The organism is Nocardioides sp. Leaf307 (assembly GCF_001423135.1).
GTDB lineage: Bacteria > Actinomycetota > Actinomycetes > Propionibacteriales > Nocardioidaceae > Nocardioides > Nocardioides kribbensis.
In genome coordinates this window covers 1-113913 of the sequence record NZ_LMNY01000001.1, presented here as the reverse complement: position 1 = coordinate 113913, position 113913 = coordinate 1, and the positions used below count along the sequence as shown (strand labels likewise).

Below are 113913 nucleotides of genomic sequence, written 5' to 3'. Positions count from 1 at the left end.
CGCGCTCGACCAGTCCGCGGCGCCCCATCCGACCCACGTGGTGCGAGAGCCTGCTGCGCTCCCACTGCAGCGAGGCGGCGAGCGCCGAGACGCGCATGCGACCCTCGTCACTCTCGGTCAGCCGCACCAGCACGTCGAAGTCGGGCAGGGACAGGTCGCTGCTGCGCTGGAGGTCGCGGTGCAGGGCCGCGGGCAGGCGGCCCGACACCCGGATCCACTGGCGCCAGACCGCCTGCTCGCGGTCGTCGAGCCACGGAGCGTCGGCGTCGGCATCGGCGGCAGAGGTGGTCATGGGGACACCTTACGGAATAGTTGACATATCACCTAAGTTCTCCTCTGGTAGTTGACGTATCATCTACCCATCGTCCCCGGAAGGACCACCCATGAGCGACCGCAGCACCCCCCGCAGCAGCGCCGCCCGGCTCGACGAGGGCCTCGACGTCCGACGCTCCTCCGACCGCTTCGCGAGCAGCTTCGGCTGGCTCGACTCCAAGCACTCGTTCTCCTTCGGCCACCACCACGACCCGGCCAACACCCACCACGGGCTGCTGCTGGTCAACAACGACGACGTGGTCGACGCGGGCACGGGCTTCGACACCCACCCGCACCGCGACATGGAGATCGTCACCTGGGTGATGCAGGGCTCGCTCGTCCACCAGGACTCGACCGGTCACTCCGGCATCATCTACCCCGGCCTGGCCCAGCGCATGAGCGCCGGGCGGGGCATCCTGCACTCGGAGAAGAACGACTCCTGGCGTCTCGAGGGGCAGGCCCACACCGACCCGGTGCACTTCGTGCAGATGTGGGTCGTGCCGGACGAGTCGGGCATCGTGCCCGGCTACGAGCAGCTCGAGATCGACGCCGAGCTGATGAGCGGCAGCCTGGTGCCGGTCGCCTCCGGGATGAAGCAGCACGACGGCGCCTCGGCCATCCGCATCCGCAACCGCTACGCCGCGCTCCACGCCGCGCGGCTCCAGCCCGGCCAGAGCGTCGAGCTGCCCGACGCGCCCTTCCTGCACCTCTTCGTGCCGCGCGGTGAGGTGGTGCTCGAGGGCGCCGGCCCGCTCGCGACCGGCGACGCCGTGCGCTTCACCGCCACGGGCGGCCAGAAGGTGACCGCCACCGAGGCGGCCGAGATCCTGGTGTGGGAGATGCACGCCACGATCGCAGCCTGAGCCCGTCCAGGGCGTTCCCGCCCTCCCCGCACCTCCCCCGCACCAGCACCAGCACCAGCACCGCACCGCACCGCCCCCAGAGAAGGAGCCCCCCGTGAGCGAGCAGGACCGCGACCTCGTCGCCATCGAGGCCGAGCGCACCCGGATCCGCGACACCCACCTGCGTCCGGCCGCCGAGCGACCCGCCTCCACCGCACGGGGTCTGCACCACACGGCCCTGATCAGCAGCGACGTCGAGCGCACCGTCCGCTTCTACCAGGACGTCCTCGGCTTCCCGCTGACCGAGCTGATCGAGAACCGCGACTACGCCGGCTCCTCGCACTTCTTCTTCGACATCGGCAACTCCAACCTGCTGGCGTTCTTCGACTTCCCCGGTCTCGACGTCGGCCCCTACGCCGAGGTGCTCGGCGGCCTGCACCACCTGGCCATCTCGGTGGAGCCCGAGCGCTGGGAGGCGCTGCGGGCGCGGCTCACCGAGGCCGGCGTGGAGCACGAGGTCCACTCCGGGGTCTCGATCTACTTCCGCGACCCCGACGGCGCGCGCATCGAGCTCATCGCCGACCCGCTCGGCGAGATGTACGGCGAGCACGTCCTCTGACCCACCGGCGCCCGGCCGTGGGACGAGCCCGCCGCGATGCAGCTGCGCAAGCGCCTCAGCCCGCCGCTCAACCCGCCGTGAGGGCGAGGTCGGCCGCCACGGCCGCGGCGGTCTCCCGCAGGGCCTCGAGGTGGGTCAGCGGGTCGGGCCCGGTGGCCGAGGTGGAGATGTTGAGGGCCGCCACCACGGCGCCGTGCGCGTCGCGCAGCGGCACGGCGAGGGAGCGCAGGCCGAGCTCGAGCTCCTGGTCCACCAGCGCCCACCCCTGCCGGCGGGTCTCCTCGACCCGGTCCCGCAGGACGCTCGCCTCGGTCACGGTGTGCGGCGTGAGCGGGGTGAGGGCGGCAGCGTCGAGGTGGGCCGCGACCGCCTCGTCGGACAGGGCCGCCAGCAGCACCCGCCCCATCGACGTCGCGTGGGCCGGGAAGCGGGTGCCCACGGTGATCCCCACCGTCATCAGCCGCCGGGTCGCGACCCGCGCGACGTAGACGATCTCCGCACCGTCGAGCACCGCCGCCGACGTCGACTCGCCCACCTGCGCCGAGAGCCGCTCGAGGTGCGGCTGGGCGACCTGGGGCAGCCCCATGCCCGACAGGTACGCCGTGCCGAGACGCAGCACCTGCGGGGTGAGGGAGAAGCTGGTGCCGGTGAGGCGCACGTAGCCGAGCTCGACCAGGGTCAGCAGCAGCCGTCGCACGGTGGCCCGGCTCAGCCCGGTGCGGGCCGCCACCTGGCTGAGCGTCATCGAGCCGTGGTCGGCGTCGAAGGCCGTGATCACGTCCAACCCCCGCGCCAGGGACTGCACGAAGTCCTCGCCCGGCCCGCGCCGCCGGCCCGCCGGTGCGGCGACAGCGGGGTCGGGGACGGGCTCGCTCATGGCGGCGAGCATAGGGCGGGACGGCAGCGTCGCAGGCCGCGCCGCACCCGGCCCGGGGCGACCTGCTCGCGTGCTAGGGGGAGGGGCACGGTCGTGCCCCTCCCCCTAGCACGCCGGCGCCTGCACTTCCCCGGCCCCGGAGCCGGCCTCGCGAGGTCAGGCTGCCCACCTCGCTCGTCGTACGCCGCTCGACGGGGCCCGCGCCCACCTGAGCCGGGCGCGCGGGCGGGGCCGGGCGCGCCCGGCCCGGTACCGTGGAGGGCGTGCCGCGCCGCCTGCTCCGCCCCCTCGCCGCCCTCACCGCTGCCGCGGTCTGGACCCTCGCCGGCTGCTCGACCACCTACGTCGACTCCACCCCCGACGGCGCCGACGAGGACGCCCCGGTCGCGGCCGGCTGGACCCGCGTCGACCCGATCGCGGCCGAGCTGCCCACCGACCAACCCCTCGGCGGCACCGACGCCACCAGCGCCGACCTCACCGAGCCCACCCTGGTCAACGTCTGGGCCAGCTGGTGCGAGCCCTGCCAGGCCGAGATGCCGCTGCTCGACGAGGTGTCGCGCTCCGGCGACCTCCAGGTGCTCGGCCTCTCCCGCGACGTCACCGCCGCCCAGGGCCAGACCATGATCGACGACCTCGACGTCACCTTCGACAGCTGGCTCGACGCCGACGCGGAGTTCGCCGTCGCCCTCGACGGCCGGATGCCGCTCAACAGCGTGCCCGCCTCCGCCATGGTGGTCGACGGCGAGGTCGTGGCCGTGCACCTCGGCGAGTTCCGCGACCGCGCCGAGGTGCTCGACGGCCTCGACTACGTGCCCGCGCGCTAGCGAACGCCGCCGGCGCCGCGGTCGCGAGGCCCCACCCAGGGTCGGCGCGCGGGCGGCCGGCGCGGTGCGACGTACGGGCCGGGTCAGCCCTGGCGGACCTCGCCGGTGAGCAGGAAGCCGATGTCGTCGGCGAACTGGCTGGGCGAGGTCTCGCGGCCCCAGATCGCCGGAGCCTCGCCGTCCTGGTCGACGGCGATGACGTAGGTGCCGTGGGCGTTGGGGTCGTAGCCGCCGCCGGGCAGCGCCTCGCCGTCGTCGACGTAGACGCCGACCGACTCCCCGAGCTGGTTGACGGCGTCGAGGTCTCCGGTGAGGCCGGTGAAGGAGGGGTCGAAGTTGCCGAGGTAGTCGTCGATGACCGCCGGGGTGTCCTTCTTCGGGTCGGTGCTGACGAAGACCACGTCGACCTCGCTGCGCTGCTCCTCGTCGAGCTTGAGCAGCCCTGAGGCCAGGGAGTTGAGCACCTGCGGGCAGATGTCGGGGCACGAGGTGTAGCCGAAGAAGAGCAGCGTCAGCGGCTTGTCGGCGTCGGTGGCCAGCGTGAACGGCTGACCGTCGGTCGTCTCGAGGGTGGTGTCGGCGACCTCGAAGGGCGGGTCGACCACGCGGCCGGTGAAGTCGACCTGCTGCTCCTGCGAGCAGCCCGAGGCGACCAGCGCGGTCACGGTGAGGGCGGCCAGCGCCCCCGCCGTACGCCGCCGTCGCGGGCTCGGACTGGTCGGTCGGGCGGATCGGATGCGCACGGGATCGATGGTACGAGGGCCTCCCGCAGGCCCCGCCGGGCCGGTGGCGGCCGGTCGCGACCGGTGTCGGCTGGGCCACAGCCGCCACGTCAGCCACACCTGTCGGCCCGGACCCGCACCTGTCGGCCCACGCACCGGCCGACAGGTGCGGGTTTCGCCAGCCGGCTGGCGAAACCCGCCGAGCCGCCGCTCAGGCCTCCCCGAGGTCGGCCAGCACCTGCTGGGCGACGCGGAAGGCGGCGTTGGCGTCGGGGACGCCGCAGTAGATGGCGGTCTGGAGCAGGACCTCGCGGATCTCCTCGACGGTGACGCCGTTGGTGCGGGCGGCGCGCACGTGCATCGCGAGCTCCTCGTGGTGGCCGCGGGCGACGAGGGCGGTGAGGGTGACCAGGGAGCGGCTGCGGCGGTCGAGGCCGGGGCGGTTCCAGACGCCGTCCCAGGCGTAGGCGGTGATGAAGTCCTGGAAGTCGCGGGTGAAGTCGGTCGTGGCGGCCCGGGCGCGGTCGACGTGGGCGTCGCCGAGCACCTCGCGGCGGGTGACCAGGCCGGCGGCGACGCGCGGGTCGTCACCGTCGTACGCCGCGGGCGCCGCGCCACCCGCGCCACCACCCGCGCCACCACCCGCACCGCCGACGGCACCGGCGCCGGCGAGCGCCTCGTCGAGCGAACCGCCCAGCAGGTGCGCCCGCACGAGCCGGGCCACGACCTCGGGGGCCTCGGCGGGGGCGAGGTGGGCGACGTCGGGCAGCTCGACGTAGGAGCCGTGGACGACGCCCTCGGCGATCGCGCGCAGCGACTCCGGCGGGGTGGCGACGTCGTGGCTGCCGGCGACGGCGAGGACGGGGGCGGTGATCTCGCCGAGGCGGTCGCGCACGTCGAAGGCCGCCAGGGCGCCGCAGACGGCGACGTAGCCCTCGTCGCGGGCCGCCGAGAGCGCGTGCAGCAGCGCGGAGCCGGCTTCGGGCTCGCGGTCGAGGAAGCCGGGCCCGAACCACCGCTGCGCCGACCCGCTCACCATCGCGGGCGTGCCGGAGTCGGTGACCGTAACCATCCGCTCGGTCCAGGAGGCGGCGGTGCCGATGCGCGCGCCGGTGCACAGCAGGACGGCGGCGTCGACGCGGTCGGGGGCGTCGAGGAGCAGCTGGAGGCCGACGGCGCCGCCGACGGAGTCGCCGGCGTAGGCGAAGGACGAGCCGGGCGGGTCACCGCGCTGGGTCATCACCTCGTCGACCAGCACGAGCACGCCGGCGGCCAGCCCGGCCAGGTCGAAGGCGCGCGCGGGCACGGCGGTGTTGTGGCCGTGTCCGGGCAGGTCCCAGGCCAGGACGTCGAAGGCCTCGGTGAGGCCGGCCGCGGCGCAGCGGGTCCACAGGGTGGCGGCCGAGGTGCCGAGCGAGGGTCCGAGCACGAGCAGGGGGAGGTCGGCGCGGTGGGCGGCTCCGCTGAGGCGCACCCCGGTGACCGCGGGCACGACCGGCGGCTCGCCGGAGGAGCCACCCGCCGCGGCCGGGGCGGGACGCGGGTCGGGGGTCGGGGCGGGCGTCGGGGCGGGCGTCGGGTCGGGCGTCGGGTCGGGGGTCGGGTCGGGGGTCACGGGGTCACCTCACGGGCTCGGTGGAGGACGGCGTCGACGAGGGCGTGGGTGGCGCCGAGGTAGGTCGGTCGGGGGTCACGCCCGGTGAGGGCGGCCATGCTCCGCTGCTCCGCGCGTACGTCGGAGCCCGCGGCCTCCAGCGTGGCCGCCATCCGCGCAGGGTGCACCCGGAGGCCGGCGAGCAGGTCGGCGGTCTGGGAGGCGGCGGTGCAGGTGCGGCGCAGCAGGTCGCGCAGGGTGGCCCACTCGGCGTGCCAGGCGCCGTCGGCGCGCTGGTCCACCTGGTCGGCGGCGGCGAGGTGGAGGGTGGCCGCGAGCTGGGGGGTGGTGAGCGCGGCGCGCCGCACGAGCACGGCCAGCACGGGGTTGGCCTTGTGGGGCATCGTCGAGGACCCGCCCCCGGCGCCCTCGGAGAGCTCGCCGATCTCGGGGCGGGTCAGGGTGAGCACGTCGCGCGCGACGTGGCCCCAGGCGTCGGTGCAGCGCACGGCGGCGTCGCCGACGCGGGTCAGCGGGCTGCGCACGCCGTGCCACGGCACGGCGGGCGCGAGACCGAGGGAGGTGGCGACCTCGGCGGTGAGCGCGAGGGGGTCGTGGCCGGGCGCCAGCAGCTCGCCGAGGGCGGCGAGGGTGCCGGCGGCGCCGCCGAGCTGCGCGGGCAGCGCCCGCCCGCCGAGGGCGGCGACCTCGTCGTGGGCGTCGAGCACGCCGCCGAGCCAGCAGGCGGCGACGAGGCCGAAGGTCGTGGGCACGGCGTGCTGGGTCAGCGTGCGGGCGGTCATCGCGGTGGTGCGGTGCTCCTCCACCAGCGCGACCAGGGTCGTGACCTGCGCGCCGAGGTGGGTGGCCACGTCGTCGAGGGCGGCGCGGGCCAGCAGCACCAGCGCGGTGTCGACGACGTCCTGGCTGGTCAGGCCGCGGTGCAGCCAGCGCGCGGCGTCGGTCTCGGCGCCGAGGCGGGAGCGCAGCAGCGCCAGCAGCGGGAGCACCGGGTTGCCGCCGGCCTCGGCCCGCTCGGCGAGGCCGGGGAGGTCGCCGGGTCCGACGAGACCGCCGAGGTCGGCGCGGGCGCGCACCGGCGCCACGTCGGCGGCGACGAGCGCGGCGAGCCAGGCCTGCTCGACGTCGAGCATCGCGGCCAGGAAGGCCTCGTCGGAGAGGACGTCGCGGGCCCGGTGGTCGCCGGGCCAGAAGAGGTCGGCCACGGCGTCAGTGTGTCCCACCGTCGCCGGGGGGCCCGCCCGGCCGCGCGGAGTGGTCGAGGAAGACGGTCTCGTGCTCGCCCTGCAGCCGCAGGTCGATCAGCAGCCCGTCGCCGTCGTCGGTGCAGCGCAGGGTCGCGGCGCGCGGACCGAGCGCGAGCAGGAGGTCGTCGTCGGGCGCGTCGGGGAGGTAGGCGCGGGTCTGGAGCCGGTCGAGCAGGCCGCGGGCGAGCAGCGTCAGGGCGACGTACGGCGTGCCCGGGCGCAGCGTCACGAAGGACCAGCGCCCCTCGCCGTCGGTGGCGCAGCGGCCCCAGCCGGTGAAGGTGACGCCGTCGCGGCGCAGCGAGCCGGGCTGCTGCACGACCGTGCCGTCGGGGGCGGTCTGCCACAGCTCGACCAGCGCGTCGGGCACGGGCTCTCCGGCACCGTCGAGCACGCGGCCCCGGAGCACCACCGAGCCGGGCGAGCCGGGCGGCACGAGCTCGCGGTCGCGGGGGAAGGGCAGGGCGTCGTGGAAGAACGGCCCCACGGTCTGCCCGGGCGTGGGAGCGGGCGTGGGAGCGGCGGCGGTGCTCATCGGGCGTCTCCTGCTCGGTGCTCGGCGTGGTCGGGCTCGACGTCGTCCTCGCGCGGGGTGCGGTGGGAGCCGGTGAGCACGATGTCCCAGCGGTAGCCGGTGGCCCACTCGGGCTGGGTGAGGTCGTGGTCGTAGGTCGCGACGAGCCGGGCGCGGTCGGCGGGGTCGGTGACGGCCTGGTAGATCGGGTCGAGGGCGAAGAGCGGGTCGCCGGGGAAGTACATCTGCGTGACCAGGCGCTGGGTGAAGTCGGTGCCGAAGAGCGAGAAGTGGATGTGTGCGGGTCGCCAGGCGTTGCGGTGGTTGCGCCACGGGTAGGGCCCCGGCTTGATCGTGGTGAAGCGGTAGGTGCCCTCGGCGTCGGTGAGGCAGCGACCGACCCCGGTGAAGTGGGGGTCGAGGGGTGCGGGGTGCTGGTCGCGCTGGTGCACGTAGCGCCCCCCGGCGTTGGCCTGCCAGACCTCGACGAGCTGGTGGCGCACGGGGCGACCCTCGCCGTCGACCATGCGACCGGTGACGACCATCCGCTCGCCGATCGGCTCGCCGCGCCCGCCGATGGTGAGGTCGGCCTCCAGCGGGTCGACGTCGCGCCGCCCGAAGACCGGGGCCCACAGCTCGAGCCCCTCGGGGTCGACCTGGTGCAGGGCCTGGGTGGGGTGGCGCAGGGCGGAGGACCGGTAGGGCGGGTAGTCCAGGCGCGGCTGGCGCCCGGGGGTGCCGTCGAGCGCGGCGATCTCGGCGCTGACCTCGGCCTGGCTGCCGGGCTCGGGGGCGGGCTCCGGGGTGATGGGTGTGCTCACCCCGGCACCGTAGGGCGACGCCGGTCACACCGGCGCCGCCGCCCTTCCGCTGACCGGAAGCGGCCGGTGGTCGACGCGATGTGAGCGCTGTCACGGTGAGGCCATGTCCTCCTCCCCCTCCCCCACCCCCGCGCGGCCCGGCACCGCCCCCGGGACCACCTCCCCCGGGGCGGCCGACGCCCCCTCCGGACCCGCCGGGTCGGCGAGCCCCGCCGCGTGGTGGCCGGTGGCCCTCTGCTGGGTCGCGGTCGCCCTCGACGGCTTCGACCTCGTGGTGCTCGGGGTCGTCATCCCGGTGCTGTCCGCGACCGGGGCCCTGGGGTTCACCGACGCCTCGCTCACCTGGGCCTCCACCCTCGGCCTGGTCGGGGTCGGCATCGGCGCGGTCGCGGTGGGCCCGCTCACCGACCGCTTCGGTCGTCGCCGCGCCCTCCTCACGAGCATCGCGGTCTTCTCCGTGCTCACGCTGGTGCTCCCGCTGGCGCGCACCGTCACCGAGTTCACCGTGCTGCGCTTCCTGGCCGGTCTGGGTCTCGGCGCCTGCCTGCCGACCGCCCTGGCCTTCATGTCCGAGCACGCGCGGCCCGGCCGCGGCGGCAGTGCCGTGACCCGCATGATGACCGGCTACCACGTCGGCGCCGTGCTCACCGCCCTGCTCGGGCTGTGGCTGGTCGACGCCTACGGCTGGGAGGCGATGTTCGTCGTCGGCGGCGTCGCCGGCCTGCTCACGCTCCCGGTCATGTGGGCCCGCCTGCCCGAGTCGGAGGCCTACCTCCGCGCCCGCGACGAGCGCGCGACCGCGGGACCCACCTCGAGCAGCACCACCGGCGCCACCACCCGCGGCGCCGGCGGCCCCGACCGCCACGGCTCCGTCACCCCCGACGCGCCCGTGGCGCGCGCGGCGCGCGCCTCCGACGTGGTCCGCGGGGTCTACCTGCGCATCAGCCTGGGGCTGTGGGTGGCCTCGTTCATGGGCCTGCTGCTGGTCTACGGGCTCAACACGTGGCTGCCGAAGATCATGGGCGAGGCCGGCTACTCCATCCAGGCCGGCACCGGCCTCATCCTGGTGCTCAACGTGGGCGCCGTGATCGGGCTGCTGGTCGCCGGCCAGGTCGCCGACGCACGCGGCAACAAGCGCACCGTGCTGGTGTGGTTCGGGCTCGCGGCGGTCTTCCTCGCGCTGCTGAGCATCCGCATCGAGAGCTCGCTGCTGGTCTACGTCGGCGTGCTGCTGGCGGGCGTCTTCGTCTTCAGTGCCCAGGTGCTGGTCTACGCCTTCGTCGGCCACCTCTACCCGCCGCAGGTGCGCGGCACCGCGCTGGGCATGTCGGCCGGCGTCGGTCGCGTCGGCGCCATCGTCGGGCCCTCGCTCGGCGGCGCGCTGGTCACCGCCGGCGTGGCCTACCCGTGGGGCTTCTACGCCTTCGCCGTCGCGGCCGTGCTCGCCGTCGTCGCCCTGGCCACCGTGCCCGCCCACGTGCGGGCCTCGGCGACCGCGGCCTGAGGAGTGGCGCCGGCCGGGGTCCACCGACCGGCGCCCGGTGGCAGGATCGCGACCATGGCCGGCAACTCCTCCGCCCCCGGGGCCAGCGTGGCCAGCAAGGTGCTGGCACTGCTGGAGGCCTTCGACGACGACCACCGTCGGCTCTCGCTGACCACGCTGGCGCAGCGCGCCGGCCTGCCCGTGCCCACGGCCCACCGCCTGGTGGCCGAGCTGGTCGGGTGGGGGGCGCTGGCCCGCGTCGAGAGCGGGGAGTACGTCGTCGGCCGTCGCCTCTGGGACCTCGGCCTGCTCGCCCCGCACCAGGCCGGGCTGGTCGAGATCGCCTCGCCCTTCCTGCAGGACCTGCACGCCGCCACCCGCTCGACCCTGCACCTCGCGGTGCGCGACGGCCTGGAGGTGCTCTACCTCGACCGCCTGCGCGGACACGCCTCCGTGCCGGTGGTCAGCACCGTCGGGTCGCGGCTGCCGCTGCACGCCACCGGGGTCGGCAAGGTGCTGCTGGCCCACGCGCCCGCCGACGTGCAGGCCCAGGTGCTCGCGCGGCTGACCCGGGTGACGCCCTACACCGTGGTCGCCCCCGGCACCCTGCGCCGCCAGCTCGACCGGGTCGTCGCGGAGGGGTACGCCACCACCTCGGAGGAGATGAGTCTCGGCGCGTGCTCGGTCGGCGTGCCCGTGCGCCGCGGGGACGAGGTCGTGGCCGCCGTCGGCATCGTCGTGCCGTCGCTGCGCCGCGACCGGGCCCGTCTCGTGGCCGCCCTCGAGGTCGCCGCCCGCGGCATCGGCCGGTCGCTGGGCTGAGCGCCGGCCGGCCCGGCGAGCGGGGCGTCATGCGCCCCGTGGATGCGCATCCACCCCTCGCATGACGTCCCGCCCCACGGCCACCACAGCCACCCGCTCGCCGCGGCCCGGCAGACCCACCCCACGACGTCATGCGCCCCGTGGATGCGCATCCACCCCCCGCATGACGTCCCACCCGCGGCCCCCCTCGACCCCGCTCGTCCGCAACCCGGCGCACCCACCCCGGGGCGTCATGCGCCCCGTGGATGCGCATCCACCCCCCGCATGACGTCCCACCGCGCGGCCACCACAGGGGTGGGACCCGCCCGGGCGGCGTAACCATCGGCGGGCGGCCCCGTTGAGTGAGCGTGGTCACGCGCGTGGCCGCACGCCTTGGGAGGGGTTTCTCGGACATGTCAGCACCCGCAGCACGCCGAACGCCCGGCCGGACCGGCCGCGCCCGCACCACCACCCGCACCGCCCGCACCGCCACCCGGGTGGCCGCGACGACGGCCGCCGCGGCGGTGGCCGCGTTGGCCGCGAGCCCGGCGATGGCGGCCGGACCGGTCGCCCAGGCCAGCGCGACGGCGCTGGAGGTCACGGTGGCCAGCACGCCCACCGACTCGGGGTCCTACTCCGTGACCAACGACGGCCGCCGCGAGCGCGCCACCGGCACGAGCTCCCCGGCGATCACCGCCCTGGCCGGCCAGGACTTCGTGGGCGCCGGCACCCTCGCCCAGGACGCCACCACCCGCATCGTGGGCCGCGACGGCCGCTCGGCGGCGTGCGCCGGGCTCGCGGGCGACGGCGCCACGGTCGCCGCCGCCGGCGACAGCAGCTGCCTGACCCCGGGGCAGAACCTCACCCTCGACGCCGCGTCGCTCGACCTCACCGGCGTCCAGCTGGTGCAGTCCGACGTCCTGCAGGGCCTGGACCAGCAGCTCCAGGACGCCCTCGCCCCCGTGCTCGACCAGGCCTTCCCCGCGCTGCAGGACGCCGTCGGTCAGGTGCTCGACGCCGCCGACCTCGGGGTATTCCTCGACGCCGGCGCCATCCAGAGCCGCTGCACGGCCGCGCCCGGCACCGCCGACGGCAGCGCCGACCTCGCCGACGTCAGCGCCTACGCACGCGTGATGGGACAGCGCGTCGACCTGGTCTCGCTGCCGGTCAGCCCCGCCCCCAACACCAAGGTCGTCACCGACCTCGGCGAGGTCGCGGCGCTGCTCGAGCAGGCGCTGCAGGAGCAGCTCACCACCGCCCTCGACGGAGCCCTCGGCCCGCTGGGCGACGCGATCGACCAGGCCGCGGTGGTCAACGAGGCGCTCGCGACCCTCGGCGAGCAGCTCGCGCCGCTGGAGGAGAACGTCCTCGACCTCACCCTCAACAAGCAGGTCCGCCCCAGTGACGGCGCCATCGAGGTCACCGCGCTCGACCTGGCCGTGCTCCCGGTGACCAGCGACTTCGGCGTCGAGGTGCTCGGCGCCCAGGTCGGCCGCAGCACCTGCGGCCCCAACGGCCGCGTCGGCGCGCCGCCGCAGACCCCCGACCCGACCCCGACGCCCCAGCCCACCGACGTGCCCACCTCGGTGCCGGCCGGCGTGGCCGAGGCCGGCGCCACCGCCGGACCCGACAAGGGCCTGGGCGCCGGCGGCACCCTCGCCCTCGGCGGGCTGCTGGCCCTGGCCGGCGCCGCGGGCGTCGCGAGCTGGCGCCGCGCCACGAGGGCCTGAGCCGTGGGCACCGACAGCCCCGCCGCCCCGGGAGCCGGGGCGGGCGTCACCGCCCGTCTCGGAGCCCTCACCACGGCCCTGCTCGTGCTGGGCGTCGGGCTCGTCCTCGGTGGGCTGGTCCTGCCCAGCGGCACCGACGACAGCGGCCCGTCGTACGCCGACCTGGGCCCGGCCGACCCCGTGCGGCTGCAGGTGCGCTCGCTGCGCATCGACGCCCCCGTCGTGCCCGTCGCCGTCACCACCGACCGCGTGCTCGACCCGCCCACCGACGTGCTCGACGTCGGCTGGTGGGACGCCTCCGCGCAGCCGGGCGCCGAGAGCGGCCAGACCGTGATCGCGGGCCACACGGTGCACACCGGCGGCGGCTCGCTGGACCGCCTCGGCGACGTGCGGCGCGGCGCGGCGGTCGACGTGACCACCCCGCGGGGACGGATGCGCTACGAGGTGACCCGCGTCGTGGTCTACGACAAGGACCAGCTCGCGGCCAACGCCCAGCAGGTCTTCGGCCAGGACCGTCGCGACGGGCGCCTCGTGCTCATCTCGTGCACCGACTGGGACGGCGCGGCCTACGCGAGCAACGTGGTCGTCTTCGGCCGCGCCCTCGGCGAGCCGGTCTGACCCGGCCCTCCGGACAGCCCGGGGCCGACCGGGGCCGACCGGGGCCGACCGCCGGCCCGGTTCCTGGCCGGCCTCGCGACCGGCCACGTGCCCGGCCGCTGGTCCGGTCACTGGTCCGGTCACTGGTCTGGTCCGAGGGGCACCCGGGGCCGCCCGGTGGGGTGTGAACAGTTGTCCACACGTTCCTCAACACCCTGTGGAGGTTTACAGTGGCGCCATGAACGACGCGTCGAACCCCGGTCCCGAGACCCTCACGATCGGTGACCTGGCCTCGCGCACGGGCGTCGCCCCGGCGACGCTGCGCATGTGGGAGCAGCGCCACGGCTTCCCCAACCCGCAGCGCCGCGACAGCGGTCACCGGCGCTACTCCGCGGCCGACGTCGAGGTCGTGCTCGACGTGATCCGCCGCCGCCAGATGGGGGTGCGCCTCGACGTCGCCGTCGAGCAGGCGGTCTCCGCGGCCTGGTCCGACGCCGAGCCGACGACCCCGTCGGCCTACGCCGAGCTGCGCCGGCTCCACCCGCGGCTCAGCAGCTACCGCCTGCGCAAGTCGACGCTGCTGGCGCTGTCGTGGGCCATCGAGGACGAGTTCTGCGCGCTCGCCGACCGGCCCTACCTCTTCGGCGCCTTCCAGCACGAGAAGTTCTACGCCCACTCCCAGCAGCGCTGGGAGGAGCTGGCGCGGGTGGCCCGCCAGACCTTCGTCTTCGCCGAGTTCACCAGCCCGCCCGTGACCCGCAGCTCCGACGACGGCACCACCACGCTGTCGGCCGGGCCCGCCTCGGCCGGCGCGCCCGGGTCGCAGCCCGGCGCCGGGGCTCGCCCGACGCGTCCCGCGCGACCGCAGCCGCCGCGTCGTACGCCGATGGCGGTGACCCTGCCCCACGACGCCCCGATGCGCCGCGAGTGGACCGTGGTCTGCGACGCCCCCGACCTCTCCGCCGCCCTCACCGCCTGGGAGCTGCCCGGCCAGGACGACACCCCCGACCGCGACCGGGTCTTCGAGTCGCTGTGGACCGTGGAGCCCGGCCCGGTGCGCGACGCGGCCCGGGTCTGCGCCCGCGTGGCCCAGGCCGCCGGCGTCGAGGAGGCCCGGCCCGTGCTCTACGAGCTGGCCAGCTCCCCCGACCCCGCGCTGGCCGACCTGGCCTCGGTGACGGCGATGTTCAACCGCGTCGTGTCCTACGTCGACCGCTACGCGGTCCGCTGACGTGACCCCTGCCGGGACCGCCGCCGAGGCGACCGGAGCGAGCGCCGCCGCGACCGAGACCGACGTCCTGGTCGTCGGCGCCGGTCTCGCGGGCCTGCGCTGCGCCCGCGTGCTCGCCGACACCGGCCTCGACGTGCAGGTCTGGGAGGCCGGTGACGCCGTCGGCGGCCGGATCCGCACCGACATGGTCGACGGCCACCGGTGCGACCGCGGCTTCCAGCTGCTCAACCCGGCCTACGCCGCCGTGCGCGCCTGGGTCGACGCCCCGGCGCTGGGCCTGCAGTCCTTCGGGGCCGGGGTCGTCGCCGGCACCGAGGACGGCCGGCTGCTGCTCGGCGACCCGCTGCGCGCCACCCGCACGCTGCCCTCCACGCTGCGCCACGTGGCGCCCCGCGCCCTCGACGTGCTGCCCCTGGCCCGCTGGGCCGCGCCCCTGCTGCGCCACCCCGCCGGGCGCCACCTGGCCCACCACCTCACCAGCGGCGGCGACACCGACCTGCGCGCCGCCCTCGACCGGGCCGGCGTGCACGGTCTGCTGCGCCGGGTGCTCGACCGCTTCCTGTCCGGGGTGGTGCTCGACGACTCCGGCGCCACCTCCTCGGCCTTCGCGCTGCTGCTGCTGCGCTCCTTCCTCACCGGCGTGCCCGGCCTGCCCGCGCAGGGCATGCAGGCGCTGCCCGAGCAGCTCGCCGCGCCGCTCGGCGGGCGGGTGCGGCTCGACCACCGCGTCGAGCGGGTCGGCTCCACCGGGCCCCGCGGGGTGCTCGTCGAGGGGCCGGCCGGCTCCGTGCGCGCGCGCCGCGTGGTGGTGGCCACCGACGGCGTCGACGCCGCCGGGCTCACCGCGCTGGAGCCGGTGCGCACCCGCGGCGTGGTGACCACGTGGTTCGCCACCGACGAGCCGGTCGGGCTGCGCAGCGTCACCGAGGCCCGCATGCTCCACGTCGACGCGCGCGAGGTGCCCGCCGGTCCGCTGGTCAACACCGCGGTGGTGTCCGCAGCGGCCCCGACGTACGCACCGGAGGGGAGCCACCTCGTGCAGGGCTCGGCCCTGCTGCGGCGCGGCACCGCGCCGGCCACCGACGGCGAGATCCGCCGCCACGCCGGGCTCCTGCTGGGGGTCGACACCTCCTCGTGGCGCGTGGTGGTGCGCCACGAGGTGGAGCACGCCCTGCCGGCCCAGCCCGCGCCGCTGGCCGCGCGCCGCCGCCAGGCCCTCGACTCCGGCGTCGTGGTCTGCGGCGACCACCGCGACACCGCCTCCATCCAGGGCGCCCTGGTCAGCGGCGACCGCGCCGCCCGCACCGTGCTCGCCGACCTGTGAGCGCCGACCTGTGAGCGCCACCCCGTGAGCGGTCCGCTCGGCGACCCCGACGTGGTGCGGGCGGCGCTGGTCGCCGTCACGTGGCTCCACCTCGGCTTCCAGGCGGTCGTCAGCGCGCTGGTCTACCCCGTGCTGGTGGCCACCGGACGTGAGCAGCCCGAGCGCTGGCCCACCGCCCACGCCCGGCACTCGCGGGTGATCGCCCCGCTCGTCGGGTTCGTCTACGGCGCCCTGCTGGTCGTCGGCGTCGTCGCCGCGCTCGTCGTGCCCGGTCCCGCCGAGCTGGTCGCCCTCGCCGCGGCCGGCGGCGCCGTCGCGGTCACCGCCACGCTGGCCGCCCCCACCCACGGCCGGCTCGGCCGGCCCGGGCCCACCGGCGCCGTGCGGCCCGACCCGGCCCTGCTGCGCCTGCTGATGCGCGCCGACCTCGCCCGCGCGGTGCTGGCCCTCGTGGCCGCCGTCGCCGCGGCCCTCGCCGTGCTCGTGGCCTGACGCCTCCGGCCACGGCCCCGCTCACGCCCCGCACACGCCCCCGCTCACGCCCCCGCTCAGGGGCGTCGGGCTCAGCCCTGCGGGCCCATCCGGATGGCGAGCACGGTGGTGTCGTCGTCCTTGACGCCGGCGACGGCCTCGACGATCTCGTCGACCCACTCCTGCATCCGCTCGCCGGGTCCGACGCAGGAGGTGACGCGCAGCTGCTCGAGCGTCTCGGCGATGTCGAGGCCACGACGCTCGACCAGGCCGTCGGTGTACATGAGCACCGTGGCGCCGCCGGAGAGGTCGACCTCGTCGACGACGGCCTGCCCCACCCCGATGCCGAGCAGCGGGCGCTGCCGCAGCGACAGCTCGTGGGCCTCGCCGTCGACGCACAGCAGCGGCGGGAGGTGGCCGGCCGAGGAGAGCTGGAGCACGCCGCTCGCGCGGTCGAGCACCCCGACGAGGGCGGTGGCGACCCGCTGGTCGAGCAGCCCATCCATCAGCCGGTCGAGCCGGTCGAGACAGCCCGCGGGCGTGTCGCCGCCGAAGAGGTAGGCCCGCAGCGCGGTGCGCACCTGGGTCATCGCGGTCGCGGCCTGCACGCCGTGGCCGGCGACGTCGCCGACCACGAAGGCCACCCGGCCGTCGTCGAGCTCGAAGGCGTCCCACCAGTCGCCGCCGAGCTGGTAGGTCGAGGCCGGCAGGTAGCGCGCGGCGATCTCCACGCCGTCGAAGTCCGGGGCGACCTCGGCCACGACCGAGCGCTGCAGCGACTCCGCCATGGCGATCTGCTCGCGGGAGCGGGCCAGCAGCACCCCGGTGACGTGGGCGTTGAGGGCCTCGGCGGTGTCGACCTGCCAGGCGGTCCAGGGCTCGCTGCGCCCGCGCACGACCTGGCGCCACTTGTCGAAGGACTTGCGGGGGCTGAGGCGGACCTCGGGGCCCTCCGCGTCGTAGAGCAGCTTGTTGGTGGGGTCGCCGCCCCAGTCGACGACCTCCTCGAGCTCGGGCCGCACCCACATCAGCCAGCTGGTGGGGTCGCTGCTGCCGATCACCATCGCGCCGGCGGCGACGTCGGCGACCTCCTCGAGGTCAGGGGCGAGGACGCCGAGGTGGTGGGTGTGCACGGCGCGGCCGTCGGGGCGGTGCAGCAGGGCGCCGATGCGCCGCAGGTGCCGCTCCTCGGGCACGCGCCCGGTGGTGGTGATGACGCCCTCCACCGACAGCGCGGCTCCGCCGGCCCCGACCAGGCGCAGCAGCGCCGGGTCGGCCATGAGCTGCACCAGCGGGTTGAGCTCGGAGGCGGTGAGGGCGGCGGTGAACCGGTTGAGCTCGGCCTGGCTCCCGATGGCGGCCTCGCGCCCGTCGGCGCGCTCGCGGTCGTTGATCATCTGCGAGGCGACCTGCCCCAGGAACTCCACCGCGGCGCGCGCGTCGTGGCTGGGCCGGTGCGGCCCGGAGTAGTGGTGGCACGCCACCAGGCCCCACAGCTCGTCGTCGATGACCAGCGAGACCGACATCGAGGCGCCCACGCCCATGTTGGTGAGGTACTCGACGTGGATCGGCGAGACGCTGCGCAGCGTGGAGTGCGACAGGTCGAGCGGGGCGCCGGTGACCTCGTCGAGCACCGGGTCGAGCGGCACCGGGGTGTAGGAGACGTCGGCGATCAGCCGCGTCCAGTTCACGGTGTAGAGCCGCCGGGCCTGGGCCGGGATGTCGGTGGCGGGGTAGTGCAGGCCGAGGAAGGGGTTGAGGTCCTCGCGGCGGTCCTCGGCGATGACCTCGCCGTTCCAGTCCTGGTCGAAGCGGTAGACCATGACCCGGTCGAAGCCGCTGAGCCCGCGCACCTCGTGGGCCAGCCGGTCGGCCAGCTCCGGCACCGACCCGGCGCTGGCCAGGCGGGCCATCGCGCCGCGCGCCGACTGGTAGGACAGCGTGCCGGCGCCCGGGCCGCCGAGCTGCTCGAGCTCGACCACCACGCGCTCCCCGGAGCGGTGCACGGTGACGTCGACGTCGGCCCCGGCCAGCGCGCCGCGCGCACCGGTGGCCAGCGGCAGGTCCTCGGGCAGGCGCAGCACCATCGGCTCACCCTTGGTGGGGCTCGCGGCCCGCGGCGCGATCGCCGCGGCCGCCGCCTCGCCGAGCAGCTCGGCCAGCGCGCGTCCGCGCGCGGCGCCCGACGGCACCCCGAGCAGCTGCTCGCAGTTGGCGGAGACCACCACCGCGGTCAGGTCGTCCGGCTCCAGGGCCAGCAGCACGCCGTGGGGCTGGATCGCGCCGGGCACGTGGATCGGCTCCCGGTCGCACGTCGTGAGGTCGACACCGCCGTAGGCGGGGGTGTGCGACGGTCGGACGTCGGTCAACGCGGGGCTCCAGGCGACGAGGGGGCGAGGGGGGGCGGGCGGTCACTGCGGGGTACGGCGGGCACGGCCCGGTCGTGCCGGGGGCTCGGCGCGTCGCGGCGTCCTGCTGGGGAGCCTAGGCGCTCCACGCCGTTCCCGTGCCCGCCCCGCCCCGACCTCGCCCGTCCGGGCGGGGCGCGACGCGCCTCCCGGGCTCAGGCCATCGCGCGCAGGGCGTCGACCAGCGGGGTCGTGGGGCGCCCGGCCAGGCGGGACAGGTCGCCGGGGGTCGCGGCGAGCGCGCCCTGCGCGATGGCGGCGTCGAGACCGGCGACGAAGCCCGCGGTGCCCTCGTCGAGCCCCGCCTCGCGCAGGGCGGCGACGTGGGTGTCGGTGTCGACGGCCCGCAGCGTGACGTCACGGCCGAGCACCTCGCCGAGCGCGGCGACCAGCTCCTCGGCGTTCCAGGCGTGGTCGCCGGAGAGCTCGTAGGCCGCACCCACGTGCTCGGCGCCGTCGCCGGCGGCCACGTCGACGAGCACGCGCGCGGTGGCGGCGGCGTAGTCGTCGCGGGTCGCGCTGGCCACGCGGCCCGCCCCGGTGCTGGTCAGGACGACGCCGGTGGCGCGCGCCTGCTCGAGGGTGGGGGCGTAGTTCTCGGTGTACCAGCCGTTGCGCAGCAAGGTCACCGGCAGCCCGCTGGCGCGCAGCAGCTCCTCGGTGGCCTCGTGCTCCGCGGCCAGCGACAGCGGGGTGGCGCCCGCGCCGAGGACGCTGGTGTAGGCGACGTGCGCGACGCCGGCGTGGACGGCGGCGTCGATCGCCGCGGCGTGCTGCGGCACGCGCCCGCCGGGCTCGCTGCCGGAGACGAGCAGGAACACGTCGCCGGCCGACAGGGCCGCCCCGAGGGTCGCGGGGTCGTCGTAGTCCATCCGCGCGGTGCGCACGCCGGTCGCCTCGCCCAGCGCCGCGAGCCGCCCCTCGTCGCGACCGCCGGCCACCACGTCGGCCGGGGCCACACCCCGCGCCAGCAGCTCCTCCACCACGCGCCGGCCCAGCTGCCCCGTCGCCCCGCTCACCACAATCGTCATCCCTGTCTCCTCCACACGTCGCTGCCGCGGCGGTCACCGCGGCGGGCCGCGCCGTCGGCGGCCCCGCCCCTGCCAACCTCGCCCGGCCCGACACCCTTCCCGCGGTGGGGTACGCACTTCGAAGTGGGGTACTCACCTCGGAGTAAGGTCGGATCGTGACCCCCCTCCCCCGCACCCCCGCCGCCGCGGTGCCCGTGGACTCGCTGTGCCCCGCGACCCGCGCCGTCTTCGAGCATGTCACCAGCAAGTGGGGCGTGCTGGTGCTGGTCACCCTGGCCGAGGGCACGCTGCGCTGGAGCGCCCTCAAGCGCCGCATCGACGGGGTGAGCGAGAAGATGCTCATCCAGACCCTGCAGACCCTCGAGGCCGACGGCCTGGTGCTGCGCGAGGCCCTGCCGGTCGTGCCGCCGCACGTGGAGTACTCCCTCACCCCCGCCGGCCAGCAGGCGGTCGCGCTGATGACGCCGCTGCTCGGCTGGATCCGCGACCACGTGGCCCCGCTCGCCCCCTGACGACGGCGGTCGCCGCCGCGCGCGCATCCTACTGACCGTTGCGACCACTGGCCGACCGTCGTGACGGTCAGGCAGTGGTCGCAACGGTCGGTAAGACGCGCGCGGCCCGCCTGACCCCCGCGGGTGTGGTGCCCGGCGGGGGGGTGCGAGGAGGGTGGGAGCCATGAGCCACACCTCGCGCGACGTCGCAGCCACCCCCGAGACGGTCTGGGAGGTCCTCAGCGACGGGTGGATGTACCCCCTCTTCGTGGTGGGCGCCTCCCGGATGCGCGAGGTCGACGAGGACTGGCCCGAGGTCGGGTCACGGCTGCACCACTCCGTCGGCGCCTGGCCGGCACTGCTCGACGACAGCACCCAGGTCGTCGAGATGCACCCGCGCACCACCCTGACCCTGCTCGCCTACGGCCGGCCCTTCGGCCGAGCGCGGGTGACCTTCCGCCTCACGCCGTCGGGCGCCGGCACGTCGGTGGAGGTCGAGGAGCGCGTCGACCGCGGACCGGGCCGCTTCGTGCCGAGCCTCCTCCACGACCCGCCGATGACCTGGCGCAACACCGAGACCCTGCGCCGGCTGGCCTACGTGTGCGAGAACCGCCCGTGACGGGAGCGACGTACGACGCCCTCGTCATCGGCTCCGGCCCCAACGGGCTCGTCGCCGCCAACCTGCTCGCCGACGCCGGCTGGTCGGTGCTCGTGCTCGAGGCGCAGCCCGACGCCGGCGGCGCGGTGCGCAGCAGCCACGAGCTGGCCGACGGCTTCGTGCACGACACCTTCAGCGCCTTCTACCCCTTCGCGCGGGCCTCGCCGGTGATGCTCGGGCTCGACCTGGAGCGCCACGGCCTGACCTGGTCGCACCCGCCCGCGGTGCAGGGCCACCCCTTCCCCGACGGCTCGTGGGCGCTGCTGCACCGCGACCGCGGGATCACCGCCGACCTGGCCGAGCGCGCCCACCCCGGCGACGGCGAGGCCTGGCTGCGGCTGTGCGCCGACTGGGACGCCATCGGCCCCGCGCTCATCGACGCGCTGCTCACCCCGTTCCCGCCCGTGCGCGGGGGCCTCGGGGTGCTCACCCGGCTGCGCCACGTCGGCGGCGTCGACTTCGTGCGCACCCTGCTCAGCCCCGCGCTGACCATGCTCGACGGACGCCTGGGCGGCGAGGCGCTGCGCACCCTGGTGGCCGGCAACGCCGGCCACGCCGACATCCCCCTCGACGCGGCCGGCTCGGGCATGCTCGGCCTGCTGCTGACGATGATGGGCCAGACCGTCGGCTTCCCCGCCCCGCAGGGCGGCGCCGGCGAGCTCAGCGCCGCGATGGTGCGCCGCCTGGAGTCGCTGGGCGGCGAGGTGCGCTGCGACGCCGAGGTCGTGGCCGTCGAGACCGACCGCGGCCGCGCGACCGGGGTGCGGCTGCGCTCGGGCGAGCGGTACGCCGCGCGCCGCGCCGTCGTCGCCGACGTGGGCGTCGAGGCGCTCTACCGCCACCTGCTCGACCCCTCCGACGTGCCCGCCCGGGTCGCCCGCGGGCTCGACCGCTTCGAGATGGACCCCGCGACGGTCAAGGTCGACTGGGCCCTCGACGGCCCCATCCCCTGGGCCAGCGCCCCCGAGCACGCCCCGGGCACGCTGCACCTGGCCGCGTCGCGCGCCGAGATGGCCGAGGCCACCGCGCAGGTCGCCTCCGGCTACGTGCCCGCCCACCCCTTCATGCTCGCCGGGCAGATGACCACCGCCGACCCCACCCGCTCCCCCGCCGGCACCGAGGCGGTGTGGGCCTACACCCACGTGCCGCAGCAGACCCGCGGCGACGCCGCGGACGGCGCGGCGAGCGGCTCGGGCAGCACCGGCGGAACGGTCGGCGGCGGCTGGGGCCCCGACGACCGCGAGCGCTTCGCCGACCGCATGCAGGCGCGCTTCGAGGAGCTGGCCCCGGGCTTCGGGTCCCTGGTCAGGGCCCGTCGCGTGCTCGGCCCCCGCGAGCTGGAGCAGCGCAACGCCAACCTCGTCGGCGGCGCCGTCGGCGCGGGCACCTCCCAGCTGCACCAGATGCTGCTCTTCCGGCCCGTGCCCGGCCAGTGGGGCCGCGCCGAGACCGGCGTCGCCGGGCTCTACCTCGGCTCGGCCGCCGCCCACCCCGGCGGCGGCGTGCACGGCGCCCCCGGCAGCAACGCCGCCCGCGCCGCGCTGGCCCACGCCCGGGTCTCGACGCTGACGGCGCTGCCGCGCTCGGTGGGACGCTCGGTGCGGGGCACGCTCGGCCGCGGCACGGCCGGCGGGGGCGCGTCGTGACCGGCCCCGGCGCCGACCACGCGGTGCGGCGGGCGGAGTTCGGGCCGCTCGTGCTGACCTTCGACGACCGGGTGCTCGAGCCGCGGGAGTGGACGCTGGCCCAGTCGCGGTGGGCCGCCGAGCTCCTCGCCGAGCGGGACGGCACCGCCGCCGGGGCCGCCGGGGCCGCCGGGGCCGCCGGGCCCGAGGGGCCCGAGGGCGCCGTGCTCGAGCTGTGCGCGGGGGTCGGCCACATCGGCCTGGCCGCGGTGGCCGGGTCGCGGCGGGCGTTGGTGTGCGTCGACGCCAACCCCGTGGCCTGCGCCTTCGCCCGCGACAACGTCGCCGCCAACGCCACCGCGGAGCGGCCCGCCGAGCTCACCGAGGTCCGCGAGGGCGACCTGCGCGAGGCCGTGGCCGACCACGAGCGGTTCGCGCTGGTCATCGCCGACCCGCCCTACCTGCCCTCCGCCGACACCGGGCGCTTCCCCGCGGACCCGCTGCTGGCCATCGACGGCGGGGCCGACGGCCTCGACCTGGCCTGGACCTGCCTGGAGGTCGCCGAGCGCCACCTGCTGCCCGGCGGCTCGGTGCTGCTCCAGCTCGCCGACACCGCGCAGTGCGACGTCGTCGAGGCGGCCTGGGGCACCCGCCACGGCCTCGTGCCGGTCGACCGTCGCGTCGTCGGTCGTGGCGCCCTGCTGCGCCTCGACCGCGCCTGAGCCCGCCCCGCGCAGGCTGCGGTCGGGCTGCCGTCAGGGACGCAGCCCGGCGGGCAGCACCTTGTGCGTGCCGTCGCACCACGGCAGCGTGGCCGAGCGGCTGCAGCGGCAGATCGCGGAGACCGGGCGGTGGGTGGTGTGCCGCACGCCCTGGTCGTCCTCCACCACGAGCCGCCCGCGCACGAGCATCGGGCCCCCGGGGCAGAGCACCACGTCGGGGCGTGAGACGTCGTCGACCACCGGGGCGGCCTCCCCCGCCCCCACCACGGGTACGCCGGCTCCGCAGGCGCCGACCCGCGGCGGGGCCGTGCGGGGGGTCGGGTCGCTCACGCCGCGCGGTCCCAGCGGGCGAACAGGTCGGTGGCGGTGCGGGCCTCGAGGTCGAGGCAGATCGCGGCGCCGAGGAGCACGTCGCCGGCGAGGTGGGGCTCACGCTCGACCAGGGCGCCGCAGATGGCGCGCACGGCGAGCTGCTCGTGCACGGCGTCGGCCTCGACGTGCTCGGTGTAGTACTCCACCATCTCGGGGGCGAAGCCGAGGCGCTGCAGGCCGCGGGCCATGCGTCGCGACGGCCCGGAGCTGCTGGCCTCGACGGCGGCGAGGTGGCCCAGGGCGGCGCCGCGCAGGCGGCGGTGCAGGCCCAGCATCGACAGCGCGGCGTTCTGCTCCAGCACCGCGGCGCTCGCCTCGTCGACCGTGGCGCCGTAGTCGGCGCTCATGCCCGAGGCGGCCAGGCCGCGGGCGAAGAGGTGGTGGTGCAGGCGGGCGGGGTCGCCGCCGCCGTACTCGTCGAGCTGCACCTCCATGAGCGCGGCCTTGACCGTGGCCTCCAGGCGCGGCACGACCCAGGTCGTGGGGTCGGCCTCCTTGAGGTGGTAGACCGAGCGGTGGCGCAGCAGCTCCTCGACCTCGTCACGGGTCGCGGTGGTCTCGACGTGGCGGGCCAGCGAGGGTCCGTCGTCGGCCTCGACCATGGCGAAGAGCCGCTCGGCCAGGCCCTCGGCGGTGTGGTCCTCGGGTCGCGGCACCAGGTCGGCGTGGCGCTCGCGCAGCCGCGCCTCGAGGTCGGCCTCGAGCTCCCAGCGCAGCGCGTGCACCGCGGGGTGCCACTCGAGGGCGTCGTCGACGTCGTCGAAGCCGCGGTAGTGCAGCTCCTGGAGCGCCCAGAGCGTGACCGCGGCGTCGTCGCGGGAGTCGGCGTCCCCGCCGCGGCCGAGACCCGCACTCGCGGTGTCCTCGAGGCCTCCGGTGAGCTGCGGGAAGACCCGCTCGCTCAGCGTTCCTCGGGCCTGGGGGATCAGCATCGGTGGTCCTCCCTGGTCGGCGGTGGTCACCCGGGCGGGCGGCCGCGCGGGGCGCTCCTCCGACGGTAGCCACGGCCACCGACGCCGCTCCCACCCCTGCGGGTGTGAGTCCTGGGTGATCGCCCGGCGGGCCCCCTACCGTCGCTCGGGAGGGCCTCGTCGGGGCCCCTCGGACCCGCCCGGGACCCGCGTCGAGCCGCCGCACCACGGCCCGCGCCGACCGGGCCCGCACGCAGGAGGAGCCATGGAGCTGTCGGGAGCACGCGCACTGGTCGTCGGGGCCTCGGGGGTGCTCGGCGCAGGCATCGCCCGCGCCCTCGTGGAGCGTGGCGCGACCGTGAGCGTCGCCGGTCGCGACGCCGGGCGGCTCGCGCCGGCGGCGCAGGCCTGCGGCACCGAGCCGCTCGTGCTCGACCTGGTCGACACCGACGCCTGCCGCGAGGTCGTCGGGGCGGCGGCCGACGCCATGGGCGGCCTCGACCTGCTCGTCGTGGCCACCGGGGTCGCGGGCTTCGGTCCCGCGACCGAGGCCGACCCGGCGGTGGTCGAGGAGCTCTTCGCCGTCAACACCCTCGGTCCGATGGCGCTCGTGCGCGCGGCCGCCGGGCGCTTCGAGGACGGCGGCACGGTCGCGGTGCTCTCGGCCATCCTGGCCGAGCTGCCCACCAACCAGATGGCGGAGTACTCCGCCACCAAGGCTGCCCTCTCCACCTGGCTGACCGTCCTGCGCCGGGAGAACCGTCGCGCCTTCACCGTGCTCGACGTGCGCCCGCCCCACCTCGACACCGGGCTGGCCGAGCGCGCGCTGGCCGGCGAGCCGCCGAAGCTGCCCGCCCCGCTGCCCGGTCAGGTCGTGGTCGACACCGTGGTCGAGGCCCTCGCCTCCGGCGCCACCGAGGTCGTCTGGGACGCCGGCGCCAAGGAGCTCGTCGCCCACTGAGGCCGGGCGCGCGAGGCCAGGAGGCACCGGGGCGGTCGGTCAGGCCTCCAGGGCCCGGGCCAGCCGCTCGATGTCGGCGGGTCCCACGCGGCAGCAGCCGCCGACGAGCCGGGCCCCGGCGCCGACCCAGCCGGCCGCGGGCGCGACGTCCCAGTCGCGCTCGCCGCGCCAGACCTTGGCCACCGCGTCCCAGGTCTCGCCGCGGTTGGGGTAGACCACGCCGGGCAGTCCGGTCACCTCGGCGGCCACCCGCACCGCCGCGGCCACCTCGCCCGGGGCGGAGCAGTTGAGCCCGGCGGCCACCACGCTGGTGCTGCCGGCCAGGACGGCGTACGCCTCCTCGAGCGGCTGGCCCGCGCGCGTGCGTCCCCCGGCGACGGAGTAGGACACCCACGCGGGCAGACCCAGGTCGTCGAGGAGCGGCACCAGCACCTCGGCCTCGCGCACGTCGGGCAGCGTCTCCACCGCGAGCAGGTCGGGTCCGGCGGCGGCGAGCGCGTCGAGGCGTCGCGCGTGGAAGTCGCGCAGCGCGGTGGGGGTGAGCCCGTAGTCGCCGCGGTACTCCGACCCGTCGGCCAGCACCGCGCCGTAGGGGCCCACGGACGCCGCCACCAGCAGCCGACCGCGCTCGGCCCCCCGGTGCCCCGGCCCGCCCGACCCCGCGCGCAGCTCCTGCGCCGCGTCGCGGGCCCGGCGGGCCACCTCGACGCTGCGCGCCAGCAGCGCCCGGGCCTCCTCGGGCGTGCCGCCCGCGGCCACGACGCCCTGCTCGCTGACCTGGTAGCTGGCGGTGGTCGCGACCTCGGCCCCGGCGGCGAAGTAGGCCGCGTGCACGGCCTCGACCTCCTCCGGCGACCCGCGCAGCACCGTCGCGGTCCACAGCTGCGACGACAGGTCGACGCCGCGGTCCTCGAGCGCGTTCGACAGCCCGCCGTCGAGCACGACGGGTCGGTCGGCGGACTGCGGGGCGAGGGCGTCGAGGCCGGCTGGGCTGGCGGGACCGGCGGGGTTGGCAGAACTGGCGGGACCGGCCGGGCTGGCAGAGCTGGCGGGACCGGCGGGGTTGGCGGGACCGGCAGGGCTAGCGGGACCGGCGGAACCGGCGGGGCGGGGAGTCACACGCCCATCGTCCCCCGCCGCGGGCGCGGCGCGGCGACGGGCGGCCCGCGGTGGGCGGACGGCGGCGGTCGGCGGCGGACGGCGGCGCCGGGCGGGCTGGGCGCGCTGTGCTGGGATGGCCGCGTGACCTCCACTCCCCAGCCGACGACCGCCCAGCCGACCACCGGGCCGACCACCGGGCCGACCACCGGGCCCACCCCGACCGCCGACCTCGTCGACGAGCACGGCGAGGCGCTGCAGTCCTGCGACCTCCAGCTGCGCCAGTACGGCGCTCGCGCCCGCTTCGCCGGCACCGCCGTGACGCTGCGCTGCCACCAGGACAACGCCCTCGTGAAGGCCACCCTCGCCGAGCCCGGCGCCGGCAAGGTGCTGGTCGTCGACGGGGGCGGGTCGCTGCACACCGCGCTGATGGGCGACCTGATCGCCGCCTCGGCCGTCGCCAACGGCTGGGAGGGCGTCGTGATCCACGGTGCCGTGCGCGACGTCGCCGCCCTGCGCGAGCTCGACCTCGGGGTGAAGGCCCTCGGCTCCAACCCGCGCAAGAGCTCCAAGGACGGTGCGGGCGAGCGCGACGTGGTGGTGGAGTTCGGCGGCGTGTCGTTCGCCCCCGGCGCCACCGTGGTCAGCGACGACGACGGGATCGTCGTCCTGCCCTGAGCCGGACGGGGCGCAACGCCTCGTCGAGCGGGACGTCATGCGCTCGGTGGATGCGCATCCACCCTTCGCATGACGTCCCCCTCGACGCCCCGCGGACGCCCGCCGGACGTCATGCGCTCGGTGGATGCGCATCCACCCTTCGCATGACGTCCGTGCGCGCCCACCTGGACGACGCCCCGGCCCGACCGCGCCGCAGACGGGACGCCATGCGCAGGCGGGACGCCCATGCGCGGCGTGGATGCTCATCCACCCTTCGCATGCCGTCCGCGAGCCCACTTGAACGACGCCCCGGCCCGACCGCGCCGCAGACGGAACGTCATGCGGGGCGTGGATGCGCATCCACCCTTCGTATGACGTCCGTGCGCGCCCACCTGGACGACGCCCCTCCCCGACCTCACCGCAGGCGGAACGCCATGCGCAGGCGCGACGTCATGCGCGGCGTGGATGCGCATCCACCCTCCGCATGACGTCCGGCGCGGCGCTCAGTCGTCGATCTCCTCGCTCATGTCGAGCTCCCGCACGAACTGCATCGTCTCCCGGCGCTCGGCCGCCCGCGCCCGGGCGCGGGCCGCGTCGGCGCGCACCTGCTCCTCGCGGGCCTCGCGGGCGAGGCGCTCCTCCTCGGTCTCCTGCATCTGTCCACGGTGCCCGATCCGGGCTCCGCGCGGAAGCCTCGCGACCACTAAGCGCGTAGCGGAGCGGGTCACGCGGCCGGTCACGCGGCCGGCGGCGGACCTGGCGGACGGCGGACCCGGCCGCCCGGCTGCCCGGCCGCCCGCCCCCCCGAGCGGGTGGCTCAGCCGCGGGGCACGGCCACCCGGGTCACCCAGTACTCGGTGGTGGGGGTCGGCGGGGTGGAGAAGCGGGCGTTGGGCAGGTAGAGCCGGTCGCCGAGTCGCGCGATGGTGGTCGGCACGTCGAACTGGCCGGAGGTGAGGGTCCGCTGCAGCGTGCCGTTGCGCCCGCCGGCGGAGACGCGCAGCACAGCCACCTGGTTCAGCCGGTTCTGCACGACGTAGAGCCGGCGGCCCTCGAGCAGCATCCCGTCGCCGTTGGTGAGCTCGGCTCCGCCCAGGTTGACCTGCGTGGCGTCGCCGGTGGCGGGGTCGACGCGGAAGAGCCCGCCGGAGGCGGAGTTGACCACGAGCAGCGCCTTGCCGTCGGGGGTGGCGGTGATGCCGTTGGCGTTGAGGCCCTCGGCCTGCTCCCAGTCCCCGCCGAGCGGCAGCCGCACGACGTCGGCGGCGTCGGGGAGGTCGCCGCCGTCGAGCGGCAGCCCGAAGAGCTGGGCGTTCTCGGAGTCGGTGAACCACGCGGTGTCGTCGGTGAGCACGACGTCGTTGATGAAGGCGGCGTCGGAGTCGGCGGGCACGTCGACGAGCTGGTAGCCGGCCAGCACCTCGCCGCTGCCGGCCTTGACGACACGCACGTCGCCGGCGGTGCCGCCGGAGACGAAGATCCGGTTCTGCTCGTCGACCTTGAGGCCGACCGACGGGGTGCCGGGGCCCTGGCTGATCACGCGGCCGGTGCCGGTGCGCAGGTTGGCGCGGTAGAGGTCGCCGTCGAGACGGGACCCGAAGTACGCCGCGAAGCCGCGTCCGACCGCGATGCCCTCGGGCTGGAAGCCGTCGGGCAGCGCCACGCGCTGCGGGAAGGGCCCGTCGCCGGGGGCCTGCGCGGCACCGGCCGCGGTCGGGGCGAGCAGGGCGGAGGCCGCGAGACCGGTCGCGGTCAGACCGGTGGCGGCCAGTGCGGCGAGCCGCGCCAGGCCCTGGCGCGGACGCCGGCGGCCGGTGCGGCCGGCGAGGGGGGACGAGCGGGGCGGGGAGAGCAGGGTCATCGGTGGCTCCGAGAGTGAGGGCGCCCGGCTGGACGCGGCTGGTCGGGACCTCCTCGACGCTAGCCACGCCCCTGCCCCCGGACCTCCCCCTTCCGGCCCGGCCCCACTCGGGTGAGCCCGTCGCGGCGGGGGCGGTGGCACCGTGGCGGCATGCCCATCCAGACCAGCGCCTACGCCCACGTCCGCCTGACCGTCACCGACATCGAGCGGTCGCGGAAGTTCTACGACGACGTCTTCGGCCTCCCCGTCGCCTTCGAGCTCCCCCCGAACGCCGACGAGGAGACCCGGCAGCAGCTCTCGTTCCTCTTCGGCGGCGTCATCTACCAGCTCGGCGACAGCCTGCTGGGCCTGCGCCCGGTGGCCGACGACCACTTCGACGAGGACAAGACCGGCCTCGACCACGTCGCCTTCGCCGTCGCCGACCAGGCCGCGATCGAGGCCGCCGCGGGCGTGCTCGACGACCTCGGTGTGGCCCACGAGGGCGTCAAGGACATCGGCGCCGGCTGGATCCTGGAGTTCCGCGACCCCGACAACATCGCGCTCGAGGTCTTCGCCCCCAAGGCCTGACCCGCCCCGCACCACGTCGAGGGCCCGGCCCGGCTCGCCGTACGGCGCGCGCGCCGGGCCCTCCGCGCGCCCGGCGGGCCGCCCGCGGTCAGGTCGGACCGCCCGGCCCGTCGGCCTGGTCGCCGATCCCGCGGCGCTCGGCCCAGACCGCGGCCGAGGTGCGGTCGGCGACGCCGATGCGGTGGAAGATCGACGTGAGGTGCGACTTGACCGTGCCCTCGGAGATGCCGAGGCGTCGCGCCACCTGCTTGTTGGCTAGGCCGGCCCGCACGAGCGCCAGCACCTCGACCTCGCGCGGGCTCAGCCCGTGGCCCTCGGGCGCGGCCGGGCGGGCCGAGAGCAGCGTGCGCGCCGCGCGCGGGTGCAGCGGCGACTCCCCGCGGGCGACGGCTCGCACGCCCTCCACCACCTCCTCGGGCTCGGCGTCCTTGAGCAGGTAGCCGACCGCGCCGGCGTCGAGGGCGGCCAGGATGCGCTCGGAGTCGGAGTAGGACGTCAGCACCAGCACGTCGCAGCCGCCCGCCGCCACGATGGCCCGGGTGGCGGTGACGCCGTCGGTGCCGGGCATCTGCAGGTCCATCAGCACCACGTCGGGTCGGGTCCGGGCCACCACCTCGACCGCGGCGTCGCCGTCGCGGGCCGAGCCGACGACCTCGATGTCGTCCTCGCCGGCCAGGAACTGCTCGAGCGCGCCGCGCAGCACCGCGTGGTCGTCGACGAGCACCAGCCGGATCGGGGTCGGGGTCATCGTCGTACCTCCAGTCGGACGGTGGTGCCGGCCCCGGGCGACGACTCCACCGTGAGCCGGCCGCCGTGGTCCTCGGCGAGGCTGCGCAGCCCGCGCAGCCCGTAGTGGCTGCCGGCCTGTGCGACGTCGGCGCGGAAGCCCGCGCCGTCGTCGACGACCTCGAGCAGCGTGGTCGACGCGCCGCCCCCGACCCTGACCTGCACGGTCGAGGCCCGGGCGTGGCGCAGGGCGTTGCGCACCGCCTCCTGGGCCACGCGCCACACCAGTCCGAGGGTGGCCTCGTCGACGTCGTCGAGGTCGCCGACCTCGACGTCGGCCACGATCCCGGCCGCGGCGAGGGGCGCCACGAGGTCGGCCAGCGCCGACGGCAGGGTGGTCGCGGTGAGACCGGGCGGGTGGATCTCCACGAGCAGCGAGCGCAGGTCGCGCATGCTGCGCCGCAGCGCGGCCCCGGAGGCGAGCAGCTCGCGCCGCTGGGTGCCCTCGGCGCGCCGCGCCAGCGTCGAGAGCCCGAAGGCGGTCGCCGCGAGGTCCTGCACCACGCCGTCGTGCAGGTCGCGGGCGATGCGCCGCCGCTCGGCCTCCGACGCCGCGGCGGCCCGGTCCATGAGCCGCTCCCGCTCCAGGCCGGCCAGGCGGATCCTGCGGTTGAGCAGGTAGAGCAGACCGGTGGCCACCGCGACGACGAGGGCGAGGGCGAGCAGGTTGATGCGCTGGAAGGGCGCCACGACCTCGTCGCTGCGCGTGGCGATGAGGTCGGAGGAGTAGTAGGTCTCGAAGAGCAGCGGCTCGCCCTCCGGGGAGTCCAGCCGGGTGTAGACCTCGATGAGACCGCGGCCGGGTGCCTCGAAGCGGTTCTCGGGTGCGCTGAGGTCGGAGACCTCGGCGTCGGTGCCGCCCTCGGCGAGGATGCGCTGCTCGTCCTCCCCGAGCTCGAAGCGCCTGCCGATCAGACGCACGTCGTCGGAGTAGAGCACCGTGCCGTCGGCCGCCCACACCTTGACCCGGCGCACCCCGGCCCCGACCAGGCGCGCCAGGGCCGTGCGGTCGAAGCGGTCGACCGCGCCGGGCACCCCGTCGACGAGACCGCGCGGCACCGAGGGCCCGGCCACGGAGCGGGCGAGGAGCTCGGTCGTCGAGCGGGCGTCCTGCAGGGCCTCGGCCCGCGCGGCGCGGTCGCCGAGGTGCTGGCTGACCCCGACGATGACCGCGCACGCCAGCAGCCCGACCGCGAGGAACCACACGATCGGGCTGCGTCCGGCACCGCGCCACCTGCGCCCGAGGGGGCGGGGCAGCGACGCGGGTCGGGTCTCGGGACGGCTCAGAGCGACACCTTGGCCACGCACACCTCACCGCTGGCGGCGTTGGTCGCGCGGAAGGTGAAGGCATCGGTGCCGGCGGCGTCCACCAGCCGCCGCTCGACGCTGAAGGAGCCGCTCGGCGCCTTGGTGGTCGAGCTGCCGCGTGCGGCCACGGAGCCGTCGTGCCTGAGCACCCAGCCCCAGGTCTGGCCGTTGACGTTGCTGTCGATCTCGGCCTCGACCTCGATCCGGCCGTCGTCGGGCTTGGCCTTGATCTTCCAGTCGGTGCTGCCGGTGCAGGAGCCACGGCGGATGACGTCGGCGTCGTTGGCGCTCGCCGAGGCCGTCACCACCAGCGGCGCGGCGAGGGTGAGCGGCACGACGAGGGCGAGCACGGCGCGGGCGGTCGTGCGGGTGGTGGTGCCGGTGGTGGTGCGAGTGGTGGTGCGGGGCGAGCGGGTCATGGCGTCTCCTGGTGGGTGCGGCGGTCGGCCGGGCCGGTCGACCGGGCTGGTCCCCTCCAGCGTGCGACCCGCGAGGATGCAGCCGCCATCCGCCAGTGGTCATACGACCACCGGCCGGCCCCCGGGGGACGGGTCGAAGGTCCCGAGCCGATCGGACACCTCAGCGCGGATCGGGCAGCTCGAACCACACGGTGGCCCCACCGCCGGCGGTCTCGCGCAGCCCGATGCGCCCGCCGTGGGCCTCGATGATGGCGCGGCAGGTGGCCAGCCCCAGCCCGGCGCCGGGCGCCAGCGCCTCGTGCTCGCCCACCCGCGCGAAGGCCTCGAAGACGCGCTCGCGCTCGGCCTCCGGCACCCCGCGGCCGTGGTCGGCCACCTCGACGAGCCACGACCGGTCACGCCGCGACGCGGTCACCGTCACCTGGCCGCCGTGCTCGGTGGCGGCGAACTTGGCGGCGTTGGACAGCAGGTTCTGCAGCACCAGGCGCAGCAGCGGGCCGTCGGCGACGACGACCGGCAGCGCCCGCGCGGTCACGTCGACCCCGTCGAGGGCCGGGCCCAGGTCCTCGCGGGCGTCCTCGACGAGCGAGCCCAGGTCGACGGGGTGCGGCGAGGCGGGCGCGCCGGTGGCGTGCACGAAGAGGTTCTCCACCACACCGCGCATCCGGGTCGCACCACGCAGGGCGCGGGCCAGCACGGGCTCGAGGTCGGGGGGCGACCAGCCCTGCGACAGCCCGACGCCGAGCAGCTCCAGCGACAGCGTCATGGTCGACAGGGGGGCACGCAGGTCGTGGCTGACCTGGCCCGCGAAGGCGCGCAGGCTCTCGTTGTCGGCGCGCAGCCCCGTGCGCACCTCCTCCAGCGCGCGGACCTCCTCGGTCAGCCCCCGCACCCGGCGGTCGAGCTCCAGCACCCCGACGACACGGTCGGCGAGCGCCTGCAGCAGGCTGCGCTGCTCGGCGCCGAGCACGTGGGGCCGCTCGTCGAAGACGCAGAGAGTGCCGATGGACACGTCGGCGGCCGTGCGGAGCTGGAAGGCGGCGTAGAAGCGGATGCGGCCCTCGCGCACGAAGGGGTTGGCGAGGAAGCGAGGGTCCTCACGGGCGTCGGCGACCACGACGGGTCGGGGCTCGTCGACGACAAGGCTGCACATCGAGTCGCGGCGGGGCAGGGCCACGATCTCGAAGCCCACCGTGGCCAGGGCGCGCTGCTCGTCACCGGCGAGGAGGTGGATCGCAGCCGTCGGCACCCCCGCCGCGGCCGCGGCCACCGCGACCAGCGCCGACAGGTCGTCGGCGGCCGGGTGCTCGCCATCCGGCAGACCGAAGTCGCGCAGCGCCCGGAGGCGGGCGCGCTCGCGTGGATCGTCCAGGTCGTGTCCGCTGTGCGTCCCGGCTGCACTCATGCCGCTCCCTCCCCCGAGACACGACGACCGCCCGTGCATCGGGCGTGGGGGGCCGCCGCACCCGTCAGGCAACCAGGTGGGGGCCGGATCGGCCAGGGTCCAACGGACAGTTGACATGGCCCGATCGGACTTGTCGCGAAACTGCTGACAGACCACCACCCGTTGGCTACAGTGGATCTCGAAGGCGCCGGGGACCCGAGACCCCGGCGCCTTCTTCTATTCCCGCACGGACCCGCCGCCCCGCGGCGAGCCCCCTCTCCCCCGTCCCACCCGGCCGAGCGGGCCGTCCGCCAGCGCCGCTGGGGCCCGCCGTCTAGGCTCTGCGGCGGACCTGGGGAGGGACGTGGAGACCGACGAGCACGCGCCGACGACGCTGCCCGACGGGGTGGTGCGCGAGGCGCACGGCCCCGAGCGGCTGGTGGTGGTCTGGGCGCGCACCGACCTCGGGGCGCTCCTCGCCACCCTCGAGCGCGCCGGCCACCTCCCGCTCCTCGTCGACCCGGCCGAGACCGAGGACCTCCTCGAGACCGCGGGGGCGCCCGCGCTGCTCCTCGTCGAGTCCGACCTGCTCGACGAGGCCACCGTGGCCGTGCTGGAGCGCGTACGGCGACGCTCGCGCCAGACCCGCGTCGCCGTCGTGGCCGACGCCGGGGCCGGCGCCCACGGTCTGCTCACCGCGCTGCGCCACGGCCTCTCCGACGTCGTCGCCCCCGACGACCCCGCCGCCCTCGAGCAGCTGCTGCCGGCCCGGGCCCACCACCGCGGCGAGCGCGTCCTGGCCATCGGCGCCCACCCCGACGACGTCGAGATCGGCTGCGGGGCCACCCTGCTGCGCCACGCCGCACAGGGGCACCCGGTGTCGGTGCTCACCCTGAGCCGGGGCACCGTGGGCGGCCCGCGCGAGGAGCGCCGGCGCGAGGCGGTGGCCGCCGCCACCGCGATGTCGGCCGAGCTGCTGATGGCCGACCTGCCCGACACCCGGCTGGAGGAGGCCCACGAGATGATCGGGCTGATCGAGGCCGTGATCGCCTCGGTCTCCCCCACGACGGTCTACGTCCACTCCGCGGCCGACAACCACCAGGACCACCGCGCCGTGCACGCCGCCGCCGTGATCGCGGCCCGGCGGGTGCCGCAGCTGTTCTGCTACCAGTCGCCGTCCTCGCGCAACGGCTTCGCGCCCACGCGCTTCGTGCCCGTCGAGGACACCATCGAGGCCAAGCTCGACCTGCTGGCCTGCTACCGCTCGCAGTCGGCGCGCGACTACCTCGAGCCCGACCTGGTGGTGGCGAGCGCCCGCTACTGGTCGCGCCAGGTCTCCCACACCCGCTACGCCGAGCCCTTCGAGGTGCTGCGCGCCAGCGAGGTCGTCGGCGGCTGACCCGCCCCCCGGTGCAGGGTGCTCAGCGGCGTCCGGTCGTCGCGCCGAGCGCCGGCACGAGCCGGAGCCCGGCGGCCCCGGCGGCCTCACCGCGGGTGCGTGTCGCAGGGGGCGCGGCCGGCGCGGCCGGCGGGGGCCAGAGCGGCTCCGACCCGAGCCGCAGCAGACGGCGTACGGCCGGCGACTCCGCAAGCACCCCGACGTCGGCGCCGTGGGCCACCGCGGCGCGCAGCGCGCGGCGCAGCCAGTGCAGGCCCGCGGTGTCGACGAAGTCGACCTGCTCGAGGTCGACGAGCACCACCGTCGGGCGCGCCCGGCGCAGCCGCTCCACCACAGCGCCGACCGCCGGCCCGGCCGACACGTCGAGGTCGCCCCTGACCACCAGCGCCATCGTCGGGCGCCCCTCGCGCCCCGTCGGACCGTCCACGAGCTCCACCGAGCACGTCGTCCTGCACACGTCACGACCCCCTTGTCGTCCGTTCCCCCGGGTCCGGACCCCCCGCCCGGCACCCGGAGCAACGACGCCGATCCGGCAGGGTGAGGCCGCGGCCGCGAAACCCCCCGGACGGGCCATGGTCGGCGGTGGTGGCATGGCCCGTCCGGGCCGTGCGGGGCGGCCGGTCGGAGGATGCCGCGCACTCGCGCGACTCCGGGCCGCCGCGCGACCGGCCACGCGGTCGACCACGCGGTCGACCATGCGGTCGACCATGCGATCGACCGTGCGATTGACACGGTCGGGAGCGCCGAGCAGCATCGCCGCAGCGGGGACGACGAGGTCCCCCTCTCGGTGTGAGGTGGCTGGCTGTGGCGTACTACCGACGGGTCGGAGAGGTGCCGCGTCAGCGGCACACCCAGCTCCGCGACGCGCAGGGCGCGCTGCGCTCCGAGGAGCTGATGGGCGAGGAGGGCTTCTCCTCCGACTCCTCGCTGCTCTACCACCGCGGCGTGCCGTCGGCGATCGTGGCCAGCGAGGTCTGGGACCTCCCCGACCAGGCCCTCACCCCCAACCACCCGCTCACGCCGCGCCACCTGCGCCTGCCCGACCTCGTGCCCGCCGACGTCACGGGCGTCGACGCGGTCACCGGACGCCGGCTCGTGCTCGGCAACGCCGACGTCCACCTGTCCTACGTCGTCGCCGCGGCCGACTCCCCGCTCTACCGCAACGCACTGGGCGACGAGTGCGTCTTCGTCGAGGCCGGCAGCGGGGTGGTCGAGACCGTCTTCGGCGTCGTGCCCTACCGCGCCGGCGACTTCGTCGTGGTGCCCCGGGGCACCACCCACCGCTGGCGCCCCGACGCGGCCTCCGGGCCGAGCCGGCTCTACGCGGTCGAGTCGGCCAGCCACGTCGCGCCGCCGAAGCGCTACCTCTCGCGCTACGGCCAGCTGCTCGAGCACGCCCCCTACTGCGAGCGCGACCTCCACGGCCCCACCGAGCCGCTGCTCGCCGGCGCGGGCGAGCCGGCGTCCGACGTCGAGGTGCTCGTCAGGCACCGCACCTCGGCCGGGATCGTCGGCACCCGGATGACCTACGCCACCCACCCCTTCGACGTCGTCGGCTGGGACGGCTGCCTCTATCCCTACACGTTCAACGTCGAGGACTACATGCCGATCACCGGCAAGGTCCACCAGCCCCCGCCGGTGCACCAGGTCTTCGAGGGCGCCGGCTTCGTGGTGTGCGCCTTCCTGCCCCGCAAGGTCGACTACCACCCGCTCGCCGTGCCCGTGCCCTACTACCACTCCAACGTCGACAGCGACGAGGTCATGTTCTACGTCGCCGGCGACTACGAGGCCCGCAAGGGCTCGGGGATCGGTGTCGGCTCGGTGACCCTCCACCCCGGTGGCCACGCCCACGGTCCCCAGCCCGCCGCCGTCGAGGCCTCCCTCGGCGCCGAGGCCTTCGACGAGACCGCGGTCATGGTCGACACCTTCCGGCCCCTCGAGCTCGGCGAGGCCGGGCGGGCCGTCGACGACGGCGCCTACGCCTGGAGCTGGGCCGGTCGACGGCTCTGAGGCACCGCGCGCCGGAGCGGCCGACGGCACGACCCGCCGGACGTCACGTCCCGAAGAGCCGGGCGACCTCGTCGAGGTGGGGTGACGGGTCGAGGTCGTGCTCGACCAGCCAGGCGTCGGAGTAGTAGGTGTCGGCGTAGCGGTGCCCGTCGTCGCAGAGCAGGGTGACGACGCTGCCGGTCTCGCCGGCCCGACGCATCCGGTCGACCAGCTGCAGGGCGCCCCACAGGTTGGTGCCGGTCGAGGGTCCCGGCCGGCGGGCGAGCAGCCGGTCGACGTGGCGCATCGTCGCCACCGAGGCCGCGTCGGGCACGGTGATCATGTGGTCGACCACCCCCGGCAGGAAGCTCGGCTCCACCCGCTGGCGCCCGATGCCCTCGATGCGGGAGCCGCGGTCGGTGGTGAGGCCGAGGTCGCCGCTGCTCCAGGCGGGGTGGAAGGCGGAGTGCTCGGGGTCGACGACGCACAACCGGGTCGGCAGGCCCTGGTAGCGCACGTAGCGGCCGAAGGTCGAGGCCGTGCCGCCGGTGCCGGCGCCCACGACGATCCAGGTCGGCACGGGGTGGCGCTCCAGGCGCAGCTGGTCGAGCACCGACTCGGCGATGTTGTTGTTGCCACGCCAGTCGGTGGCGCGCTCGGCGTAGGTGAACTGGTCCATGTAGTGCCCGCCGCACTCGCGGGCCAGCCGCTGGGAGACCTCGTAGACGCCGGCGGGGTCGTCGACGAGGTGGCAGCGCCCGCCGTAGCCCTCGATGAGGCTGATCTTCTCCGCGCTCGTCGTGCGTGACATGACCGCCACGAAGGGCAGCCCGACGAGCTGGGCGAAGTAGGCCTCCGAGATCGCGGTGGAGCCCGAGGACGCCTCGACCACGGTGGTGGTCGGGCCGATCCAGCCGTTGACCAGCGCGTGGAGGAAGAGGCTGCGGGCGAGGCGGTGCTTGAGGCTGCCCGTGGGGTGGGTCGACTCGTCCTTGAGGTAGACGTCGACGCCCCACTCCTCGGGCAGCGGCAGCCGCAGCAGGTGGGTGTCGGCCGACCGGTTGGCGTCGGCGCGGATCGTCGCGACGGCCCGGTTGACCCACGCGCGCCGCTGCTCGTCGTGGACCCCGGCCTCCGGCCCCGCGGGGCCGTGACCCGCCGTCATCCGGCGCACACCCACAGCACCTCGTACGGCGCGAGCGCCAGGCCGTCGCCGCCCGGGTCGGCCCCCTCGCCCAGCGCCCGCCCGGTGATCCGGTCGACCGGCGGCCCGCCGACCAGTGAGGTCAGCCGGCCACGGGAGACCCACTGCGGCTCGGGGGTGACGTTGGCCAGCATCACCATCGCGCCGAGCGGGTGGACCCGCCGGGTGGCGAAGACGCCGGAGGCCGGCGGGTCGAGGACCTCGGTGGGCACGCCGGCGTGCAGGTGGGGCAGGTCGCGGCGCACGCCGACCAGGTGGCGCAGCCGCTCGCGCAGGCCGTGGGGGTCCTCGACCGGCCAGGGCATCACCGGGCGGTGGACCCACCGGTTGTCGGCGGCGTGGGCGGGGTCGGCGTCCCAGTCGTGGTCGTTGAGCAGGCCCACCTCGTCGCCCATCCACAGCACGGGCAGGCCACCGAAGCCGAGCACGACCGCGTGGACCGCCAGGATCCGGTCGACGGCGTGGGGGTCACCGGCCTCCAGGCCGGCCAGGGAGGCCAGGGAGCCGGAGATGCGCTGGTCGCCGGTGCGCGGGTTGTCCTGGAAGACCAGTCCGCGCGCCCACGAGCCGGGGAAGTCGCCGGCGTGGAACTGCGAGAGGAAGCGGCGGTGCAGGTGGCCGTCGAGCCCGGCGGCCGCCGCGTCGGCGTCGTCGATGGCCCACCCGATGTCGTCGTGGCAGCGGGCGTAGGTCACCCAGGAGGTGGAGGCGGGCGTGGCGGGGAGCCGCTGGAGGGCGCGGGAGGCCAGCCCGGCGTCCTTGGTGGCCAGCATCGACCACACGTGCACCATGAGCGCGTTGTGGTAGGCCAGGTCGCTGACCTTGCCGTGGTGGCGGCCCTGGCCGAGGTAGGCAGGCAGGTCGTCGGGGCCGACGATGGCCTCGGCCTTGAACACCACCGCGGGGCAGGCGATGCGGCCCAGCACCCGCAGCGCCTGGGTGAGGGCGTGCACCTGCGGGAGGTTCTGGCAGGTGGTGCCGAGCTGCTTCCACAGGAAGGCGATGGCGTCGAGGCGGAAGACCTCCACGCCGTCGTTGGCCAGGGTCATGATGATGTCGGCGTACTCGCGCAGCACCGCGGGGTTGGACCAGTTGACGTCCCACTGGAAGGTGTTGAAGGTCGTCATCACCCAGCCGTCAAGGTCGGCGTCGAAGCTGAAGCTGCCGGGGGCGAAGTCGGGGAAGACCTCGGGCAACGTCTGCTCGAAGGCGTCGGGCACGCTGCGGTCGGGGTGGACGTAGAAGTAGTCGCGGTAGGCCGGGTCGCCGGCCCGGGCCCGCTCGGCCCACTCGTGCTCGCGGGCGACGTGGTTGAGCACCAGGTCGAGGCACAGGCTGATCCCCGAGGCCCGCAGCCGGGCGGTGAGGGCGGCGAGGTCCTCGGTCGTGCCCAGGTCGGAGCGCACCCGGCGGTAGCTCTGCACGGCGTAGCCGCCGTCGCTGTCGCCGGGCCGCGGCTCGAGCAGCGGCATCAGGTGCAGGTAGGTGACGCCCAGGTCGCGCAGGTAGTCGATGCGCTCCGCGACGCCCGCGAGGTCACCGGCGAACCGGTCGGCGTAGGCGGCGTAGCCGAGCATCTCGGGGCGCTGGAACCAGTCGGGTGCCAGCGAGCGGCGCAGGTCGAGGTGGTGCAGCTCGTCGCTGCGCTCGGCGTAGCGCTGCGCGGCCAGGGCGACGAGGTCGTCGGCCAGGCCCTCGGGGTCGGGGTAGACCTCGGCGAGGGCCTCGACCAGGTCGGGACGCCACCGCTCGACCCGCGCGGCCAGCACCTCGGCGCGGTGGTCGGGCGCTGCGGGGCCGGTCGCGCCGCCCGGCGCGCCCTCCTCGGTCGCCGGGCCGGCGTGACGACCGGCCGGTCGCGGGGGCTCGTGCCCGCCGCCGGACGCGTCGGGGGCAGGACCGGAGCCGCCCACGCTGCCCGGCGCGGGCGCCGCTGCGGCCGGCGGCGCGGCGGGGGTCGGGGGACGGTGGCGACGGGGCAGCAGCGGCATGCGCCGCATTCTCCCCGGCCACCTCCCCGGCGGCGACCCCGCCGGGGTCGGGTCTCAGCCCTCGGGGTCGGCGTCGAGGCGGGCGAGCTCGTCGGCGGTGAGATCGAGGTCGGCAGCCGCGGCGGAGTCGGTCACCGAGGAGGGACGCTTGGCCCCGGGGATGGGGATGACGACCGGCGACTGCGCGAGCTCCCACGCCAGCGCGACCTGCTGCGGGCTGACACCGCGCGCCTCGGCGACCTCGGCGAAGGCCGGGTGGTGGGCGGCCAGCTCCTTGGCGTCGCCCAGACCGCCCAGCGGGCTCCACGGCAGGAAGGCCAGGCCCAGCTCCTCGCAGACCTCGATCTCGGGGGCGCTGCTGCGGAACTTCGGGGAGAACTGGTTCTGCACGCTCACCAGCGCGCCGCCGAGCACGGAGTGGGCGAGACGGATCTGCTCGGGGTCGGCGTTGGAGAGCCCGAGCCGCTTCACCTTGCCGGAGTCGTGGATCTCCTTCAGCGTCGCCACCACCTCCTCGTAGGGCACGGCGGGGTCGGGCCGGTGGTGCTGCCACAGGTCGAGCTGCTCGACGCCGAGCCGCTCCAGGCTCGCGTCGACGGCCTCGTGGAGGTGCTGGCGGGAGCTGTCGACGTCCCAGCCGCCCCCGTCGGTGCGCACGTGACCGCCCTTGGTGGCCAGCAGCACCCGCTCGCGCAGCCCGAGCTCGTCGAGCAGGCCGATGGCCAGGCGCTCGTTGGCGCCCTGGGCGTCCTGGCCCAGCTCGTCGCCGGGGCCGTAGGCGTCGGCGGTGTCGAAGAGGGTCACCCCGGCCTCGACCGCCGCCTGCACGGTGTCGAGCAGCTGCTGGCGCGGCTGGGTGCCGGTCTGGTCGAAGGTCATCAGGCCCAGGCCGATCGCCCCCACCTGCACGCGTCCGACGGTGTCGTTGCCGATCTCTCGAGTCCTCATGGGTCCTGTCTACCGCCGCGCGCCGACACGCAGCACCGCCGGAGGGGTGAGCACGCCACCGACGCGCGGCTCCCGAGTCGCGTCGCACCCGGCCTCCCGGGGGCCCTCGTAGGCTCGAGTCATGAGCACGACACGCGTCACGAGCACCTCCGCGCCCGCCCTGGGCCACGTCTTCGCCGACGCGCTGCCGGAGCTGGCCAAGCCCTGGCGGGCCGAGGAGGCGCCCGAGCCCCGGCTGCTGCACCTGGGCGAGGAGCTCGCGCGCGAGCTCGGCCTCGACCCGGAGTGGCTGCGCACGCCCGAGGGCGTCGGTTTCCTCGTCGGCGGTGAGGTGCCCGAGGGCGCCCACCCCGTCGCGCAGGCCTACGCCGGGCACCAGTTCGGAGGCTTCAACCCCGGCCTCGGCGACGGCCGGGCGCTGCTGCTCGGCGAGCTCACCGCCCCCGACGGCCGCCTGGTCGACCTGCACCTCAAGGGCTCCGGCCGCACGCCGTTCGCCCGCGGCGGCGACGGCCTGGCCGCGGTCGGCCCGATGCTGCGCGAGCTGGTGGTCAGCGAGGCCATGCACGCGCTCGGCGTGCCCACCACGCGCGCGCTGGCGGTCGTCGCCACGGGTCGCGGCGTACGCCGTGAGCTCGGGGTGCTGCCCGGCGCCGTCCTGGCCCGCACGGCGGCCAGCCACCTGCGCGTCGGCAGCGTGCAGCTCGCCCGGGCCCGCGACGACCGCGACCTGCTGGCGCGTCTGGCCGACCACGCGATCGCGCGGCACCACCCGGCGGCCGCCGACGCCGAGCACCCGCACCTCGCCCTCTTCCAGGCCGTCGTGGCCGCGCAGGCCGACCTGGTGGCGCGGTGGATGCTGCTCGGCTTCGTGCACGGCGTCATGAACACCGACAACATGACCCTCTCCGGCGAGAGCATCGACTACGGCCCCTGCGCCTTCATGGAGGCCGTCGACCCCGCCACCGTCTTCAGCTCCATCGACCACGCCGGCCGCTACGCCTACGCCCAGCAGCCGCCGATCGCGGAGTGGAACCTCGCCCGTCTCGCCGAGGCGATGCTGCCGCTGCTGCACGACGACCAGGAGCAGGCCGTGGCGCTGGCCGTCGAGGCGCTCGGCGGCTTCCGCCGGCGCTACGACGCCGCCTGGACCGAGGGGATGCGCGCCAAGCTCGGCCTGCCCGAGGGCGTGGCGCCCGACGTGGTGCTCGCGCTGGCCACCGACCTGCAGGCGCTCATGCAGGCCGGCCGCGTCGACCACACGTCCTTCCACCGGTCGCTGTCGGCGGCGGCGCGCGGCGACGCCGAGCCGGTGCGCGGGGTCGTGCTCGACCTGCCCGCGCTCGACGCGTGGCTCGAGCGGTGGCGCGCGCTGGGGCCCGACCCCGACGCGATGGACCGGGTCAACCCGCTCTACGTCCCGCGCAACCACCTGGTCGAGGAGGCCCTCGACGCCGCCACCGCGGGCGACCTCGCTCCGCTCGAGCGGCTGCTGGACGCGGTCAGGTCGCCCTACGTCGAGCGCCCCGGCCTCGAGGCCTTCGCGGCCCCCGCACCGCCCGACTTCGGCGCCTACACCACCTACTGCGGCACCTGAGCCCGCACGGCCCCCACCCCGCGCGGACCCCGCGCCCACCCTGCGCCCACCCTGCGCCCACGACGCCGCCTGGGGAGTTCGCCCGCGCGGCGGCCCCCGGCCCCCTACGCTCGGCGGGTCGGGCACAGGGCCGGCGCGCGAGCTGAGGAGACGAGACGGCGATGGGCTTCATGGACAAGGTGCGCGGGCAGTTCATCGACATCGTCGAGTTCCTCGACGACGGCCGCGACACCATCGTGTGGCGCTTCCCGCGCCAGGGCAACGAGATCAAGAACGGCGCGAAGCTCGTGGTGCGCGAGGGCCAGGTGGCCGTCTTCGTCGACGAGGGCCAGATCGCCGACGTCTTCAGCCCCGGCACCCACACCCTCGACACCCAGAACCTGCCGGTGCTCTCGACCCTCAAGGGCTGGAAGTACGGCTTCGACTCCCCCTTCAAGGCCGAGGTCTACTTCGTCGGCACGCGGCTCTACACCGACCTCAAGTGGGGCACCCAGAATCCGGTGACCGTGCGCGACGCCGAGTTCGGGATGGTGCGGCTGCGGGCCTTCGGGGCCTACGCGCTCCAGGTCGTCGACCCCGCCGCGCTGCTGCGCCAGCTCGTCGGCACCGACCCCGACTTCCGCACCGACGAGGTCGCGGAGTTCCTCCGGCAGAACATCGTCAGCCAGGTCGGCACGGCCCTGGCCAACTCCCAGCTCCCGATGCTCGACCTCGCCGCCCAGCAGCAGACCATCGCCGCGACCCTCGCCGGGACGCTGACCACGAGCCTGGCCGACATGGGCGTGAGCATCCCGAAGTTCGTCATCGAGAACATCTCGCTGCCCCCGGAGGTCGAGGCCGCCCTCGATAAGCGCACCCAGATGGGGGTGCTGGGCAGCCTCGACCAGTACGCGAAGTTCCAGGCCGCCACCGCCATCGGCGACGCCGCCACCAACCCCGGCGGCGCGGGCGAGGGCCTCGGCATGGGCATGGGCATCGCCCTGGGCCAGCAGATCGCCCAGGCCATGGCTCCCCAGGCCGCTCCCCAGGCCGCTCCGCCGGGTCCGCCGCCCCTGCCCGGGGCGGCCCAGCCCTGGTTCCTGGCCGTGGGCGGCCAGCAGGTCGGACCGGTCCCCGCTGCCGACCTGCCCGGCCGGGTCGCCTCGGGCGAGCTCACCGCGACCACCCTGGTCTGGCAGCAGGGCATGACCGCCTGGACCGCGGCGGCCGAGGTGCCGGCGCTGTCCGCGCTCCTCGCCGCCACGCCGCCGCCGCTGCCGCCCCAGGCCTGAGCCGAGGAGACCCGGTGCCCACCGACCCGACCCCCACCGGCCAGCAGCCCGCCGACCCGGCGGGTCCCCCTCCGCTGCCCGGCGGGCGCACCGCGGGGCCACCGCCGCTGCCCGAGCCGCCCGCGACCTCGCCCCCCGGCGCAGCCCGCGTGGTCGACCCGGTCGGCCCGGTCGGCCCGGTCGACGCGAGCGACCCGGTGACCCCGGGCGCCGCGACGCTCAGCGCCACCTGCGGCAGCTGCGGCGCGCAGGTCGCCCACGCCCCCGGCACGACCTCCCTGCGCTGCGGCTCGTGCGGCGCGCAGACCGCCATCGCCGCGACCGGAGCCACGATCCGCGAGCACTCCTACGACGCGTGGCGCGCGCGCAACGGCGACACGACGGTCGCCTCGATCGGAGCCCACGTGCTCCAGTGCGGCGGGTGCGGCGCACGCACCGAGACCGTCGACCTGGCCGGGCGCTGCCAGTTCTGCAGCGGTGCCCTGGTGGTCGTCGACCACCCCGAGGGTCTCGTGGCGCCCGAGGCGGTCATCCCGTTCCACGTCGACGAGTCGGGCGCCCAGCGGGCCTTCGGCGAGTGGGTCGGCTCGCGGCGCTTCGCCCCGGGGGCCCTGAAGGAGGTCGGCTCGACCCACGGCCTCCAGGGCACCTACGTGCCGCACTGGACCTTCGACGCCCAGACCGTCACCGACTACACCGGCCAGCGCGGCGAGCACTACTACGTCACCCGCACCCGCACGGTCTCCGACGGCAAGGGCGGCACGAGGACCGAGACCTACCAGGAGCGCCGGACGCGGTGGCACCCCGCGTCGGGTCGCGTCTCCCGCGGCTTCGACGACGTCCTGGTCGTCGCCAGCGAGCGGCTGGAGCCGGGGAAGCTGGCGAAGATGGGGCCCTGGACGCTCGCCGACGCGCGCCCCTTCCAGCAGGAGTACCTCACCGGCTACTCCGCCCTGCGCTACGACGTCGACCCGCAGGAGGGCGCCAAGGAGGCCCGCGGCCAGATGCGCGAGGTCATCGAGGACGACTGCCGCCGTGACATCGGCGGTGACGAGCAGCGCGTCAGCGACATGGACGTCACCTACGCCCAGGCGACCTTCAAGCTGCTGCTCGTGCCGCTCTGGCTGGCCAGCTACCTCTACCGCGGCACGACCTACCAGGTGATGGTCAACGCCACCACCGGCGAGGTCGTGGGCGACCGGCCCTGGAGCGTGCCGAAGATCCTCGCCGCCGTGCTGGTGGCGCTGCTGCTCGTCGGCGCCGTCGTCGCCGCCCTCGTGCTCACCGGCGACAGCAGCACCGCCCCGACGCCCGCCCCCGGCACCCGACCCTGATCCACGCCCCGGTCCACGCCCCGGTCCACGCCCCGGTCCACGCCCCGGTCCACGCCCCGGTCCAGGCTCAGCCGTTGATGCGCAGCGCCCGCATCCGCGCGTAGAGCGTGGTGCGCGAGAGCCCGAGCGCCTCGGCGGCGCGCACCTTGACCCCGCCGGCGTCGCGCAGCGCGGTGACGATGACGTCGCGCTCGGCCTGCTCCAGCGCGGTGAGGGCGCCGGCAGGAGCACCCGAGCGGTACTGCTCCGGCAGGTCGTCGACGGTCAGGCCGCCGGTGGAGCGGGCCTGCGCCAGGTGGACCACCACGGCCTTGAGCTCGCGCAGGTTGCCCGGCCACGCCTGGGCGCACAGGGCCTCGACCACGCGTGGGGTCAGGTGCACGGGGCGCCCGCCCGCGACCTCGCGCAGCATGGAGGCCGCGAGCTCCGGCACGTCCTGACGGCGGGCCGCCAGCGGCACCAGCTCCTCGCGCCGGGTGGCCATGCCCGCGAGCGTGGCGGCCGCGCCCTGCAACCCCGCGACGGGGCCCGAGGTCAGCACGAGGTCGGGTCGGGTGGGGGCGTCGACCCACCCGGTCACGACGTCGAGCAGGGCGTCGGGAAGCAGGTCGATGCCGTCGACGCAGACGGTGCCCGACCCCCGCCGCATGGCGGCCTCGAACTGTCGGGCCCACTCCTCGGCGCCCTCCAGCAGCGCGGTCGCGGGTCGCATCACCTGCACGGGGAGGTGGTCGGCGGCCAGCGCGCGGGCGCGGGTGGTGCGGCCGCTGCCCGAGACGCCCGCGACGAGCCGGGGCGGTCCGACCCGGTCGCGACGGGTGCGGCTGCGGGTGGTCACCGCCCGCGCCAGCGCACCGCTCACCTTGTCGACGCGCAGCAGCGCACCGCGGCGGGCTCCGCTCACGCGGGTGACCTCGACGCTCACCGGCTGGCCCGACTCCAGGGTCAGCTCGATGGCCTGCTGGTCGCGCTGCTGGGGCTCGTCGGCCAGCACCCGCAGGAGGGCGACGTCGGCGGGGCTGAGCAGGTCCTGCGCGGCGTGGTTCGAGAGCACGATGTCCTCGCCGACGGCCAGGATCGGACGGCGCCGCAGACCCACCGCGCCCTGGAAGGCCGCCAGCAGGCTCTTCTCCGAGGCCCGGCTGCCGTCGAGGAGGCGCTGCTCGATCTCGTGCACGGCGCGCGAGACCAGCGGCGCCAGCAGCGGGCTGGCCTGCTCGCGCAGCGCGGTGAGGTCCAGCACGCCCTCGATCCGCTTGGTCAGGGGGTGACGGATCGGGTGGCCGTAGCAGCTGAAGGCCTGCAGGGCCTCCACGAAGTGCTCGCTGCCGTGCACGGCGACGCCGTGGCGGGCGACCATCGCGGTGCCCAGCGCGTTGGTGCCGATGCGCTCCTCGAGCAGGCTGGCGCCGACGCGCACGTCGAGGGAGTCGAAGGCCTCGCCGAGCCGCGGGTCGTCGCACCAGCGCCGGGCCACGCGGCAGTCGCGGTCGACGAGCACGGTGGAGTAGCGGCTGCCGCGCAGCCCCTCCTCGAGGTCCTCGAGCACCGGCACGGCGCCGCGCAGCAGCGTGCTGCCGACGTCGGCGACCGTCTCCACCCCCGCGTCGGCGTCGGTGTCCACGGGCGCCGCGGGGTCGAGACCGGCGAGGCGCACACGGCGCCAGGAGGAGGCGATCTCCTCGCGCACGCCCGGCGCCCCGGCCGCGGGCGCCCCGGCCGCGGGGGGCAGGCCGGGACCCGCAGCCGCGCCGCTGGTGCGCCTCATCGGTCCTCCCGGGCCCGCTGGCGGTCGCGGGCGGTCGACGTGTGTCGCAGGTCACACCCTGCGCCGTCGAGGTTGGTCCGCGGTTGCCCGACCCCGCGGCGGCGCAGTGCCACCCCGACGCCGGACCCGGGGTGCGACGGAGTGTGCAGAGACTGAACAGTCACCCCGCCCCCGGCTTGTCATGGTGTGGCTCCCGTCACGTCGCCCGACGACCCGCGCCCGGCCGCTGCGCCGCCGCGGCCGCCCGGCGGACCGCCGTACACCCCAGAGGAGCCACCGATGAAGACCATCGCCGCCGTCGTCTACGAGCCCGGCAAGCCGATCGAGATCGAGGAGCTCGACCTCGACGGCCCCCAGGCCGGTGAGGTGCTGATCCGCTACACCCACGCCGGGCTGTGCCACTCCGACGTGCACATCGCCCACGGCGACCTCGAGGCGCGCCTGCCGATGGTGCTGGGCCACGAGGGCGCCGGGATCATCGAGGAGGTCGGGCCGGGCGTGACGCGCGTGCAGCCCGGCGACCACGTGGTCTGCTCCTTCATCCCCAACTGCGGGTCGTGCCGCTACTGCGCCAACGGCCAGCAGTCGATCTGCGACATGGGCGCCACCATCCTCGAGGGCTACCTGCCCGGGGAGCGCTTCCCGATCACCGGCCCGCGCGGGCAGTACGGCGCGATGTGCATGCTCGGCACCTTCAGCCAGTACGGCGTGATCCACCAGAACTCCTGCGTCAAGGTCGACGACGACCTGCCGCTGGAGAAGGCGGTGCTGGTGGGCTGCGGCGTGCCGACCGGCTGGGGCGCGGCGGTCAACACCGCTGGCGTGCGCGCCGGCGACACGGTCGCGATCTTCGGCATCGGCGGCATCGGCATCAACGCCGTGCAGGGCGCGCGCCTCAGCGGCGCGAAGAACATCGTGGTCGTCGACCCCCTGGAGAACAAGCGCGAGAAGGCCATGGAGCTCGGCGCCACCCACGCCTTCGCCAGCGCCGAGGAGGCCCAGGACACCATCACCGACCTCACCCGCGGCCAGATGGCCGACTCCGCCATCCTCACCCCGGGACTGATGACCTCCGAGATCGTGGCCAGCGGCTTCAACGCCGTCGGCAAGGGAGGCACGGTCGTGCTGACCGGGCTCAACAAGCTCGACGAGCAGAACATCGAGCTGCCGGGCTCGATCATGACCCTCTACCGCAAGACCCTCAAGGGCAGCCTCTTCGGCGACTGCAACCCCACGACCGACATCCCGAAGATCCTCGGGCTCTACCAGAGCGGCGACATCAAGCTCGACGAGATCATCACCCGCACCTACCGCCTCGACCAGGTCAACGAGGGCTACGACGACCTGCTGGCCGGCAAGAACGTGCGTGGCGTCGTCGTGCACGAGCACTGAGCGGCCCGTGCCCGACCACCCCACCCCGGTCACCGCGGGCGCGACGGCCGACGCCGTCGCGCCCGTGGCCGCGGTCGACCGCTCCGAGGAGGCCCAGGTGCTCCAGGCGGCGCTGCGCAGCGGCGCCCACGTGCTCCTCGAGGGACCGCCCGGCACCGGCAAGTCGACCCTGCTGCGCCAGGTCGCGCGCGAGCGCGACATCCCCTTCGTGCTCGTCGAGGGCAACGCCGAGCTGACCCCCGCGCGGCTGGTCGGCCACTTCGACCCCGCGCTGGTGCTGGCCCGCGGCTACAGCCCGGAGATCTTCGAGGACGGGCCGCTGCTGGCCGCGATGCGCTCGGGAGGCCTGCTCTACGTCGAGGAGCTCAACCGGATCCCGGAGGAGACCCTCAACGTCCTGCTGGCCGCGATGTCGGAGAAGGAGATCACCGTGCCCCGCCTGGGCTGCGTGGTCGCCGCGCCCGGCTTCGGCCTGGTCGCCGCCATGAACCCCTTCGACGCGATCGGCACCGCGCGGGTCTCCAGCGCGCTCTACGACCGCACCTGCCGGATCTCGATGGGCTACCAGCCCGCCGAGGCCGAAAGGGCCATCGTGGCGCTGCACACCGGCGGCCCGGGCAGCACCGGCGGCACCGGCGGCACCGGCGGCACCGCCGGTCCGGAGTGGGAGGCGAAGGTCGTCGAGCTGGTGCGCGCCACCCGCGAGCACCCCGACCTCGAGTGGGGCTCCTCGGTGCGCGGCGCGATCGACGTGGCCCGGATCACCGTCGAGCTGGCCGCCCTGCGCGGCGTGCCCGCCACCGAGTGGCACGTCGGCCTGGCCGCCGCGAAGGCCTCGCTCACGGGGCGGGTCAGGCTGCACGAGGGCTGCGGCCGCACCCCCGAGCAGGTCGTCACCGAGCTGTGGACCCGTGTCTTCGGGCCGCCCCCGGAGACCGACCCGCCCGACGGCGCGCCCGACACCGGGGAGGCGGGGCCGGGGGAACCCTGAGCCCGCCCACCCCGGCGGGCTCGCCCCCCTCACCCTCGGCCCCCTCCAAGCCACAGCCCCGCGAGCGACTGCGCAACGAGCGCACCACCGGGCGCTCGGAGCTGGCCCGCAACCCCCGCTTCGCCGAGCTCTCCCCCGAGACCGGCGTGCTCGACCAGGACGCCCTCGACGCCGCGCTGCGCGAGGACCCCGACCTCACCCTCACGCTGCTGGTCGACATGTCGCGGGCCACGGACGAGGCGCTGCGCGCCCAGGTACGCCGGCTGGCCCCCCGCCTCGTGCTCGACCAGACCCGTCGTGGTCTCCCCCGGTCGGCCGGGGTCGCCCGCCGGCGCACGCGCCCCGCCGTGGCGGGCGGCGACCTCGACCTCGACCGCTCGATGGAGGCCGTCGTCGGCGCCCGCGCCGAGGGCCGCATGCCGCGCCTCGACGAGCTGGTCTCCTCCGACTGGGCCCGCCCCGACCTCGCGCTGTGCCTCGTGGTCGACCGCTCGGGGTCCATGAACGGCGCCCGCCTGACCGCCGCCGCCGTGACGACCGCCGCGTGCGCCAGCATGGCTCCGCGCGAGCACGCCGTGCTGACCTTCGCCTCCGGCGTCGACGTCCTCGCCCCGCTCACCGCGCGCCGCCCGGCCACCGAGACCATCGCCACGGTGCTCGCGCTGCGCGGCCACGGCACCACCGCCCTGCCCGCCGCCCTCGACGCCGCGCGGCTCCAGCTCTCGCGCGCCACCGCCCGCCGCCGGGTCACCCTGCTGCTCTCCGACTGCCGCACCACCGACGACGACGCCGTGCCCGCGGCCAGCCGGCTCGACGAGCTGGTCGTCCTCGCCCCGGCCGACGACGACGAGGAGGCCCGCCGCCTGGCCCTGCGTGCCGGCGGGCGCTGCGCCAGCGTCGCCGGCGTGCTCGACGTGCCCCGCGCCCTCAACCGTCTCCTCGCCGACGACCGGCCCTAGACCACGCCTCGCCCGGCAGCCCCGGCGACCGCAAGCCCTCGACGGGCACGGCCTGGCTGCTGCTCGTGCTGCTGACCCCGTGGCTGGGCCTCGAGGCGTGGTCGCTCAGATCCGCCCGGCTGCGCTGCGTCGACAACGTCACGCGACTGACGGCAGCCTTCCAGTGAGCGCCGCCGGGCCTCACGGAGCGGCAGCGACACGGGCGTCGCTCGGGGCCTCCCCCCTGACGAGCTTGCGACGGGCCTTCTCCTCGGCCGCCCGCTGGCGTCCGAGGGCGACGGCGACGGCGGCGACGAGCGCACCGCCGCTGAACATCGGGTCGAGCCACTGGGCGTTGGTGGCCAGCTGGAGACCCTTGACCCCGGTGGCCAGCACGAAGATGGCGAGCACCGTGCCCCAGACGTTGAAGCGGCCCGGGATGACCTGCGTGGACCCGAGGAAGACCGCCGCGAAGGCGGGCAGCAGGAGCGAGGCGCCGTAGGTCAGCGACGGCCCGGCGAGGGAGGCGTAGATCGCCCCGGTGAGACCCGCGATGGTGCCGGAGGCGATGAGGGCCAGCCACGTGTAGAGGTCCACGCGCGCGCCGGACAGGCGTGCCGCCTCCGGACTGCTGCCGATGGCGAAGAGGTAGCGGCCCACCGGGGTGTGCTGGAGCACCCACCACAGCAGGACGGCCAGGATCAGCATGTAGACCACGACCACCTGGAAGCCCAGGATGGTGGACTGGGTGAACGCGGCCCACGAGGCGTTGATCGGTGGGAGCGGCTGGGCGTTGTCGGTGATGATGATCTGGAAGGCCGCGATCATCGACGAGGTGCCGAGCGTGGTGATGAAGGAGCTCACCTTGAGCTTGACCACGATGAAGCCGTTGACGGCTCCGATGAGGGTGCCGAGCAGCGTGCACACCACGACCACGGTCGGCCACGCCCAGTCGTCGTTGACCAGCATGACCGCGGAGATGGTCGAGATGTTGGCCGTGGCGCCGACCGAGAGGTCGAAGGCACCGCACGCCAGCGGCACCAGGATCGCGAGGGCCAGCATCGCCGCGATCGACCGGTCGGCGGCGATCGAGTGCACCGTCGCCATGGTCGGGAAGTAGAGCGGCTGCCAGACCGAGAAGACCACGATGAGCACGGCCCACAGGTAGAGGCCGCTGAAGCGTTCGAGGCCGAGGCCGCGCGGGAGCCGGGTCATCGCAGATCTCCTTCGAGGCTGCCGACCGCCGCACGGTCGGAGCGGTGGTCGACAGGGTGGTCGGGCGAGTCGGTCGTGAGGTGGGGGTGGCGGAGGTCAGCCGGGTCGCCCTCGCTCTCCATCACCTCCATGAGGTCGGAGGCCTGGTCGGGCTCGATGCCGAGGCAGGCGCGGGTCAGGGCGTGGGCACTGATCTCGTCGCCGACGAGCTCCTCGACCAGCTCCCCCACCCTGAGCACGAGGACGCGGTCACAGACCGCGATCAGCTCCTCGGTGTCGCTGGAGCTGACCAGCACGGCGGCGCCCCGCTCGGCGGCCTCGAAGAGCGCGCGGTGGAGCTCGGCCTTGGCGCCGACGTCGACGCCCTGGGTGGGCTCGTCGAGCAGGAAGAGCACCGGCTGACGCTCGAACCACTTGCCGTAGACGATCTTCTGCTGATTGCCCCCGCTGAAGGTCGACATCGCACGCTCGGTGCCGGACCGGGGCCGCACGTCGAGCCGCTCGAACCAGCCCGTGGCGAGGTCGTGTTCGCGGCGCCGACTGAGGCCGGCGCCGCGCCAGAGGCTGCGCAGGCTGCCGAACCCGATGTTCTCGCGGGCGGGCAGGTCGACGAAGCAGCCCTCGAGCTTCCGCTCGGCCGGCACGTAGGCCACGCCGGCGGCCATCGCACGGTCGGGTCGGTCGGCCCCGACCCGTCGTCCCGCGACCCTCACCTCGCCGTGGTCGCGGTGTCGTGCCCCGAAGACGGTGCCCAGGAGCGAGTCGCGCCCCGAGCCGGTGATCCCGGCCACGCCGACCACCTCGCCGGGACGGACCTCCAGGTCGATCCCGTGCAGGCTCTCCGAGCCCAGGCCGGTGACGCTGAGGGCCGGCTCGGAGGCCGGGTCCGACCGCAGTGGCGGCCGCTCCTGGGCTTCGAGAGCGGCCCCCAGCAGGTGGTGCAGCAGGGAGTCGCGGGTCAGGCCGGCCACCGGCTGGGTCGTCATCCGCACCCCGTCGCGGAGCACGGTGGCCGCCGTGGCGACGGCGAAGACCTCGTCGAGGCGGTGGGTGACGTAGAGGACGCCGATGCCGCGTGCCGAGACCCGGCCGACGATCTCGAGGAGGGCCTCGACCTCGTGCTCGGGCAGTCGTGCGGTGGGCTCGTCGAGCACCAGCAGGTGCACGGGGCTGGACTCGTCGTCGAGCAGGGCGCGGGCGACGGCGACGCCGGTCTTCTGGGCCGGGGAGAGCCGGCCGACGTGACGGTCGGGGTCGACCTCCACGCCCACCGACTCCAGCGCGCGGGCGGCCCGTGCCCGGGCCGCGCGGCCGCGGATCGTCCCGAAGCGCGTCGGGAAGCCAGGGCCGAAGGCGAGGTTGTCGCTGACCGAGCAGTCCTCGACCAGCCCGAGGTCCTGGTGCACGAAGCGCGCACCCAGGGCGTACGACGACGCCGCGCTGCCCGTCACCAGCTCCTCGCCGCCGATGCGGATGGAGGCCCCGGGATCGGGGCGGTGGAAGCCCGAGAGGGTCTTGATGAGCGTGGACTTGCCCGATCCGTTCTCGCCCAGCAGGGCGTGGACCTCCCCCGCGCCGATGCGCAGGTCGACGTCGCGCAGCGCGTGACCGCCGACGAAGGTCTTGGTGAGACCGACGATGTCGAGCGCCGGGGCGGAGTCCGTCCCGGCCGTCGCGGAGGAGGTCCCGGTGCTCACTTGCCCCACAGCGCCTTGTACTGCTCGCGGTAGTCCTCGGGGAACCCGAGCCCGGCGGGAGAGGGCGTGCCGACGTTGTCCTGCACGGCGATCATCTGCACGCGACCCCCGTCGGCCTCGGGCACGTCCATGCCGGTCATGGTGCGGGCGACGATGTCGACCGCGGTCCACCCGTACTGGTCCTCGGCGGTGGCGCTCACCGCCGCGATGTCGCCGCTGACGACACCCTGCAGGCTGTTGATGTCGGGCGAGCCGCCCACCACCTTGACCCCGCTGATGCCGGCGGCCTCGAGGGCGCTGGGCAGGCCTGCGGCGAGGAAGGCGGTGTCGGTCGAGACGACGTAGTCGATGTCGGGCTTCTTCTGCAGCTCCGAGACCACCGACGGGACGATGCCGTTGGAGGCCAGCTGGGCAGGGGCGTTCTCCAGCTCGGTGATGGTGCAGCCCGAGCAGTACTCCGCGATGCCCTCGCGGAAGCCGTCGCCGTAGGCGGCGAGCACCGCGAAGGCCGGCACGTCCTGGAGCAGGATGGTGGCGTCGGCCGCGGAGTCGGCGGTGACCCAGGCGGCCATGGCCTTGCCGGAGGCCGCGTAGTCGAGCTGGCTGGCCGAGCCCTGCGTGACGGGGCCACCCGGCTCGGTGTCGCCCACGGCGACCGGGGTGATGATCACGCCGGCGTCCTCGAAGTCCTGGACGAGGGGCTGCCACAACGTCTGGCTGAAGCCGATCGGGGCCACGGCGAAGGGGTCGTAGGTCAGCGCCTCCTTCATGGCCGAGGTCAGCGTGGCGCCGTCGGTGGTCTTGTAGGCCAGCAGCTCTGTCTCCCACCCCATGGCCTCGGCGGCCTCGAGGGTGCCGTCGGAGATCAGCTGGCACTGGGGCAGCTCACAGGTGATGACGACGAAGGGCTTGTCGCTGGAGGTGTCGCCGGTGATCGGCTCGGTCTGGTTGATGGTGCTGGGCGTCTCCAGGAGTGGGGTCACCACCTCCTGGGCGGCGCTCACCTCGGCCTCGGCGGCCGACCCGGCCTCGGCCGTCGCCGCGGCCTCCGGCGCTCCTGCGGAGTCCTCGGGAGCGGCGCAGGCGCCGAGGATCAGCATCCCGGCGGCGGCGATCCCTGCCATGCCGCGCAGTCGTGCGTGGTGGTTGGTCATCGGTGGGTCCCTTCGAAGGCCCGAGAAGCACGGCGACGAGCCTGGCGGCGCGTCATGTGTCGTGCATCACAACAGCCTGCGATCCGACTGTCAACTGCCGTGTTGACTAAATCTACGAACGTGTTGACCTGGGTCGACGTCGGTCCTACCGTCGACCCACGCCCGCCGGGCGACAAGGAGGAGCACCCGCATGAGCGTTCTCGACCGGTTCCGACTCGACGGCCAGGTCGCCGTCGTCACGGGCGCCTCCTCAGGGCTGGGGGTCGCCTTCGCCGTGGCCCTCGCCCAGGCCGGCGCCGACGTCGTGCTCGCCGGTCGACGTGAGGAGCGGCTGCGCGAGACCGCCCTCCTCGTCGAGGCGGAGGGGCGCCGGGCAGTGCCGGTCGCGACCGACGTGACCGACCCGACGGCCTGCACGACACTCGCGCAGACCGCCATGGAGCACCTGGGCCGCATCGACGTCCTGGTCAACAACGCTGGCGTGGGCACGGCGCACCCCGCCACACGGGAGACACCGGAGCAGTTCCGCGAGGTGCTCGCGACCAACCTCGAAGGTGCCTACTGGATGGCCCAGGCCTGTGGCCGGGTGATGCGCCCCGGGAGCAGCATCGTCAACATCTCCAGCGTCATCGGACTCCGCCCCCAGCCCCTCCCCCAGGCCGCCTACGCCTCGAGCAAGGCCGCGCTCATCGGTCTCACCCGCGACCTTGCCAACCAGTGGACCCGCCGCAAGGGGATCCGTGTCAACGCCATCGCGCCCGGTTTCTTCGAGACCGAGATCAGCGACGGCTACGCACCGGGCTACGTCGACACCCAGCTGGAGCGGGTCGCGGTGGGTCGCCAGGGCGACCCCGAGGAGGTCGCCGCGACGCTGGTGTGGCTGGCCAGCAGCGCCGCCGGCTACGTCACGGGGCAGACCGTGGTGGTCGACGGTGGGTACGTGATCGGGTGAGCGCCACGGCGCGGCGCACTAGGGTGCCCGACGTGAGCGACGACCGCACCCCTCCCCTCTCCAGCGGCGCGGGCGACCCGCCTCCGGCCGACCCTCCCGCCGCCGACCCCGACGACAGCGGCATCGGCCGGCGCCGGGCCGCCGCGCGAGGACGCAAGAAGGGCGGCTACAGCCTCAGACGGACCGAGATCATCAACGCCGCCGCACAGGTCTTCAAGGTCCGCGGCTACCAGGGCACGTCGCTGGCCGACATCGCCGAGGCCGTCGGCACGGAGCGGGCCAGCCTGTACTACTACGTCAGCAGCAAGGAGGAGCTCCTCGACGAGGTCGTCACCGACGTCGTCAAGGCCAACCTCGTGGTCGCCGAGGGCATCCGCGACTCCGACCAGCCGGCGCCCGCGAAGCTGCGCGAGCTGATCACCTCGCTCATGGTCAGCTACGCCGAGAACTACCCGTTCCTCTACGTCTACCTCCAGGAGAACCTCGCCCACGTCGCCGAGGCGCGACGCGAGTGGGCCGAGGAGATGCGCAAGGTCAACCGTCGCTGGGAGGAGGCCGTCACCGCGATCGTCACCCAGGGCGTCGAGGAGGGCACCCTGCGTCCGGTCACCGACCCGCGGGTCATGGCCTACGGACTGATCGGGATGGTCAGCTGGACCAACCGCTGGTTCAACCCCGAGCGTTCCGCCGTCGACGCCGCCACCATCGGGGAGTCCTACGCCAGCATGCTCCTGGACGGCGTGGAGGTGAGGTGAGCGTGGCGGAGCCCACCGCCCACCCCGACGTGGCGCGCCTCGTGGCCCAGTTCGACGAGCTGGCCGTGCCGACCTACGACACCGTGAGCGTGCCGCACGCCCGCGCGCTGCTCGACGGAGTGCTGCGCCTGCAGCACCCGGCCACCCCGGTCGCCGGGGTGCGCGACGTGCTGCTGCCCGGAGACGCCGGCTTGCTGCCCGCCCGGGTCTACCACCCCTCGCCCGACGAGCAGCGCCCGCTGGTGCTCTACCTGCACGGTGGCGGGTTCGTGCTCGGCGGGCTCAAGGCCGCCGACCGTCCGTGCCGGGCCCTGGCCGCCGCGAGCGGCTGCGTCGTGGTCTCCCTCGACTACCGCCGGGCACCGGAGACCCGCTTCCCCGGCCCGCTGCTCGACTGCGTCGCGGCCGCGCGCGCCCTCGCCGCCGACCCTGCCGCGCTCGGGGGCGACCCCGCACAGGCGCTGGTGCTGGTCGGCGACAGCGCGGGTGGCAACCTCGCCGCCGCGACGGCGCTCGAGCTGCGCGACAGCCCAGGGGCCGTGCGGGCGCAGGTGCTCGTCTACCCGTGCCTGCACCCCGCCCTCGACACGCCCTACGCCTCCTACCGCCGCCGCGCCGACGGACCGCTCATGACCGCGCGGGAGCTGGCGTGGTTCTGGGACCTCTACCTGCCCTCGCCCGCGGCCGGCCGGGACCCGCGCGCGGCGCCCGTGCTGGCCGAGGACCTCAGCGGCCTCCCGCCGACCACCATCGTGACCGCGGAGCTCGACCCGCTGCGCGACGAGGCGCTGCACTACGCCGCGCGTCTCGCCGAGGCCGGCGTCGCTGTCGAGGAGACGACGTACGCCGGGGCGGCGCACGGATTCTGGTGGATGGACGCGGCGCTCAGCCAGGCCGCCGAGCTGACGGAGCTCCTGGCCGCGACCTGCGCCGGCGGCGCTGGTCCGACCTGGTCGGCTCAGGCCTGAGCCGGCTCCCGCTCGCGGCTCGAGGAGAGCTCGAAGCCGGAGTAGCCCTCGTCGACCACCCGCTCCAGGATCCTGCGGTAGGCGCGCACGCCACCGGGGTAGGGCATGAAGACCCGAGGCTTCCCCTCGACCTCGTCACCGTTGTAGTAGCTCGTGGCGAGCGGGTAGAGCGTCTCCTGGGCCCGCTCGTTCACGTGGGCCACCCACGCCTGCTCGGCCGCCTCGGTCGCCTCGACGACGTCGGCGCCGACGGACTCCAGGTGGGCGAGGAGCGCGGCGATCCAGTCGACGTGCTGCTCGGTCGACAGCAGCACGTTGCTCAGCAGGGAGGGGCTGCCCGGACCTGCGACGATGAACAGGTTGGGGAAGTCGTGCACGCACAGCCCGAGCTGAGTGACCGGCCCGGCCGACCACTTCTCCTTCAACGTGAGCCCACCCCGACCGGTGATGGTCGGACGCAGCAGGGAGCCCGTGAGGGCGTCGAAGCCGGTGGCGAATACGACGACGTCGAGGTCGTGCTCCGCACCGCTCGCCGTGCGGAGCCCGGTCGGGGTCATCGCCTGCAGCGGATCCTCCCGGATGTCGGCGAGCGTGACGTCGTCGCGGTTGAAGGTCTCGAAGTAGCCACTGTCGACCGAGGGGCGCTTGGCGGCGAAGGGGAAGTCGCGCGGCATCAGCTTCTCGCGCAGCACGGGGTCGTCGATCTTGGCGGCGATCTTCTCCCGGATGAAGTCGGCGGCGGTGTCGTTGGCGGCCCGGTCGCGCAGGATGTCGTAGTAGACGAGCGCGAACCCGAAGCCGGCGGTGGCCCAGTAGTCCTCGTAGCGCTCACGACGCTCGGCGTCGCTCACCTCGAGCGCGGAGGTCCTGCTGATGGGGATGGTGCCGAGACCGCTCGGCGAGTTGCGCGAGGCCTCGCGGCGCTCGGCGTAGGACGCCTTGACCTCGGCGTCACGCTCGTCACTGATCGGCCCGTTGGTGGCCGGCACGCTGAAGTTGGGGGTGCGCTGGAAGACCGTGAGGTGGGCGGCCTCCTGGGCGACGACGGGGATCAGCTGCATGCCGGACGACCCGGTGCCGATGACCCCGACCCGCTTGCCGGACAGGTCGACGCCCTCGCGGGGCCACTGCGCGGTGAGCAGCACCTGGCCGCGGAAGTCGTCCTGGCCGGGCAGGCTCGGGGTCTTGGTGGTCGAGAGCTGCCCCGTGGCCATGACCAGGAAGCGGGACCTCCAGGCCCCGCCACTCTCGGTGCTCACCGACCAGCGGGCGCTCGCGTCGTCCCAGGTGGAGTCGACCATCCGCTGGCCGAGGCGGACGTCTCGACGCAGGTCGAAGCGCTCGGCCACGTGGTGGATGTAGCGCAGGATCTCGGGCTGGGTCGCGTAGCGCTCGCTCCAGCGCCACTCCTGCTCGAGCTCGGAGGAGAAGCCGTAGGAGTAGTCGTAGCTCTCCACGTCGCAGCGCGCACCGGGGTAGCGGTTCCACTGCCAGACGCCGCCGATGTCGTCGCCCGCCTCGAGCACCACCACCGAGTGGCCCGCCCCGCGCAGCGTGTGCAGGGCACGCAGACCGGCGAAGCCGGCCCCCACCACCACGACGTCGACCTCGGTCACGTCCACCACAGGGTCCACCACAGCCGGTCTCCTCGCTCGTCGTGCTCCGGAACACCGACGGTAGCCATCGCGATCCGCTCGGTCAACACACTTGTTGACGGGACAGGGAGGACTCCTTGCGACACCCCGCGTCAACGCTTATGTTGATCCACAGTGACGTGCATCACCCAGCGCCGCGTCGGCCGAGCCGACGACGAGCAGACAGGAAGGCCACCCATGGAGCTCGAAACGCTCGTCTACGAGAAGTCCGACCGCATCGCGACGATGACCCTCAACCGCCCCGACCGTGGCAACGCCCTGTGCCGGCAGATGCGCGACGACATGGACCTCGTCATGGACGACCTCGACCGCGACGACGACACCCGCGTGCTCGTCGTGAAGAGCAACGGCAAGAACTTCTGCACCGGCTACGACCTCACCGAGTGGGGCTACCTGTGGGGCAGCGGGGAGCCCTCGCGTCCCGAGGACAGCCGCCCCCACCGGCGTGCGCCGATCTTCTCCAGGCGCGAGTTCCACGAGTCCCGCGAGAGGTGGATGCGCCTGTGGCGCATCCGCCAGGCCACTGTCGGGGTCGTGCGAGGGGCGTGTGTCGCCGGTGGGCTCGATCTCGCCGGCGTGCTCGACATCGTCTTCACCGCCGACGACGCGCAGTTCGGGCAGCCCGAGGCCCGCACCATGGGCGAGATCCACACGTTCGGTCTGTGGCCGGTCCACCTAGGCATGCGCAAGACCAAGGAGTGGTTGTTCACCGGCGACAGCATGACCGGCACCGAGGCCGCCGAGCTCGGGCTCGCCAACCGCGCCGTGCCCGCCGAGGAGGTGCTCGACGTGGCCATGGCCTACGCCGAGCGCATCGCGCACGTGCCGCTGGAGATGCTCTACTCCCACAAGGAGGCCACCAACCGGTGGTGGGACGCCATGGGCATCGCCTCGGCGATCGCGGCCGCCAACGACGCCGACGCCATGGCCATCGCCGGGCCTGCGATGGCGGACTTCAAGCGGTTCCAGGACGCCCACGGGGTGCGCGCCGCGGTCGAGGACCGCGATGAGCCCTTCTCCCACCACCGCACCTACTGGGACGCCTACCAGGCCTCGCGCGGTCGGCAGGGCGGCCGCGAGGACGAGCAGCACGACGACCACCTCCGCACCCGCGCCGACCAGGGCGTGGCCGCGCAGAACGGGAAGGGCTGAGCCGATGCTCCCCAGCGTGGCCGAGCGCCAGGAGGCGCTCGAGGGGCGGCACCCGGCCTGGGTCGCGCGACGCCTCGACGAGCAGCTCGACGCCGCTGTCGAGGAGTTCGGTGACCGCCCCTACGTCGTCACCGACCACCGCAGCTGGACCTACCGCGAGGTCGCGGACTGGTCACGTCGCCTGGCGCGTGGCCTGGTCGCCGCCGGGGTGCGCCCCGGGGACCTCGTGGCCCTGGTCATGGCCAACCACCCGGAGTTCGTGGCGCTCAAGTACGCCATCGCGCGCGCCGGGGCCACCGCGGTGCCGGTGAACTTCCTCAACCGCCGCGACGAGCTGGGCTACGTGCTGCGCCAGTCGGGTGCCTCGGCGCTGGTCACGATGGACGCGTTCCGAGACCTCGACTACCTCGACATGCTCGACGACCTCGCCCCCGGCTGGGAGTCCGGTGGAGGAGGGTCCGACCTGCCCGACCTGCGGGCGGTCTTCGTCCTGACCGGGGAGGGACGCACGCCGCGCCCCGGAGCCCGCACCGTCGAGGAGCTCGGCGGTACGGACGAGGGCTGGGAGCCCGTGACCTCGACCGGTCCGGGCGCCCCCGCGGACGTGCTCTACACGTCCGGCACGACCGGCAGCCCGAAGGGCGTGCTGCTCACCCACGACATGCTGCTGCGCACGGCGTACGGCAGTGCCTTCGGCCGGGCCTTCCAGGATGGTCGCCGGGTGCTGTTCTCCCTGCCGATGTACCACGTCTACGGCTACGTCGAGGGCCTGCTCGCGACGCTCTTCGTCGGCGGCTCGATCGTGCCACAGCTGACGTTCACCCCTGCCGCGACGCTGGCGGCGATCGAGCGCCACCACGTCGACGACGTGCTGCTCATCCCGACGATGACCCAGGCCCTGCTCGACGAGGTCGAGACGGGTGGGCCGGTCCACGACCTGTCGTCGCTGAGCTCCATGATCTCCTCCGGCGGCGTCTCCCCCACCGGACTGTGGCACCGGATCGAGGCCGTCCTCGGCCCCCTCGAGCTCACCACGGGCTACGGGATGAGCGAGACCACCGCCTCGACCACCGTCACCCGGCCCGACGACCCCCGTGAGCGCCGCCTCAGCACCAACGGCAGGCTGCGCGACGTCGGCGTCGCCGGCGACCCCGCCCTGGGCGGCCGGCTCGCGGTCTACCGCGTCGTCGACCCCGCCACCGGCGCGGTGCTCGGGGTCGACCAGGTCGGCGAGCTCCAGGTGCGCGGGCCCGGGGTCACCCCTGGTTACCACCGCAAGCCCGAGGAGGACGCCGCCGCCTTCACCGACGACGGCTGGCTCCGCACGGGCGACCTGGGCCGCCTCGACGTCGACGACTACCTCACGCTCGTGGGACGCAGCAAGGACTGCTACCGCTGCGGCGGAGAGCAGGTCGTGCCCAAGGAGATCGAGGACGTGCTGACCTCACACGATGCCGTCAACCAGGCCCACGTCGTGCCGCTCCCCGACCGGCGGATGGGCGAGGTCGGCGTCGCCTACGTCGTCCTGCGCCCAGGCCGCGCCGTCGACGTCGACGAGCTCCTCGCCCTGTGCACCGCCCGTCTGGCCCGCTTCAAGGTCCCCCGGCACGTGGTGGCCATCGGCGCCCACGAGGTGCCGGTCACCCCCAGCGGGCGGCCCCGCAAGTTCCTGCTCGCCGAGCGCGCCCGCGCCGAGCTCCAGCCGACCGGCGCCGCGTCGTGACCCGCGAGGCGGTCGGCAAGGAGCCCGCAGGGCCCCCGGTCGCGATCGTGACCGGGGCGGCCCGCGGCATCGGCGCCGAGATCGCCGTGCGTCTGGCCGACGACGGACACGACGTCGCTGTCGTCGACCTCGACGAGGCCGCGTGCGCGCAGACCGTGAATCGTGTGAGGGAACGGGGCCGGCGAGCGCTGGCCGTCGGGGCCGACGTGTCGCGGGAGGACACCGTCGTCGCCGGCGTGGCCCGGGTGGCCGAGGAGCTCGGTCCCCCGCTGGTGCTGGTCAACAACGCGGGGGTCCTGCGCAACGGCCTCGCCTTCAAGATGAGCCTCGACGACTGGGACACCGTGGTCGACGTCAACCTGCGCTCCGCGTTCCTGATGAGCAGGGAGGCCCAGCGCCACATGACCACGCGCGGCTGGGGCCGCATCGTCAACCTGTCCTCGATCGCCGCCCTCGGCACCGTGGGCCAGGCCAACTACTCCGCGGCCAAGGCCGGGCTGCAAGGCCTCACCAAGACCCTCGCCCTCGAGCTGGGTCGCTACGGCGTGACCGTCAACGCCGTCGCGCCGGGCTTCACCGTCACCGAGATGACGCGGGCCTTGGCCGAGCGCGCAGGCGTGTCCTTCGACGACCTGGTCTCCGAGCAGGTGGCCGGGATCGCGGTGGGGCGGGCCGGCGCGCCCGACGACATCGCCCAGGCGGTGTCGTTCTTCGCCGACGTGCGGTCCGGCTTCGTCACCGGCCAGGTCCTCTACGTCGCCGGCGGTCCCCACGGCTGAATCCGGGGCGGCGACGGGGAGGGCCCGACGCACACGCACAGCGGCCCGGTCGTCCGAGGACGACCGGGCCGCTGCTTCCCCCGGGACCCGGGGCCGACTCACCAGTCGGCGGGGCCGTACTCGATGAGGCCGCGGATGTTGGTGCCGGCGTTCATGTCGGCGTAGCCCTGGTTGATGTCCTCCAGGCGGTAGCGGGTGGTGATCAGCTCGTCGAGCATGAGCTCGCCCTCCATGTAGAGGCGCAGCAGGTTGGGGATGTCGAAGCGGGGGTTGCCCGAGCCGAAGATCGCGCCCTGCAGCCGCTTCTGGAGCAGGGTCAGCTCGAAGAGGCTGAGGCTGACGTCGGTGTCGAGCATGGAGCCCATGCCGGTGACGACCGCCGTGCCGCCCTTGCCGACCAGCGACAGGGTGCCGGCGATGTCCTCACCGCGGATCCGGCCCACGCAGATGATCGCCTTCTGGGCCATCGCACCCCACGTCAGGTCGGTGACCGGCGCCGTCGCCTCCTCGATGCTGGCGTAGGCGTGGGTGGCGCCGAGCTTCATCGCCATCTCACGCTTGAACGGCACGGGGTCGATCGCGACGATGTGACGGGCTCCGGCAGCACGGGCGCCCTGCACGGCGTTGGCGCCGATGCCGCCGACGCCGACCACGACCACGGTCTCGCCGGCCCGCACGTCGGCGGCGTAGACCGAGGAGCCCCATCCGGTGGTGACACCGCAGCCCACGAGGGCGGCCTTGTCGAGCGGGATGTCGGGCAGGATCTTGATCGCCGAGGCCTCGTGCACGGTGACGTAGGGCGAGAAGGTGCCGAGCAGGCACATCGGCGAGGCGTTCTGCCCCTTCACCTGGATGCGGTTGGTGCTGTCGGCGATGGCCTGGCCGGTGAGCAGCGTCGCACCGAGGTCGCAGAGGTTCTGGTGACCGCGGGCGCAGGCTGCGCACTGCCCGCAGGAGGGGATGAAGCCGAGGACGACGTGGTCGCCCTCCTTGACGCTGGTGACCCCGGGGCCGACCTTGGTCACGACCCCCGCGCCCTCGTGCCCTCCGATGAAGGGGAACGCGCCGGGCTCCACCATCGGGATGTCGCCGACGCGCACGTGCTCGTCGGAGTGGCACAGGCCGGAGGCGGCGAGCTGCACCTGCACCTCGTTGGCGACCGGGTCGCCGAGCTCCACCTCCTCGACCTGCCAGTCCTGGTCGGCTCCCCACAACACTGCTGCTTTGGTCTTCACGCGCTTGTCCTTTGGTCGGTCCTGACGGTGCTGGGTGGTCCCGAGATGGTCGTGCTGGCTGGTACGTCGTGCCGGTGGGCGCCGCGGTGCGGCGCCGCTCAGCGCTGGATGGCCTTGGTCTCGAGGAACTCCTCGATGCCCGCCGGGCCGGCCTCGCGGCCCAGGCCCGACTGCTTGTAGCCGCCGAACGGAGCCGCGGGGTTGAACGCTCCGCCGTTGACCTCGATCTGGCCGGCTCGCAGCCGCTTGGCCACGCGCAGCGCTCGCTCGTCGTCGCCGGACCACACCGCGCCGGCGAGGCCGTAGTCGGTGTCGTTGGCGATCGAGACGGCCTCCTCCTCGTCGGAGTAGGGGAGGATCGAGAGCACGGGGCCGAAGATCTCCTCCCGGGCGATGGTCATGTCGTTGGTGACGTCGCTGAAGATCGTCGGCGTCACGAAGTAGCCGCTCTCGTGCTCGTTCTCCAGGCCCCCGACCACCAGGCGCGCGCCCTCGTCGATGCCGGTCTGGATGAAGCCCCGCACCTTCTCGTGCTGGGTGGCGTTGACCAGGGGGCCGAGCACGCTGGACTCCTGGTCCCACGGGCCCGTGGTGTAGGTCGCGGCGACACGGGTGGCGATCTCCTCGACCTCGGCGAGACGCGAGGCCGGCACGAGCATCCGGGTGAGCGCGGTGCAGGCCTGGCCGCAGTTGAGGTAGGCGTTGGCCAGTCCCCCGGTGACGGCCTGCTCGAGGTCGGCGTCATCGAGGATGACGTTGGCCGACTTGCCGCCGAGCTCGAGCGCGACCCGCTTCACCGTGCCGGCGGCGACCTCGGCGATCCGCTTGCCGGCTCGCGTCGACCCGGTGAAGGAGATCATGTCGACGTCGCGGTGCGCGACGAGAGCCTCGCCGACCCCGGGCCCGTTGCCATGGACCATGTTGAAGACACCGGCCGGAAGGCCGATCTCGTCGAAGATCTCGGCCAGGGCCACCACCAGGAGCGGGGTGACCTCGGTGGGCTTCACCACCACGGTGCAGCCGGCGGCGAAGGCCGCGGCCACCTTGAGGGCCACCTGGTGCAGGGGGAAGTTCCACGGCGTGATGCAGCCGACCACGCCCACCGGCTCGCGCACGATGAGGGAGTTCCCGATCTCGGTGCCCTCGAAGTCGTAGGAGGTGGCCAGGTCGGCGTAGTAGCCGAAGTTGAAGATCGGCAGGCCCAGCTGCACGGCCTTGACCGCCTCGAGCGGGGCTCCGATGTCCCGCGACCCGAGCTCGGCGAGGGCCTCCATCCGCTCGACGAGCAGCTCGGAGGTCCTGGTGAGGTAGGCCGCCCGCTCGGAGGGGGCCAGGGCCGCCCAGGCGGGGAAGGCGGCCCGCGCGGCGGCGACGGCCTTGTCGACGTCGGCGGCGGCGCCCTCGGCGACCTCGGCGATGACCTGCTCGGTGACCGGGCTGCGCACCTCGATGCGCCCGGGCGCGTCGGAGGCGACCCACCGCCCGTCGATGTAGAGGGCGGTGGCGTCGACGACCTCGTCGGCACGGAGGCCGGCGAGCATCGCCTCGAGGGTCGGGCTGGCGAGCGTGCTCTGCGACATGGGAAGCGTCCTTCGCGAAGGGCCTGGCGGGCCGGATGGCTGCGTGTCGCCAGGGGCACTCCGAGTCGTGCGCCGGGCTGTGGTGTCGATCACACCACCCTGAGGTGCGGGCGTCAACCCTGGTGTTGACAAAAGTCCGGGAAGGGCGGGCGGCCTCCCTCCCCAGCGCCCTCGGGGCGGCCGGAGGAGGGCAGGCGCGCAGCGCGCACCGCCGCCCGCAGCACCTCGGGGGCCGCCCACTAGGGCGTCCGGCCCCACACGGGTGGGCGCTTCTCGGCGAAGGCGCGTGCACCCTCGCGAGCGTCGTCGGAGGCGGCGAGCGCCTCGAGCAGCTCGTCCTGACGGGCCACGTCGTCGGCCGAGGGCGCGAGCCGCCGGTCGAGCAGCTCCTTGCTCGCCCGCAGCGAGCCCGGCGCGCTGGCCGCGACCTGGCGCGCGAGGGCCAGGGCGCGGTCGAGCGCCTCCCCGGGCGCCGTCACCTCGTTGACCAGGCCCCATCGCTCCGCCTCCTGCGCCGAGAACGGCTCCCCCGTGAGGGCGCACCGCATCGCGACCGCCCGGGGCACGCGTGCGGAGAGCCGCAGGAGGCCACCCGCCCCCGCCACCAGACCCAGCCTGGCCTCGGGGAGGCCGAGACGCGCGTCCAGGGCGGCCACGACGAGGTCGCAGGCCAGCACGAGCTCGAAGCCACCCGCGAGGGCCGTGCCCTCGACGGCGGCCACCAGCGGCTTGACCGGCGGCCGACGGGTGAAGCCGAGACCGCGGCCGGGCACCTCCGGACGCTGCCCGGTGGCGAGGAAGGCCTTGAGGTCCATGCCGGCGCAGAAGTGGCCGCCGGCGCCGGTGATCACCCCCACGGCCAGGGCCGGATCGTCGTCGAGGCCGTCGAGGGCCTCGGCCAGGGCGGTCGCGGTCGGGAGGTCGAGGGCGTTGCGCACCGCGGGGCGGTCGAGGGTGACCACGCGCACGGCCCCGACGTCCTCGACACCGACCGCGGCACCCATCAGTCCGCCTGCCGCGACTTCTTCAGCGCCGAGCGGGCCGCCAGCCGGTCGGAGACCACGACCCCGCTCGCCACCTTCCCGTCGACCACGGTGACGAAGCCGGCCACGTCCATCACGGCGCTGCCGCCGGAGCCGTCGGCCGCCGCGCCGGCGAGACGCCCGTGGAAGGCGACCCGCGAGCCCGCCGACACCACCACGTCGACCTCCCCGCCGTGCGCCGTCAGCGCAGGGCCGGCGTCGTCGAGATCCGCGTCGTCCCAGACCACGCCCTCGACCGCTGGCAACCCTGCCTCCAGCCACGCCAGCACGACGGACTCGGCGGTCGGGTCGGCGGGCTCCGCGGGGGTGTCCCACGGCGCCACGGCCGGGGAGCCGACCGGGTCGGGCGTGCCCGAGGCGAGCTGTCGACGCCGCGCGGCGTAGTCCTCCTCGGCCCAGGCGCGGGTCAGCCGGTCGCCGCCAGCCCCGTTGCCCCTGACCCCGGAGTCGGAGTCGGAGTCGAAGAGCACGACCCCTGTCCAGGCCGCGGCGTTGCCGTCGTGGCGCAGCGAGACGCCGTGCTCGGTGAAGTGCACCGCTGCCTGGCGGCCGTTGGTCAGCACGTCGTGCACAGTCAGCACGAGCCCGGGGAACTGCGCGAGCTGGCCGACCGTGGCCTCGACGTAGTCGTCACGGCGGTCGACCTCGAAGGTGCCGATACGCAGCCGGTAGTCCTCGGCGAGCAGGTCCTCGCACGCAGCGGGGTCGTGGCCGTTGAGCCAGCTCACCGTCCACCGCCTCACCAGCGGTAGGACCCGGTCGGGCACGGCCCCGACGGAGCCCTTCTCGACACCTGCCACCTCGGCGCTCACGAGACGGGACTTCCGTGGGACATGCGCAGCTCCTTCTTGAGGATCTTGCCCGAGGCGTTGCGGGGAAGGACCTCGATGGTCTCGACCGCGCGGGGGCACTTGTAGTGGGCGAGGCGGTCGCGGGCGAAGGCGATCAGGTCGGCGGCGTCGACCTCGACGCCGGGGCGGGGCACGACGAGCGCCTTGACGCTCTCGCCCCACCGCCGCGACGGCACGCCGATCACCGCGACCTCCAGCACCGCCGGGTGGTGGGCCAGGACGTTCTCGACCTCGGCGGGATAGACGTTCTCACCGCCGGTGATGACCATGTCCTTCATCCGGTCGTGGAGGAAGAGGAAGCCGTCGGCGTCGCGGTAGGCAGCGTCCCCGGTGCGCAGCCAGCCGTCGGCGGTCAGCGCCTGCGCGGTCGCCTCCGGCTGGCGCCAGTAGCCGGGCGTCACCTGGCCCGAGCGGACCCAGATCTCCCCCACGGCGCCCACCTCGGCCGCCTCGAGTGTCACCGGGTCACGCACCTCGACCTCGCAGGCCCACGGCAGGGCCTTGCCGATCGAGCGCAGCAGGTGGGCGCGCGGGCCGCCCGGGTCGTGGTCGGTGGCAGCCAGCGCGACCACGGTGCCCGAGGTCTCGGTCATCCCGTAGACACCGAGGAAGTCGCAGCGCAGTGCCGCGATCGCCGACTCCAGGAGCGCCTCGCTCATGGGTGCCCCGCCGTAGGCCACCAGCCGCAGGCTGGAGACGTCGGAGGTGCGCAGCGCCGGCGAGCCGACGATGCCCTGGATCACGGCAGGCACCATGAAGGCGTGGGTCACCCCGTGACGCTCGATCGCACCCAGCAGCGTGAGGGGGTCCGAGTCGGGCACCAGCACGGTCGTGCCGCCCTGGGTCAGGGCGGTCGAGCCGTAGCCCGCGCCGCCGATGTGGAAGAGCGGCGAGGGCACCAGGTTCACCGTGTCGGCGTCCATGCCGTAGAGCAGGCGACCGCTGGTCCGGGTGAAGGCGAGGTTGTCGTTGGTGATGAGCGTGCCCTTGGGCAGGCCGGTCGTGCCGGAGCTGTAGAACTGCAGCAGCACGCTCTCCCCACGCGTGCGCGTCTCGACCGGGGTGTCGTCGGCCGCGGCGACGAGGGCGTCGAGCTCGGACCCCGTGGTCACGACGCGCACCCCGGCGTCGGCGTCGACCAGGTGCACGAGGTCGGGCGAGACCACCAGCAGCGACAGGTCGGCGTCGGCGGTGATCGAGACCAGCTCGGAGCGGGAGAGTCGCCAGTTGAGCCCGACGAGCACGGCGTCCTGGAGGCTGCAGGCCAGGGCCAGCTCGAAGAAGGCCGGGGAGTTCCTGCCCAGGAACCCGACGCGCCGCTGGTCGGCGACGCCGAGACCGTCGAGCACGTGGGCCAGCCGGGTGCCCCGGCCGTGGAGGTCGGCGAAGCTGAGGCGCTGCTCCTCGAAGAGGATGGCCGTGGCGTCGGGGGTGCGGGACGCCAGGTCGCCCAGCGCCTCCGCGAAGGTGAAGGTCACGCCGCTCTCCTCAGTAGCTCTTGGGCAGCCCGAGGCTGTGCTGCGCGACGTAGTTGAGGACCATCTCGCGGCTCACGGGAGCCGTCTTGAGCATGCGTGCGGTGAACCACAGGTCGGAGAGCCCATACTCGTTGGACAGGCCGTTGCCACCGTGGGTCTGCATCGCCTGGTCGAGTGAGAGCAGGCAGGCGTCGGCGGCGGCGAGCTTGGCGATGTTGGCCGCCTCGGCGCAGGCGGCGTCCTGACCGGTGTCGTAGAGCTCCGCGGCGCGGAAGTTCATCAGCCGGGCCTGCTGCACGTCGATGTAGGCCTTGGCGAGGGGGTGCGACAGGCCCTGGTGGGCGCCGATGGGCTGGCTCCACACCGTGCGCTGGTTGGCGTAGAGCGCTCCGCGCTGCAGGGCGTACAGCGCGATGCCGGAGGCGATCGCCGCAGCAGCGACCCGCTCGGGGTTGAGCCCGGCGAAGACCTGCTGGAGACCGCGGCCCTGGTCACCGACGATCGAGTCGGCGGCGACGGGCACGTCGTCGTAGAAGGTGACGAACTGTCGCTCCGGCGCCCGCAGGGCCGAGTCGATCACGGTGTAGCTGAATCCGGGCGCGTCCGTCGGGATCAGGAAGAGCGACAGCGTGCGCTTGCCGTCGGGGCCCGGCTCGGCATCGCGGGCCACCACCATGACGGCGTCGGCCTCGTCGACCCCGGAGGTCCAGTACTTCTGTCCCGTGAGGGTCCACCCGCCGCCGGGCGACGGCGTCGCGGTGGTGGAGATGTTGTGGGTGTTGGTGCCGGCGTCGGGCTCCGTGATCGCGAAGACCACCTTCTTCTCCCCGCTGCAGATCCCCTCCAGCCACCTCTCCTTGAGCACCTCGGATCCGTGGCGGGCGATGATCGATGCGGTGATCGAGCTGATGACGATCATCTGCATCGGGCAGCCCTGGGCGGCGCACTCCTCGATCACGACGGCCAGGTCGGCCAGGCCCCCGCCCCCGCCGCCCCACTCCTCGGGCATGTTCACGCCCAGGAAGCCGGCGTGCCCGAGGTCGCGGTAGAGCTCGTCGGGGAAGCCGCCCCGGGCTGCCGCCTCCTGGAAGTAGGCACGACCGTACTTGCCGGCCAGGGCCGCCACCGACTCCCGCAACGCCCGACGCTCCTCGGTCTCCGGGATGAGCGGAGAGTGGCTCAGCTTCAGGTCGGACATCGGGACTCCTCGTGGTGGCGGGTGGTGGACGGCGCGTGGCAGGTCGACCGGGTCAGAGCAGCTCGAGGATCGTGGCGTTGGAGAGCCCGCCGCCCTCGCACATCGTCTGGAGGCCGTAGCGCACGCCGGCCTCGCGCATGTGGTGGACCATCGTGGTCATCAGCCGAGCCCCACTGGCGCCGAGCGGGTGGCCGATGGAGATCGCACCACCGTGGGGGTTCATCAGGGCCGGGTCGGCTCCGATCTCCTTCTGCCAGGCGAGCGGCACCGAGGCGAAGGCCTCGCTGACCTCGAAGACGCCGATGTCGGAGAGCGACAGGCCCGAGCGGTCCATGGCCTTGCGGGTGGCGGGGATCAGGGCGGTGAGACTGATGATGGGGTCGTCGCCCGCGACGACGGCGGTGTGCACCCGCGCGATCGGCGTCATGCCGAGCTCTCGCGCCTTGTCGCCGGTCATGACCAGCAGCGCCGCCGCGCCGTCGTTGATCGAGGAGCTGTTGCCGGCGGTGAGCAGGCCGTCCTCGGCGAAGACCGACCGCAGGCCGGCGAGCTTCTCCAGCGAGCCGCCCGGCCGGATGCCCTCGTCGTGCTCGACGGTCACTCCGTCGGCAGTGGTCACCGGGACGATCTGGCTCTCGAAGAGGCCGTTCTTCTGGGCGTGGGCCGCCTTCTCGTGCGACGACAGCGCGAACTCGTCGAGCTGGGTGCGGGTGAGCGACCAGCGACGGTTGATCTCCTCGGCGCCGAGGCCCATGTGGGGTCGACGCCCGTCGTAGCGGGCGGCGAAGCGCTCCCCGAACGGGTCCTTGTCGAGCACCGAGGCCCCCATCGGCACGCGGCTCATCACCTCGACGCCGCCGGCGACGACGATGTCGGCCTGCCCCGAGACGACCATGGCGGCGGCGGAGTGCACGGCCTGCTGGGAGGAGCCGCACTGCCGGTCGAGGGTCGTGCCGGGCACCGACTCGGGCCACCCGGCAGCGATCACCGCGTTGCGCGCCACGTTGTAGGTCTGCTCGGCGACCTGGTGCACACAGCCCCAGTGGACGTCGTCGACCAGGGCGGGGTCGAGTCCGGTCCGGGCGGCGAGGGCGACGAGCAGGTCGGCCGAGAGGTCGACCGGGTGCTCGGCGGACAGGCCGCCGCCCCGCTTCCCGACGGGGGTACGGATGGCTTCCACGATCACGGCGTCGCGCACGGTCACTCCTCAGGTGGTGTCGGTCACACCAGTATCAACACATGCGTTGACGCTCCACAAGGCCTACGGGCGCTCTCCTTCGGACCAGTCGAAGAACCCGCGCCCCGACTTCCGGCCCAGCCGACCCTCGGCGACCATCTCCTCGAGCAGGCGCGGGGGCGCGAACCGCGGGCCGAGGGACACCTCGAGCTGACGGCTGATGTCGAGGCGCACGTCGAGACCGACGATGTCGCTGAGCGTGAGCGGCCCGACCGGGTGGCGGTAGGCCAGCCGCACGGCCCGGTCGATGTCCTCGGCCGCGGCGACACCCTCCTCGAGCATCCGGATGGACTCCAACGCCAGCGTCAGGTCGAGCCGGCTGGTGGCGAAGCCCGGCGAGTCGTTGACGACGGCGCTCTCCTTGCCCATCGCCCCGACGAGGTCGAGGGCGAGGGCGAGGGACTCCGCGCCGGTGCGAGCCCCCCGGACCACCTCGACGAGCCCGATCGACCAGACCGGGTTGAAGAAGTGCAGGCCGCAGAAACGCTCAGGATGCGCCAAGGGAGCAGCCAGGGCGTCCACCGACATCGAGCTCGTGTTGGTCGCGAGCAGTCGTGGAGCGAGCGCCTCGGCCGCGGCGAGCACTGCCGCCTTGAGGTCCGCCCGCTCGGGCACGCTCTCCACGATCACGTCCAGACCCACGGGGAGGTCCTCGACCGACCCGACGACCACGAGGCCCTCGCGGACGGCGTCGGCCCGCGCCTCGTCGAGGCGTCCGCGGGCGACGCCGCCGGCCAGCGCGGCGTCCACCTCGTCGCGCAGGGCCCTCACGCGCTCGGCACTGGGCTCCACCACCGTGGTGCGCAGGCCGTGGGTGGCCATCACGTAGGCGATGCCCACCCCCATGGTGCCGCCGCCGACGACCGCGCCCCGGAGCGCCGCCCGCACCGGAGTGCTCACCACCCGGCTCCCCTCACACGGTCGCAGCACGGACGGGAAGGTCGGGTCATCGTGGTCCTCGGCTTCACTCGGTCGGCCCGACGGTCGGGGACCGCCCCGACCGTACGGCGCCCCGCGCTCGACCGTCAACGTTCTTGTTGACGGACTGCGGTCCGCTCGCACGGGCGGCTCAGCGACGCGAGCGCGGCGAGCGCGGCGAGCGCGGCAGCAGGCAGCGCGGCGAGCGGGCGCGCAGAGCGCCCAGCCACAGGCCGGTGCCGTAGGCGAGGTCGTCGAGGCGGCGGCCGAGCAGCAGCAGGCGGGGGTCGGCGCGGGGGTGCTCGCGCACGCCGACCACCAGGTCGACCACGAGGGCCGAGACGACGGCGCGGCGCACGTCGCGGCTGAGGGCGACGCCGACCACGGTGAGCGGCCACCAGTGCCGCAGCAGCAGGCCGGTCTCCTGGCGCACGGCCCAGCCCAGGCCGCGGGCGGTGAGGCCGGCGGCCAGGCGCGGGCGCTCCGGCGCCTCGGGCAGCGTGGTGGCCAGCGCGTGCGCGCCGCGGGCCACGGCCAGGGCCGCCACCGGGGCCGACCAGCGGCGGCGCAGCAGCAGCGCCGCCGCGGCGAGCGCCAGCTCCGGTGAGAGCACCGCGGGCGCGCCGCGGTCGCCGTGGCGCTGGGCCAGCAGCGCCCCACCGGTGCCGTAGAGCACCTTGCGGCCCAGCCAGCCGCGCACGGTGGCCCGGGCGTCGTGGTCGACCTGCTCGCCCGCGTCGTAGCGCACGGTGCGACCGGCGGCGTCGAGGCGCCAGACGAGGTCGACGTCCTCGGCCACCCGCAGCCCGGGCTCGAAGCCCTCGCCGAGGTCGGCGACCCGCCCGACCAGGCAGGCGGCGGGCAGCCAGCCGACCGCGGCGCCCGGGCGCACGACCCCGCCGCGGGTGCCGAGGCCGAGCGAGGAGGCGACCTCGTCGTAGCTCTCCCACCACCGCGCCCGCGTGCTGCGCGCCCGGCCGACCACCCGCGGGCCGACCAGCGCGACCGTCGGGTCGAGGAGGTGCCGGGCCAGGCGCAGGAGCAGGTCGGTGCCGACGGTGACGTCGCAGTCGACGAGGGCGACGTAGGGCGTGCGCACGTGCGCCAGGCCGGCGTTGCGGGCGCCGCCCGGCCCGACGTTGACGGCGAGCGCGAGCACCTCGACGCCGTGGCGGCGGGCGACCGCGGCGACGGCGGCGGGGTCGCGGGAGGCGTCGTCGACGACGAGCACGCGGCAGGCCCGACCCAGGGCGCCCAGCGCGCGGTCGAGCTGGTCGCAGCGGTCGCGCACGGGCAGCACCACGGTGAGCAGGTCGGCCGCGACCGGTGCGGGGTCGAGCACCGGCTCCGCGACGTCGGCGCGCAGCAGGCTCGCGGCCAGCGCGGCCGAGCGGTCGTCGGTCACCACGAAGCCGCCGTCGCCCAGCACGGCGAGCGCCGCGGGCGAGAGCCGCATCGCGCGCATCGGCGAGCCCCCGACGAGCAGCCGTCCGCCGTCGAGGCGGCGTACGTCGGGGCGCAGGGCCACCCGGAAGCCGTCGGGCAGCCGGTCGGGGGGGCGGGCGGCGCGGGGAGCCGCGGCGTCGGCGCGGGTCGGGGCGTCGAGACTCATCGGCGCGGGACCCTCATCCGGGGAAGCCGCCGTCGGCGTGGACGACGCCGCCGTGGAGCACGGCGCCGGCCGGCGAGCAGCAGAAGGCGATGGTCGCGGCGAGCTCCTCGGGCTCCAGCGGTCGGCGCAGCAGCTGGTGGGCGGCGAGGGCGGCGACGTCGGTGTCGTAGAGCGCGGCGGTCTGCTCGAGCATGGGGGTGCGGGTGGAGCCCGGCGAGACGGCCACGGCGGTGACGCCGGTGCCGACGAGGTCGGCGGCCAGACCCTTCACGAGGCCGACCACGGCGTGCTTGACCGCGTTGTAGCCCGCCATCCGGAAGAGGCCGTGGGTGCCGGCCGCCGACGCGACCGCCACGAACCGGCAGCCCGACGGGTCGGGCCCGGCCAGCATCGCGGGCACGCTCACGGCGGCGGTGAGCCACACTCCGCGGGCGTCGACGTCCCAGAGCAGGTCGAGCTCCTCGTCGGGGGTCTCCCACAGCGCTCGTCCCCCCGCGACCACGGCCGCTGCGGCGACCACGGCGTCGAGGCGGCCCCAGCGCTCCAGCACCCGGGCGACGGCGGCGGCGAGGGCGGCGCGGTCGCGCACGTCGGCGACGCACGCCTCGACCTCGGGCCAGGGCGCCACCACGGCGTCGAGGTCGGCCCGCGTCGGCAGGGCGTACGGCGACGCCTCGGGGCCGGCGCACGCGTCGAGCGCGAGCACCGCCCAGCCGTCCTCGGCCAGGCGCGCGACGGTCGCAGCGCCGATGCCGCGGGCCGCGCCGGTGACCAGGGCGACCCTCACGCGGGGGCCCCGGCGGGCTGCGCCGCAGCGGTGCCCTCGCGCGCGAGGCGCTCCACCACGTCGCGCGCCATCGCCTCGAGCACCCGCTCGCCCTCCGCGGCGCTCGCGCCCGCGGGGTCGCCGAGCACGCCGTTGGCCGAGACCGCGCCGACTCCCCCGCTCCGCAGGGCGGGCAGCAGCTCGTGCACCGGCGTCGTGTTGCCGGCCACCGCGCGGTCGAGGCGCACCGACGCGGGGCGCAGGTGGAGCATCAGCGAGGTCTCGGTGTAGCCGGCGTGGGCGTCGACCTCCTCGGTCGCGCAGGGCGCCCAGGTGACGTCGTGACCCTCCGCGCGCAGCTGGCGCAGCGCCGCACCGAGGGCCTGGAGGTTGCCGCCGTGGGCGTTGACGAAGACCACCCGGCCGGCCCACGTGCGCAGCGAGCGGGTGAGCTCGACCAGGAGGGTGCGGAGCGCGTCGGTGCCGATCGAGGCGGTGCCGGCGAACATCTGGTGCTCCCCGCTCGCGGCGTAGACCACCGGCGGCGCGACCCACAGGTCGCCCGACCCGTCGGGGTCGAGCAGCTCGGCCACCCGGCGGGCGACGGCGTCGGCGATCGCGGCGTCGGTGTCGAGCGGGAGGTGCGGGCCGTGCTGCTCCAGCGACCCCAGCGGCACGAGCACCGTCGGGGTCGCCGGGAGGTCGGGCCAGGTGGCGTCGGCCAGGTCACGGCGGTCGACCGGCGTCGCGACGCCGGCCGGCGCGGGGTGCGGGTCCACCGGGGCCCTCAGTGGTGGACCGGGTCCGGGGCCGCGTCGGGGGCCCCCTCGGGGGTCGGCGCGTCGGCCGGCACGCCGAGGGCACGGACGAAGCCGTCGGGCACGACCAGCAGGTCGGGGGTGAGCTGGTCGATCGACGACAGACCCATGCCGAGCAGGGCGGAGTCGATGCCCGAGCGCAGCACGTCGAGCACGTTGCCGACGCCCTGCTCGCCGTTGGCGGCCAGGCCCCACAGGTAGGCGCGCCCGATCATGACCGCGCGGGCGCCCAGGGCCAGGGCCTTGACCACGTCGGAGCCGCGCCGGACGCCGCCGTCCATGAGCACCTCGACGTCGTGGCCGACGGCGTCGGCGATCGGCGCGATCACGCGGATGGTGGCCGGGGTGCCGTCGAGGTTGTTGCCGCCGTGGTTGGAGACCGAGATCGCCGTGACGCCGCAGTCGCGGGCCCGCAGGGCGTCGTCGACGCGGCAGACGCCCTTGAGCATGAACGGCATGCCGCTGAGCTGGGTCCACTGCTCGCGCATCCACGCGACGTCCTCCCAGGTGGGCGGGGTGGTGGTCATCCACTCGTAGTAGGCGCCGAAGAACGTCGGCCCCTTCGCCTGACCGGGAGGGGCGAGGTTGGGGGCGGTGAGGTCGGGGATCGTGCCCGTGCGGCCGAACTGGTAGAGCCAGCGCGCCTTGGTCGCCACCTGGGGCGCCATGCGCACCATCGTCCTCAGGTCGACCTTCTCGGGGATCTCGGGGCTGCCCCAGTCGCGGCCCATCGAGAACGACCAGTCGAGGGTGGCGATGAGGCCCTTGGCGCCGGCCTTCTTGGCCCGCTGCATGCGCTGGAGCATCACCTCGCGGTCGCCGGTCCAGTACATCTGGAAGAAGGTCTGGTCGTTGACCGCGCAGACCTCCTCCACCGACTTCGAGGCGAAGTTCGACAGCCCCATGACCGTGCCGCGCGACGCCGCCGCCCGGGCGACGGCGACCTCGCCGTCGGGGTGGACGGCCTGCACCCCGGTGGGGCTGATCACCACCGGCAGGGAGATCTGCTGCCCCATGACGGTGGTGGCCATCGAGCGCTCGGGCTGGTGGCCCGCGACGTGCGGGGCGAAGCCGATCTCGGCGAAGGCGGCCTGGTTGTCGGCGATGGTCTGGCCGCGCTCGGAGCCGGCCACGAGAGCGCCGTAGACCGGCGCGGGCAGGCGCTTGCGGGCCCGCTCCTGGGCCACCGCCACCGACTCGAACCACGGGTTCTGCTTCCAGGGGTTCTCCACCTTGGAGAGCCACTCGGGCTTGGTCATGGCGCTACCTCACTGCTCGGCGTGCGGGATCGACTGCGGGTCAGACTGCTGGACCGGCTGCTGGACCGACTGCTGGGGCGGCTGCTGGACCGGCTGCTGGGGCGGCGGGGGCACGAAGCCCGCGAGCGGGCTCTCCGCGCACGCCGAGACCGGCGGGGCCGACGGCAGGGTCAGGGTGTCGGGGCGCCGCCCGAGGGTCAGCATCACCGGCTGGTTGCGCGTCGGCGCGGTCTTGGAGTGGTCCTGGCTCGACGCAGGCACCTGGCGCCCACCGGCGGCGTCGAGGGCGACCAGCGCCTGCTCGCCGTAGCCCTGCACGCACTCGGGGTCGGGGCCGTCCATGGGCAGGCCGGTGAAGAACTTCGCGGCCATGCAGCCGCCGCGGCAGGTGTCGTAGAACTGGCAGCTCGCGCAGGCCCCGCCGGTCTGCGGCGCGCGCAGCCCGAGGAAGAGCTCGGAGGTCTGCCAGACCTTCTGGAAGCCGCCGTCGGCGAGCAGGTTGCCCGCGAGGAACTCGTCGTGGATGGCGAAGGGGCAGGCGTAGACGTCGCCGACGGGGTCGATGAGGCACACCACGCGCCCGGCGCCGCACAGGTTGAGCCCGGGCAGCGACTCGCCGTAGGCGGCGAGGTGGAAGAAGGAGTCGCCGGTGAGGACGTCCTCGCCGTGGGCGACCAGCCAGTCGTAGAGCTCGCGCTGCTGGTGGGGCAGCGGGTGCAGCTCGTCCCACACGTCGGCGCCGCGGCCGCTGGGGCGCAGCCGGGTGAGGCGCAGCGTCGCGCCGAAGCGGTCGGCGAGGGCCTTGAACTCGTCGAGCTGGCCGATGTTCTCCCGCGTGCAGACCACCGAGATCTTGGCGTCGGTGAAGCCGGCGTCCTGGAGGTTGGCCAGCGCGGTCAGCGCGGTGTCGTAGGAGCCCGGGCCGCGCACGTGGTCGTTGACCTCCGCGGTCGCGCCGTCGAGGGAGATCTGCACGTCGACGTAGCCGCCGAAGGCGGGCGAGGCCAGCAGCCGTGCGTTCTCCGGGGTCAGGCGCACGCCGTTGGTGGAGAACTTCACGCCGACCTGGTGGTCCACGGCGTACTGCAGCAGGTGCCAGAAGTCGGGGCGGATCGTGGGCTCGCCGCCGCCGACGTTGACGTAGAAGACCTGCATGCGCTGCAGCTCGTCGATGACCGCCTCGGCCTGCTCGGTGGTGAGCTCGCGGGGGTCTCGCCGGCCGCTGCTCGAGAGGCAGTGGGCGCACTCGAGGTTGCAGGCGTAGGTGAGCTCCCAGGTCAGGCAGATGGGGGCGTCGAGGCCGAGCTCGAACTGCTCGACCAGCGTGCCGCCGAGGGGGCGCTCCCGGGTGGTCGGGGCGGCGGGCGGGGTGGCGGGCGGGGTGGCGGGTCGGACGGGGGCGAGGGTCATGCGACGGCCTCCTGGGCGCGCGGGCGGATCATGTCGGAGTCGGCCAGGCCGCGCAGGGCCCCGGCGTACGCCGCGTGCTGCGGCTCGGGCACGCCGACGGCCTCGAGGGTCGTGCGGACGTCGGGGTGGTCGGCGAGGGCCCGGACCACTGCCACCAGCTCCGGGCGCTTGAGGAAGGTGAGCTTCCGGTTGCCGAAGTGGTAGGCCAGCGCACCGAAGGGCTCGGGTCGCAGGGCCACCGAGGGCGACAGGGTCCAGGCCTCGTCGAGCATCAGTACACGCCGCACATGCCGTCGATCGAGACCTCCTCGATGAGGCTCTCCGCGGTCAGGCCGGCCTCCGGGCCGGCGGCCTCGGGCGTGGTGTCCGGCGTGGTGTCCTCGGGGTTCATGGGTGCTCCTCTCGTGCTGCTGCGGATCGTGGTGCAGGTCACATCGGACGCTAATGGCACCCGTGGCCAAAACGCCAGGGGTCAGGGGCCCCGAATCCGGCGCGGCCTCAGAACCCTCCGAACGGGCAGGTGCCGCCGCCGCCCGGCCGCGCAGGGCCGCCGCGCGTCCGCGGGTGTACCTTGCGGCCGTGGTCGACGACAGCGCGCGCCGTCAGGGGCGACCGGTCGTCACCACCCACGCGGCCATCGAGCAGGCCGCCTTCCGACTCTTCGCCGAGCGCGGCTTCGAGGGCACCACGCTCGACGCGATCGCCGACGAGGTCGGCGTCGGGAGGCGGACCCTCTTCCGCTACTACCGCTCCAAGAACGACATCCCGTGGGGCCGCTTCGACCTCACCCTCGCGCGCTTCCGCCACCTGCTGGCCGACGCCCCGGCCGACGAGCCGCTGTGGCGCGGCGTGCACCGCGCCGTGCGCGCCTTCAACGAGTTCCCGCCCGCCGCCGACCCCACCCACGTCGACCGGATGCGGCTGATCCTGCGCACCCCGGCGCTCCAGGCGCACTCCGTGCTCCGCTACGCCGAGTGGCGCCAGGTCATCGCCGAGCACGTCGCCGCGCGCACCGGCACCCGCCCCGGCGACCTGCTCCCTCAGACCGTGGGCCAGGTCAGCCTCGCCCTCGCGCTCGCGGCGTACGACGTGTGGCTCGACGACCCCGCCCGCTCGCTGCCCGACCTGGTCGACGCCGCGATGCTCACCCTGCGCGCCCACCTCGACCCCACCGCCTGACCCCGGCGCCTGACCCCGATCCGCGCCGCCGGTGCGCGCCGCCGGTGCGCGCCGCCGGCGCCGGTGCCTGGCTGGCGTGGCGCGCGGATCGCACGCAGCCGGCGCGTGCGATCCGCGCGTCAGGCCCCGCCGGGCCGTGTCAGTCGCGCGGCTGGGCCTGCTTCCACTCGCGGAAGCCCTCCTCGGTGCGGCCCCGGCGCCAGTAGCCGGAGATCGACAGGTCGGCGCGGTCGACGCCGCGCTCGCCGAGCAGGTGGGGGCGCAGGCGACGCATCACCTCGCCCGCCTCGCCGTGCACGAAGGCACTGACCCGCCCGGGCGGCCAGTCGAGGGAGCGCACCGCGGCCTCGAGGGTGCCGCCGTCGCTGCGGTACGCCACGACCAGCTCGCCGTGCTCGTCGGGATCCAGCCGGGGAGCGTGCGCGGGCGACTCCACGAGCACGACGATCCGCACGACCGCGTCGGGCGGCAGAGCGGCCAGCGCGGCGGTCACCGCCGGCAGCGCCGACTCGTCGCCGACGAGCAGGTGCCAGTCGGCGGTGGGGTCGGGCGACCAGGCACCACCCGGGCCGTTGACCACCAGCGTGTCGCCCGGCGCGGCCCGCGCGGCCCACGGCCCCGCGACGCCCTCGTCGCCGTGCACCACGAAGTCGATGGCCAGCGTGCCGGTGGCGACGTCGGGGAAGAGCGCGGTGTAGGTGCGCACGACCGGCAGGTCCTCGGGGGCCATCGTGGTGCGCAGCGCCCGCAGGTCGAGCTCCTCCAGCGGCGCGGGGTAGGCGACGCCCGGGCGGGGCAGGACGAGCTTGACGTAGCGGTCGGTGTGGTGGCTGTCGGCGACGGCCGAGAGGTCGTCGCTGCGGAACCACACGCGGCGCAGGCCGCTCGGCGTGGTCTCGGCGCTGGTCACGGTGAGGCGGGTCGCCATGGCGCTCCTGGGTCGGTGGTCGTGGGCTGCCCCTCCTGCCTACCGCACCTGCCCAGCAGTGGTCCTCGAACCGGCTGTGGGGAGTCTGGGGATCCGGAGGGGGCTGCGGGTTTCACCGGCCGGCTGGCGAAACCCGCACCTGTCGGCCCACGCGTCGGCCGACAAGTGCGGGTCCGGGCCGACCGGTGGGACGCAGGAGGCTGATGGGACCAGCGGCCCAGCGGGTGCGCCGAGGGCGCGCACCGACGGGAGCCAGGCAGCGAGCGGGCGAGATCGGGACCGGCGTGGCCGCGAGCGGACCGGCGGAGCGCACCGGCGGAGCGGACCGGCGGAGCGGACCGGCGGAGCGGACCGAGCCCCCCGCTCCGGCAGGGCCGGGGCGGGGGGCTCGACGGGTGCCGCGGGTCGGCGGCAGGTCAGCGGCAGGTCAGCGGCGGCGGCCGGTGAGCTTGCCGAGGACGCTGCGCACGCCGCGGCCGATGGCCTCGTCCTGCGAGCGGCTGCCGCCCGTGGCGGTGCCCCCGACGGGACGACCGGTGGTGGCGCCGGTCGAGCGGCCGCGTCCGAGGACGCGCGAGACGATGCTGGTGATCATGGTGCTCCCTCCCGGGACGGCGACGGTGCCGTCCCGGAGCCCAGGATGGCGTGGCGGGACCTGCGACCGGACCACCCCCGGGGAGGACCCGGACGGCCACCACCGGCGGACCCGATCGGACGACGCCCGCCGGGCGGCGGCGCTGATAGCGTCGAGCCATGGACTCGGGGGGGCCGGCGCTCGGGCGCACGCACTTCGACACCGCGCGTGTCGTCGTCGCGGGCCTGCTGGTGCTGACCACCCTCCTGCTGCTGCCGTGGCTGCCGATGGGCGTGCGCGGCTCGGTCACGACCGTCGCGCTCCTCGCCGCGGGTGTGCTCGGCTCGGCCAGCGCGGCGCTGCGCGCTCGGCGTACGACGCCCCGCGACCGACGGCCGTGGCTGCTGCTGGCGATCGCCGGCGTCGCGGCCATCAGCGGCAACGCGTGGTCGGCGGCCATGGGGTCGGACCCCGTCTCCTCCCCCAGCGTCGTGGGCGACGGCCTCTTCGCGGTGGCGCTGCTCATCGCCACCGCCGGGCTGCTGTCCTTCCCCACCGCACGACGCCGCGGCGCCGAGCTGGTCGTGATGTTCCTCGACGGGCTGGTCGCGGGCGGCGCGCTGCTGCTCATCGTCTCCGTCCTGGTCTACCCCCAGCTGCTCGACTCCTCCGCGCGCGACGGGTCGGCAGCGCAGGCGCTCGCCCTGCTGCTGCCCCTGCTCGACGTCGTGCTGGCCACGGTCGCGGTGCTGCTGCTCCTGCGGGTCTCGCGCTCGCAGCGCCTCGGGCTCGGCCTAGTGGCCACCGGCTTCCTGCTCTACGCCGTGGGCGACCTGACCTTCGCCGTGCGCGCGGCCGAGGGCAGCTTCGTCTTCGGCACGGTGCTCGACCTCGGCTGGATCGCGGGCTACGCCTTCTTCGGGCTGGCCGCCTGGGCCCCCCTGCCCAGCGAGGACGAGGACACCGGTCGGGGCCTGCCGGAGTCGATCGGCACGATGGTGGTCTTCGCGGTGCTGCTCGTCGCCGCCGTGGTGCAGGTGACCCTCGGGGAGTCGCGCAACCCCAACGGCGCGCAGGCGGTGGCGTGGCTCGTGCTGATCGTCGCCGCCGGGGTGCGGCAGGTCCTGCTCACCGCCGACAACGCCGCCCTGCGGCGCGGGCTCGAGCGGCGGGTGGCCGAGCAGACCGAGCACCTGCGCCAGCTGGCCCGGCAGAACGAGCTGCTCCTCGACTCCGTCGGCGACGGCATCTACGGCGTCGACCGCGACGGCCGCGTCACCTTCCTCAACCCCTCGGCCGGCGAGGCCCTCGGCTACACCCTGGCCGAGCTGGAGGGACGACCGGCCCACCCGGTGCTGCACGCCACCACCGTCGAGGGACGCCTCGTGCCGTGGGAGGAGTGCCCGGTCTTCGCGGCGATGAGCACCGGGCAGGTGCAGGTGGCCGACGACGAGCTGCTGCGCCGCGCCGACGGCTCGACCTTCCCCGCCGACATGACCGCGGCGCCGCTCATCGACGACGACGAGGTGCTGGGCGGGGTCATCGTCTTCCGCGACGTCACCCAGCGCCGCGAGGTCGACCGGATCAAGGACGAGTTCCTCTCCGTCGTCAGCCACGAGCTGCGCACCCCGCTGACCTCCATCCGGGCCTCCCTGGAGATGGTCGCCGACGGCCACCTCGGTCCGCTGTCGGCCGGCGCGACCCGCATGGTCACCGTCGCGCTGGAGAGCAGCGAGCGCCTCTCCCGGCTGATCAACGACCTGCTCGACCTCGAGCGACTCGAGACCGGCGAGGCCACCCGCTCCCACACCGCCCAGCCCGCCCGCGACCTGCTCGAGGCCGCCGCCCGCCAGATCGAGGGCATGGCCGGGTCGCTCGGCGTCGGCATCGAGGTCGGTCGCGCCGACGGCGTCGTGCACGCCGACGCCGACCAGGTGATGCAGACCCTCACCAACCTCATCGGCAACGCCTGCAAGTTCTCCGAGCCCGGCTCCGTGGTCACCCTCGAGTCCGGTCCCACCGCCACCACCACCGCCATGGACACCGCCGCCGCCACCGCCACGGCCACCGCCACGGCGGGCCGGGCGGCCGAGACCGGCGCGGTGGTCGCGGGGCCGCAGGTGCTGTTCGAGGTGCGCGACCACGGTCGCGGCATCCCCGCCGACATGCTGAGCAGCGTCTTCGAGCGCTTCGAGCAGGTCGACTCCTCCGACACCCGCGAGAAGGGCGGCACCGGTCTCGGCCTGACCATCAGCCGCCAGATCGTCACCCGCCACGGCGGGCGGATCTGGATCGAGAGCGAGGTCGGCGTCGGCACGTCGGTGTTCTTCACCCTGCCCGCCGCCTGACCCTCCCCGCACCCCGGTCCGCCGCTCCCCCGGTCCACCGCCGGACCGCCGCTCCCCCGGGTCCACCGCCGGACCGCCGCCGCGCGCGGGGGGTGGCACGGAGTCGGACGGGCACAGTCGCCGCGGCCGACCCGCGCCGACCCGCCGACCCCCGCCGCGGCAGGCCGCCCGGCCCGCTCGCCCGACGTCGCGTGCCCCTGTGCCCGTCCGACCCGTCACGTCGCGGCGGCCGGGCACCCGGGGGGCCGATCGGGCAGCAGGGCATGGCCCGTCCGGGGGGTGCCGGCGCGCCGATCGACGGGGGCCGGTCGGTGCGCGGGAGAGCGCGGCGTACATAATTCCGATGACGGCACGACGTCGCCCCGGGCCGGGACGGTGGCGCACGCGGGTCGTCGACGCGTGCGGCGGGGACCGCAGCGGTCGACGGGAGACGCATGGGCCACGACACGACACTGCGCGCAGGACGCTCCGGCGAGGCGGCGCAGACCCTCGACATCACGGTGCGCACGGGATCGGGGTCGGGCCGCACCCCGCTGTCGGCCTTCGACGCGGCGCTCCAGGGCGCCGGCGTCGCCGACTTCAACCTCGTCACCCTCTCCTCGGTGATCCCGCCCGGCTCCCGCGTGCGCCAGGTCGGCGCCGACCTGCCCGGGGGCCACGGCGACGTGCTGTTCTGCGTGCGCGCCGAGGCCTACGCCGAGCGACCCGGCGAGACCGGCTGGGCCGGGCTGGGGTGGTGCGTCGACGCCGAGGGAGCCGGGCTGTTCGTGGAGCACCACGGCCCCACCGAGGAGTCGGTCCTGGAGCAGATCGAGCTCAGCCTGGCCGACATGAAGGCGACCCGCCGCGGCCACTACGGCGCGGTGCAGACGGCCGTCGCGTCGGTGACCTGCGTCGACCTGCCCGCGTGCGCGGTCGTCCTCGCGGCCTACCTCGTCTCGTCGTGGTTCGACCCCGCCGCCGTCACCGGCCCCCTCGCTCCCACGGCCTCCTCGGCCCCCGCGGGCCGCCCGTCCGGCGTCGCCCCGACCGTCGCGACCGCTCCGACGGTCCCGCCGGGCGTCGGCGGCGGGAGCGGCAGCACCCCGGGCGCCGGCGTGCCCGGGGTCGACCCGAGCGCCGCTGCGCCGGCGGGCCGGCACGACGGCGTCGTCACGACGGCGCTCGCCGCCCCACCCGAGCCGACCGAGGGCCGGGCGCGGGCCGCCGCCTTCGCGGCGGCGCCGGCGACGCGGCCGGTCGGGCGCGTGCGCCCGGGGCTGACGATCACGGTCGAGAAGGAGGTCGACGAGGCGACCTCCCAGCGCTACTACCGGCTCTACCGCGACACCTTCAGCGAGCTCGAGACCCTCGCCGCGGCGCGCCAGCTGCTGCACGAGGAGGAGTTCCACGCCGAGATGGTCGACCCGCGCGTGCAGAAGTGGGTGGCCTGGGACGAGGCCGGCGAGGCCGTGGGCATGGCCACCCTGACCGACGACCTCGACACCGTGCCGTGGATCAGCCCGGGCTTCCTGGCCGAGCGCTTCCCCGACCACGCCGCCCGCGGCGCGGTCTACTACCTCGGCTTCACCCTGGTCGCGCCGACCCACCGCAGTGCGCGGGTCTTCCACGCCATCATCGAGGAGATGGCGGCGCTGATGGTGGCCGAGCGGGCCGTGGCCGCCTGGGACATCTGCGCGTTCAACGACGACCGCCGGCTCAGCGGCAACGCGGGGCGGCTCCTCTCCCGGCTGGCCGAGGTCAGCATCGAGCCGGTGGACCTGCAGACCTACTACGCCGGCACCTTCCACGGCCCCAAGCAAAGAAGTGGCGGAAGGCCCGCGCTGGCGGCCGTGCGCGACTAGCCTGGCTCCTCCTGCTCTCGGAGGTACCCGCGTGTCCGCCCCCACGATCCTGGTCACCGACGACGACGAGGCGATCCGCGAGGTCGTCCAGATGACCCTGGAGATCATCGCCGGCTGGAGCGTGCTCACCGCCGCCAGCGGCGCCGAGGCCGTCGAGGTCGCCCGCGCCCACCAGCCCGACGCCGTCCTGATGGACATGATGATGCCGGGCATGAACGGCCTCGAGGCGACGGCCGCCCTCGCCGCCGACGAGGCCACCCGCCACATCCCGGTCGTGCTGCTGACGGCCAAGGCCCAGGTCGACGACGCCCCCGGCGTGCGGGGCGTCATCGCCAAGCCCTTCGCCGCCCGCGAGCTGCCCGCCCAGATGGCCGAGCTGCTGGGCTGGCCCGCGCCCTAGTCCGCCCCAGCGCGCCTCGGCCGCGCGGCTGCGGCCCCGGCTGAGGTCACCGCTGGCGCAATCGCGCGATCCACGCGCGCCAACCGCGCAATCGCGCGGCTGCGCAACTCCTGGACGGCCCAGGTGCTGCCGCACATCAGGGGCCGGCTCAAGGTTTGCGCCGCTTCGACGATCCGCCACCCCGCAAAACTGCACCAGCCGCGCAAACCCACCCGACCGCCCAACGACGACCCGCGCAATTGCGCGATCCACGCACACCGACCGCGCAATTGCACGATCCACGTGCAGCCACACCGGCGGGACCAGAGGTGGTGCGCGGACGGGGACGCTAGGGCTGCACGAGGATCCGCACGGGGCTGCCCTCGCGGTCCTTGAGCAGCCGGATTCCCTCGGCGACGTCCTCCAGCGGCACGATCCCGCTGATGGAGCGGCTCAGGTCGAGTCGTCCGGTGGAGACGAGCCGGGCGAGGACCCCTATGTCGGAGACGTCGTAGCCGAGGTGGCCGCGCACCTGCTTGCGGCTGAGGTTGAAGAGCATGCTCGGGCCCAGCGACCACTCCTCGCCGCTCATGCCGACACCGACCAGGCGCCCGCGCGAGCCGAGGCTGGCCAGGGCCTGGTCGAAGGTGACCTTCAGGCCGACCGCGTCGAAGGCGACGTCGAGCATCTGCCCGCCGGTGACCTCGGCGATCTTCGCGGCCAGGTCGGGGTCGCGGGAGTCCAGGGCGAGGTCGGCGCCGAGGTCGAGGGCGCGCTGGCGCACGGTCTTGTCGAGGTCGACGGCCACGATCGGGGTGGCCCCGACGAGGCGGGCCAGCTGCACGACGTGGGTGCCGACGCCGCCGGCGCCCCACACCCCGACCGACTCCCCGACGCGCACGTCGCCGGTGTGGACGACCGCGCCGTACGGCGTGGAGACGGCGTCGGCGAGGATCGCGGCCTGCTCCATCGAGACGTTGTCGGGGATCCGGGTCAGCCCGCCGGCCTGGGCGAGGGTGTACTCCGCCCAGGCCCCGTCGTAGGCGAAGGCCATGAGGGCGAGCTGGGTGCAGCTGCTGAAGTCGGAGCGCCGGCAGAAGGCGCAGCGACCGCACGGGCGGCCGGCGGCGGGCACGACCCGGTCCCCGACGGCCCAGCCCTCGACACCGGCGCCGAGCTCGGCGATGGTGCCCGAGGCCTCGTGGCCCTGGGTGATCACCGGCGGCCCCATGGCGGGGAAGGTGCCGTCGAGCAGGCTGAGGTCGGAGTGGCAGATGCCGCAGAACGCGACCTTCACCAGCACCTCGCCCGGGCCGGGGGTCGGCACGGGCACGTCGGTGACCTCGAAGGTCAGGGTGCGGGTGTCGAGGCGCTGGGCGCGCATCGTGCGGGCGCTCACCGGCCGGCTCCGACCGGCTGCGCGTCGCGGCGTACGGCGGAGCGCGGGGTGGTCCGCAGGGTCCGGCGCAGGTCGGCCCGCAGGGTGGTGAGCGAGTCGAGCACGTAGTTCTGCCGCACCCGCCACGGGCCGCTGTCGCCCTGGCGCGGGAAGGCGCCGATGGAGCGCTGGACGTAGCCGGAGGCGAGGTCGAGCAGCGGGCGCTCGGCGAGCTCGCGGTCGGGGTGGGGCTCGACGGCGGCGAGGTCGCGGTCGTCCATCCAGCGCAGCACCTTGCACACCAGCCGGTGCGACAGGTCGGCGCGCAGGGTCCAGGAGGCGTTGGTGTAGCCGATGCAGACGGCGAAGTTCGGCACGCCGGTCATCATGGCGCCCTGCCAGACGAACTGCTCCGAGAGCGGCACGGTCTCGCCGTCGACCTGGGGGCTGATCCCGCCGAAGGCCAGCAGCTGCAGGCCGGTGGCGGTGACGACGACGTCGGCCTCGAGCACGCGGCCCGAGCTGAGCCGCACGCCCTCGGGCACGAAGCGGTCGATGGTGTCGGTGACGACCTCGGCGTCACCGCCCTTGATCGCCTTGAAGAGGTCGGCGCTCGGGATGGCGCACAGGCGCTGGTCCCACGGGTCGTAGGAGGGCGTGAAGTGGTCGGCGACCAGCTGCTCGTCGCCGAGGACCTTGGTGGCCAGGCCCGTGAGGAGCTTGCGGGCGCGGTCGGGGTAGCGCCGGCAGAACTGGTAGAAGGCCGTGCCGAAGGCGATGTTCTTGCTGCGGATCAGGGTGTGGGCCAGGTCGGCGGGCAGGTGCTCGCGCAGCCAGTCGGCCTTGGTGTCGCGGCTGGGCACGGCGGAGATCCAGGTGGGGCTGCGCTGCAGCATCGTCACGTGGGCCGCGGCGCCGGAGCCGTCGACGCCCTCGTCGCCGGTGGAGTCGCGCAGCATCGAGGGCACCAGCGTGACCGCGGTGGCCCCGGAGCCGATGACGACCACGCGCTGCCCGGAGTAGTCGAGGTCCTCGGGCCAGAACTGCGGGTGCACCACGGTGCCGCCGAAGTCCGACAGGCCCGGCAGGTCGGGGGTGTAGGTCTCGTCGTAGTCGTAGTAGCCCGCGCAGGAGTAGAGGAAGTCGCAGGTCATCGTGGTCTCGACGCCGTCGCGCAGCAGGGTCAGCGTCCAGCGGGCCTCGGCGGTGGAGAAGTCGGCGCCGAGCACCTTGGTGCCGTAGCGGATGTGCTCGTCGATCCCGAACTCCTCCGCGGTCTCGCGGATGTAGCGCAGGATCGTGGGGCCGTCGGCGATCGACTTCGGCTCGCGCCAGGGCTTGAACTGGTAGCCCAGGGTGAACATGTCGGAGTCGGAGCGGATGCCGGGGTAGCGGAAGAGGTCCCACGTGCCGCCCATCGCCTCGCGCGACTCGAGCACGAGGTAGCTGCGGTCGGGCACCTCGGTCTGCAGGCGGTAGCCCGCGCCGATGCCGGAGAGGCCGGCGCCGACCACCACGACGTCGACGTGCGCGGGCAGCGGCTCGCGCGCGCCGGCGGTGCCGGTGTCGGAGTCAGTGCCCGCGGCGGTGCTGGGACGGGTGTCGGTGTCGCTCATACCTCCATGGTGCGCCGCCCGGCGCGCGCGTTCTTGATCTGACGCGACAGTTCCTTGATCCTGGACGACATGTCCGTGATCCGCTCCGCCGGCCTGCGCGGCTTCCGCGCGGTGGTCGAGGAGCTGGGCGGCGACGCGGACGACCTGGCCCGCCGGGCCCGCCTCGACCCCGCCGCCCTCGACGCCGACGACCTGCTGGTGCCCGACCTGGCCATGGCCGGGGTGCTCGAGCTGGCCGCCCACGAGCTCGACCGGCCCGACCTCGGGCTGCGGGTGGCGGCCCGCCAGGACCTCTCGCTGCTCGGCCCGCTGGCCCTGGCCATCGAGAACTCCCCCACCGTGGCCGAGGCCATGGAGTGCACCTCGCGCTACCTCTTCGTCCACGCCCCCGCCATGCGGATCAGCCTCGAGCCCGACCCCGACGGCGTGCGCGGCGTCGAGGCGCTGCGCTACGACGTCACCCCGCCGGGGGTCGACCCGCCCCGCCAGGGCACCGACCTCAGCCTGGGCTCCCTGCACCGCAGCATCCGCTCGCTCGCCGGGGGCGGCTACGGGCTGCGCACCGTCGACCTGCCGGGGCGACCGGTCGCGCCCCGGGCGGCGTACGAGGACTTCTTCGGGGTGCGCGTGCGCTTCGGCCGCCCCGCCGCGCTGCTGCGGCTGCCCAGCAGCCTGGGCGCCCTGCCGCTCACCGGCCGCGACGAGTCCGTGCGCCGGATGGCCCTCGACTTCCTCGACCGCCAGGCCCCGGTGGACGGCGACCGCGTGGCCCCGCGCGTGCGCGGCGCGGTCGACCAGCTGCTCGGCACGGCCAGCCCCGAGGTCGGCGCGGTGGCCCGCCTGCTCGACCTGCACCCCCGCACCCTGCAGCGGCGCCTGGCCGCCGAGGGCACGACCTTCGCGGCGATCCTCGACGACGCCCGCCGGGCCGCGGCACGGCGCTACCTGCTCACCACCGACCTCCCGCTCGCTCAGGTCGCCGGCCTGCTCGGGCTCTCCGAGCAGGCCGTGCTCACCCGCGCCTGCCGTCGCTGGTGGGGCCGCACCCCCCGCGACGTGCGCCGCCACGGGCTCGACCCCGCGGTCTAGGTCGAGAGGCGGCCGGCCCTCCGGTCGACGGGCCGGTCGGCCCGCCGTCGCTCACCGGCGCTCACCGGCGCGCGGCCCGCAGCGCACCACCGGTCAGCCCGGCGAGCACCCCGGCGCCGACGACGCCGGTGAGGGCGCGTCGGTGGCGGCCGATCGCCGAGACCGGGTCGCGCTGGCCCGACTGGTCGGAGAAGGGGCCCCGGGCGCCCTGGTCGCGCTCGGCGTCGCGGGGCTCGAAGACGTTGGAGCCCAACCGCGGCGTCTCCTGCTCGGTCTGCTGGGAGTCGACGCCGGTGCGGGCGAGGTAGCGGTCCATGAACGCCGGGGCGAGGCGGTTGCCCAGCACGGTGTAGACCGCGGCGATGCCGACCCAGGCGTTGCGGCGGGGGTGCTCGGCGACGTGCCGGATGGCCCGGGCGGCCACCTCGGGCTCGAGGATCGGCGGCACCGGCATCGGACGGCCGGCCATGCGGTTGAGGTTCCAGGTGAACTGCGGGGTGTTGAGGCCGGGCAGGGTCACCAGCGAGACGCGCACGGCGCTGCCCGTGGCGAGCAGCTCGGTGTGCACCGACTCCGTCAGGCCCTTCACCGCGTGCTTGGCGCCGCAGTAGGCGGCCTGGAGCGGGATCGAGCGGTAGGCCATCGCCGAGGAGACGTTGACCACCGACCCGCGGTCGCGGGGCCGCATCACGCGCAGCGCGGCCCGCAGCCCGTGCACCTGGCCGTGGTAGGTGACGTCGGTGAGCCGCCGGTGCTCCTCGGGCGTGGTGTCCCAGAAGTACGACAGGGCGCCGACGAAGGCGTTGTTGACCCACACGTCGATCTCGCCGAGCTCGGCCTCCACCCGGTCGGTGGCGGCCTCGACGGCCTCGCCGTCGGCCACGTCGACCTGCAGCGGCAGGCAACGGCGCCCGAGGCCCTCGACGTCGCGGGCGGTCGCGGCCAGCCCCGCCTCGCCGCGGGCGAGGACGGCGACGTCGTAGCCGGCCCCGGCGAGCTCGCGGACCACCGCGCGTCCGACGCCGGCGGTGCCTCCGGTGACCACGGCCACGCGAGGTGTGGTGGGTGCTGTGGATCTGCTCATGCTCGACCTCCTGGTCGCTCTGCGCGCCCGCCGCACCCGCGCCCGACGGGCGCCGGCGGCGGGGCCGCCCTGCCACCATGACGGCCGCCGACGGGGCCCGACAGGGGCTCGCGCGAGACCTGGTCCAAGGGGTGAGGCGGCCTCACCCCACCGGCTCCCCCCGCAGGGATGGAGCGCTCCGGAGGCGGGGGGCCGTAGAACGGAGGTCCGACAACCGAAGGACTCCGCCGTGCCCAGCGTCGAGCGCACCGTCACCACCCACACCCCCCTCCCGCGGGTCTGGGACTACCTTTCCGACTTCACCTCCACCGAGGAGTGGGACCCGCCCACGCAGCGCACCACCCGCACCTCCGGCGACGGCGGGGTCGGCACGACCTACCACAACGTCTCGTCCTTCCTCGGCTCCGAGCAGGAGGTGGAGTACACCGTCGTGGAGCGCGTCGAGCAGGAGCGCCTGGTGCTCACCGGCGACGCCGGGTCGGTGCAGCTGCGCGACACCCTGACCTTCGCCACGACCGCCCTCGAGGACGGCACGACCGGCACCGCGGTGACCTACCACGCGGAGTTCGAGCCGCAGGGCGCCGCCAAGCTGGCCACCCCGGTGCTCCCGGCCGCCCTGAAGGTCCTGGCCGACAAGGTCGCCTCCAGCCTCGAGGAGCGCCTGGAGCGCCTGTCGTGACCCTCGACGTGGCCCCCCGCCCCTCCGCCGGCGCCCCGGCGCCGGGCGGGGCGGGCACGCCGGACCGGGCGGGCGCGCGCACCCTGCGCGTCGCCTCGGTGCCTTCGGGCCACGTCTACGTGCGCCACCTCGACCGCGAGGACGGCCTCGGCGCCGTCGAGCGACTCCCCGACCCGCACCCCGACGACCCCTCGCGGGTCGCGGAGGAGCGGTGGTGGCCCCCGGTCATGCTCGACCCGGAGTGGGTCGAGCGGGCCGCGCCCGACGCCTTCGACGTCTACCACCTGCAGTTCGGCTTCGACGCGCGCGAGCCCGCCGAGCTGGAGCGCCTGGTCGCGGCCCTGCGGAGACGACGTACGCCGCTCGTCTACACCGCCCACGACCTGCGCAACCCCCACCACCTCGACCGCGCGGCCCACGACGCCCAGCTCGACGTGCTCGTGCCGGCCGCCGACGCGGTCGTCACCCTCACCCCCGGCGCCGCCGCGGAGATCCGCGCGCGCTGGGGCGTCGAGGCCGTGGTGGTGCCGCACCCCCACGTCGTCGACACCGACACCATGGGCGTGGCCCAGGACTGCCGCGCGCGCCGGCGCACCGGCGCCTTCCGGATCGGGCTGCACCTCAAGAGCCTGCGCGCGAGCATGGACCCGATGGCGGTGCTGCCGATCCTGGTCGAGACCGTGGCCGCGCTGCCCGACGCCGTGCTCCAGGTCAACGCCCACCACGACGTCATGGACCCCGGCTTCGTGCGCCACGACGCGGCGCTCGCGGCCTACGTGCAGGACGCCGCGCGCGCCGGGCTGGTCGACCTCGAGGTCCACGACTACCTCCCCGACGACGCGCTGTGGCGCCACCTGGGCTCCCTCGACGCCTCCGTCCTGCCCTACCGCTTCGGCACCCACTCGGGCTGGCTGGAGGCCTGCCGCGACCTCGGCACGACCGTGCTCGCCCCGACCTGCGGCTACTTCGCCGAGCAGGGTCCGGTGCTGTCGTACGCCGCCGACGAGCACGGCGTCGACGCCGACTCGCTGGCCGCCGCGGTGCGCCGCGCCCACGACGAGCGCCCGCGCTTCGGGGCCACCATCGAGGAGCGCCGTCGTCAGCGCGACGCCGGCGCCGCCACCCACCTGGAGCTCTACCGCTCGCTGGTCGCCGCCGCACGAGGGGTCTCGTGAGGGACCGGCTCCGCATCTGCCTGGTCGCCTCGAGCCTCTACCCGATCGGCGAGCCCTTCGCGGGCGGGCTGGAGGCGATGACCCACCAGCTGGCGCGCGAGCTGCTGCGCCGCGGCCACGAGGTGTCGCTCTTCGCGGCCCCCGGCAGCGACCCCGCGCTCGACGTCACCGAGCTCGACGTGCCCCGCTTCGTGCCGTCGCCGGCGGCCGAAGCCGACGTCAACGCCCCGCCGCGGCGGTGGATGGCCGAGCACCACGCCTACCTCGGGCTGATGCTCGACCTCGCCCGCGACGCCTCGACCCGCTTCGACGTCGTGCACAACAACAGCCTCCACCACCTGCCCGTGGCGATGGCCCACACCGTCGACGTGCCCCTGGTGACCACCCTGCACACCCCGCCCGTGCCGTGGCTGGAGTCGGCCGTGGCGCTGTCGCCGGCCAGCAGCTCCTTCGCCGCGGTCTCCGAGCACACCTCGCGCGCCTGGGCCCACCTGGCCCCGGCGGTGCCGATCCTCAACGGCGTCGACGTCGACCGCTGGACCCCCGGCCCCGGCGGCGGGCCCGCGGTGTGGTCGGGCCGGCTGGTCGCCGAGAAGGCGCCCCACGAGGCCATCGACGCCTGCCGGCTGGCCGGCATCCCGCTGGTGCTCGCCGGACCCGTGCCCGACGAGGCCTACTTCGAGCGCGAGATCGCCCCGCGCCTGGGTCGCCAGGCGGTGCACGTGGGTCACCTCGACCACAAGGCGCTCACCCGCCTGCTCGGCCGGGCCTCGGTCGCGCTGGTCACCCCCGCCTGGGACGAGCCCTACGGCCTGGTCGCCGCCGAGGCGATGGCCTGCGGCACCCCCGTGGCGGCCTACGACCGCGGCGCGCTGCGCGAGGTCGTCGCCGACGAGGCCGGCGCCCTCGCCCCCGGCGGGGACGTCGAGGCGCTCGCCGTCGCGGTCACCGCCGCGCTCGGGCGCGACCGGGGCGCGGTGCGACGCCACGCCGTGCAGCACTGCTCGCTGCGGCGCATGGTCGACGAGTACGAGCGGCTCTACCGCTCCCTCGGCCGGCTCCGGGACGCCGCGTGATCGGCTACTACGTCCACCACCACGGCAAGGGCCACCTCCACCGCGCCACCGGCCTCGCCCGGGTGCTGCACGCACGCGGCGTCGAGGTCACCGGCCTGTCGTCGCTGCCGGCGCCCGAGGCCTGGCCAGGGCCGTGGGTGCGCCTCGACCGCGACGACGAGGGCTCCCAGGCCCTCGACGTGAGCGCCGGCGGCCGCCTGCACTGGGTGCCGCGCCACGACGGCGGCCTGCGCCGCCGCTCGGCCCAGGTCTCGCGGTGGATCGAGGAGGCCGTGCCCGACCGCGTGGTCGTCGACGTCTCGGTCGAGGTCGCGCTGCTGGCCCGGCTGCACGGCGTGCCCGTCACCGGCGTCGTCCTGCCCGGGCGCCGCGGCGACGCCGCCCACCTGCTCGGCCTCGACGTGTGCGACCAGCTGGTCGGCTTCTGGCCCGCCGTCGCCACCGGGGCGCCGGGCGGGCCCGGCATGCTCCGCGACGTGCCCGACACCGTGCTCGAGCGTCTCCTCGCCGTCGGCGGGCTCTCGCGCCTCACGGCCCCGCCGGCCGCCGAGGCGCCCGAGCGTCGTACGCCGGGGCGCGAGCGCTCCGTCGTGGTGCTGCTGGGCGCCGGCGGCGACACCGTCGGCGCCGACGTGCTCGACCTCGCCCGCGCCCAGACGCCCGGCTGGCGCTGGACCGTGCTCGGCGGGGCCCACGGCGCCTGGGTGCCCGACCCGACCGCCCTGCTGGCGAAGGCCGACGTGGTGGTCACCCACGCCGGGCAGAACGCGGTGGCGGAGGTGGCCACGCTGCGCCGCCCGGCCGTGGTCGTGCCCCAGGACCGCCCCCACGACGAGCAGCGCTGCACCGGCGAGGCCCTCGCCGCCGGACCCTGGCCGGTCGTGGTCGAGCCGCACCTGCCCGCCGACGGCTGGGCCGCGCGCCTGGAGGCCGTGGCCGCCCTCGACGGCGAGGGGTGGGCCGGCTGGTGCCCGACCGACACCGCCGAGCGCTTCGCCGACCTGGTGACGGGGGCTCCCGCGTGACCCGGGTCGCCGTCACGACCATCGCCCACGGCCGGGGCGACCACCTCGCCGCCCAGCACCGCTCTCTGGCGGCGGGCGGCCGGGTGCCCGACGACTACCTCGTCGTCGCCATGGACGACCCGTCCCTCGAGCCCGCCACGGTCGGTGGCCTGCGCCGCCGCGTGGAGCGCGTCGGTCGCGACGCGGTCGGCCTGCCGCTCGCCCGGGCCCGCAACCGCGGCATCGAGGACGCCTTCCGCTCCGGCGCCGACGTCGTGGTCGCCCTCGACGTCGACTGCCTGGCCGGCCACGACCTCGTCGCGTCCTACGCCGACGTCGCGCTGCGCCGCCCCGACGCGGTCTGGTCGGGCCCGGTCACCTACCTCCCACCCTCGCCCGGCGGCTACGACCTCGCCCGGCTGCCCGCGCTCGACGACCCCCACCCCGCACGCCCCGACCCCGCGCCCGGCGAGGAGCACGTGGGCGGGCGGCCCGACCTCTTCTGGTCGCTGTCGTTCGCGCTCTCGCGCGAGGCGTGGACCCGCGCCGGCGCGTTCTGCGAGGAGTACGTCGGCTACGGCGGCGAGGACACCGACTTCGGTCACCAGGTAGCCGCCGCCGGCGTCGGGCTCGGCTGGGTCGGCGGCGCCCGCGCCTACCACCAGCACCACCCCACCACCGACCCCCCGGTGCAGCACGTCGACGACATCCTGCGCAACGGCGCGCTCTTCGCCCGCCGGTGGGGCCGCTGGCCCATGGAGGGCTGGCTCGAGGCCTTCGAGGCCCGCGGCCTGGTCCGCCGGGTCGACGGCGGCTGGGCCCGCGCCTGACCCGCACCGCCCGGTGGTCGAGGTGGGAGCCCCGGCGCGGGGCCGACGGGGCCGGTCGAGACGTCATGCGAGACGTGGATGCGCATCCACCGTGCGCATGACGTCGAAGCGCGGGGCGGGCCACCGCGGGAGCCCCGGCGAGCGCGGCTGAGGGGACCGGTCGAGACGTCATACGAGACGTGGATGCGCATCCACCCTGCGCATGACGTCGAAGCGCGGGGCGGGCCACCGCGGGAGCCCCGGCGAGCGCGGCTGAGGGGACCGGTCGAGACGTCATACGAGACGTGGATGCGCATCCNGTCGAAGCGCGGGGCGGGCCACCGCGGGAGCCCCGGCGAGCGCGGCTGAGGGGACCGGTCGAGACGTCATACGAGACGTGGATGCGCATCCACCGTGCGCATGACGTCGAAGCGCGGGGCGGGCCACCGAGCCCGTCCCGGCGACCGCGGCTGAGGGGACCGGTCGAGACGTCATACGAGACGTGGATGCGCATCCACCGTGCGCATGACGTCGGAGCGCGGGGCGGGCCACCGCGCCCGTCCCGGCACCACCGACGCGTGCCGGCGGCCGGTGAGCGGGCCGCTCGGTCAGCCCCAGCCGCCGAGGTAGGACTCGAGCGAGGCGTCGGGGGCGACCGGCCGCAGGTCGAGGCCGGTCAGGGTGGTCTCGCCGAAGAGCGCGTCGACGCCCTCGGCCCCGGCGCGGGCCCACCGTCGCCGGCGGCGCACCGTGCGCAGGTCGGTGAGCCGCAGCCACTCCGCGGCACCGTCGCCGGGACCGTCGCCCGACGCGCCCTCCCCGCCCACCCCGACCGCCCCGGGGGCGTCGCCGCCGGTGAGGGCGTCGAGCACCGCGTGCCAGCCCGCGGCGGGGCCGCGCACGGGTCGGCGTACCTCGAGCAGGCGGGAGGCGGTGCGCAGGTCGGGGCGGCCCAGCCGCAGCCGGTCGTCGGCGCCGCCCAGCCGGGCGTGGTCGGCGCGGGAGAGGTGCACCCGGGCCCGCGGGAGCGCGGCGAGCAGGCTGTCGACGCAGACGGCGACGCCGGTGGGGTCGAGGCCCTCGGCCACGACGACCACCGGGTCGGGCGGGCCGAGGCGCAGGCCGGTGGTGGTGGCGCCGGGGCCGTCGAGGCGGCGCGCCACGGCGAGGGTCTCGTCGAGCTTGCGGGCGCGACGCTCGACCTCGTCGCGACCGGCCCAGTCGGGTCCGTCGTGCCAGGCCACCGCGTCGGGGGCGTGGGCGAGCAGCCCGCCGTGGCGCCACACGCGGGCCGCGAGCTCCCAGTCCTCGCCGCCGTAGGCGCGGAAGGTCTCGTCGAAGCCGCCGAGACCCTCGAAGAGCCAGCGGCTGCACGCGAGCACCGCGGCGATGACGAAGCGGTAGGAGCGCTCGTCGGCGTCGAGCAGGTCGCGGCTGGCGGCGTAGGCGTCGTCGAGCCACGCGGGTGCGGGCAGCTCGCGCTGGGGACCGACCTGCTCCACCGGCGCCGCGGGGTCGGTCGCGGCGAGGTCGGCATGGCGGCGGCGACCCACGACCAGCGCCTCGGGACAGCAGGCGGGCAGCCTCACCATCGCGCTCAGGAAGCCCGGCTCGGGGGTGGTGTCGGCGTCGAGGAAGACCAGCACCTCGCCGCGGCCGGCCGCAGCGCCGAGGTTGCGCGCGGCGCCGGCGCGGAAGCCGCGGTCGGGCTGGCGCACGAGCCGTACGCCGTCGGGCACCGCCGGCGGCTCGCGCGAGCCGTCGTCGGCGACCACCACCTCGACGTCGCGCCAGGTCGTGCCCGCGCCGGTCTGGCGGGTGAGCGCGTGCAGGGTGCGGGCCAGCTCGCGGGGCTGCTCGAAGTGGGTGACGACCACCGTCACCGACGGCGGGCCGCCGCGGGCGGGGGCGTCGGAGTGGGCGCCGGATCGGGCGGCGGATCGGGCGGCGGATCGGGCGGCGGAGTGGGCGCCGGAGTGGGCGCCGGAGTGGGCGGCAGCGGAGTCGCAGGTGCCGGCAGGGTCGCGGGCGTCGCCGGGGTCGCTGGCGTCGTCGGGGTCGCGGGCGTCGCCGGGGTCGCGGGCGTCGCCGGGGTCGCGGGCGTCGGCGGGGTCGCGGGCGTCGGCGGGGTCGCGGGCGTCGCCGGGGTCGTGGACGGGGGCGGGTTCGCGGGCGTCGGCGGGGTCGCGGGCGTCGCCGGGGTCGTGGACGGGGGCGGGTTCGCGGGCGTCGCCGGGAGCGACCGCGAGCGCGAGGTCCCACCGGTTGCCCGGCACGGGCAGGACGCCGGGCGGCGCGACCTCGAGGCCCGGCAGGTCGACGGGGCCGGCCAGCGGGCCGGTCCGCTGGGCCGCACGACGGCCTCCCGTCACCACGGCTCGAGCACCGGCTGCGGCGGGTGGGGCAGGGCGCGGTGCACGCCGGCCCACCAGGCGGCATAGGCCCGCGCGGTGTCGCTCAGCAGGGGGCGCAGGTCGTCGGCCGCGGCGCGGGTGCGGGAGGGGTCGGCCAGGGCGGCGCGCAGCTCGTCGACCAGCGAGTCGTCGTCGTAGAGCCGGAAGCCGCCGGGGCGCAGGGCGTCGACCTCGCGCACGTAGGGCCCGTCGAGCGCGAGCGGGCGGCGGCCGGCGGCGAGCCAGGAGTTCATCGACCCCGACGCCGAGACGTGGCGGTGGCCGGTGACCGGCACGTCGACGGCACGCATCCAGGCCGCGAGGTCGGCGTCGCTGAGGTAGCCGGTGACCCGCCAGCCCACCCCGCCGGTGCGGGCACGCGCGGCGAGCTCGTCGAGCAGGTCGTCGTGGCCGGCCACCGGCGCCCCGAGGGCGACGACCTCGACGTCGTGCCCCTCCTGGGCCAGCGCCGCGGCAGCGCGCACGAGCTCGCGGTGGCCCTTGTCGGGGTAGACGAAGCCCAGCAGCGCGAGGCGCACGCGCCCCGCCGGGGCCTCCGGCACGGCGCCGTCGCCGGGCTCCGCTGCGCTCGCGGAATCGGCGGGATCGACCGGGTCGAGCGGCACGACGGGCAGGTGCACCACGGTCGAGCGCAGCGCCCCGGGAGCGGACGCCCCGGGCACCCGGTCGAGCACGCCCGCGAGCAGGTCGGCCTCGTGGTGGCTGTTGACCGCCCAGGTGCGCACGCCGCGCACGACCTCGGCGTACGCCGCGGCGCGGTCCTCGCCCGCCCACGGCTGGGGCACGTCGTGCAAGGTCAGTGTCGTTGGCACCTGCGCGGCCAGCGCCACCACGGCCGCCGCCGACTCCGCGGACGAGTCGCCGAAGAGCCGGTCGGTCCAGTGCACGTGCACCGAGCCCGCGCCGGTGCGACGCGCCTCGGCGACGGCCTCGGCCGGGGTGCCGACGAGCACTCGGGCGCCCAGCGACCCGGCGACCTGACGGGCGTAGAGCGCCACCCCGTGGCGTGCGTCGTCGTGCACCAGGTGCAGCGGGAGCGCCGCCCGGCGACGGGTCTCGGCCGGGTCGGGGCGATCGGTCCCGGTGCGGTCGGCCTGGGGACGACCGGAGTGATCGGCACCGGAGGGATCAGCACCGGGGCCGACGGTCGACGGACCGACGGCCCGGGCGTCGCCGGAGGTGGGTCCGGGGGGCGCGCCACCGGTCCCGGCGTCGCGGGTCAGGTCGCGGGTCAGGTCGCGGGTCACGGGGCGAGCCCGAGGTGGTCGAGGGTGCGGCCGTGACGGGCGAGGGCCTCGCGGACCATGGCCGGGTGGTCGGCGTACCAGGCCAGCTGCGCCGCCAGCACCTCCCGCTCGGCGACCGACCGGCCCCCGACCCGCCAGTGGTCGGGCGAGGGTGCGGGGCCGTCGGCCGGACGGCGTACGGCGGCCACCGCCGGGTGCACCGGCGCGTGCACGTCGTCGAGCAACGGGCGGCCCGGGTCGACCTCCAGCGGAGCCAGACCCAGCGAGGCGCGCACCCGCCGGGCGACCCCGGCCAGGACCCGCGGACCGGGGTGGTTGACCGTGCGCATGTCGTCGACCGCCGGGTCGTCGAGCAGGTCGGCCACCGCGACGCCCCCGTGTCGCTGCTGACGACGGCGCAGCTCGGCGCCTGAGTCGTCGCCCACCGCCCGCACGGCGTCGGCGGTGAGCGGGGGGAGGTCGTCGAGCAGGTCGTCGAGGCGGCTGCCGTCGGCGCCCGGGTCGGTGTGGCCGCGCGCGGCCAGCACGACGGCGCGCAGGTCGTGGTAGGCCACCACCGGGGGCACCACCCCGTCGAGCTCGGGCGGGTGGACGACGACGTGGAAGGGGTGGAGCCCGGCGTACCGCACGCTCGACACCAGGGCCGTGCGCAGGTCGGCGCGGGCGCGGGCGAGCACCTGCTCGGTGCCGAGCGGCAGGTCGCGGTAGTCGGCGCGGGTCGGCTGGGCCACGAGGAGATCGGCGCGCTCGAGCAGCGCGTCGAGGTGGGGCAGGTCGTCGGCGGTGAGCTCGTGGATCGGCGGCACCCGCACGCTCACGACGTCGCTCGTGGGCCGTGTCGGGTGGGCGCCGCGCAGGACCGCGGAGGGGGCGCCTCGCAGGTCGGCAGGCGGGTCGGTCGGCGGGTCGGTGGCCGCAGGGCCGGCCGGCTGGTCGAGGGGCTCGGCGGCGGGGTCGAGGAGGAGCCGCAGCGACTCGGCCTGGCAGTTGCCGAGCAGGAGCAGCAGCGGGCGATCGGTGGGGACCGGGTCGAGGCCGTAGAACGCGCCGTAGTGGCGGCGACGGCCGAGGTCGACGATGGTCGCGGGCACCGGGCGGCTCCTGGGGATCTCTGACGGGCGGGGGTGGTGCGGGGGAGCCCACGGATGCGGCGGCTCGAGCCGGTGACGCGGGCCGGTGACGCGGGCCGGTGACGCGGACCAGAGGTCCGGTCGACCCGGCGACCGGACAGCGCGGCTGGCTCACCGGCCGGACCGCCTCGTGGGCGACCACCCACTCCACCACTCCCCCGCCCCGTGGGGCTCACCCGCAGGGCCGAGGACCGGCGCGGCGGGCCGCACCCGGGGCAGGGCGTCGTAGCCGAACGGGCACACCACCGCCGCAGCGCCCCGTCGTCCCGGGCGCGGCGCGCGGCAGGGCGGATCCGCACGGGAGCAGGTGCTGCCGGCGAGCACTGTGCCCGTTCGGCTACCGCGCCCGCCCGCCCCCGGACGTCATACGCCCCGTGGATGCGCATCCACCCTCCGCATGACGTCCCACCCTGGCCCGCGCACCCGCCCCGGGACGTCATGCGCCCTGTGGATGCGCATCCACCCTCCGCATGACGTCCACCCCCGGGCCCCCGGCCCCGACCCGGCCCGGCGCGCCCGCCGTACGCCGCGATCCGCCGGCTCGAGGACCGCCCTGGGCCGAGCCTGTCGGCCCGGACCCGCACGTGTCGGCCCGTGTGCCGGCCGACAGGTGCGGGTTTCGCCAGCCGGCCGGTGAAACCCGCGCAGCCCGACCCCCGGTCAGTCGGCGGCCAGCTCGGGGGCGAGCGAGGAGTCCTTGAGGCGCACACCGGAGGCGCCGAGCTCGCGGGCGCCGCGCACGAGACCGGCCACGACGGCGGCGGCCCGCTCGTAGGAGAGTCCGTCGGGCGGGTGCACGTTGGAGACGCAGTTGCGCTCGGCGTCGCTGCGGCCGGGACGGGGTTGGTGGGTGAGGTAGATCCCGAGGCTGTCGGCCACCGAGAGACCCGGGCGCTCGCCGATCACCACGAGGAGGGTCTCGACGCCGAGGGCCTCACCGACGTGGTCGGCCAGGGCGACGCGGGCCTGGGTGGCGATCACCGGCGGAGCGATCGTGCAGTCGTCGCCGAGGGCGGCGCGCAGGGCGGCGACGATCGCGGCGAGGAGGCCGGGTCCGTGGTCGACCAGGGCGCGCGGGGAGAGCCCGTCGGCCAGCACGATCCCGACCTGGGCCCCACCTCCGGCACCGGCACCGGCAGCGGCACCCACGCCGGTCCCACCCCCGGCCAGTCCCGCGAGGTCGGCGGGCTGACGGCCGAGGTCGGGTCGTCGCAGGTACTCCGCGCGCGAGGTCGCCCTGCTGGTGACCCGCAGCGGCTCGCCGAGCCCGACCGCGGCCACCGCGGGTGCCAGCGCGTCGACGTCGAGCGGCTCGTGCACGGCGTCGCGCGCCGCGGCGTGGGCGGCCTGGAACTCCAGCACCCGCCGGGTGGGCAGCGCGTCGCCGGCGCGGCCGAGGCCGATGCGGGCCTGGGTCGTCGTACGCAGCGACGACCAGAGGTCGCCCACCACCGCCGGGTCGACCCCACCGTCCGGCGCACCGGCACCCGCGCCCTCCGGCGCACCCGCGCCCTCCGGCGCACCGACCCCCTCCGCGGCGGACGCCGACCACCCGCTCCCCCCGCCCGCTCCGGCGGCCCCGGTCGTCCCGGCCGTCCCGCTCACCGCGCTCACCCCGGTCACCGTGCGGTCAGCTCGCGCAGCGGCGAGGCGTCGAGGTCGGTGGGCAGGATCCGACCGGCGTCGCCCAGCATGCCGAGCCCGTCGAGCCACGCCTCGAACTCCGGCGCCGGCCGCAGCCCCTGCACCTGGCGCAGGTAGAGCACGTCGTGGAAGGACAGGCTCTGGTAGCCCAGCATCACGTCGTCGGCGCCGGGCACGGCGATCACGAACGACGCCCCCGCGGTGCCCAGCAGGGTCAGCAGGGTGTCCATGTCGTCCTGGTCGGCCTCGGCGTGGTTGGTGTAGCAGACGTCGACGCCCATCGGCAGGCCCAGCAGCTTGCCGCAGAAGTGGTCCTCGAGCCCGGCGCGTACGATCTGCTTGCCGTCGTAGAGGTACTCGGGGCCGATGAAGCCGACGACGGTGTTGACCAGCAGCGGGTCGAGCATCCGGCACACGGCGTAGGCCCGGGCCTCGAGCGTCTGCTGGTCGACCGGGCGCCCGCCGACGCCGAGGTGGGCGCCGGCGCTGAGCGCGGAGCCCTGCCCGGTCTCGAGGTACATCACGTTGTCGCCGACCGTGCCGCGGCGCAGCGAGCGCCCGGCCTCGTTGCCCTCGCGCAGCAGGTCGAGGGTGACCCCGAAGCCGGCGTTGGCGCCCTCGGTGCCGGCCACGGACTGGAAGACCAGGTCGACCGGCGCGCCGCGCTCGACCAGCTCGATGGTGGTCGTGACGTGCGAGAGCACGCACGACTGGGTCGGGATCTCGTAGCGCTGGCGGATGTCGTCGAGCAGGTGCAGCAGGGTCGCGGTGGCCTCGGGCGAGTCGGTCGCGGGGTTGATCCCGATCACCGCGTCGCCGCAGCCCAGCAGCAGCCCGTCGAGGGTGGCGGCGGCGATGCCGCGCGGGTCGTCGGTGGGGTGGTTGGGCTGCAGGCGGGTGGCCAGGCGTCCCGGCAGCCCGATCGTGGTGCGGAAGGCCGAGGTCACCCGGGCCGCGCGACCCACCGCGATGAGGTCCTGGTTGCGCATGATCTTGCTGACCGCGGCCACCATCTCCGGGGTCAGCCCCGGCGCGAGCGCGGCGAGCACCGCGGCGGCGTCGGGGCGGGTGCAGGTCTGCAGCAGCCAGTCGCGCAGCCCGCCGACGGTCAGGTGCGAGACCGGGGCGTAGGCGGCGCGGTCGTGCCCGTCGAGGATCAGCCGGGTGACCTCGTCGCTGTCGTAGGGCACCAGCTCCTCGGTGAGGAAGGTGTCGAGCGCGACGTCGGCCAGCGCCCACGCGGCGGCCGCGCGCTGCTCGTCGGACTCCGCCGCGCAGCCGGCCAGCTGGTCGCCCGAGCGCACCGGGGTCGCCCGGGCCATGAGGTCGACCAGCCCGTCGAAGGCGTACGTCGTGCCGCCGAGGTGCTGGCTGTAGCGGGCCCCGGTCACCGCACCGACGCCTCCGCCTCGGCGAGCGCCGCGAACTCCTCGTCGGGCGAGCCGGCCACGAGGTGGTGGCGGCTGTACAGGCCGAAGTAGGCCATGAACGCCACGAAGACGCCCAGGCACGACAGCGCGGCGACGGTGTCGACGAGGAAGGTGGCGACCACGGCGAGGGCGGCCACGACCAGGGCGAAGCCGGTGGTCACCGCACCGCCGGGGGTGCGGTAGGGCCGCGGCATGTCGGGCTCGCGGCGGCGCAGCACGACGTGGCTGGTCATCATCAGCACGTAGGACAGCGCGGCCCCGAAGACGGCCATGTTGAGCAGCACTGCTCCCTGGCCGGTGAAGGTCAGCGCGAAGCCGATGACGCCGGGCACGACGAGCGCGAGGAGCGGCGCCTTGCGCCGCGTCGTGATCGACAGCACCCGCGGCAGGTAGCCGGCGCGCGAGAGCGCGAAGAGCTGGCGGGAGTAGGCGTAGATGATGGAGAAGAAGCTCGCGACCAGACCGGCCAGGCCGATGTAGTTGACCGTCGTCGCGGCGGCCCCGGAGCCGAGCGCCTCCACCAGCGGGTTGCCCGAGCCCTTCATCGCGTCGGCGCCCCCGGCCCCGGTGACCAGCAGCAGCATCGCGGCCGCGCTGACCAGCAGGAGCGCCATCGCGGCGATGATCCCGCGAGGCACGTTGCGCTCGGGCTCGGCCGCCTCCTCCGCGGCCAGCGGCACCCCCTCGATGGCGAGGAAGAACCAGATCGCGTAGGGCACCGCCGCCCACACCCCGAGCACCCCGAAGGGCAGGAAGGCCGACGAGCCGGCCGCGTCGGTGGGGGCGATGTCGGTGAGGTTGTCGAGGTCGAAGAGCGGCACCGCCGCCACCGCGAAGACCACCAGCCCGAGCACGGCCACCGCGGTGATCACGAACATCACCTTCAGCGCCTCGCCCACCCCGGCCAGGTGCACCCCGATGAAGAGCGCGTACGCCGCGAGGTAGACCCACCAGCCGTCGGTGATGCCGAGCAGGCCGAGCGACTCGACGTAGGCCCCGATGAACGTGGCGATGGCCGCGGGCGCGATGGCGTACTCGATGAGGATCGCGGTGCCCGTCGCGAAGCCGCCCCAGGGTCCGAGCGCGCGGCGGGCGAAGGTGTAGCCGCCGCCGGCGGCCGGCAGCGCCGAGGACAGCTCGGCCATGCCGAGCACGAGGGCGAGGTACATCGCCGCGATCAGCACCGTGGCGATGAGCAGGCCACCGAAGCCGCCCTGCTCGAGGCCGAAGTTCCACCCCGAGTAGTCACCGGAGATGACGTAGCTGACGCCGAGGCCCGCCAGCAGCACCCACCCCGCGGAGCCCGAGCGCAGGCTCCGCTTGGCGAGGTAATCCGCGTCCGCGCCTCCCGGGGCACCGGGCGGCGCAGCCGTGGACGTCGTGGCGGCAGGGGTGGTGAGACGTTCCGACATGGCGGACCAACCTTCGACGGGGTGCTGCTCGGTCTAGTGGGTCCGGCGACGCTAGGTCAAGGGTGTGACGGCCCTGCTCCGCCCGCGTTGCGGCCACGTGACGCGCGCGTCCGGGTCGCGACCGCCTGCCGCACCGGCGCCGGGTGGCCCGTCCGGCACCACCGCCCCGGCCCGACCGTGTGCAGCCCATGGCCCGACCGTGCGCCGCGCATGGCCCGTCCGGGTGGTCCTGACCCGATCGCGCACGGCGTCGGCCGCGTCTCTTTACCTTCGGGGCATGACCTTCGCCCCTCGCATCGCCGCCGTCGTCCTCGCCCTCGGCGTCGCCGCCTCCCCCGCCCTCACCTCGGTGAGCGCCGACGCCCACACCACCGGCATCCACGACAACTGCACCAACCTGCAGAAGCAGTGGAAGCACGGGGTGGGTCGCAGCAACGCCGTGGACAAGACCTCGGGCAAGAAGGTCACGAACTTCTACCGCAACACCAAGGCCTACAACACCGCGGTCGCGCACAACGGCACCCTCGACGCCGACAAGGACGGCATCGCCTGCGAGAAGGCGTGAGCACGCCCGGGCCGGGGTGGCACCAGGACCCGGCGCGCCCGGCCGGGCACCTGAGGTACTGGGACGGCCGACGCTGGACCGAGGCGGTCGCCACCCCGCCACCCGCGGCCGCCGGGCGCCCCGCGCCGTACGCCGCGCCGCCGCCGCGACCCACCCGACCCGGCGCGCCGGGCGGTCCGGTGCGCTGGGCCGCGCAGCACCGGCGGCTGACCGCGGCAGCGGCCGTGCTCGCCCTCGTGGCCCTCGCCGGCGCGGTCGGCGCCGAGGAGGACCGACCGGCGGAGGCTGCGTCGAGCGACCCGGTCGCCACCGCACCCCGGCCGACCGACCCGGCCACCGCACCCGGACCGACGCCGTCCGACGCCGTCGAGCCCGCCGCCGACGCGAGCACCGACCCCGCCGCGACCGGCGCCGGGTCGGGCAGGGCCGCACCTGCGCAGCGTCCGCAGCGTCCGCCGCGTCCGCCGCGTCCGCCGCGCACCTACCTCGTCACCCGGGTCGTCGACGGCGACACCCTGGAGCTGGGCGACGGCACCACGGTGCGCCTGGTGGGCGTCGACACCCCCGAGGTCGGCGAGTGCGGCTCGGAGAAGGCCACCGCGCTGCTCAGCCGGCTGGTGCTGGGCGCGCGGGTGGACCTGCGCCGCAGCGACGAGGACCGGGACCGCTACGGGCGTCTGCTGCGCTACGTCGACCTCACCTCGGGCCCGCGCCCCGACACCGGGCTGCGCCTCATCGACGCGGGTCTCGCCGTCGCGCGCTACGACTCGCGCGACGGCTACGGCGCGCACCCGCGCGAGCGGTCCTACGTCGCCGCCGACCGCGCCGCCGGCGACCTCACCTGCCGTACGCCGGCGCCGGTGCGCGCCCCGGCCGCGGCCCCGGCGTCGTGCGCCGCGGGCTACTCGCCGTGCCTTCCGCTCTTCCCGCCCGACGTCGACTGCGCCGACGTCGACGGGCCGGTGCGGGTGACCGGACCCGACCCGCACGGCCTGGATGCCGACGGCGACGGCACCGCCTGCGAGTAGGGCAGGCGGGACCGCCACGGAGTCGGACGGGCACACCGCCCCGACCTGCGCCGGGCGTGGCCGGGTCGCCGCGTCACCGCGGGCGGCGCACGGCCGGCGCGCGCCCACCCGCGGGACAGTGCCGGTCCGGCTCCGCGGGCGCCGCGCTCGGGCCTGTGTCGGGCCGGGCCGGGCCGGGCCTCGCGGGTCCGGTCAGAGCCCCCGGCGGGTCGAGCGGATGCTGTCGCGACCGTTGCGGGCGAGGTACTGCGCCACGTTGAGGGCGGGGTGGCGGTCGGGGGCGGGGTCGCGGCCGTCGGCCATGCGCCACATCTGCACGGAGTAGTGGACCAGCTCGGTGAGGTTGTCGAGGGTCCTGATGCCGCTGCGGCGCGGGCGCACCTGGCTGCTGGTGACGCTGCCGTCGAGCAGGCCCGCGGGGGCGTGGGGCTCGACCGTGAGCGGGCGCCCCAGCCCGACGACGTCGACCGCGCCGCTGGCGACGGCCTCGCTCATCGCGCCCAGGGTGCGGAAGCCGCCGGTGAGCATGAGCGGCAGGTCGGGCACCTCGCGGCGCACCCGCTCGGCGAAGTCGACGAAGTAGGCCTCCCGGCGCCTCGTGCTCTCCTTCAGGCTCGGGTCGACGCCGAGCATGGCGGCGCTGGAGTAGGTGCCACCGGAGACCTCCAGCAGGTCGACGCCCTCCTCGGCGAGCACGCGCGCGACCTCCAGGGAGTCGTCCTCGCCGAAGCCGCCGCGCTGGAAGTCGGCGGAGTTCAGCTTCACCGACAGCGACCGGTGTTCCCCGATCTCGGCGCGCACCGCGCGCACCACCTCGACCAGGAACCGGCGACGACCCTCGGCGTCGCCGCCCCAGCGGTCCTCGCGGCGGTTGGTCACCGGGGAGAGGAACTGGCTGATGAGGTAGCCGTGGGCGGCGTGCACCTGCACCCCGTCGAAGCCGGCGCGGCACACGATGCCGGCGGTGCGCGCGAAGCGGGCCACCAGGTCGACCACCTCGTCGTCGGTGAGCGCGCGCGGGGTGGCGAAGAGGCCGCCGGTGCCGGGCACGGCGATCGCCGAGGGGGCGACGGGCCGGGGGGTCAGCGTGCGCGGCGCCTGGCGCCCGGGGTGGTTGAGCTGCACCCACACCCGCGCGCCGCCGGCCTTGGCCGCGCTCGCCCAGGAGCGCAGGTCCGCGAGGTCGCGCTCGTCCTCGACCGCGACGTTGCCGGCCTCGCCGAGGGCGGTGCGGTCGACCATGACGTTGCCGGTGACGATGAGCCCGGTGCCGTTGTCGGACCAGCGCTCGTAGAGCCGTCGGATCCGGCTGCCGGGCGAGAGGTCGCGACGACCGAGGCCCTCGCTCAGGGCGGCCTTGGCCAACCGGTTGGGCAGCGGGTCGCCGTGGGCGAGCGGGAAGGGCCGGGAGAGCAGGGCGCGCTGCTCCTCCGGGGACGGGCCGGGGTCGGGCGTCGGCGGGGTCGGCGAGGCGGCGGTCACCGCAGCATCCTCGCCCGACCCGCGGCCCGCGCGCAGCCGACGTGACGCGCGACACGTCCGCCCGTCGGTGCCGGGCGATCTTGCCGATTCCGTCGCACGACGGCGCCCTCGGCTACGATTACCGCAGTCCCCACCCCGATCGGACACCCTGATCCGCAGCAACGCCCCTCGTGGACGACCTCGCACCGACCACCTCGCCCCAGCCTCCTGGAGAGACCGCATGACGACGACGCCCGACCCGCAGTCCGCGACGACCGCGTCCGACCGCGACGTGGTGGTCGTCGGCGCCGGACCGGCGGGGCTGATGACCGCCCGCACGCTGCAGGCGGCCGGGCTGAGCGTGGCCGTGCTCGAGGCCCGCGAGCGGGTCGGCGGGCGCACGTGGAGCGACGTCGTCGACGGCGCCTTCCTCGAGCTGGGCGGGCAGTGGGTCTCCCCCGACCAGACCGCGCTGCTGGGGCTGCTCGACGAGCTGGGCCTGTCGACCTTCCCGCGCTACCGCGAGGGCCGCTCGCTCTACCGCACCGCCGAGGGCGAGACGGTGGCCTACGAGGGCGACACCATGCCGGTCGGCGACGCGACCGCGGCCGAGATGGAGCGGCTCACCGCGCTGCTCGACGACCTGGCCGCCGAGATCGGCTGCCGCGAGCCGTGGGCCTCCCCGCGCGCCCGCGAGCTCGACCGGATCTCCTTCCACCACTGGCTGCGCGAGCAGTCCGGCGACGAGGTGGCCTGCGACAACATCGGGCTCTTCATCGCCGGCGGCATGCTCACCAAGCCCGCGCACGCCTTCTCCGCGCTCCAGGCCGTGCTGATGGCGGCCTCGGCAGGGTCGTTCTCCCACCTGCTCGACGACGGCTTCATCCTCGACCGGCGCGTGGTGGGCGGCATGCAGTCGGTGAGCGAGGCCATGGCCGCCGACCTCGAGGTGCACCTCGAGACCCCCGTGCGCACCATCCGCACCCACGCGGCCGGCGTGACCGTGGAGTCCGACCGGACCACCCTCACCGCCCGTCGCGTCGTCGTCGCGGTGCCGCCGAACCTCTACACCCGCATCAGCTTCGACCCGCCCCTCCCGCGTCGCCAGCACCAGATGCACCAGCACCTGTCGCTGGGCCTCGTCATCAAGGTGCACGCGGTCTACGACCGCCCGTTCTGGCGTGAGCGGGGACTGTCGGGCACCTGCTTCGGCCCGAGCTCGCTGGTGCAGGAGGTCTACGACAACACCAACCACGACGACCCCCGCGGCACGCTGGTCGGCTTCGTCTCCGACGAGAAGGCCGACGCCCTGCTCGAGCTCGACGACGACGCACGGCGCACGGCCGTGCTCGGGTCGATCGCGGAGTACCTCGGGCCCGACGCCCTGACCCCCGAGGTCTACGCCGAGTCCGACTGGGCCAGCGAGGAGTGGACCAGGGGCGCGTACGCCGCGTCCTTCGACCTCGGCGGGCTCTCGCGCTGGGGCCGCCACCAGACCGCGCCCGTGGGCCGCATCCACTGGGCCTGCTCCGACACCGCCGCCGAGGGCTACCAGCACGTCGACGGGGCGCTGCGCCGCGGGGCGGCCGCCGCCCAGGAGGTCCTCGACGCCGGCTGACCATCCCGCCCGGCGGCGGGCTCGTCGACCGCCCAGCGGCCGCGGACGGCCTGGCGCGGTGCGCCGTACGGCTCGCCGTCGGCGCCGTACGGCGCGTCAGCATTCGGCCGGCCCGGCCGATCGGATCTGCGAGCCGAGGGTCCCCCCGCCCTCCCGTCCGACCCCGCGTCGCGGCGCCCCCCTTCCCCCTCTCGGAGACCGTCATGACCCTCGACACCCTCGCGAGCACGCCCACGAGCCCCTCGTGCGTCGCCGGCGCGCCGACCAGCCCGGGTCGCGGGCACGCGGCCCCGTCGACGCCGCACGGTCGGCGCCGCCCCGAGGGTCCCGGCGCGGCCGGCGTGGGCTGGCTCCTCGCCGCAGCCGGCACGTCCTCGGCCGTGGTCACCCTGCTGACCACCGCGGCCGCGCAGCCGGGGCTCGCGGGTGCCGCCGCCCCGGCCACCGCAGCCGCGACGACGGGCGCCGTCGCCCTGCTGGCGGGTGGCGCCGGCGCCCACCTCGCCCGCGACCACGCGCGGTCGGCGTCGGCCCACCGCCTGCTGCGGCGCTCCGGGCGCAGCGCCGCAGCCGCCGCGGTGACGGCCGCGGTGGTGCTCTGCCTCGGACCCGCGGCACCGGTGCTGCACGTCGTGGCGGGTGCCGCGGTCTGGGCCCTGCTCGGCTGGACCGCGTCGTGCCTCCTCGCGGCCCACCGCGCCCAGGGGCCCTCGAGGCGCCGGCGGCGTCTCGTGAGCGCCGGCCTGCTGGCCGGTGCCGCCGGACCGCTCACCAGCGGGGCCCTCGCCGCCCACCTGGCCGCCGCGGCCGCCGGGCCGGGCGCCGCCGCCCACGGGGTGCAGGTGGCGACGCTCCTCGTCGTGCCGCTGTCGCTCTGCCTCGCCGCGCTCGGCGCCCTCGGCGAGGCCGCCCGCCGCGGCCGCAGGACCGGCTCGGCGCGAGGCTGAGGCCCGGCGGGCACGCGGGCCGGCCTCGGCCGCCGCCCCCCCGTCCCACCCCGGTCACCAGCGGACGGTCGGGAGGGGCAGGCGCTCGGGTCGCTCAGTAGAGGCCGGGTCGCCCGTAGTTGCGCTCGAGGCGCCGCAGCGCGAAGGCCAGGTCGAGCCGGAGCCGGCCGGCCGGCTCGGTCACCGACCAGCCGAGCTCGCGCTCCAGGCCCTTGACCTGGCGCTGGAGCGTGGAGTGGTGCACGGGGATCCGCTCGGCCGCCGAGCGGATCGTCGTGGTCTCGGAGATCGCGGTCAGGGCCCGGCCGGCGGGGCTGTCGGGGGCGCCGACGGCGTCGAGGGCGACGACGTCGCGGCTGCGCATGGCCCCGGCCACGAAACCGGCGGCCAGGGCGAGCAGTCCGCTGCCGACGTCGCCGGCCCTGACCCACCGCTCGCCCGGGTCGTCGGCCTCGCCCGTCGCCGTCAGCCGCAGCGCCATCCGCGCCTCGTTCCAGGCGATCGGCAGCTCCGAGGCCGGCCTCGGCCGGGACACCCCCACCTGCGACCAGGCCGGCGGAGGGGCCAGCGACGGATGCGGCCCCGGCACGGCGTGCAGGACGAGCGTCTGCTCCGGGCGCAGCCGCAGCCGCCGCAGCGCGTCGAGCCGGTCCTCCGGCGTGGCCTCCGGGTCGACCGCCACCTCGAGGGCGCCCTCGCCCGCGTCGGTGGGGGCGCTCGCCCTGCGGCGCTCGTCGAGCAGCGGGCCGAGGAGGCGCGCTGCGCGCGCGGTGACCACCGAGGCGAGCAGGTCGTCGTGGTCGCCGCGGCGCAGCAGGAAGCCCACGCCCCCCTCGAGGGGGGCGAGCGGGTGCTCGGGCCCCGGGGTGTGCCGCTCGGCGCCGACCGGGATCGGGTCGACCCGCGTGGCCGAGGCGCGCAGCCAGAGGCCGTGGGCGGGGGCGTGGAGCTCGACGACCGAGCCGGCGAGAGACGCGACGGTGCGCAGGCACTCGTCGACCCCGGCCACACCGGTCCACGGACTGTCGAGGCCCTCGAGGGCCCGGAGCGCGTCGGCGGCCTCCTGGTCGACGTCGGCGATACGCGCCACGAGCCGCGTCAGCGCGTCCATGCACCACCTCCGTGATCGCCCGAGAAGTCCACGTCGATGGCGCGACGCGTCGGGGACGCTACACAGCACTGTTTGACGTATCACCTAGCGCCGGGTGTCACGCCGGTAAAGTTGTGGGCGATGAGTCCCGCGGTCGCTCCCCCGTCGTTCCCCGAGTCCCTGTCGGCCGCCATCGCCGCCCGCGGCGTGACCCTGCGCGAGCTCGTCGACTCCCTGGGCGCGCGCGGCCACGCGGTCAGCCTGTCGACCCTGTCCTCGTGGCGCACCGGACGGCGCCGGCCCGACGGCGCGGCCTCGCGGGAGGTCGTCGAGGCCCTCGAGGACGTGCTCGACCTGGCCCCGACGACGCTGTCCAGCCTGCTGGGCCCCAGTCGCCGCCCGGGCCCGCGCGACACCACGCCCTACAGCGTCGGCGGGGAGGAGGGCACCGCGGAGGCCCTGCGCGCGCTGGGCATGAGCGACCCGCACGCCCTGGTGGAGAGCAGCTCGCACGTCGTGCTCGACGTCGACCTCACCGGCCGTGTGACCCGCCTGACGGCCCGCGCGGCGTGGCTGGCGCGCACGCCGGGGGCCCACCACGCGCCGTACTTCGTCGCCGTCGACACCCCCGCCGCCTCCTCCTCGTCGACCGCCGAGGCCGCCGTCGCTACCCCCCACGCCGCCGACGGCGCGATCCCTGCCCTGGAGCCCCCGACGATCCGCGCGGTCGCCGGCTGCACCATCGGCGCGACCCACCACCGCGCCGAGACCGGCCTCTTCGCCGCGGAGCTGCGCCTGCACCGGCCGCTGGAGACCAACGAGACCGTGATCACCGAGATCGAGCTCAGCGGCATGCTCGGCGGCCCCGACGAGCCCGGGTGGGACCTCATGGTCACCCGACGCCAGCGGGTGCTGGCGCTCTGGGTCCGCTTCGACCCCCGGCGGGTGCCCCGCACCATCCACGCGATCACCCACGACGCGCGAGGCAGCGTGCGACGCCGTGTGGCCGCGATCGGGCCCGAGGCCCACCTGCTCCAGCCCGGCTTCGGCCCCGGCACCGCCGGGCTGCGCTGGGAGTGGTGAGCACGCCGTACGGCGGGTGACTCCCGCCACCCGGCGGCTCGGACCGGGCCCCCCGGGTGCCGACCGGTCTGGTGACCGGCTGCACCAGCGGGTCTTCCCCCACCCGCCCGGAGGCCCCCCGCATGAGCCAGCTCGCTCCCGACCGCCCGCACTCACCCGAGGACGACGAGCCCACCCCCGTGCCGCGGCTCCAGGCACCGCTCCCCGTGCCCCTCGCCGATCTGCCGGCCGGCGCCACCGCACCGACCCGTGACGAGCCGACGGGTGACCAGCTGCTGGCCGCCCTGCCGATGCCGGCCGTCGTGGTCGACGCCGACGGCACGGTGCGCCACGCCAACGACCTGGCCGACCTGGCCTGGCGGATGACCGCGAGCCCCGGCAGCGAGGACTCCGTCGTCGACCTGCCGCTGGCGCGGCTGCTGCCCCTGGAGCCCGACACCCTCACGCCCGGGCCCGCCGACCGCGGGCCGCGCCGGCTCCGGGTCTCCCACGTGGGTCGCGACCTCGACGTGGTCGTCACCCTGGTCCGCGAGGGCGCGCACCCCCTGCAGCTGGTCACCCTCACCGACGTGACCGACGCCGTCGCCACCGAGCGGGTCCGCGAGGCCGACGCCCGCGACCGCGCCGCGGTCCACCGCGTGGAGGCCGGGGTCGCCGCCGCCACGACCGAGCTGGAGGCCGCCCGCACCGCGATCGAGCGGGTCCGTGAGGAGTTCGGGTGGGCCTACGGGTCGTACTGGACGGTCGACCCGGGCGACCGCACCCTGCGGTTCTCCCTGGAGTCGGGCGACGCGGGTCCGGAGTTCCGCGAGGTCACCCGGCGCTCCTCCTTCGCCGAGGGCGTGGGGCTCTCGGGGCGGGCCTGGCGCAGCCGCGACCTGTTCTTCACCCCCGACCTGGGTGAGATGACCGACTGCGTGCGCGCCCCCGTGGCCCAGCGGGTCGGCGTGAAGTCGGGGGTCTGCTTCCCGATCGTGGTCGACGGCGACGTCGTCGGCACCATGGACTTCTTCGCCACCGAGACGCTCTCGCCCTCGCCCCAGCGCCTGGAGGCGCTGCGCAACGTCGGACGCCTGGTCTCCGCCGCGCTGGCGCGCATCGCCCACGACGACGCCGAGAAGGCCGCCGCGGCCGACCTCGCCGAGAAGGTCGAGCAGGTGCTCGAGGTCGTGCGCGCCGCCTCCGCCGGCGACCTGACCCGCGAGGTCACCCTCACCGGCACCGACGCCATCGGCCAGCTCGCCGCCGGCCTCTCCACCCTGCTCAGGGTCGAGCAGGTGCTCGAGGTCGTGCGCGCCGCCTCCGCCGGCGACCTGACCCGCGAGGTCACCCTCACCGGCACCGACGCCATCGGCCAGCTCGCCGCCGGCCTCTCCACCCTGCTCACCGCCCAACGCGACTCCATGATCGCCATCGGCCGCACCGCCGACTCCCTSGCCATCGCCGCCGAACAACTCACCATCCTCTCCCAAGGCATGGGCGACGGCGCCACCCTCACCTCCGAYCGCGCCGCCTCGGCCACCGGCTCCGCCGGCGAGGTCTCCGCCTCCATCCAGACCGTCGCCTCSGCCGCMGARGAGATGACCGCCTCCATCCGCGAGATCGCCCAGAACGCCACCGAAGCCGCCACCGTCGCCACCGGCGCCGTCACCGTCGCCTCCTCCGCCCAAGGCACCGTSGCCTCCCTCGGCGAGTCCTCCGCCGAGATCGGCCAAGTCATCAAGGTCATCACCTCCATCGCCCAACAGACCAACCTCCTCGCCCTCAACGCCACCATCGAGGCCGCCCGCGCCGGCGACGCCGGCAAGGGCTTCGCCGTCGTGGCCAACGAGGTCAAGGAACTCGCSAAGGAGACCGCCCGCGCCACCGAGGACATCGGCCGCAAGATCGAGGCCATCCAAGGCGACACCACCGGCGCCGTCACCGCCATCGCCGAGATCTCCGAGGTCATCGGCCGCATCAACGACATCCAGACCACCATCGCCTCCGCCGTGGAGGARCAGACCGCCACCACCAACGAGATCGCCCGCTCCGTCACCGAAGCCGCCGGCGGCGCCAACGGCATCGCCGACGACATCGCCCAAGTCGCCTCCGCCGCCGACGACACCCGCCACGG

The 113913-nt window shown here is 75.5% G+C and carries 101 protein-coding genes and 2 pseudogenes (1 of these 103 only partly in view); 47 read left to right on the top strand and 56 right to left on the bottom strand.

The window, feature by feature from the left end; all coding sequences use genetic code 11:
* Positions 1-292, bottom strand: partial view of a MarR family winged helix-turn-helix transcriptional regulator gene (locus ASF50_RS00500; RefSeq protein WP_056903148.1) — the 5' portion only. It extends 197 nt beyond the left edge of the window; only the first 292 of its 489 coding nucleotides appear in the window; it begins with the start codon at positions 290-292; the stop codon falls past the left edge of the window.
* Positions 293-383: 91 nt separating this feature from the next.
* Here ASF50_RS00500 and ASF50_RS00495 point away from each other — a divergent pair, with 91 nt between their 5' ends.
* Together ASF50_RS00495 and ASF50_RS00490 are read left to right on the top strand one after the other, a co-directional pair.
* Positions 384-1175, top strand: coding sequence for a pirin family protein (locus tag ASF50_RS00495; RefSeq protein WP_056903147.1), 792 nt, complete (start codon positions 384-386; stop codon positions 1173-1175).
* Between the two features lie 94 nt (positions 1176-1269).
* Positions 1270-1773, top strand: coding sequence for a VOC family protein (locus tag ASF50_RS00490; RefSeq protein WP_056903146.1), 504 nt, complete (start codon positions 1270-1272; stop codon positions 1771-1773).
* A gap of 67 nt (positions 1774-1840) precedes the next feature.
* Here the strand turns inward: ASF50_RS00490 and ASF50_RS00485 are convergent, their stop codons facing one another.
* Positions 1841-2650 carry an IclR family transcriptional regulator domain-containing protein gene (locus ASF50_RS00485; protein ID WP_082502958.1) on the bottom strand — a complete coding sequence of 270 codons (810 nt, stop codon included), beginning with the start codon at positions 2648-2650 and terminating at the stop codon, positions 1841-1843.
* A 263-nt stretch (positions 2651-2913) separates the two neighbouring features.
* Between ASF50_RS00485 and ASF50_RS00480 the strand changes: the two genes are divergently transcribed.
* Positions 2914-3474, top strand: coding sequence for a TlpA family protein disulfide reductase (locus ASF50_RS00480; protein WP_056863083.1), 561 nt, complete (start codon positions 2914-2916; stop codon positions 3472-3474).
* A gap of 83 nt (positions 3475-3557) precedes the next feature.
* Here the strand turns inward: ASF50_RS00480 and ASF50_RS00475 are convergent, their stop codons facing one another.
* The 6 genes and pseudogenes from ASF50_RS00475 to pcaH form a co-directional block, all read right to left on the bottom strand.
* The gene (locus ASF50_RS00475; RefSeq protein ID WP_162242264.1) at positions 3558-4217 is read right to left on the bottom strand and encodes an SCO family protein; all 660 of its coding nucleotides are present in this window, start codon (positions 4215-4217) and stop codon (positions 3558-3560) included.
* A gap of 190 nt (positions 4218-4407) precedes the next feature.
* A pseudogene (pcaC, locus tag ASF50_RS20035) lies at positions 4408-4776 on the bottom strand (4-carboxymuconolactone decarboxylase); the annotation flags it as partial.
* Between the two features lie 219 nt (positions 4777-4995).
* Positions 4996-5625 (bottom strand): annotated as a pseudogene (locus ASF50_RS20030) (alpha/beta fold hydrolase); the annotation flags it as partial.
* A gap of 182 nt (positions 5626-5807) precedes the next feature.
* A complete protein-coding gene (locus ASF50_RS00465) occupies positions 5808-7016 on the bottom strand; it encodes a lyase family protein (RefSeq protein WP_056903145.1) in 1209 nt (402 codons plus the stop codon).
* 4 nt (positions 7017-7020) lie between these two features.
* Positions 7021-7593, bottom strand: a complete 573-nt coding sequence (pcaG, locus tag ASF50_RS00460; RefSeq protein ID WP_056903144.1) for a protocatechuate 3,4-dioxygenase subunit alpha — start codon at positions 7591-7593, stop codon at positions 7021-7023.
* Positions 7590-8393, bottom strand: a complete 804-nt coding sequence (gene pcaH / locus ASF50_RS00455) for a protocatechuate 3,4-dioxygenase subunit beta (RefSeq protein ID WP_056903143.1) — start codon at positions 8391-8393, stop codon at positions 7590-7592. The genes pcaG and pcaH overlap by 4 nt, the downstream gene beginning before the upstream one ends.
* A 103-nt stretch (positions 8394-8496) precedes the next feature.
* Here pcaH and ASF50_RS00450 point away from each other — a divergent pair, with 103 nt between their 5' ends.
* From ASF50_RS00450 to ASF50_RS00420, 7 genes are all read left to right on the top strand, one after another.
* Positions 8497-9897 carry an MFS transporter gene (locus tag ASF50_RS00450; protein WP_082502600.1) on the top strand — a complete coding sequence of 467 codons (1401 nt, stop codon included), beginning with the start codon at positions 8497-8499 and terminating at the stop codon, positions 9895-9897.
* A 54-nt stretch (positions 9898-9951) separates the two neighbouring features.
* Positions 9952-10698 carry an IclR family transcriptional regulator gene (locus ASF50_RS00445; protein ID WP_056903142.1) on the top strand — a complete coding sequence of 249 codons (747 nt, stop codon included), beginning with the start codon at positions 9952-9954 and terminating at the stop codon, positions 10696-10698.
* A 392-nt stretch (positions 10699-11090) separates the two neighbouring features.
* Positions 11091-12407 carry a hypothetical protein gene (locus ASF50_RS00440; protein WP_156718014.1) on the top strand — a complete coding sequence of 439 codons (1317 nt, stop codon included), beginning with the start codon at positions 11091-11093 and terminating at the stop codon, positions 12405-12407.
* Between the two features lie 3 nt (positions 12408-12410).
* Positions 12411-13025, top strand: a complete 615-nt coding sequence (locus tag ASF50_RS00435) for a class F sortase (RefSeq protein ID WP_056903140.1) — start codon at positions 12411-12413, stop codon at positions 13023-13025.
* A 217-nt stretch (positions 13026-13242) separates the two neighbouring features.
* On the top strand, positions 13243-14235 hold the full coding sequence (locus tag ASF50_RS00430; RefSeq protein ID WP_056903139.1) for a DICT sensory domain-containing protein: 993 nt from the start codon (positions 13243-13245) through the stop codon (positions 14233-14235).
* A 1-nt stretch (position 14236) separates the two neighbouring features.
* Entirely contained in the window at positions 14237-15559 is a 1323-nt protein-coding gene (locus ASF50_RS00425) for an NAD(P)/FAD-dependent oxidoreductase (protein WP_056903138.1), read from the top strand.
* A 24-nt stretch (positions 15560-15583) separates the two neighbouring features.
* Positions 15584-16051: a hypothetical protein gene (locus ASF50_RS00420; protein ID WP_056903137.1), complete on the top strand. Its 468-nt coding sequence runs from the start codon at positions 15584-15586 to the stop codon at positions 16049-16051.
* Between the two features lie 71 nt (positions 16052-16122).
* Here the strand turns inward: ASF50_RS00420 and ASF50_RS00415 are convergent, their stop codons facing one another.
* Together ASF50_RS00415 and ASF50_RS00410 are read right to left on the bottom strand one after the other, a co-directional pair.
* Positions 16123-18399, bottom strand: a complete 2277-nt coding sequence (locus ASF50_RS00415; RefSeq protein WP_056863071.1) for a SpoIIE family protein phosphatase — start codon at positions 18397-18399, stop codon at positions 16123-16125.
* A 194-nt stretch (positions 18400-18593) separates the two neighbouring features.
* Positions 18594-19469, bottom strand: a complete 876-nt coding sequence (locus ASF50_RS00410) for an NAD(P)H-binding protein (RefSeq protein WP_056903136.1) — start codon at positions 19467-19469, stop codon at positions 18594-18596.
* Positions 19470-19624: 155 nt separating this feature from the next.
* On the opposite strand from ASF50_RS00410, the gene ASF50_RS00405 reads away from it, so the two are divergent.
* The 4 genes from ASF50_RS00405 to ASF50_RS00390 all read left to right on the top strand — a co-directional run bounded on the left by ASF50_RS00405 (position 19625) and on the right by ASF50_RS00390 (position 22965).
* A complete protein-coding gene (locus ASF50_RS00405) occupies positions 19625-19981 on the top strand; it encodes a winged helix-turn-helix transcriptional regulator (RefSeq protein WP_056903135.1) in 357 nt (118 codons plus the stop codon).
* Positions 19982-20144: 163 nt separating this feature from the next.
* Positions 20145-20579, top strand: a complete 435-nt coding sequence (locus ASF50_RS00400; protein ID WP_056863068.1) for an SRPBCC family protein — start codon at positions 20145-20147, stop codon at positions 20577-20579.
* Entirely contained in the window at positions 20576-22264 is a 1689-nt protein-coding gene (locus ASF50_RS00395) for a phytoene desaturase family protein (RefSeq protein ID WP_056903134.1), read from the top strand. The genes ASF50_RS00400 and ASF50_RS00395 overlap by 4 nt, the downstream gene beginning before the upstream one ends.
* Entirely contained in the window at positions 22261-22965 is a 705-nt protein-coding gene (locus tag ASF50_RS00390; protein WP_056903133.1) for a methyltransferase, read from the top strand. Before ASF50_RS00395 ends, ASF50_RS00390 begins: the two co-directional genes overlap by 4 nt.
* 33 nt (positions 22966-22998) lie before the next feature.
* On the opposite strand, the gene ASF50_RS19530 is transcribed toward ASF50_RS00390, so the two are convergent.
* Together ASF50_RS19530 and ASF50_RS00380 are read right to left on the bottom strand one after the other, a co-directional pair.
* Positions 22999-23295, bottom strand: coding sequence for a CDGSH iron-sulfur domain-containing protein (locus ASF50_RS19530; protein WP_235557503.1), 297 nt, complete (start codon positions 23293-23295; stop codon positions 22999-23001).
* On the bottom strand, positions 23292-24269 hold the full coding sequence (locus ASF50_RS00380) for an iron-containing redox enzyme family protein (RefSeq protein WP_056903132.1): 978 nt from the start codon (positions 24267-24269) through the stop codon (positions 23292-23294). Before ASF50_RS00380 ends, ASF50_RS19530 begins: the two co-directional genes overlap by 4 nt.
* Positions 24270-24513: 244 nt before the next feature.
* On the opposite strand from ASF50_RS00380, the gene ASF50_RS00375 reads away from it, so the two are divergent.
* On the top strand, positions 24514-25209 hold the full coding sequence (locus ASF50_RS00375; RefSeq protein ID WP_056903131.1) for an SDR family NAD(P)-dependent oxidoreductase: 696 nt from the start codon (positions 24514-24516) through the stop codon (positions 25207-25209).
* Between the two features lie 39 nt (positions 25210-25248).
* Here the strand turns inward: ASF50_RS00375 and mmuM are convergent, their stop codons facing one another.
* On the bottom strand, positions 25249-26328 hold the full coding sequence (mmuM, locus tag ASF50_RS00370; protein WP_268778343.1) for a homocysteine S-methyltransferase: 1080 nt from the start codon (positions 26326-26328) through the stop codon (positions 25249-25251).
* A 123-nt stretch (positions 26329-26451) separates the two neighbouring features.
* On the opposite strand from mmuM, the gene rraA reads away from it, so the two are divergent.
* Positions 26452-26985, top strand: coding sequence for a ribonuclease E activity regulator RraA (rraA, locus tag ASF50_RS00365; RefSeq protein WP_082502590.1), 534 nt, complete (start codon positions 26452-26454; stop codon positions 26983-26985).
* 482 nt (positions 26986-27467) lie between these two features.
* Here the strand turns inward: rraA and ASF50_RS18685 are convergent, their stop codons facing one another.
* Together ASF50_RS18685 and ASF50_RS00360 are read right to left on the bottom strand one after the other, a co-directional pair.
* Positions 27468-27620, bottom strand: a complete 153-nt coding sequence (locus ASF50_RS18685) for a hypothetical protein (protein ID WP_156697763.1) — start codon at positions 27618-27620, stop codon at positions 27468-27470.
* 161 nt (positions 27621-27781) lie between these two features.
* The gene (locus tag ASF50_RS00360; protein ID WP_235557502.1) at positions 27782-28825 is read right to left on the bottom strand and encodes an SMP-30/gluconolactonase/LRE family protein; all 1044 of its coding nucleotides are present in this window, start codon (positions 28823-28825) and stop codon (positions 27782-27784) included.
* Positions 28826-28975: 150 nt separating this feature from the next.
* On the opposite strand from ASF50_RS00360, the gene ASF50_RS00355 reads away from it, so the two are divergent.
* The gene (locus ASF50_RS00355) at positions 28976-29392 is read left to right on the top strand and encodes a VOC family protein (RefSeq protein ID WP_056903129.1); all 417 of its coding nucleotides are present in this window, start codon (positions 28976-28978) and stop codon (positions 29390-29392) included.
* An 88-nt stretch (positions 29393-29480) separates the two neighbouring features.
* Here ASF50_RS00355 and ASF50_RS00350 read toward each other — a convergent pair whose 3' ends face one another.
* From ASF50_RS00350 to ASF50_RS00335, 4 genes are all read right to left on the bottom strand, one after another.
* Positions 29481-30140 carry a response regulator gene (locus ASF50_RS00350; protein ID WP_056903128.1) on the bottom strand — a complete coding sequence of 220 codons (660 nt, stop codon included), beginning with the start codon at positions 30138-30140 and terminating at the stop codon, positions 29481-29483.
* Entirely contained in the window at positions 30137-31384 is a 1248-nt protein-coding gene (locus ASF50_RS00345) for a sensor histidine kinase (protein WP_056903127.1), read from the bottom strand. Before ASF50_RS00345 ends, ASF50_RS00350 begins: the two co-directional genes overlap by 4 nt.
* Before the next feature lie 77 nt (positions 31385-31461).
* Complete coding sequence (locus ASF50_RS00340) at positions 31462-31905, bottom strand: hypothetical protein (protein ID WP_056903126.1); 444 nt, start codon at positions 31903-31905, stop codon at positions 31462-31464.
* 160 nt (positions 31906-32065) lie between these two features.
* Positions 32066-33310 carry a GAF domain-containing sensor histidine kinase gene (locus ASF50_RS00335; protein WP_056903125.1) on the bottom strand — a complete coding sequence of 415 codons (1245 nt, stop codon included), beginning with the start codon at positions 33308-33310 and terminating at the stop codon, positions 32066-32068.
* A 343-nt stretch (positions 33311-33653) separates the two neighbouring features.
* Between ASF50_RS00335 and ASF50_RS00330 the strand changes: the two genes are divergently transcribed.
* Positions 33654-34688 (top strand): PIG-L deacetylase family protein, encoded by a 1035-nt coding sequence (locus tag ASF50_RS00330; RefSeq protein ID WP_056903124.1) that lies wholly within the window; start codon positions 33654-33656, stop codon positions 34686-34688.
* A 22-nt stretch (positions 34689-34710) separates the two neighbouring features.
* Here ASF50_RS00330 and ASF50_RS19200 read toward each other — a convergent pair whose 3' ends face one another.
* Positions 34711-35124 (bottom strand): STAS domain-containing protein, encoded by a 414-nt coding sequence (locus ASF50_RS19200; protein ID WP_056903123.1) that lies wholly within the window; start codon positions 35122-35124, stop codon positions 34711-34713.
* A 368-nt stretch (positions 35125-35492) separates the two neighbouring features.
* Between ASF50_RS19200 and ASF50_RS00320 the strand changes: the two genes are divergently transcribed.
* Positions 35493-36698, top strand: a complete 1206-nt coding sequence (locus ASF50_RS00320) for a homogentisate 1,2-dioxygenase (protein WP_056903122.1) — start codon at positions 35493-35495, stop codon at positions 36696-36698.
* Between the two features lie 43 nt (positions 36699-36741).
* On the opposite strand, the gene ASF50_RS00315 is transcribed toward ASF50_RS00320, so the two are convergent.
* Genes ASF50_RS00315 through ASF50_RS00305 form a run of 3 tightly spaced genes read right to left on the bottom strand, consistent with a single transcriptional unit; the run spans position 36742 to position 40820 of the window.
* Positions 36742-37842 carry a PLP-dependent cysteine synthase family protein gene (locus ASF50_RS00315; RefSeq protein ID WP_056904148.1) on the bottom strand — a complete coding sequence of 367 codons (1101 nt, stop codon included), beginning with the start codon at positions 37840-37842 and terminating at the stop codon, positions 36742-36744.
* Positions 37839-39872, bottom strand: coding sequence for an alpha-amylase family protein (locus ASF50_RS00310; protein WP_082502952.1), 2034 nt, complete (start codon positions 39870-39872; stop codon positions 37839-37841). The genes ASF50_RS00315 and ASF50_RS00310 overlap by 4 nt, the downstream gene beginning before the upstream one ends.
* A 54-nt stretch (positions 39873-39926) precedes the next feature.
* Positions 39927-40820, bottom strand: coding sequence for an aldo/keto reductase (locus tag ASF50_RS00305; protein WP_056903121.1), 894 nt, complete (start codon positions 40818-40820; stop codon positions 39927-39929).
* Positions 40821-40941: 121 nt separating this feature from the next.
* Between ASF50_RS00305 and ASF50_RS00300 the strand changes: the two genes are divergently transcribed.
* From ASF50_RS00300 to ASF50_RS00290, 3 genes are all read left to right on the top strand, one after another.
* The gene (locus ASF50_RS00300) at positions 40942-42417 is read left to right on the top strand and encodes a protein adenylyltransferase SelO (RefSeq protein ID WP_082502584.1); all 1476 of its coding nucleotides are present in this window, start codon (positions 40942-40944) and stop codon (positions 42415-42417) included.
* Between the two features lie 161 nt (positions 42418-42578).
* Positions 42579-43688, top strand: coding sequence for an SPFH domain-containing protein (locus ASF50_RS00295; protein WP_056903120.1), 1110 nt, complete (start codon positions 42579-42581; stop codon positions 43686-43688).
* A gap of 14 nt (positions 43689-43702) precedes the next feature.
* Complete coding sequence (locus ASF50_RS00290) at positions 43703-45022, top strand: hypothetical protein (protein ID WP_200920010.1); 1320 nt, start codon at positions 43703-43705, stop codon at positions 45020-45022.
* A 67-nt stretch (positions 45023-45089) separates the two neighbouring features.
* Here ASF50_RS00290 and ASF50_RS00285 read toward each other — a convergent pair whose 3' ends face one another.
* The gene (locus tag ASF50_RS00285) at positions 45090-46790 is read right to left on the bottom strand and encodes a sigma-54-dependent Fis family transcriptional regulator (protein WP_056903119.1); all 1701 of its coding nucleotides are present in this window, start codon (positions 46788-46790) and stop codon (positions 45090-45092) included.
* A gap of 279 nt (positions 46791-47069) precedes the next feature.
* On the opposite strand from ASF50_RS00285, the gene ASF50_RS00280 reads away from it, so the two are divergent.
* The 3 genes from ASF50_RS00280 to ASF50_RS00270 all read left to right on the top strand — a co-directional run bounded on the left by ASF50_RS00280 (position 47070) and on the right by ASF50_RS00270 (position 50132).
* Entirely contained in the window at positions 47070-48182 is a 1113-nt protein-coding gene (locus tag ASF50_RS00280; protein ID WP_056863050.1) for an NDMA-dependent alcohol dehydrogenase, read from the top strand.
* A 7-nt stretch (positions 48183-48189) separates the two neighbouring features.
* Positions 48190-49173: an AAA family ATPase gene (locus ASF50_RS00275; RefSeq protein WP_082502582.1), complete on the top strand. Its 984-nt coding sequence runs from the start codon at positions 48190-48192 to the stop codon at positions 49171-49173.
* A 146-nt stretch (positions 49174-49319) separates the two neighbouring features.
* Entirely contained in the window at positions 49320-50132 is an 813-nt protein-coding gene (locus ASF50_RS00270; protein WP_056863521.1) for a VWA domain-containing protein, read from the top strand.
* 180 nt (positions 50133-50312) lie between these two features.
* Here the strand turns inward: ASF50_RS00270 and ASF50_RS00265 are convergent, their stop codons facing one another.
* Genes ASF50_RS00265 through ASF50_RS00255 form a run of 3 tightly spaced genes read right to left on the bottom strand, consistent with a single transcriptional unit; the run spans position 50313 to position 54177 of the window.
* Positions 50313-51326 carry an ABC transporter permease gene (locus ASF50_RS00265; RefSeq protein WP_056863049.1) on the bottom strand — a complete coding sequence of 338 codons (1014 nt, stop codon included), beginning with the start codon at positions 51324-51326 and terminating at the stop codon, positions 50313-50315.
* Positions 51323-53023, bottom strand: coding sequence for a sugar ABC transporter ATP-binding protein (locus ASF50_RS00260; protein WP_082502580.1), 1701 nt, complete (start codon positions 53021-53023; stop codon positions 51323-51325). The genes ASF50_RS00265 and ASF50_RS00260 overlap by 4 nt, the downstream gene beginning before the upstream one ends.
* Complete coding sequence (locus tag ASF50_RS00255) at positions 53020-54177, bottom strand: sugar ABC transporter substrate-binding protein (RefSeq protein WP_056863048.1); 1158 nt, start codon at positions 54175-54177, stop codon at positions 53020-53022. The genes ASF50_RS00260 and ASF50_RS00255 overlap by 4 nt, the downstream gene beginning before the upstream one ends.
* Before the next feature lie 190 nt (positions 54178-54367).
* Between ASF50_RS00255 and ASF50_RS00250 the strand changes: the two genes are divergently transcribed.
* Genes ASF50_RS00250 through ASF50_RS00240 form a run of 3 tightly spaced genes read left to right on the top strand, consistent with a single transcriptional unit; the run spans position 54368 to position 56852 of the window.
* Positions 54368-55129, top strand: coding sequence for an SDR family NAD(P)-dependent oxidoreductase (locus tag ASF50_RS00250; RefSeq protein WP_056863047.1), 762 nt, complete (start codon positions 54368-54370; stop codon positions 55127-55129).
* Between the two features lie 32 nt (positions 55130-55161).
* Complete coding sequence (locus tag ASF50_RS00245) at positions 55162-55884, top strand: TetR/AcrR family transcriptional regulator (RefSeq protein ID WP_162242352.1); 723 nt, start codon at positions 55162-55164, stop codon at positions 55882-55884.
* A gap of 2 nt (positions 55885-55886) precedes the next feature.
* Entirely contained in the window at positions 55887-56852 is a 966-nt protein-coding gene (locus ASF50_RS00240; RefSeq protein ID WP_056903117.1) for an alpha/beta hydrolase, read from the top strand.
* Here the strand turns inward: ASF50_RS00240 and ASF50_RS00235 are convergent.
* Complete coding sequence (locus ASF50_RS00235) at positions 56843-58486, bottom strand: flavin-containing monooxygenase (protein ID WP_228941292.1); 1644 nt, start codon at positions 58484-58486, stop codon at positions 56843-56845. The two genes, ASF50_RS00240 and ASF50_RS00235, sit on opposite strands and share 10 nt — an antisense overlap.
* A 198-nt stretch (positions 58487-58684) precedes the next feature.
* On the opposite strand from ASF50_RS00235, the gene ASF50_RS00230 reads away from it, so the two are divergent.
* From ASF50_RS00230 to ASF50_RS00220, 3 genes are read left to right on the top strand one after another with little or no spacing between them, the layout of a single operon-like run.
* On the top strand, positions 58685-59659 hold the full coding sequence (locus ASF50_RS00230) for an enoyl-CoA hydratase-related protein (protein WP_056863044.1): 975 nt from the start codon (positions 58685-58687) through the stop codon (positions 59657-59659).
* 4 nt (positions 59660-59663) lie between these two features.
* Positions 59664-61382, top strand: coding sequence for a class I adenylate-forming enzyme family protein (locus tag ASF50_RS00225; RefSeq protein WP_056903116.1), 1719 nt, complete (start codon positions 59664-59666; stop codon positions 61380-61382).
* Entirely contained in the window at positions 61379-62161 is a 783-nt protein-coding gene (locus tag ASF50_RS00220; protein WP_056863042.1) for an SDR family oxidoreductase, read from the top strand. The genes ASF50_RS00225 and ASF50_RS00220 overlap by 4 nt, the downstream gene beginning before the upstream one ends.
* A 98-nt stretch (positions 62162-62259) precedes the next feature.
* On the opposite strand, the gene ASF50_RS00215 is transcribed toward ASF50_RS00220, so the two are convergent.
* The 15 genes from ASF50_RS00215 to mftA form a co-directional block, all read right to left on the bottom strand.
* Complete coding sequence (locus ASF50_RS00215) at positions 62260-63396, bottom strand: NDMA-dependent alcohol dehydrogenase (RefSeq protein WP_056903115.1); 1137 nt, start codon at positions 63394-63396, stop codon at positions 62260-62262.
* 98 nt (positions 63397-63494) lie between these two features.
* Positions 63495-64976 carry an aldehyde dehydrogenase family protein gene (locus ASF50_RS00210; RefSeq protein WP_228941295.1) on the bottom strand — a complete coding sequence of 494 codons (1482 nt, stop codon included), beginning with the start codon at positions 64974-64976 and terminating at the stop codon, positions 63495-63497.
* A 239-nt stretch (positions 64977-65215) separates the two neighbouring features.
* Positions 65216-65980 carry a crotonase/enoyl-CoA hydratase family protein gene (locus ASF50_RS00205; RefSeq protein ID WP_056863040.1) on the bottom strand — a complete coding sequence of 255 codons (765 nt, stop codon included), beginning with the start codon at positions 65978-65980 and terminating at the stop codon, positions 65216-65218.
* Positions 65980-66831, bottom strand: coding sequence for a nuclear transport factor 2 family protein (locus tag ASF50_RS00200; protein ID WP_056903114.1), 852 nt, complete (start codon positions 66829-66831; stop codon positions 65980-65982). The genes ASF50_RS00205 and ASF50_RS00200 overlap by 1 nt, the downstream gene beginning before the upstream one ends.
* Positions 66828-68348 carry an AMP-binding protein gene (locus tag ASF50_RS00195; protein WP_056863038.1) on the bottom strand — a complete coding sequence of 507 codons (1521 nt, stop codon included), beginning with the start codon at positions 68346-68348 and terminating at the stop codon, positions 66828-66830. The genes ASF50_RS00200 and ASF50_RS00195 overlap by 4 nt, the downstream gene beginning before the upstream one ends.
* Positions 68349-68358: 10 nt before the next feature.
* Positions 68359-69546 (bottom strand): acyl-CoA dehydrogenase family protein, encoded by a 1188-nt coding sequence (locus tag ASF50_RS00190; protein ID WP_056903113.1) that lies wholly within the window; start codon positions 69544-69546, stop codon positions 68359-68361.
* 52 nt (positions 69547-69598) lie between these two features.
* Complete coding sequence (locus ASF50_RS00185) at positions 69599-70744, bottom strand: thiolase family protein (protein ID WP_056863518.1); 1146 nt, start codon at positions 70742-70744, stop codon at positions 69599-69601.
* Positions 70745-70807: 63 nt separating this feature from the next.
* On the bottom strand, positions 70808-71686 hold the full coding sequence (locus ASF50_RS00180; protein ID WP_200920009.1) for a 3-hydroxyacyl-CoA dehydrogenase family protein: 879 nt from the start codon (positions 71684-71686) through the stop codon (positions 70808-70810).
* Positions 71687-71852: 166 nt separating this feature from the next.
* Positions 71853-73313 carry a mycofactocin biosynthesis glycosyltransferase MftF gene (gene mftF, locus ASF50_RS00175; RefSeq protein ID WP_082502574.1) on the bottom strand — a complete coding sequence of 487 codons (1461 nt, stop codon included), beginning with the start codon at positions 73311-73313 and terminating at the stop codon, positions 71853-71855.
* Between the two features lie 13 nt (positions 73314-73326).
* Entirely contained in the window at positions 73327-74100 is a 774-nt protein-coding gene (locus tag ASF50_RS00170) for a mycofactocin-coupled SDR family oxidoreductase (protein ID WP_056863035.1), read from the bottom strand.
* The gene (gene mftE, locus ASF50_RS00165; RefSeq protein ID WP_056903112.1) at positions 74097-74858 is read right to left on the bottom strand and encodes a mycofactocin biosynthesis peptidyl-dipeptidase MftE; all 762 of its coding nucleotides are present in this window, start codon (positions 74856-74858) and stop codon (positions 74097-74099) included. The genes ASF50_RS00170 and mftE overlap by 4 nt, the downstream gene beginning before the upstream one ends.
* Positions 74859-74866: 8 nt before the next feature.
* Positions 74867-76156, bottom strand: a complete 1290-nt coding sequence (gene mftD, locus ASF50_RS00160; protein WP_056903111.1) for a pre-mycofactocin synthase MftD — start codon at positions 76154-76156, stop codon at positions 74867-74869.
* A gap of 9 nt (positions 76157-76165) precedes the next feature.
* Entirely contained in the window at positions 76166-77566 is a 1401-nt protein-coding gene (gene mftC, locus ASF50_RS00155) for a mycofactocin radical SAM maturase (RefSeq protein ID WP_082502572.1), read from the bottom strand.
* Positions 77563-77853, bottom strand: coding sequence for a mycofactocin biosynthesis chaperone MftB (mftB, locus tag ASF50_RS00150; RefSeq protein ID WP_056863032.1), 291 nt, complete (start codon positions 77851-77853; stop codon positions 77563-77565). Before mftB ends, mftC begins: the two co-directional genes overlap by 4 nt.
* On the bottom strand, positions 77838-77957 hold the full coding sequence (mftA, locus tag ASF50_RS19525) for a mycofactocin precursor MftA (RefSeq protein WP_082502570.1): 120 nt from the start codon (positions 77955-77957) through the stop codon (positions 77838-77840). Before mftA ends, mftB begins: the two co-directional genes overlap by 16 nt.
* 188 nt (positions 77958-78145) lie before the next feature.
* Here mftA and mftR point away from each other — a divergent pair, with 188 nt between their 5' ends.
* Positions 78146-78745 (top strand): mycofactocin system transcriptional regulator, encoded by a 600-nt coding sequence (gene mftR / locus ASF50_RS00145; protein WP_235557501.1) that lies wholly within the window; start codon positions 78146-78148, stop codon positions 78743-78745.
* A gap of 139 nt (positions 78746-78884) precedes the next feature.
* Here the strand turns inward: mftR and ASF50_RS00140 are convergent, their stop codons facing one another.
* Both ASF50_RS00140 and ASF50_RS18680 read right to left on the bottom strand, forming a co-directional pair.
* Positions 78885-79673: a siderophore-interacting protein gene (locus ASF50_RS00140; RefSeq protein ID WP_056903110.1), complete on the bottom strand. Its 789-nt coding sequence runs from the start codon at positions 79671-79673 to the stop codon at positions 78885-78887.
* A 427-nt stretch (positions 79674-80100) separates the two neighbouring features.
* Positions 80101-80268, bottom strand: a complete 168-nt coding sequence (locus ASF50_RS18680) for a hypothetical protein (RefSeq protein ID WP_156697762.1) — start codon at positions 80266-80268, stop codon at positions 80101-80103.
* A 158-nt stretch (positions 80269-80426) separates the two neighbouring features.
* Here ASF50_RS18680 and ASF50_RS00135 point away from each other — a divergent pair, with 158 nt between their 5' ends.
* The 3 genes from ASF50_RS00135 to ASF50_RS00120 all read left to right on the top strand — a co-directional run bounded on the left by ASF50_RS00135 (position 80427) and on the right by ASF50_RS00120 (position 84839).
* Positions 80427-82595: an ATP-binding protein gene (locus ASF50_RS00135; protein ID WP_056903109.1), complete on the top strand. Its 2169-nt coding sequence runs from the start codon at positions 80427-80429 to the stop codon at positions 82593-82595.
* A gap of 434 nt (positions 82596-83029) precedes the next feature.
* On the top strand, positions 83030-84439 hold the full coding sequence (locus tag ASF50_RS19345) for a pyruvoyl-dependent arginine decarboxylase (RefSeq protein ID WP_200920008.1): 1410 nt from the start codon (positions 83030-83032) through the stop codon (positions 84437-84439).
* 31 nt (positions 84440-84470) lie between these two features.
* Positions 84471-84839 (top strand): response regulator, encoded by a 369-nt coding sequence (locus tag ASF50_RS00120; protein WP_056903108.1) that lies wholly within the window; start codon positions 84471-84473, stop codon positions 84837-84839.
* 328 nt (positions 84840-85167) lie between these two features.
* On the opposite strand, the gene ASF50_RS00115 is transcribed toward ASF50_RS00120, so the two are convergent.
* Entirely contained in the window at positions 85168-86202 is a 1035-nt protein-coding gene (locus tag ASF50_RS00115) for a zinc-binding dehydrogenase (RefSeq protein WP_056904140.1), read from the bottom strand.
* Between the two features lie 11 nt (positions 86203-86213).
* Complete coding sequence (locus tag ASF50_RS00110; protein ID WP_156718010.1) at positions 86214-87812, bottom strand: flavin-containing monooxygenase; 1599 nt, start codon at positions 87810-87812, stop codon at positions 86214-86216.
* A 69-nt stretch (positions 87813-87881) separates the two neighbouring features.
* On the opposite strand from ASF50_RS00110, the gene ASF50_RS00105 reads away from it, so the two are divergent.
* Positions 87882-88901, top strand: coding sequence for an AraC family transcriptional regulator (locus ASF50_RS00105; protein WP_056904138.1), 1020 nt, complete (start codon positions 87882-87884; stop codon positions 88899-88901).
* 61 nt (positions 88902-88962) lie between these two features.
* On the opposite strand, the gene ASF50_RS00100 is transcribed toward ASF50_RS00105, so the two are convergent.
* On the bottom strand, positions 88963-89985 hold the full coding sequence (locus ASF50_RS00100) for an SDR family oxidoreductase (RefSeq protein ID WP_056903107.1): 1023 nt from the start codon (positions 89983-89985) through the stop codon (positions 88963-88965).
* A 229-nt stretch (positions 89986-90214) separates the two neighbouring features.
* On the opposite strand from ASF50_RS00100, the gene ASF50_RS00095 reads away from it, so the two are divergent.
* From ASF50_RS00095 to ASF50_RS00075, 5 genes are read left to right on the top strand one after another with little or no spacing between them, the layout of a single operon-like run.
* Positions 90215-90664: an SRPBCC family protein gene (locus ASF50_RS00095; RefSeq protein ID WP_056903106.1), complete on the top strand. Its 450-nt coding sequence runs from the start codon at positions 90215-90217 to the stop codon at positions 90662-90664.
* Positions 90661-91839, top strand: coding sequence for a glycosyltransferase (locus ASF50_RS00090; RefSeq protein ID WP_200918966.1), 1179 nt, complete (start codon positions 90661-90663; stop codon positions 91837-91839). The genes ASF50_RS00095 and ASF50_RS00090 overlap by 4 nt, the downstream gene beginning before the upstream one ends.
* Complete coding sequence (locus ASF50_RS00085; RefSeq protein ID WP_056863024.1) at positions 91836-92915, top strand: glycosyltransferase; 1080 nt, start codon at positions 91836-91838, stop codon at positions 92913-92915. Before ASF50_RS00090 ends, ASF50_RS00085 begins: the two co-directional genes overlap by 4 nt.
* Entirely contained in the window at positions 92912-93940 is a 1029-nt protein-coding gene (locus ASF50_RS00080; RefSeq protein ID WP_056903105.1) for a glycosyltransferase, read from the top strand. Before ASF50_RS00085 ends, ASF50_RS00080 begins: the two co-directional genes overlap by 4 nt.
* Positions 93937-94749: a glycosyltransferase family 2 protein gene (locus ASF50_RS00075; RefSeq protein WP_056863022.1), complete on the top strand. Its 813-nt coding sequence runs from the start codon at positions 93937-93939 to the stop codon at positions 94747-94749. The genes ASF50_RS00080 and ASF50_RS00075 overlap by 4 nt, the downstream gene beginning before the upstream one ends.
* A 587-nt stretch (positions 94750-95336) precedes the next feature.
* On the opposite strand, the gene ASF50_RS18675 is transcribed toward ASF50_RS00075, so the two are convergent.
* From ASF50_RS18675 to eat, 6 genes are all read right to left on the bottom strand, one after another.
* A complete protein-coding gene (locus tag ASF50_RS18675) occupies positions 95337-97103 on the bottom strand; it encodes a glycosyltransferase family 2 protein (RefSeq protein ID WP_200920007.1) in 1767 nt (588 codons plus the stop codon).
* On the bottom strand, positions 97097-98389 hold the full coding sequence (locus tag ASF50_RS18670) for a hypothetical protein (protein ID WP_056903103.1): 1293 nt from the start codon (positions 98387-98389) through the stop codon (positions 97097-97099). Before ASF50_RS18670 ends, ASF50_RS18675 begins: the two co-directional genes overlap by 7 nt.
* Positions 98386-99480, bottom strand: coding sequence for a WcbI family polysaccharide biosynthesis putative acetyltransferase (locus ASF50_RS00060; RefSeq protein ID WP_056903102.1), 1095 nt, complete (start codon positions 99478-99480; stop codon positions 98386-98388). The genes ASF50_RS18670 and ASF50_RS00060 overlap by 4 nt, the downstream gene beginning before the upstream one ends.
* 699 nt (positions 99481-100179) lie before the next feature.
* Positions 100180-100968, bottom strand: coding sequence for an ethanolamine ammonia-lyase subunit EutC (gene eutC, locus ASF50_RS00055; protein WP_200920006.1), 789 nt, complete (start codon positions 100966-100968; stop codon positions 100180-100182).
* Positions 100969-101138: 170 nt separating this feature from the next.
* On the bottom strand, positions 101139-102554 hold the full coding sequence (locus ASF50_RS00050) for an ethanolamine ammonia-lyase subunit EutB (protein WP_056863018.1): 1416 nt from the start codon (positions 102552-102554) through the stop codon (positions 101139-101141).
* Positions 102551-104005 (bottom strand): ethanolamine permease, encoded by a 1455-nt coding sequence (gene eat, locus ASF50_RS00045; protein ID WP_082502562.1) that lies wholly within the window; start codon positions 104003-104005, stop codon positions 102551-102553. The genes ASF50_RS00050 and eat overlap by 4 nt, the downstream gene beginning before the upstream one ends.
* 277 nt (positions 104006-104282) lie before the next feature.
* On the opposite strand from eat, the gene ASF50_RS00040 reads away from it, so the two are divergent.
* Positions 104283-104570, top strand: coding sequence for an excalibur calcium-binding domain-containing protein (locus ASF50_RS00040; RefSeq protein ID WP_056863017.1), 288 nt, complete (start codon positions 104283-104285; stop codon positions 104568-104570).
* Positions 104567-105598 (top strand): DUF2510 domain-containing protein, encoded by a 1032-nt coding sequence (locus ASF50_RS00035; protein WP_056903101.1) that lies wholly within the window; start codon positions 104567-104569, stop codon positions 105596-105598. Before ASF50_RS00040 ends, ASF50_RS00035 begins: the two co-directional genes overlap by 4 nt.
* 192 nt (positions 105599-105790) lie before the next feature.
* On the opposite strand, the gene ASF50_RS00030 is transcribed toward ASF50_RS00035, so the two are convergent.
* Entirely contained in the window at positions 105791-107080 is a 1290-nt protein-coding gene (locus ASF50_RS00030; protein WP_235557500.1) for an NADH:flavin oxidoreductase/NADH oxidase family protein, read from the bottom strand.
* 220 nt (positions 107081-107300) lie between these two features.
* Between ASF50_RS00030 and ASF50_RS00025 the strand changes: the two genes are divergently transcribed.
* Together ASF50_RS00025 and ASF50_RS00020 are read left to right on the top strand one after the other, a co-directional pair.
* Entirely contained in the window at positions 107301-108677 is a 1377-nt protein-coding gene (locus ASF50_RS00025) for a flavin monoamine oxidase family protein (protein WP_056903100.1), read from the top strand.
* A 203-nt stretch (positions 108678-108880) separates the two neighbouring features.
* Positions 108881-109624 (top strand): hypothetical protein, encoded by a 744-nt coding sequence (locus ASF50_RS00020; RefSeq protein WP_056903099.1) that lies wholly within the window; start codon positions 108881-108883, stop codon positions 109622-109624.
* Between the two features lie 94 nt (positions 109625-109718).
* Here ASF50_RS00020 and ASF50_RS00015 read toward each other — a convergent pair whose 3' ends face one another.
* Positions 109719-110735 carry a helix-turn-helix domain-containing protein gene (locus ASF50_RS00015; protein WP_056903098.1) on the bottom strand — a complete coding sequence of 339 codons (1017 nt, stop codon included), beginning with the start codon at positions 110733-110735 and terminating at the stop codon, positions 109719-109721.
* A 120-nt stretch (positions 110736-110855) separates the two neighbouring features.
* On the opposite strand from ASF50_RS00015, the gene ASF50_RS00010 reads away from it, so the two are divergent.
* Positions 110856-111797 carry a helix-turn-helix domain-containing protein gene (locus ASF50_RS00010; protein WP_056863012.1) on the top strand — a complete coding sequence of 314 codons (942 nt, stop codon included), beginning with the start codon at positions 110856-110858 and terminating at the stop codon, positions 111795-111797.
* 122 nt (positions 111798-111919) lie between these two features.
* Positions 111920-113913, top strand: a 1994-nt coding sequence (locus ASF50_RS00005; protein WP_056903097.1) for a methyl-accepting chemotaxis protein, incomplete at its 3' end; no start/stop codon positions are given.

What these genes read in the sequence shown, in the direction of transcription:
- ASF50_RS00495 (WP_056903147.1), top strand. Translation starts at nt 384, where the DNA reads ATGAGCGACCGCAGCACCCCCCGCAGCAGCGCCGCCCGGCTCGACGAG.
- ASF50_RS00485 (WP_082502958.1), bottom strand. Translation starts at nt 2,650, where the DNA reads ATGAGCGAGCCCGTCCCCGACCCCGCTGTCGCCGCACCGGCGGGCCGG.
- pcaG (WP_056903144.1), bottom strand. Translation starts at nt 7,593, where the DNA reads ATGAGCACCGCCGCCGCTCCCACGCCCGCTCCCACGCCCGGGCAGACC.
- ASF50_RS00450 (WP_082502600.1), top strand. Translation starts at nt 8,497, where the DNA reads ATGTCCTCCTCCCCCTCCCCCACCCCCGCGCGGCCCGGCACCGCCCCC.
- ASF50_RS00445 (WP_056903142.1), top strand. Translation starts at nt 9,952, where the DNA reads ATGGCCGGCAACTCCTCCGCCCCCGGGGCCAGCGTGGCCAGCAAGGTG.
- ASF50_RS00440 (WP_156718014.1), top strand. Translation starts at nt 11,091, where the DNA reads ATGTCAGCACCCGCAGCACGCCGAACGCCCGGCCGGACCGGCCGCGCC.
- ASF50_RS00430 (WP_056903139.1), top strand. Translation starts at nt 13,243, where the DNA reads ATGAACGACGCGTCGAACCCCGGTCCCGAGACCCTCACGATCGGTGAC.
- ASF50_RS00410 (WP_056903136.1), bottom strand. Translation starts at nt 19,469, where the DNA reads ATGACGATTGTGGTGAGCGGGGCGACGGGGCAGCTGGGCCGGCGCGTG.
- ASF50_RS00400 (WP_056863068.1), top strand. Translation starts at nt 20,145, where the DNA reads ATGAGCCACACCTCGCGCGACGTCGCAGCCACCCCCGAGACGGTCTGG.
- ASF50_RS00380 (WP_056903132.1), bottom strand. Translation starts at nt 24,269, where the DNA reads ATGCTGATCCCCCAGGCCCGAGGAACGCTGAGCGAGCGGGTCTTCCCG.
- ASF50_RS00375 (WP_056903131.1), top strand. Translation starts at nt 24,514, where the DNA reads ATGGAGCTGTCGGGAGCACGCGCACTGGTCGTCGGGGCCTCGGGGGTG.
- ASF50_RS18685 (WP_156697763.1), bottom strand. Translation starts at nt 27,620, where the DNA reads ATGCAGGAGACCGAGGAGGAGCGCCTCGCCCGCGAGGCCCGCGAGGAG.
- ASF50_RS00360 (WP_235557502.1), bottom strand. Translation starts at nt 28,825, where the DNA reads ATGACCCTGCTCTCCCCGCCCCGCTCGTCCCCCCTCGCCGGCCGCACC.
- ASF50_RS00355 (WP_056903129.1), top strand. Translation starts at nt 28,976, where the DNA reads ATGCCCATCCAGACCAGCGCCTACGCCCACGTCCGCCTGACCGTCACC.
- ASF50_RS00350 (WP_056903128.1), bottom strand. Translation starts at nt 30,140, where the DNA reads ATGACCCCGACCCCGATCCGGCTGGTGCTCGTCGACGACCACGCGGTG.
- ASF50_RS00340 (WP_056903126.1), bottom strand. Translation starts at nt 31,905, where the DNA reads ATGACCCGCTCGCCCCGCACCACCACTCGCACCACCACCGGCACCACC.
- ASF50_RS00335 (WP_056903125.1), bottom strand. Translation starts at nt 33,310, where the DNA reads ATGAGTGCAGCCGGGACGCACAGCGGACACGACCTGGACGATCCACGC.
- ASF50_RS00315 (WP_056904148.1), bottom strand. Translation starts at nt 37,842, where the DNA reads ATGACGGCGGGTCACGGCCCCGCGGGGCCGGAGGCCGGGGTCCACGAC.
- ASF50_RS00310 (WP_082502952.1), bottom strand. Translation starts at nt 39,872, where the DNA reads ATGCCGCTGCTGCCCCGTCGCCACCGTCCCCCGACCCCCGCCGCGCCG.
- ASF50_RS00305 (WP_056903121.1), bottom strand. Translation starts at nt 40,820, where the DNA reads ATGAGGACTCGAGAGATCGGCAACGACACCGTCGGACGCGTGCAGGTG.
- ASF50_RS00300 (WP_082502584.1), top strand. Translation starts at nt 40,942, where the DNA reads ATGAGCACGACACGCGTCACGAGCACCTCCGCGCCCGCCCTGGGCCAC.
- ASF50_RS00295 (WP_056903120.1), top strand. Translation starts at nt 42,579, where the DNA reads ATGGGCTTCATGGACAAGGTGCGCGGGCAGTTCATCGACATCGTCGAG.
- ASF50_RS00285 (WP_056903119.1), bottom strand. Translation starts at nt 46,790, where the DNA reads ATGAGGCGCACCAGCGGCGCGGCTGCGGGTCCCGGCCTGCCCCCCGCG.
- ASF50_RS00280 (WP_056863050.1), top strand. Translation starts at nt 47,070, where the DNA reads ATGAAGACCATCGCCGCCGTCGTCTACGAGCCCGGCAAGCCGATCGAG.
- ASF50_RS00265 (WP_056863049.1), bottom strand. Translation starts at nt 51,326, where the DNA reads ATGACCCGGCTCCCGCGCGGCCTCGGCCTCGAACGCTTCAGCGGCCTC.
- ASF50_RS00255 (WP_056863048.1), bottom strand. Translation starts at nt 54,177, where the DNA reads ATGACCAACCACCACGCACGACTGCGCGGCATGGCAGGGATCGCCGCC.
- ASF50_RS00250 (WP_056863047.1), top strand. Translation starts at nt 54,368, where the DNA reads ATGAGCGTTCTCGACCGGTTCCGACTCGACGGCCAGGTCGCCGTCGTC.
- ASF50_RS00230 (WP_056863044.1), top strand. Translation starts at nt 58,685, where the DNA reads ATGGAGCTCGAAACGCTCGTCTACGAGAAGTCCGACCGCATCGCGACG.
- ASF50_RS00225 (WP_056903116.1), top strand. Translation starts at nt 59,664, where the DNA reads ATGCTCCCCAGCGTGGCCGAGCGCCAGGAGGCGCTCGAGGGGCGGCAC.
- ASF50_RS00210 (WP_228941295.1), bottom strand. Translation starts at nt 64,976, where the DNA reads ATGTCGCAGAGCACGCTCGCCAGCCCGACCCTCGAGGCGATGCTCGCC.
- ASF50_RS00205 (WP_056863040.1), bottom strand. Translation starts at nt 65,980, where the DNA reads ATGGGTGCCGCGGTCGGTGTCGAGGACGTCGGGGCCGTGCGCGTGGTC.
- ASF50_RS00190 (WP_056903113.1), bottom strand. Translation starts at nt 69,546, where the DNA reads ATGTCCGACCTGAAGCTGAGCCACTCTCCGCTCATCCCGGAGACCGAG.
- mftF (WP_082502574.1), bottom strand. Translation starts at nt 73,313, where the DNA reads ATGAGTCTCGACGCCCCGACCCGCGCCGACGCCGCGGCTCCCCGCGCC.
- mftD (WP_056903111.1), bottom strand. Translation starts at nt 76,156, where the DNA reads ATGACCAAGCCCGAGTGGCTCTCCAAGGTGGAGAACCCCTGGAAGCAG.
- mftC (WP_082502572.1), bottom strand. Translation starts at nt 77,566, where the DNA reads ATGACCCTCGCCCCCGTCCGACCCGCCACCCCGCCCGCCACCCCGCCC.
- mftA (WP_082502570.1), bottom strand. Translation starts at nt 77,957, where the DNA reads ATGAACCCCGAGGACACCACGCCGGACACCACGCCCGAGGCCGCCGGC.
- ASF50_RS00140 (WP_056903110.1), bottom strand. Translation starts at nt 79,673, where the DNA reads ATGGCGACCCGCCTCACCGTGACCAGCGCCGAGACCACGCCGAGCGGC.
- ASF50_RS18680 (WP_156697762.1), bottom strand. Translation starts at nt 80,268, where the DNA reads ATGATCACCAGCATCGTCTCGCGCGTCCTCGGACGCGGCCGCTCGACC.
- ASF50_RS00135 (WP_056903109.1), top strand. Translation starts at nt 80,427, where the DNA reads ATGGACTCGGGGGGGCCGGCGCTCGGGCGCACGCACTTCGACACCGCG.
- ASF50_RS19345 (WP_200920008.1), top strand. Translation starts at nt 83,030, where the DNA reads ATGGGCCACGACACGACACTGCGCGCAGGACGCTCCGGCGAGGCGGCG.
- ASF50_RS00115 (WP_056904140.1), bottom strand. Translation starts at nt 86,202, where the DNA reads ATGCGCGCCCAGCGCCTCGACACCCGCACCCTGACCTTCGAGGTCACC.
- ASF50_RS00110 (WP_156718010.1), bottom strand. Translation starts at nt 87,812, where the DNA reads ATGAGCGACACCGACACCCGTCCCAGCACCGCCGCGGGCACTGACTCC.
- ASF50_RS00105 (WP_056904138.1), top strand. Translation starts at nt 87,882, where the DNA reads ATGTCCGTGATCCGCTCCGCCGGCCTGCGCGGCTTCCGCGCGGTGGTC.
- ASF50_RS00100 (WP_056903107.1), bottom strand. Translation starts at nt 89,985, where the DNA reads ATGAGCAGATCCACAGCACCCACCACACCTCGCGTGGCCGTGGTCACC.
- eat (WP_082502562.1), bottom strand. Translation starts at nt 104,005, where the DNA reads ATGTCGGAACGTCTCACCACCCCTGCCGCCACGACGTCCACGGCTGCG.
- ASF50_RS00040 (WP_056863017.1), top strand. Translation starts at nt 104,283, where the DNA reads ATGACCTTCGCCCCTCGCATCGCCGCCGTCGTCCTCGCCCTCGGCGTC.
- ASF50_RS00025 (WP_056903100.1), top strand. Translation starts at nt 107,301, where the DNA reads ATGACGACGACGCCCGACCCGCAGTCCGCGACGACCGCGTCCGACCGC.
- ASF50_RS00020 (WP_056903099.1), top strand. Translation starts at nt 108,881, where the DNA reads ATGACCCTCGACACCCTCGCGAGCACGCCCACGAGCCCCTCGTGCGTC.
- ASF50_RS00015 (WP_056903098.1), bottom strand. Translation starts at nt 110,735, where the DNA reads ATGGACGCGCTGACGCGGCTCGTGGCGCGTATCGCCGACGTCGACCAG.
- ASF50_RS00010 (WP_056863012.1), top strand. Translation starts at nt 110,856, where the DNA reads ATGAGTCCCGCGGTCGCTCCCCCGTCGTTCCCCGAGTCCCTGTCGGCC.